The sequence below is a fragment of the Candidatus Hydrogenedentota bacterium genome (genome assembly GCA_019637335.1).
Classification (GTDB): Bacteria; Hydrogenedentota; Hydrogenedentia; order Hydrogenedentales; family JAEUWI01; genus JAEUWI01.
Genome location: JAHBVV010000025.1, coordinates 1 through 104954 on the forward strand (window position 1 = coordinate 1; position 104954 = coordinate 104954).

Below are 104954 nucleotides of genomic sequence, written 5' to 3' on the forward strand. Positions count from 1 at the left end.
CACACACACCACCACCCAACGTAACAACACCCACCCCCACAAACACCACCCCAACAGGCGCGGCTGTCCCGTCGCCAACCACGCACACCACCCCAGGCACTGCGGCGACACTACACCCACACCCCACACACCACCACCCAACGTAACAACACCAGCCCCCACAAACACCACCCCAACAGGCGCGGCTGTCCCGTCGCCAACCACGCACACCACCCCAGGGACTGCGGCGACACTACACCCACACCCCACACACCACCACCCAACGTAACAACACCAACCCCCACCAACACCACCCAACAGGCGCGGCTGTCCCGTCGCCTCCCCCCCGTCGCCAACCCCGCCGCCGCGCTTGCGTCCCCGCACAAACTCCTTTACGCTACCGCCATGCCCGATTCCACCCGCCAATCAAAATCGGTAGCCCCTCCACTCTGGACGCTCATCCCCGCAGCCGTGCTCACGGTCGCAACGTGCGCCGGACTGCTCGCGTTGCAACAACCGTTCCCGCCGCTTTCATCCGCGCAGTTCGCCGTCACCCTCGCCACAATCACCGCAGCCACCCTCCTGATCTTCGGCCCGTCACGCATCGTCCTGACCGCCCTCTTCCTCGTCGCCCTGCTCGACCACCCCTTCCGTTCCCACGCGATCATCCACGCCGCCGGCATCGAGTGGCATCCCCGAGAACTCCTCCTGCTCGCCCTCTTCGCGCACGGCGCCGTGGCCTGCATGCGGCGGCGCTTCTGGCTGGAATGGACCCCCATACACTTCGGCATGCTCCTCTACACCGCCGTCTTCGCTTACGCCGCCTGGCGCGGCCTCTGGCTTGGCCATACCCCCGGCGACATCATCGCCGAATCCCGCGCCCCGCTTTTCCTCGGAGCCTTCTGGATCTTCGCCGGCACAGTCCGCGACCCGCGCGACCTCGCCTACTACCGCTACCTCGCCCTCTGCGCCCTCGTCCTGATGGCCGCCGCCACCATCGCCGCCTTCGGCTGGTTCGCCCTCCACGGCCCCATCCCCAATACCCAGAACGCATTCGGAGAGTTCGTCCCCCGCCTGATTCAGGGTCTCCCCCTGCAATCCATCCGCCCCGCGGGCCACGCCTGGCTGGAAGCCGGTTTGGTCGTGGTCCTATCCATGCTGATGTGCCCGCGCGAGCCCGGGTTACGCAAGGCCATCTACGTCCCCCTGGCCCTCCTCTTCGCCGCCGCCATCGCCACCGGCATGATGCGCACCGCGATCATCTCCGTGGGGGTATCGCTCGCCGTCCTGTGCTGGCTAAACCTGCCGCGCGCAGGACGCGGTCTGGCGTTGGCCCTCGGCATGGGCCTCATCGCGGTCGCCGCGCCCATGGCGCTGCTCCAACCCGACCGCCTCCCCGGCGCGCCAATAGAAACCGATCGCTCCCTCACCGCGCGCGCGGTGGAAAGTGCCGGCGCCCTGGAAGCCATTCGCCAGCGCCCCTTCTTCGGCGCGGGCCTCGGCTCCGGTTTCGAGGCGCTCGGCCTCGCCCAGAAAGACAGCGCCTCAAGCGCCATTCCCGAGGAATACCGGAGCCTCCACAACGCCTGGCTCTACATCGCGTGGAAAAGCGGGCTGGCCGGACTGGGGATCGCGCTGCTTGCGCTCGGAATAATTCTGCTGCACAGCCAGCAAATCATAAACCGCCTGCCCGCCATGAACGAGCGCTGCCTCGGGCGTGGATTGCAAGCCGCGCTCGCCGGACAGCTCGTCGCGTCCGCCGCCATGCCCCGCCTCACCTGGTCTTCGGGCGCCCTGTTCCTGAGCATCTGGGCCACGGCCTTCCTGCTGCTCGAACGGCGCGTCGAAAAGTAACCGACGCCCCGCACTTACCGCACGTGAACCCGGCGGCCTTCCACGCGGACCCTCCCCTCCGCAATCATCTGGATCGCCTTGGGGTACAGCTTCCGCTCCAGGGCCTGCACCCGCTCCGCAAGCGAGTCCGGCGTGTCGCTGTCATGCACGGGAATCGACTCCTGCATGATGATCGGGCCGTGATCGTACGCCTCGTCCACGAAATGTACCGTGGCGCCCGTGATCTTCGCCCCATACGCCAACACCGCCTCGTGCACGTGATGCCCATACATGCCCTGACCGCAGAACGCCGGAATAAGCGCCGGATGCACGTTCACGATCCGGTGCGCGTAGTCCGGCGGCACCGAGATTAGCGACATATACCCCGCAAGCACCACCAGGTCCGCCTCGTGGCGCCGGATCTCCGCCCAGATGGCCTCGTTCCGCGCACCGACGTCCGGGAATTCCCGCGACGTGATGGCCACGGCCGGAATCCCACGCTTCGACGCCCGCTCAAGACCGAACGCCGACGCCCGCGACGCAATCACGCACGCCACCGACGCGTCCAACGTCTCGGCGTCAATGTGATCGAGAAGATTTTGAAGCGTGGATCCGCTGCCAGAAAGCAGCACCGCCAGACGAAGTGTCATATATAGCCCGTCACACGAAAACCAACACCGAAACCCTACAGCCTAAAGCCTAAAGCCTAAAGCCTAAAGCCTAAAGCCTAAAGCCTAAACCCCAACTCACATCTTCTGCATCTTCGAGAGGAATTCTTCGTTCGACTTGGTCTTCTTCAGCTTCTCAATCAGCAGCTCGGACGCCTCCTGAAGCTCGCGATCGCTCAGCACACGAAGCAGGAGCCAGATCCGCTGGAGATCTTCCGCATTCACCAGGCGCTCTTCCTGGCGCGTCCGCGAACGGTTCACATCGATCGCCGGGAAAATGCGCTTCTCCATCAGGCGGCGATCCAGATGGATCTCCATGTTGCCCGTGCCCTTGAACTCCTCGAAGATGACGTCGTCCATGCGGCTGCCCGTCTCCACCAGCGCCGTCGCCAGAATCGTAAGGCTGCCACCCTCTTCAATGTTGCGCGCCGCGCCGAAAAAGCGCTTCGGGCGCTGCAGCGCGTTTGCGTCCACGCCGCCCGACAGCACCTTGCCGCTGCTCGGCACGAGGATGTTGTACGCGCGCGCCAGGCGCGTGATCGAGTCCAGCAGGATAACCACATCCCGCTTATGCTCCACCAGACGCCGCGCCTTGTTCAGCACCATCTCCGCCACCTGCACGTGGCGCTCCGGCGGCTCGTCGAAGGTCGACGCGATCACCTCGCCCTTCACCGATCGCTGCATGTCCGTCACTTCCTCGGGGCGCTCGTCGATCAGAAGCACGATGACCGTGACATCCGGGTGATTCGTAGTGATGCTGTTCGCGATTTTCTGCAAAAGCACCGTCTTGCCCGTAAACGGGGCCGCAACGATAAGCCCGCGCTGCCCCTTGCCAACCGGAGAGATCAGATCCATGATGCGCATGGCGATCTCTTTCTGGCCCACCTCCAGCGTGAAGCGCTCGTCCGGGTGGATCGGCGTGAGGCTGTCGAAAATGATCCGCTTGTGCGCGATTTCCGGCGACTCGTTGTTCACCGACTCCACCTTCAGCAGCGCAAAGTAACGCTCGCCTTCCTTCGGCGGGCGAACGTGCCCCGTGATGCTGTCGCCCGTCCGCAGCGCAAACTTCCGGATCTGCGACGGCGACACATAAATGTCGTCCGGGCCCGGCAGGTACGAGTAGTCCGGCGAACGCAGGAACCCGAAACCGTCGGGAAGGATCTCAAGCGTCCCCTCCCCGTAGATCGATCCCGCCTTCTCGATGCTGCGCTGCAACACCGCAAAAATCAGGTCCTGCTTCTTCAGGCCCCCGTATTCCTCAATGCCCAGCGCCTGTGCCGCCTCGTTGAGCTCCGGCATCGTCATGGACTTGAGGTCCGTGATGTTCAGTTCCGGCCCATCCACATACTCGGGCATCGGCTCGTTCGCCACATCCAGGACCGCCGGCGCGTTTCGCCGCGGCTGCTGCTGCTGCGCCCGGTTTGGAGGCCCCCCGGGGCGGCGGTTCCGATTATTCTGCGGGCCGCGGTTGCTGCCGTTCTGATTGGCCCGTTTCGGGTTGCGCCCCTTGTTCTTGGGACGCCCCGGGCCGCGGTCGGTGGCTGTCTTTTCTGCCATGGAATTATTCCTTTCGATGTTCCTGGTTTCGTGGGTTACCTGCACAGGGCAGGCCGCGGGGAGTACAGGAACCGCCACTCCGCTGCAAAGTTACACCTGCGTTCATCGTGAGTTACTACAGAAGTGAATTGATTCCGGCGGGCGCGCCCGGAATAGGGCGCGGCAAGCCGGCCCGTTAATGTATTTCCGCCCAGTTTTTTCCGGAGCCCACGTCCACCCGAAGGGGAACCTGAAGCGTGAGCACCTTTTCCATGACGTTCCTCATCATGTTCGATACGTCTTCGGCGGACGCCGCCGGTGTCTCCACCACCAGCTCGTCATGCACCTGCAACAGCATCTGTGCATCTTCGTCCGCCAGCACGCGATCAAGCTCGATCATCGCCAGCTTGATGATATCCGCCGCGCTCCCCTGAACCGGGGTGTTGATAGCAACCCGTTCTCCAGCGCGGCGCATGTTTACATTCCCGCTGCTAATATCCGGCACATAGCGGCGCCGGTTCAAGATCGTTGTCACATAGCCCTGCGCGCGGGCCCGCTCCAGGGTCTCGTCGAGCCAGGCCCGGATTCCCGGATACTGCGCAAAGTAGCCATCGATAAACTCGCCGGCTTCCGCGTTGCTGATACCCAGGTTCCGGCCAAGCCCGAACGCGCTGATGCCATACACCACGCCAAAATTCACCGCTTTCGCCTTCCGGCGCATCTCCGCCGTCACCGCATCCTCCGCCACGCCAAATACCCGCGACGCCGTCTCCGTGTGGATGTCCGCGCCCCGCCGGAACGCGTCCAGAAGGTTCGCGTCCCCGGAAAGGTGCGCCAGTACGCGCAATTCAATTTGTGAATAGTCAGCCGAAATCAGCACGCGATCAGGCTGGCTGGGTATGAACGCTTCGCGGATTCGACGCCCGTAGGCGTTCCGCACAGGTATATTCTGAAGGTTCGGGTCGCTGCTCGAAAGACGTCCCGTCGCCGCAACCGCCTGGTTGTACGACGTGTGAATCCGGCCGGTCTCCGGGTGAATCAGCCGGGGCAGCGCATCCACATACGTGCCCCGCAGCTTCTCAAGCATGCGGTATTCGAGGATGCGTTCGGGCAGCGGATGTTCGTGCGCAAGCACCTCAAGGACGCGCTCGTCCGTGGAATACCCTGTCTTCGTCTTACGGACGGGCTTCAATCCAAGCTTGTCGAAGAGAATTACCTGAAGCTGCTTAGGGGAGTTAATCTTGAAGGGTTCCCCGGCCAGCTCGACGATTTCCGCCGTCAACGCGCCAAGCCGCGTCTCAATCTCCCCGCGAAGCGCGTCGAACACATCTACATCGACCGCGATGCCCGCCTGCTCCATGCGGGCCAGGACGTGGATCAAAGGCATTTCCACATCCATAAACAATGATTCAAGTTCGAGGGTCTTTAATCGTTCCCGGAAGATTCCGGAAAGGCGCCACGTCGCGTCGGCGTCTTCCGCCGCATACGCGCAAGCGCTGTGAATGGGAACGTGATCAAAGGTGACGGACTTGGACCCCGTGCCGATAACTTCGGAGATTGGGATTAGTTTCCGCCGGAGGTGTTGAAGGCTAACTTCATCTAAATTGTGCCTTAACGTGGACGGGTCTGTCAAGTAGGACGCAAGCATCGTGTCCATCGATATTCCGCGCAGCGGAACGCCCGCCCGCGCAAGTACAATCAGGTCATACTTGATGTTGTGGCCCACCTTCCCCACCGCCTCGTCCGCAAACAGCGGACGCAACAGATCCAGCGCCGTCTCCGCCGGCACGGGCGATAGCCGCGTCACCGTCGTCAAATCATCCGGATCCTCCATCACCGTCAGCGACTCCTCCGTATGCGCGATCGGAATGTAATACGCCGACTCCTCGTCGCAGCAACACGAAATCCCCACCAGCTTCGCCCGCATCGGATCCGTCGACGTCGTCTCCGTGTCTACCGCGAAGATACCCGCCTTCCGCATCCGCGCGATCATCGCCTTCAGCTCCGTCTCCTCCAGCACCAGGTGATACGCGCACGTCGCCGCTTTACCCGTGCTACCTGGAAGAAGCTCCTCGATCAGGCTGTGAAACGCAAAACGAACCAGCGCCTCGGTGAGCTGTTCAGGCTCGTATTCCCGGCGCGCGCAATCGGCCGGACCAAACTCCAGCGGCACATCCGTCTTAATCGTCACCAACTCGCGGCTGAAGAAGGCCTGCTCCCGGTCCGCGACCAGGTTCTCCTTCTGCTTCCCCTTCAGTTCGTCAATGTGCTCGTAAAGCCCCTCAAGCGAGGTATACTTCTCCAGCAGCTTCTTCGCCGTCTTGTCCCCAATCCCCCTCACCCCCGGCACGTTGTCCGCCGTGTCCCCGATCAGCGCCAGCGCGTCCACAACGTTCTCCGGACCCACGCCAAACCGCTCCCGCACCGCCGCCGCGTCATACCACATCCCCCCATCCCCCTTGTTCGGGTCGTACACCGTCACATGCTCCGAAACAAGCTGCTGCAGATCCTTGTCCCCCGTCACCAGCACCGCCTCCATACCCCCGGCCTCCGCCTGCCGCGCCAGCGTACCGATCACGTCGTCCGCCTCCACCCCCGGAGCCACCAGCAGCGGAATATTCAGCGCCCGAACCATATCGTGCATCATCGGGAACTGCGCCTTCAGATCCGGCGGCGTCTCCCGCCGCGTCGCCTTGTAATCCGCGTACATCTCGTCGCGAAACGTCTTCCCCGGCGCGTCAAACACCACCGCCACATGGCTCGGATCATGCTCCCGGATGATCTTCAGCAACACCCGCGTAAAGCCATAAAGCGCATTCGTCGGGTTCCCCTCGCTGTCCGTCAGCGCCGCCCGGATCGCGTAATACGCCCGAAACGCAAAAGCCATCCCATCAATCAAGAATAAACGATCATTTTTCACGATAATTCCCCCTCATTAAACCCGGAGCGCCGAAAACGAGGCAAACACGCCCCGCCTGAATATAAACGTCCGAAAAAAGGTGGCGCAGGCGTCCCGCCTGTGTAGCGCGCCAAAGCGCGCCCGCGCCAACCGCCTCCCACGACCCGCGGCCCAACCCGTATTACACCCCACCCCCGCCCCGCATCCAAAACCCAAATAAACACGGTCTGGCAAAGGTTCATGAGGTCCGATCCAAAAGGGCGAGAATTTCACGCGCGGCGTTCTGCGAGGCGCCGCCGTCTCCCAACATCGACTGTACTTCCCGGAGATCCGCGGTCATCCGGGCGCGTTCCGGCGAGGATTCTATGAGGCGCAGGGCCTGCGGAAGGATATGGCCGGGCTGGATCGCGCCCTGGATAAACTCCGGCACAATACCGCGTCCCGCCAATATGTTTACTATACCGATATACCGGATGTCCACCAACAATTTCGCCAGCCAGTACGTCACCGCCGTCACCCGGTAAAAAATCATGAACGGCACGCCGAAAAGCGCCGTCTCCAGCGTCGCCGTGCCCGACGCAACCATGCAGAAGCGCGCGCGCGAAAGCACATCGTACATGCCCCCCTCCACAATCTCCAGCGGGAAATCCCCCGCGATCGCGCGCGCCTGCGCCGCCCGCGCCCCATCCACCACCGGCGCAACAAACCGGGCCTCCGGGCGCGACCGCGCGATGCCCCGCGCCACTGCGATCATCGGCCCCAGCAGCCGGCGGATCTCCTGCTCCCGGCTGCCGGGCAGCAGCCCCACCACAAGTTCACCCGACGCCCCCTCCGGCGCCTGGTAGCCCGCAATATGATCCAGCAGCGGGTGGCCCACATACGCGCACGGCAACCCCACCTGCTCATAGATCGCCACCTCAAACGGAAAGATGACCAGCATCTTGTCCACGCACGCCGCCAGCGTGTGCACCCGCTTCTTCTTCCACGCCCACACCTGCGGGCTGATGTAATAGATGACCGGAATGCCCATCCGCTTGACCCGCTGCGCCAGGCGGATGTTAAAGCCCGGATAATCAATCAGCACCACCGCGTCGGGCCGGCTCGCCTCAATGTGCGCCGCGGTGTCCAGAAACAACCGCCGGATCCCCCGGAAATGTTTCACCACCTCCGTGAAACCCATGATCGCCGCCCCCGCCAGATCGTGGCGCAGCAACATGCCCTCCGCCGCCATCCGCGCCCCCCCCAGGCCCTCGCACGCCACATCGGGACACGCCGCCCGAAGCGCGCGGATCAGGTTCGCGCCGTGCGTATCGCCCGAGGCCTCGCCGGCCACAAAAAACAGCCGCTTCACGCGTGATTCCGGATGAAGTCCATAATGTCCCGCGCCAGCTTCAACGCCTTCACCCCATCGGCCCCCGAAACCACGGGCGCGCGCCCTTCGCGCACCGCATCCACAAACGACTGCAACTCCAGCTTCAACGGCTCGTCCTTCGTCACCGGCAGCGGCTCGATCTGGATATGTTCCATCGGATTCGCGTCCGGCGGCAGCGCCCCCGGCTTCTTCCGGTACACCATCACCTCCTGCGCGCTGTAATCCGTGCTCAGATACGCGTTGTCCTCGAATATCCGGATCTTACGCATCCGCTCCAGCGACACCCGGCTGCTCGTCAGGTTGGCCACGCACCCAGAAGCAAACCGGATCCGCACGTTCGCGATGTCCTCGCTCGTCGAAAACACCGGCACGCCCACCGCGTCCAGAGAAACCACCTCGGAAGAATCCAGCGCCAGCACAATGTCCAGATCGTGGATCATCAGATCCAGCACCACGCTCACATCCGTGCCCCGCCCCGGAAACGGGCTCAGCCGGTGACACTCGATAAACCTCGGCGCCTTGATCGCCTCGGAAAACGCCAGCACCGCACCGTTGAACCGCTCAATATGCCCCACCTGCAACACGCAACCGTGCGTCTTCGCCAGCGCGGCCATCGTCTCCGCCTCTTCCACCGTCGCCGCCATCGGCTTCTCCACCAGCACGTGCACCCCCGCCTGAAGCAACGTGTTCACCACGTCCGCGTGCGACGTCGTCGGCGTCGCAACCGAAACCACATCCACCCCCGCCGCGATCAGCCCGTGCACATCGCTGTAGCCCGGCACGGTGAAATCCCCGGCCGCGCGCAGGCGGTTCTTCTCGTCCGGATCCGCCACGCCCGCCAGCTCTACGCCCGGCAGGGCCGCATAGTTCCGCGCGTGGTGGTAGCCAAGATGCCCCACGCCCACAACGCCAGCACGAATTACCGACATGAATGAAACCTCAGGTAACGCGGCCTGCGCGGCCGCCGCCTCGGGCAAGAAGGATGGAACAGGGCCCGGCCCGCGCCGGGAGCGCAGTCAGGAATGGTGGCGCGGGCGAAACACAGACCCGGATTCCCACCGGAGCCTGCAAGGGGATCGCGCGACGGCGATACGCCCCGCCGCGACCATGCTACCCCACCCGCGCCGCGCCGTGCAACGCCAGAACAAAGTCCCGAACCTCGTGCAGCGAATCCAGCACCGCCGCCGGCCCGAGCACCTCCAGCTCCGCCCGGCTCTGGTACCCCGTCGTCACCGCCACCGGCGTCACCCCCGCCGCCTGGCCCGCCAGCACATCGAAATGCATGTCCCCCACAAACACCGTCTCCGCCGGCCCCACCCCCAACTGCGCCATTGCCTTCTCCACCGGCTCCGGATCCGGCTTGTGCCTGGTCACCTCCAGCGGACCAATCCGTGCCTCCATGTAATGCAGCACGCCCAGGTGCGCCAGAAGCATCTCCGACGCCTCCCGCTTCTTCGACGTCACAAACCCCATCCGGAATCCCGCCGCCGCAAAGTCCGAAAGCATCTCCGCCGCCCCCGGCAGCAGCGACGTCTTCGGGGGACTGTGCTCCGTGTAGTGCGCGCGGTAAATCCGGATACACTCGTTCACATCAAATTCCGTGAACATCGGAAACTGCTTCCGAAGCGGATAACCAATACTCCGAATGATCGCCTCCCGGTCCGGCCGAGGCTCGCCAATCGTATCAAACGTATAAAACCACGAGTCCACAATCGCATCCGTGGAATCCATCAACGTGCCATCAAGATCAAAAAGTACCGCGCGAACCATAGGGGATCATTCCAGAGAGAAGAGAGAAGAAAACAGCACAAGTATACCCCACCCCAGCGGCAACCCCGCAACCCCGCAACTGTCAACTGTCAACTGTCAACTGTCAACTGTCAACTGTCAACTGTCAACTGTCAACTGTCAACTGTCAACTGTCAGCTGCCGTCCCTGCCGTCCCTGCCGTCCCTGCCGTCCCTGCCGTCCACTCCGTCCACTCCGTCCACTCTGTCCACTCTGTCCACTCCGTCCACTCTGTCCACTCTGTCCACTCTGTCCACTCTGTCCACTCTGTCCACTCTGTCCACTCTGTCCACTCTGTCCACTCCAGCCTCCAGCCCAAAGCCTCCAGCCTAATCCCCAACCCGAAACACCGCCCCACGCCCCGCCTCCGCAATCAACTCCAGCCACGGCGCCGCCCGCAACCCCGCCATCACCTCTACATCCACCGGACACGTGTCCGGACAATACACATACTCCACACACCACGCCTCAACAAACGCCCGCCGCTCCCCATCCGTCGCATCGCCGCTGAAAAAGCGGTTCACCGCCTCCTGCAACGGCCCGAACGGCTGCTCGCCCAGGTTCATCGCGCCCGGCCCCCCCACCACGCGATACGCCCCCTGCCGAGCTACAACCTCCCCAAACGCGATCGGCGACCACGGCGGAACCGCCACGGTCCCCGCCGGAAGCGTCTCGATCAACCGCGCATCCGCCTCCGTCATCATCGAATAGTGCAGATACGCAAACGGTCCCTCTCCCGGCGCGCGCCCGAGCGGACCCTGAAAGTACAGCGCGGCAACCGCCTGCGACAGCAGGCCACACCCCAACACCAACCCGAACCCCGCGCGGCGCGACGCCGGGCGCCACGATGCCATCCCCGACGCCGCCAGCAGCGCCAGCGGAACGCCCAGCACCACCATGGTGCGCTGCGGTGAAAACTGGAGAAACCAGCCCTGCCCCCACGTCGAAAGCGACGCCGCAAGCAGCAGCAGATACGCCAGCGCCACCCACGCCAATGAATCGGCCTCGACCCGGCCGCGCGCTCGCCACCGCCAACCCATCCACGCCGCCGGCGGAGCCGCAAGCAGCGCCCAGTCGCTCGCCAGCAACGCCGCCGGCAAGTCGCCCCCGCGCGCCCAGTTGCCATACCACGCCTGGTGACCGAGATAGATCGCCGCGTAGGCCAGCAGATACCCCCCCGAACCCACCGCCACAGTGCGCCAGGGGGCCGCCATCCCGCCAACACATCGCCGGATCGCCCCGCACACACCCGGCCAGTAAAAAACCGTCGCGTACAACAGCGGCAGCAGAAAAACGCACTGCCGCGTCACCCCCGCAACATTCGCCATATAGCTGGGGTGAAAGCCCGCCGCCCATAGAAACAACGCCGATCCCCCGGCCACAAAGCCCGCCGTCGAAAGCGCCAGATACGCCCGATACGCCGCAGCATTTGCGCTCCCCGCAACCAGGTAGCACAGCCCCAACCCCCACAGCAGAGGACCCACCCGCAAATTGATCGCCGTCGCAAGAAAAAACAGGAACCCGGTGAAGATCAGATGGCCCGGACATCGGCAGCGATCCGTCTCCACCAGCGCGGTCAGCGCCGCGAAGCCAATAGCCAGCGGCAGTGTGTAGTAGAAGCGCGGCATCAGCAATACCGGCGACAGGTGCTGCCCTTCGATCAGTTCGTACTGCGCGAAGCGCTGAAACCACGCCTCGAAGCCGGGCGCCGCCACACCGCCCGACAACCACGCCCCGAGAAAAACAACGCCCCCAAGCCCGCCCCCAAGTGCGTACAGATAAAATGCCGCCCGCGCCCGTTCCGGCGCAACACAGCGCAGAAAGCGGTACACGCTCCACAGCAACGCGATCCCCCCCAGCCCGTTGATCGCGCCAAGCCAGAGAAACATCGGCATCCTCGGCAACCGCCCAATCTCCCCGACAACGCCGTAAAGCAGAAAAATCGGCGGCGCAAAGTACCGAAACCCCGCCCCGCCGTCCTCCGCCTGGCACGTGGCGAAGGGCGACACAAAACCGTTCCCGAAACTCTCCATCGCCGCAAGATGGTGTCCGCTGTCGCCCGTGTGTAATCCCGTCGGCACAGACCCCGGCGGCGGATAGAACTGTATCCAGACATGGGTCGCGGGCCCGATCATCCCCAGCAGAAACATCAGCGCATAGGGAGCCAGGACCGCCGCGCGCCCCCCCTCAAACATAGGGGTCGCCCCCGGGGCGGAAGATCACGCGATACAAGACCGCATCGCCTTCCGATGCGACCCGCGCAAGCCACGGCAGCGCGTCCAGCGCCGCGATTACCGCCGGGTCCACCGGATGCGTCGCGGGACAAAGCACAAAATCCACACACCAGTCCCGGATGAAAATCGCGCGATACGTCTCCGAGATGCCCGGCGCGAAAAAGCGATCAATCTCCCGCGCCATCCCCGCCATGCTCACATCGCCAAACTCAAGCGTCGGCTGGCCAAAGGGCGTCCGGATCGCCGCCGATCGCGCCACGGCCACATCACCGATCAACGGCGGCAACGAAGCCGGCGCCAGCAGCGTGCCGCCATTCACGAGATCAAGCAGCGCCAGATCCTCCGGCAACACCACCTCGCTGTGCGCAAACTGGAACGGCGGCTGCCCCGGGGTATGGCCAAGCGGCCCCTGAAAACACAGCGCGCCCACACCCAGGGACACCGTGCCCGCAATCACAATCGCCCCGATATACAAGCGCGCCGCGCGCGGCCAGCGTCCCCCGATCATCCCGATCCCCTCCGCCGCCAGAATCGCCATTGCCGGGCCCAGCAGCACCAGCCCGCGCTCGGGCATCGCCCGCAGGAACCACCCCTGGCCCACCGCCGCAATCGACACGCAGGCCAGTCCCAGAAACCACAGCGCCACCCACGTCTCCGCCTCCGCCTCCGGAGCCACTCCGCCCCGGCGCAACAGGGCCAGCGGAGCCGCAAGAACGCCGATCAGCGCCCAGTCCGACACCGCAATCGCCGCCGCCGTCTCCCCGCCCGCCAGCCAGTTGCCGTACCACGTCTGGTGGCCCACGTAAAGCACAAGGAATGCCGTTCCGTAACCCAGGCACGCCCCCGCGACCAGCCGCCCCATCCAGCCGAGCTGCCCGATGTGCCGCCACAACGCCAGACCCGCCGCCGGCCAGAGCAGAAGCGTCGCCGTAACCAGCGATCCAAACCACGCCGAACGCCGCAGAAGCATCGCCACGTTCGCCGCCCCGTGGCTGTTCATGCCAAAGGGTATCGACACCAGCATCGCCGCCACCGCCGTCGGCAACAGGTAGTAAAGCCCGTAACGCCACTTCCGGCTCCGGCGCACCACCGGCTGCGCCGCGATGAAACACACCGCCACGCCCCAGAACAAAATCCCCACCCGCGCATTCAAATATGTGCAGAGGAATTGCAGCAGGATCGCCTTCTTGTCCGGCATCGGGTGCTCACGGCCCGCCGCCGATATAAACGACATCAGCGCCGCAAAACCAATGCCCATCGGCAGCGTGTAATACAACCGGGGCATCACCAGCGCCGGCAACAGAAAAGGCCCTTCGATCAGCTCATACCGCGCGAGACGGTGGAACCACCCCTCGAATCCCGCCTGCCCGTGAACGCCGAAGGGCAGGGTGCCCAGCCACAGCAACCCGCCGATCCCGCCGCCCAGGCAAAAAATCACAAACGCCAGGTCCGCGCGCGCGGGCATCACAAACCGAAAAAAACGGAGCGCCATCGCCAGGAAAAACGCGCCCGCCAGGCCATTCGCGATGCCCAGCGCAAGAAACGCATCCAGCCCGATCCAGTCCGCGGCCCACCCGAGCCCGCCATACACCCAGTGGTGCGGCAGCGCGAAAAGCCACGGATTGTTCGATCCCTCGCTGCTCGTGCACACCGCGTACGGCGAGAAGAAATCGTTCGTGAATATCCGCATGCTCGTCAGAAAAAACGGCGTGTCCCCGATATGCAGCCCGCTGTGCGCGCCCGCGCCAACCCAGCCGTACGTCAGCCACGCGTGCGTCGCCGGCTCGATCAACGCGATAGCGACAATCAACACCCAGGGCCAGCGGGACGGCCGCACCCCGCTACCCATCGCGCCTCTCCTCGGCCAGCAGCGCCTGCATGGAGGCGCTCGACACCTTCCGCCGCGACATCACCCCGCGCCGCCGGACCAGCGCCCCCGGAATCCGCGCCACCAGCCCCAGCCACGCCGAAAACGTATACGCCGCCGCGCGCGCCGCGCCCCACTCGTGCCGCGCCGCCGCAAACACCCGCCCGAACTGGTGCGCGCGCTCCCGAATGATCGCCCCCGCGTTCCACCACAACATCGAAAGCGAAAAGTTCTTGATCACCAGCAGCGCGTGGTTCCGGTAGCACTGCCGCGTGCGCCACCACAGCCGATCCCGGATCGTCGCGCTCCCCTGGTGCCACGCCACCGCCTCCGGAACGACCGCCGCACGCCAACCCGCCCAGCGCGCGCGAAAACTCAGATCCGCATCCTCGAAATACGCCCCAAAGGACGGATCCAGTATCCCCGCCTCCCCGATCAGCGCGCGTGAAAACAACCCGTAACCTCCCGAAACCCCGAAGGGTTCCGTCTCTATCGCCAGCGAATCCCGACCCGAACCGTAGCCAATCGCTGACGGGCGCCCGCCCCGGCCCATCGCGTCCCCCGCACTGTAGACGAGCCGAGGGTCCTCTGTCCACAACACCAGCGGCGCGATCATGCCGAATTCCCCCGCCCGCGCCACCGCCATCAGCCGCTCCAGGCAGTCCTCCGCCAGCGTCACATCGTTGTTCAGCAGCAGCACCCAGTCCCCACGCGCCAACCCAAGCCCCCGGTTCACCGCCGCAACGAAACCACGGTTCTCCGGACATTCGATGGCCAGCACCGACGGATACGCCGCCCGCAGCCACCCTGCCGTGCCGTCCGCCGATCCATCGTCCACCACAACGATCTCGAAATCGCTGAACGTCTGCCGCGACACGCTCGCCAGGCATTCCGCCAGCAACTCGCGGCCGTTCCACGTGGGGATCACGATGGAAAGCGCCGGCGTCAACGCGCCGCCTCGACCGGCGCCACCCAGATCAATGTCCGGTAGCACGCGCCAATATGAACCCGCGAAATCACGGGAACCAACAGGCGCAAGATCGCCTGAAACACCGCGTTGCCCCGGCCCGGCCAGCCGCACAGCAGCACAAGCCACATCCACCGCCAGAGGAACACCGATCCATTGCCGTGCCGCGTCACCCGGTAGCGGCCGCCCGCCGCCTCCACAAAATCCGCATAAACACCATCCGCGTCCGGCAGGCCCATCGCCACATGCTCCTCCAGCCAGCGAATGCGCCCGCCCGTCAGCGCCCGGTACGCCCCCCGGATACGCCCCTCCGCCGCCTCCGCCGCCGCGCCACACGGAAAACCAATAACCGCCCGCCCCGACGGACGAAGCACCCGCAGGATCTCCCGGGTCGCGAGCGACCGTTGCGCCGCCGGTAGATGCTCGTAGGTATCCAGGCAAATCACCGTGTCGAACGCGCCGTCCGCAAACGGCAGCGCACCGATATCCGCCTGCACCGGAGCAACAGCCTGCGATGCGCGCGCCGCCGACAACTGCGCCCGCTCAATGTCCGCCGCAAAGACCTGCGCCCCGGTGAAGCGTGCAAACCCGTTCTCGTTCGCCCCGATCTCCAGCACCCGCCCCAGCGGACGCCCCCCACGCCGCAGGCGCCGCGCCACCGGCAGATACCGCACCGCCCAGTCCGGATACCCCCGCCCATCCTTCTCCGCCCACGCCCGAAGCCAGCCGGAAAACGAACTCACCCGGGCGCACGCCTGCTCTCGTATTGATTCGCTCATGACATATCGGGTTCCCAACAAACCAAAAAAACGCGACACCCCGCCTCCCCACGCATTCTAGACCCACCACCACCCCCAACCCAACATCGCAAGGGGACTGCATCGGGCGGAAAACCAAGGGGACTGCATCGGGCGGGCCAACCACCCAAGGGGACTGCATCGGGCGGGCCAACCAGGGGGACTGCATCGGGCGGGCAAACCACCCCAACCCAAACAAAAACCACCCAAGAACCCGCCCGAGGCTGTACCCGCAGAAAAACGCCCCCCCTCCCCCCACTTCCCCACTCAAGAAGCCCCGGATTTCGCTTCCTCATGCAGTTTGGCGAGGGCCTGAAGCGGGCGACGCCGGAGGGTTAGCGGGCCGCCATCCGACTCCCAGCGGTTCACCGTTGCCGCGGAAACCCCCAGCGCGGCGGCGAATTCCGCCACCGAAAGCCCGAGCTTTTTCCGCAGCCGCGCGACCGATGCGGAAGAGGGGCGGAGCCGGGGCGCCGGCGGCGTATCCGCCTGGGGATTCCTCGCGGCCATTGCGGCACGGGCGGGCGTGGCCCGGCCTGCGGGCTTCTTGCCCACCGCCTTCTCAGGCTCCTTCGCCCGGGGCGGTTTCGCCGCTTTCCGTGACTGCCCGCGCTTGCCGGCGCCCTTCGCTGGCGCGGGGGCTGGCGCGGGTGCGGAATCTCCTTCGTCGATCTCGATACCAAAAATTCCCCCAAGCTGGTCGGCGGCGAGCGCGTCGGAAGACCTCGCGCCGTCTCCGCCGGGCAGGGCGAGTTCCGCGGAGATCAATTCTTCCGCGGCCACATCGCGCAACAAAAACAGCAGCTCGGGCCGCGAGTCCAGGCGGTTGCCAACCCCATAGAGCACCGCCGCCACATGCTTGCACATCGTCGCCCAGTCGGGGCAACTGCACTTGAGCGTGATCTCGCGCGGCTTGGGAAAGAGGCCGCCATCCCGATCGCTTACGACCGTCATGACTTCGTTGGAGAGCTTGCCCTGAAGCAATTCGAGCATGGAGCCGATTCCGCCGGCGCATTTCGCCTTGATCGCCTTCCAGGCCGACGACGGCAACGCCTTGATCTCCACCGTGACGGTGTACAGCGAGGAGCCGGAGACCAGGGCTTCGACACGGCCCGGCTGGATTTCCAGATGGCACACGGAGCCGTTCCGCGCGTAGGTCCGGCCGCGCGGCAGGCGGTTGGAAAAGTCGGAGAAGGACTCCAGATGCTTGCACCAGCCCTTACCCCAGAAACTGTGGGCGATCTTCAGCCCTTCGATCTCCACGGGCTGGATATCCTTGCCCTGCTTGCGCAGTTTCTCCATTTTCTTTTTCGCCTCGGCGCGGCGCGCTGACACGGGCACATATTCGCGATACCAGTAGGGCATGGGTTCTCCTAGAGCGCCGCCTGGTTCACATCGAGCCGGACGAGGCGCATCAATTCATCGTCAGGCAGTTCGGTCAGGTTCACCTCGCCCTCGCCCGAGAGCATTTCGGTGGCCAATTGTCTCTTTTCCTCGATGAGCGCGTCAATCCGCTCCTCCACCGTGCCGCGGGTGACAAACTTGTGCACGAGCACATTCCGCTTCTGGCCGATGCGGAAGGCGCGGTCCGTGGCCTGGTTTTCGACGGCGGGGTTCCACCAGCGATCAAAGTGGATCACGTGGGCGGCTGCGGTGAGGTTCAGTCCCGTGCCGCCCGCCTTCAGTGACAGAATGAAGAAGGGCGGGCCGTCCTCGTCCTGAAACCGGGCGACGATCTCCTTCCGCTTCTTCACGCCAGTGCCGCCGTGCAGGACGAGGCCCGAACGCCCAAAGATCGCCTGAAGGTGTTCGGAAAGGGGATCGATTATCTCGCGAAACTGGGTGAATACCAGAACTTTTTCCTGCCGTTCGGCGAGTTCCTCGCAGATTTCCGCGATGCGCAAAAACTTCCCGCTGTCCCCGGCAATGTAATCGCCGTCGCCGGCGAGCTGGCTCGGGTGGTTGCAGATCTGCTTCAGGCGCATGAGCGTTTGCAGCACCAGGCCGCGCCGCCCGATGCCATCCGCCGATCCGAGCGACCTCTTCATCGTCTGAACGGCCTGTTCGTACAGCTTCACCTGCGCCTTTGTCAGGTTGCAGTAGCGCGTGGTCTCGGTCTTATCCGGCAGATCCGAGATGATGGCGCGATCCGTTTTCAGGCGCCGCAGGATGTAGGGTCCCGCCAGCTGGCGCAGGGGCGCGAAATGGTTTCGCTCGCGGGCCTGGAGCCCCTTCACGAAGCGCTTGAACACCGCCGCCGATCCGAGGAGTCCCGGGTTGATGAAATCGAAAAGGGACCACAGATCGCCCAGCCGGTTTTCCACCGGCGTCCCGGTGAGCGCGATGCGGGCGCGGGCGCGAAGCTTCTTCACGGTCTTCGCCTGGCCGGTGGACGGGTTCTTGATGGCCTGGGCCTCGTCGAGGATAACCAGGTTCCAGTGCTGTTCCGCGAGCCAGGGCTGTCGGGTCAGCATCGCGTAGGTTGTAACCGCCAGGTCGGTCCCGGCCAAGTATTTCTCGGGCGCGTTCGAAATCCTCGTTATTTCCTCGCGAGATGCCTCGGCCGGGTGCAGAAACTGGAGTCTGAGGGACGGCGCAAAGCGCTCCGCCTCCTGACGCCAGTTACCCAGGAGGGACGCGGGCACGACGAGTAGGGAGGGTTTCCGTTGGTCCGCCGGCGCATTCTTTGCCCAGAGCAGCAGGGCGAGCACCTGAATGGTCTTGCCCAGGCCCATGTCGTCCGCCAGGCAGGCGCCCAGGCCAAGTTCGGTGAGGAATCGCATCCACGCGACCCCCTTGCGCTGGTAGGCGCGCAGGGTTGTTTTCAACGCGCAATATCCTTCGCCGGCAAGGCGCGACGGTTCGCGGAGTTCGGCCAGCACCTCGCGCAGGGCCTCGCCCGCGCCCACGTGCACCCAGGCGCGCTCGAATTCGTCTTCCACTTCGTGATCGAGATCGCGCGAGGCGCCCGCAAGCAGGCGCATGCCCTCCACGAAGGAGATTTCGCCGTTCGCGGCTTCCGCCTGGATCGCTTCCCAATGGCCGATGGCCTCCCGGAGTTTTTCGCGGTCCACCTCCACCCACTGGCCCTTGATCAGGACCAGGCCGTCTTCGCCCGCCAGCAGCGCCCTGATATCCGCCGGTGACAGCGCCGTATCGCCGAGGGCGACCGCGACGTTGAAATCGAGCATGGCCTCCGCGCCCAGGGTGGATTTCTTCTGTTCGCCAATCGTGACCGACACCCGGGGCCGGGGCCGCCGCTTCCACCAGTCCGGCATCGTCACCGAAAGGCCGCTTTCCTCCAGATCGGGAACAGAGCGGAGAAAAGTGTACGCGCGGGCCGCGGGCCAGGCCATGGGCTGGTAGATATCGCTGGAATCCACCAGGGCCTTGACCCAGTCGCAGCGCTTGGCCGCCTCGTGAACCGGTGAAAGCAGCTTGACGAGCGCCGGACGGTTTTTCGCCGTGGCGTACTGTTCCAGGGCCTTGCGCAGGGGCTGGTGCTTCAGCTGGCCCGAAGCGCCGAAACCCGCCGTGTAGGTGGCCATGAAGGCGAAGGGGCGCGCGGGGTCGCTCTTGTTCTCCGCCAGGTGAAAGCAAACACGGCCCACCTGGCGCCACCGGGGCGCGCGCGACGCCAGGAACTCCTCCAGGCCGCCGTCCCGCGTGATCGCGTTGCGGACCCACGCGTCGAGCGCCTCCCAGATCCCGCCAAGCACGGCCTCCGAAAGGTATTCGCCGCCCTGCATGGGGGGCGCGGTCAGGATCAGGCCCGCGCATTCGGCGGGCGTCGGGAGTGCGACCTCAAAGGATTCGGCGCCCGCGGGAACGTGGCACAGCGCCGTCAGATAGCGCGCCGCGAAGTCCCGCCAGTAGCGCAGGTCCTGGGCGCCGCCCGGATCCACCTTTTCCGCCGCCAGGGTAAAGAGGCCGCCAGGCCAGTCCTGCTCAAATTGCGCACGCACGGCGGCCAGGCCCCGGGGGGCGGCTTCATCGGGCGAATCGGACCAGCGGAGGTGCCCCGCGGGGGTCAATCGTATGGCCATCGAACTGTCCTGTCTCCCTGTGCCCGCGATCATCCGCCGTGTGCGAAAATCAGCCCGGTATCCTCCAGCTCGTCAAGCAGGTCCGGCCGCTTTTCCGCCAGCACCTTAAGCCTGCGTCGCTTGTGCGGCTTGACCCGCGCGACTTCCAGCACGATCTCCGCCAGACGCCGGGTTTCGGGGTCGGCTTCCGCGATCATGGTCTCCAGGCGGGCCATGTTCTTCAACGATATATTCCGCTGGCGCAGGAAGCCAAAGATCTCGTCCCGGCAGTCGATAAGGTCGCGCTCCGGCTTTGGCAGCTTCTGGCAATCCTTGCAAACGTGGTTCCGATGCCCCTTTCCGGAGAACTTCTCATTCGCCCGAATGCGATCGCAGTATCGGCAATAATGTCCCATTTCCAGACCCGTTTCTCGAAGTTGATCGATGGTGCGCCAGCACTACGCGCGCAATTATAGGTCAGGGCAAAGGGCCGGATCACGTTGTGCCGGTGATTCGGGACGGATCCAGCCAGGGACGGACGCGCGCCGGTAACCGTGCGCTCAGATCTCGCCCGGCCCGCGTCCAACCAGGCGCGACCGCGTGACCAACAAGACCCACAGAGCGCGTGCCCGTCCCGGCAGGGGTATCCAACACGGGCTGAATCTTACCGCGCGAACTCGACATAACCCGGCCAGATCAAATCAGCCGGTTGCGTTGCGGTACACCCGAATCTGGGCGGGCGCGTCGGGATTAAATGGGCTTCCGGAGTAGTCGGTAAAGTGGTCGAGAAGCGTGAAGCCCTCGTGAAGGGCGTCGATCCGCGCGGCGGGAAGCGGATAGAGGGGGACGCGGTGTTCGCGGACCTCGCCGCCGGGCGCGGTCAGACGGGTATGGAATAGCACGCGTTCCGGGCGGATGTCCTGATACCGCCGGACAAAAGTTACGCCTTCGCGGGAGATTATGGGGAACGCGTGGGTTTCGTGGCGGAGAATGGGGTCCCAGTTGATGGTGTGAAAGAGCCAGACGCCGCCCGGGCTCAGGCGCGCGCGGACCGCGTTGACGAGCGGGCCGATCGAATCGGGCGGAATGTGCGCGATAACATTGCCGATGCAGAAGATCAGATCAAAGGGGCCGCGGTTTGGCAGGCCGAAGAGGTCGCAGGCATCGAAACGCGCGCGCGAGCCGCGCTTCCTTGCAATCGCAATAGACGGGGAGTCGGGGTCGATCCCGGTAACTTCGTGGTCGTCGGCCAGGGCGGCGCTGTATTTTCCCGTGCCGCACCCGATGTCGAGGATCCGCGCGGGACCGGCGGGCAGATAGCGCTGAATACAGGCGACGACCGCGGGGTTATACGGGAAGATGATGTCGTAAAGCGGTGCGGTGTCTCCATACATGGTATAACCGTCCTCCTATCCACCGGGCGGGTGCGGGGATTCATTATACGCCTCGCGCGCGCGTTAATCCGCCAGCTCGACCTCGGTATGGGCCCATTGCTCGGTGCGGAAGACGGCCCACGTGAGCGCGAGCCGGGTGGCGTGGCTGATGAAGATGGCGAGCCAGACGCGATCCGGGGTGAGGGAGCCGTGCCAGTCGAACCACCAGCAGATGCCGAGCAGGATGACGATCTGGGTGAGGAACGCGATGTACATGGGGATCTTGGTTTCACCGGCGCCCTGAAGGCCGCCGGTCATGGCGAGGGTGACCGCGAGCATGACGCCGGAGAAGGTGAGGAAGCGGAGGAGGGAGACGCCGATGGAGAGAATGGGCTCGCTGGTGGCGTCGAAGAGTCCGAGGAGTTCGGCGGGGTAGAACCAGAAGAAGTATCCCATGAAGACGGCCCAGGCGGCGCCGAAAAGGGAGGCGACGCTGACGGCGCGCTTTCCGCGGCGGGGGTTTCCGGCGCCGATGTTCTGGCCCATGAGCGTGCCCGAGGCGGAGCGGAGCCCGAAGCAGGTCCACGTGACGAGGGAGAAGAGCTGCGCGTAGCAGATGGTGTAGGCGGCCATGGCGGGCGCGGAGATGTCGTGGCTCATGCGGCCGAGGAAGACCAGGACGAGGAATCCGCCGATGTTGAGGAGGACGGCCTGAATCCCGGTTGGGATTCCGATCCGGGCGACGACCTTGATGACGGAGAGGTCGGGCCAGAGGCGGAATTGCGCCGGCGGTTGGAGAACCATCTTCCGGCGAAGCACGAGGGTGACGGAGATGGCGACGGTGAAGAGCGGGGCGAGAACAGTCCCGATGGCCGCGCCGATCGCGCCCAGCTGGGGGAAGGGGCCGATGCCGGTTATGAGGACGGCGCTGATGCCGATGTTGAGCATGGTGGCGAGAATGCCGAGAACGAGGGGGGTCTTCGGGTCGCCGGAGGCCTGGAAGGCGCCGGTGAACATGAAGCTGATGAAGAGCGGGGCGCCGCAGGTAAAGAGAATGCGGAGATAGGGCAGCGCATGCATGCGGACTTCGGCCTCCGCCCCGACGAGGTCCAGTAGATACGGGGCGGCGATGTATCCGGCGGGGGCGACGATGAAGATGAGAATGATGAGGCTTGCCAGGAAGGTCTCGTAGGCAACCCGGCTCATGTTGGCGCGGTCCTGGCGGCCGGCGTAGCGGGCGATGAGGACGTTCATGCCGTGGAACAGGGAGGCAATGAAGACGACGAAGATGAGGAAGGTTTGCCAGGCGACGCCGATGGCCGCGTTGGCCGCGTTGGCGTCGGAGACGACGAAGTGGCCAACAAGAACGTGGTCGACGAAGCTGTGCATGCCGTTGACGAGGTTGAGCAGCGTGGCGGGCCAGGCGAGTTTCCAGACGGAGCGAAGGATGCTGCCGGACACGAGCTGTTCGTCAAATTTTTTCATGAATCTTCGGGTCGAGGTCCGGTGAATGGCCGGGAAATTGTCGGGAGGATCGGGAAACCCGTACTATAGCATGATGCGGGGGAGGGATTCGAAGACGGGCGGGCTGGTATGCTGCCTGATAACCTGCGTGTTGTGTTTTATTCGGGTATGGGAAAGGTGGTTCGCATGTTGGTGAAATCGATGGTCTCGGCGTGTTGTGTGGTGTTGGCCGGGGTTGCGGTTGGGCAGCCGTATTCGCTCGGTTATGATCCGGATGGGACGATTCTGGTGAATGGCGCGCGGACGCTGATCATCGGGAGCTATTACGCGGCGAAGTCGGAGCGGCCGTATGCGGAGATGGCGGAGGCGGGCTTCAACCTGGTGCGGGCGGGGAATGCGGAGCAGCTGGACGCGGCGCAGGCGGCGGGGGTGATGGCCTGGACGTCGGTGGGGGCGCTGGATCTGGCGGATCGGGAGGCGAGCGAGGCGCAGCTGCGGGAGCGGGTGAATGCGATCAAGGACCATCCGGCGCTGGCGATTATTGAGACGATCGACGAGCCGGCGTGGGACTGGCTCAAGAAGGAGGCGCGTTTTGGTCCGGAGATCTTTGAGGCGACCTATCCGGTGATCAAGGAACTGGCGCCGGAAAAGCTGCTGTATATGAACCACGCGCCGACGAACCTGGTTTCGACGATGCGGGCGTATAACGCGGGGACGGATATCGTGGCGTGCGATATTTATCCGGTGAATCCGGGAGGGCTGATGACGATGTACGCGCTGTTTCCGGATGGTCACCAGGGGGACTTGAACAACACGTCGATCAGCCAGGTGGGGGATTATGTGGATAAGATGCGCCAGGTGACGGGCCCGAACCGTCCGCTGCTGATGGTGTTGCAGGCATTCGCGTGGGAGAAGCTGGTGCAGGAGACGGACGTGGTGGAGCAGCGCGAGGAGAAGATTCAGTATCCGAGTTACAGCCAGTCGCGCTTTATGGCGTATCAGGCGCTGATCAAGGGGGCGAACGGAATTGTATATTGGGGGAGCGATTTCACGCCGCAGCCGTCGCAGGCGTGGGACGATCTAAAGCGGGTGACGCGCGAGGTGGCGGATCTGGGGGCGGTGCTGGTTGCGCCGGATCCGGGGGTCGCGGTGGAGACGGCGTATCATGAGCTGGGCCATTCGGTGGATGACGGGGTGCAGTTGATCGTGCGGGATCATGGGGGCTACCGGTACGTGTTTTCGTGCAACGCGGACCGGAACCGCGCGAAGGCGACGTTGTCGGGGCTGGGGGATTGGCGTGTGTGTACGGTGTTGCATGAAGATCGGACGCTGCCGGTGGAGGGGGGCGCGATCACGGATGTGTGGGGCCGCTTCTCGGTGCACGTGTACCGGCTGGAGCGATAGGGGGCGGTCCCGGGTCAGGCGATCGCGGCCTGCATCCGTTCCCACTGGGCGCGGCCTACTTCTTTGATCTTTTCGTTGGGCCACTTTTCGAGGGGGGTGTAGCAGGGGTGTTCGTGCTCCTTGTACGGGTTGTTTCGGGCGGCGTTGTAGCAGCAGATGAGCGACCAGCGGGGCTTGTCGCTGAGGTTGGCGTCGGAGCGGTGGAGTACGTTGCTGTGGAACCAGAAGGCGTCGCCGGGTTCGAGTTCGCAGTAAACGACTTCCATGCGTTCGAGAATCTTCTCCACCCGTTCGAGGTCGGCGCCGGTCTGGTTCCCGACGGTGCCGTGGTTAATGCGGCCGAGGTGGTGTGAGCCGGGGATCGCCTGGAGGCAGCCGTTTTCTTTGGTGGCGGCGTCGATGCCGATGAGGCAGCTGGCCATGAGCGGGTAAAGGCAGCCGTTGTTGTACCAGTAGCCGTAGTCCTGGTGCCATTCCCAGGCCCCGCCAACGCGGGGTTCCTTGAGCATCATCTTGTGGTGGTAGTGATACACTTCGCCGCCGAGGAGCTGCTCCATGGGGTTGACCATCTTATAGGAGCGGACGATCGCGCTGTACATGTCGTCTTCGAGGGCATTGCAGACGGTCAGACGCGTCGTGTAGCCCTCTTTATCCACCCGCTCGATGGCGCCGGTGGCGATCGCCTGGTCCATCTTGGCGATTTTGTAGAGGAGGTCGATTTCTTCGGCGTCGAAGTAGCGTTTTTTGAGGAGGCAGCCGGTTTCTTCGAATTCGGCGATTTCCCGGGGGGTCAACTGGTTTTCGCTCATGCTACTCTCTCCTGGCGGTAGTTCCAAAGTTCAGGCAAGTCGCCCCGGGTTACAGGGACATCAGCGACAGCAGGGACGGCAGTAAGAAAACGTCCATTCCTGCCGTCGCTGCTGTCCCTGCTGTCCCTGCGGAATATCGCGGTTTTCCTCAAATAGCTGGCAAATCGCGCATTCTTCGCGGCGGCCGGCCGCGCCTCAGTTGCATTCGGGTTCGAGCGGTCCGGCGAGCTCGTCGAGGAAGAAGAGGCGCCCGGGCAGCGTGGGCATGTAGGTGCTTGGAATCCACGGGGAGGGCTTGTGGTGGAGGCTCATCCAGAGCGACATGCCCTGCCACATCATGCCCCGGCCGAGGCTGCCGTCGCATCCGCCGATGATCTGGTCCGACATCAGAAAGAGGCCGGGCCCGACGGTGTTGGCGCGGGTGGGGACAAGCGTCGTGCGGCTCTTGAAGCTCGTGATGGCGTTCTGCTCGATCGTCATGGGGCAGAGCTGCGCGCCCAACCGGTAGTCTTCCTTTTTCCAGGCGGCTTCGGACTTGTATTCGGCGGCGAAGTGGGGCTCCCAGAAGGCGATGTGGCAGGCGCGCCCGATGCCGAACACGGTGACGAGGGAGGCGCCTTTCTTCTTCAGCGCGCGGATCTTTTCGCCAAACGTGGGCAGGTTCTTCTTCGTGGCGAAGTTGCGCTGGCTCTTGGGGACGGTAAGCTTGCCGAGCGGGCCGTAGAAGGCCTGCTCCATCGCGTTCTGAAAGGCGCCGGGATCCTTCGCGGGGAGGGTGTTGCCTTTTTCGTCGCTCCATTCGTCCATATTGAAGCCGTGGACGTGCTTACAGTCGACGTTCCATTCCTTCAGGAAGTAGACGGCCCAACGGTACATGCCCATGGGGCCGACGGGGAGGATGAACGCGATCTGCTTCTTCTTCGTCTTCGCGTTCAGGATGGCGAGGGCGATTTCGTGGCCCATCATGGTGTCGAAGTCTTCAAGAGAGGCGCAGGGCACGGCCTCGAATTTCTTGTTCCACCATTTTTCCGGCTTCGTGATGGTTTCCGGTTTGCGGCCACAGAGTTTGTCGATGGCAGCGAGATCCCAGCCTTCCGGGAAGAAGCCCTCGAGAAGCGAACCCTGGATGGTAGTCATGAGGTTGATGGGCATGGTGATATTTCCTTCCGCTTGAACGTTTGGTGCAGGCGCCCATGCCGGGGCGCACGGGCCATGATAAATGATGGCGGCGGAGGGATCAATGGGAAGTGGGCATGCAGACCAAGGGAAACAAGTAGCCGTCCACCAGGCCCACGCCGTCCACGCGCCTGCCCGCCAAAGGCGGGTCCACCCCGTCCACGCGCCTGCCCGCCGAAGGCGGGTCCACTCCGTCCACGCGCCTGCCCGCCGAAGGCGGGTCCACCCCGTCCACGCGCCTGCCCGCCGAAGGCGGGTCCACTCTGTCCACTCTGTCCACTCTGTCCACTCTGTCCACTCTGTCCACCCCCACCACCCCAGAAAAAACCTCGGCCGCATCCCTGGATAGATCGCAACCCACCATAAGAAAAGCCGCGCTCCGGCGAGCGCGGCTTGAATCTCCTCATTGGCCTCTTCGCTTACAGCGCGTTCGGGGGCGTTCGCACCACGAGCAACCGAAGCTCGGTCATGTCTTCGATCGCGTATTTGATGCCTTCGCGGCCGAGGCCGCTGTCCTTTACGCCGCCGTAGGGCATGTGGTCGACGCGCCAGGAGGGCACGTCGCCGATGACGACCCCGCCGACGTCGAGTTCGTCCCAGGCTTTCTGAATCTTGTAGATGTCGCGGGTGAAGATGCCGGCCTGGAGGCCGAACTTGCTATCGTTGACTTCCGCGAGGGCTTCGTCGAAGTGCTTGAACTTGGTGAGGAGGCAGGCGGGGCCGAAGAATTCCTCGGCGTACATGGGCTCGCTCTTGGGGACGTTTTCGAGGATGGTGGCTTCGAGGAGGTTGCCTTCGCGCCCGCCGCCGCAGAGGAGCGTGGCGCCGGCGTTTACGGCGGACTTAATCCAGGCTTCCATGCGATCCGCCTCGCCCTTGGAGATGATGGGGCCGATGAACGTTTCCTCATCGCGGGGGTCACCGGCCTTGAGCTTTTTCGTGGCGGCGACGAACTTCTCCTTGAAGGCGTCGTAGAGGGATTCGTGGATAACGATCCGCTGCACGCCAATACAGCTCTGGCCGGACTGGTAGAAGGCGCCGATGATCATGCGCGCGACGGCGTCTTCCAGGTCGGCGTCTTCATCGACAATACACGCGGCGTTGCCGCCAAGCTCCAGGACCACCGGCTTCTTGCCGGCCTTGGCCTTCAGCGCCCAGCCCACGTCGGGGGATCCCGTGAAGCTCATGAATTTAAGGCGCTCGTCCTCGGTGAACAGGGCGGCGCCATCGCGCTTGCAGGGCAGGATGGAGAAGGCGCCCTCGGGGAGGTCGGTCTCGGCGAGGATTTCGCCGATGATAATCGCGCCGAGGGGGGTGAGGCTCGCCGGCTTGAGCACGAAGGGGCAACCAACCGCGAGCGCGGGGGCGACCTTGTGCGCGGCGAGGTTGAGCGGGAAGTTGAAGGGAGATATAAAAGAGCACGGGCCGATCGGGACGCGCTTGACCATGCCGCTGTAGCCGTGCGCGCGGGCGCTGCGGTCCATGGAAAGGACTTCGCCGTTGATGTTCACGGAGAGTTCGGCGGCGATCTTGAAGGTGTCGATAAGGCGCGTCACTTCGCCGCGGCTGTCCTTGATGGGCTTTCCGCCCTCGATACAGAGGGTTTCGGCAAGCTCGTCGAAGCGCTCCTTGAACCGGGCGACGCAGTGTTCGAGGACCTCCTGCCGCTTGTAGGAGGGCATGCGGCGCATGGGGCCATCGGCCTCGACGGCCTTTGCGATGGCATGATCGATGGCGGCTTCGTCGGCCATGGCGACGCGGGTCGCGACCTTGCCGGAGTACTTGTCGAAGACTTCCAGATCGGTATTGGGCTGCTGGGGTTTGTTGGCCAGGTAATAGGGGTAGGCTTCTCTAAGCATGATTGATATCTCCCTGCGTCGGTTCCGGGTAGTTTACCGGATAGGGGGGCCGCTTTCCGAATCCGGCGCGGCCCCGGGGACCGCGCGCCGCCGGATCAGACGATGATTTGCAGTTGTTCGGTGAGGCGATCGTTCTCCCGGTAGTCGATGGGCACGGCGAGCAGGACGGGCTTGTCAAGGGTGAAGGCCTCTTCGAGCGCGCCGGCGAGTTCGCGGGACTTGTCGACGTACATGCCGTGGAACCCGAAGGCCTGCGCGAGCTGCACGAAATCGGGGTTGCCAAAGGAAAGATTGGTGTGCCGGTCGAACTCGTTCTGCTGCTTCCACTCGATAAGGTTATAGCCGTTGTCGACCCAGACCATGACAACGATGTTCGTCTTGAGGCGGACGGCGGTTTCCATCTCCTGCACGTTCATGAGGAAGCCGCCGTCGCCGCAGATCGCGAGAACCCGCTTTTCCGGGTGAACGAGCTTCGCGGCGATCGCGCCGGGCAGGGCGCTGCCCATGGAGCAAAAACCATTGGGGATCAGGCAGGTGTTCGGCTCGTCGCACTGGTAATACTGGGCGATCCACATCTTGTGCGATCCGACATCGCTGAGGACGATGTCCTCGGGGCCCAGGACCTCGCGCGCATCCCAGATCGCCTTCTGCGGACGGATCGATCCCTCGGTATCGTCGTCCTTGTGCTCGGCGAATCGGCCAAGCATCACCTGGCGCGTCTTGCGCTGCGCAGGCAGTTCGAACCGAAGAGGTTCGGCCTTGAGGCGCTCGTTCATCATCCAGAGGGTGTGCGCGGTATCGCCCACGACCTCCGCGTCAAGCTCGTAGAACGAGTCGACCGGCGCGGGCAGGAAATCGATGTGGACTATCTTCTTGTTGCCGGACTTGTTCCACACGCTGGGGTGGTACTCGACGAAGTCGTAGCCGATCGTAATGACGGTGTCGGCGGCCTTGATGGCGGCGTTCGCGAGATTCTTGGTCTGAAGCCCGAGCGTGAAGAGGCACTGTTCCGCCTGGCGCGACACGCACCCCTTGCCCATAAACGTGCTGATGACCCCGATGCCGGTGAGCTCAGTGAATTCACGGAGCATTTTCGCCGTGCGGGTGCGGATGGCCCCGTTGCCGGCAAGGATCACCGGATTTCTCGCTGAACGGATCACGTTCATGGCGATATCCACGATCTTGTCGTCGGCGACGGAGCGGCGGAGATAGTTCTTACGGACGGGCCGGCGCGTGGCCGGCAGCGCGGCAATGTCGTCGGCAAGCTCGATGTGGCACGCCCCGGGCTTTTCGCGCATGGCCTGTTTGAAGGCCCAGCGAACGACCTCGGGGATATTGTCCGGGTGGATAATGGGCGTGGCGTTCTTCGTGACGGGCCGGAACATGGACACGACGTCAATGTTCTGGTGGCTTTCCTTGTGCTGGCGCTGTATGTCCGCCTGACCCGTAATCACGACCATGGGCGCGCGGTCGCTGTTCGCGCTTGCGACGCCGGTGACAAGGTTGGTGGCACCGGGCCCCAGCGTGCTGAGGCAGACCCCGGCTTCGCGGGTGAGCTTGCCGTACGTCTCCGCCATAAAGGCGGCGGCCTGCTCGTGGCGGCACATGATGAACTCGATGGGGGACTTCTCAAGCGCCATCAGGAAGTGCGCGTTTTCTTCGCCGGGCACGCCAAAGATGTAGCGTACGCCCTCGGCCTCAAGACATTGGACAAACAATTCGGCTGCGTTCATATCGGGCAGCGGTCCTCATTGGGGCGGAGGGCCAGAGCCATCCCCGCCCGCTGGTCACGCCGGCCCGCTGGCGCGCGGCGTCAGGCGGGCGGCACTGCGATGGAAGGCCCACGGCCGTGGGGCGGCGCCGCGGGACCCGTACTGTCAGCGACGGTCAAGTGTACCTGAACGGGAGGCCTGTTCCAAGGTGGCCGCGGCGCCGCGTCAAATGGAACTGCCGCTTCCCGGGGCCCGTGTCATGACTTCGGGCTGTTTTTCCGGCGTGCCGTGGAGGGTTTCCTGCAGGAAATCCCGGTATTCCTTCAGCGGCACGGACGCCGGATTGCACTTGAGGCCGAGATCGACCTGTTCCGCCGCCTTGATCAGCAGTTCGCGGCTGTATTCGGGCGGCACGTTGAAACGGAGCGCCTCGCGAAACGCCCGCATGTACACGAGCGCCGTCTTTTGATGCAACACACCCTTGAACTTGAAATATTCCATGCCGGTCACTTCCTCGGTGGGAATGATGTCCCTGGAGAGGAGGGCCTGGGCCGTGAGCAGTTCGCCTTCCGCGAGGGTGAGCTGAGGGGCGCCGAGGTGGAGGTAGCTCAGGCCATAGTAATAGTGGGCAATGGGATCGTCTGGATGCCGTACGAGGTGCGCCTTGATGAAGGGCCGCGCCTCGTCCCAGCGCTGCTCCTCGCCCAGCGCGGCGGCCTGCTTCAAAAGGCCCGGGTCGTACGCGGGCCTGCCGCACCCGGCGAAGAACACGACCGCGCACACGAGGCAGCAGTACGCAAGAAGCGGCTGGATGCCGTGCCGTGTCGAACTACCGCGGCGTTTCATTCTATTCCCACACGGGTTCCAGGCGGAAGAACCCTGTTTCGGAGCCGAGCCGCGCAAATATTGCGATCTCGGCGGGCTTCGTTTCGGCAACACGCGCAATCGCGGACTTGAACTCGTCGAGGTTTCGGGTCGGGAAGTCTCCAATCGCCAGGACGATCACGCCCGCCTGCATTTTTCCGAGCTGCGCGGGGCTGCCAGACTTCACGCGGCGAACGATTACGCCCTGGACCTCCTCCGACAGGTTCAGGCGAAGGCGGATGTCCTGCGTAAGCTCGCGAACGGTGAGCCCGAGCGCGTTGTCTTCATATTCCTCGGCCTGCTGCGCCGAGCGCGGAAGCTCGCCGAGCTTGACGGCCAGATCAAGCGCTTCGCCCTTCCGCAGGACCCGAAGCTTCGCCTCGTTCCCGGCGCCCGTGTCCCGTACAAGCTTGGTGAAACCCATCACGTCGCGGTCCTGCCTGGCCCGGATCGGCGTGCCGTCGAAATTGACGATGACATCGCCTTCCTGCAGCCCGCTCGCCTGGGCCGGCGAACCGGGCACCACCGTGCTCACGATGAGGCCGCCGGTGGGCTCGAGGTTCCAGTAGCGCGCGAAGTCATCGGTCAGCGGCTGGGTGAACACGCCGAGCCAGGCGCCGCCCTCGCTTGAGGCCTCGCCGTTGCCCCGGGGCGGATTCTTCAGGTACTTGCTGAAAAGCTCGACCTGGTATACGAGCGGGTGCCCGCTGCGAATGTAGAGGTCGCCGCCCTCCGCCGGAGCCAGGTCAAAGCCAACAATCCCCACGACGCGCCCGCGCGTGTCGAGCACGGGCCCGGAGACGAATCCGAAGCGCACCGAACCGTCAAGGCAGTAGGTGGTGCGGGGCTTGTCGAGAACAGCCCCGATCCGGGCGTTCTGCAGGCTCGGCGTAAAGTCCAGGGAATCGCCAAGGAGCCCGAATATGGTGATCGGGTCGGCGAGCTTGAGGCTGGAGGCCGGCGCGAACTCGACGTGCGGCAGATTCAGAGGGGTGTCGGACTGGAGCTGGATAAAGACCACGTTGAGGTCGTCGGGCTTGCCGACAAATTCCGCGGAATAGCGCCTCTCATCGAGGCCCTCGCCAAGCGTGACATTGATGTTGAAAGGGGTGCTGTTCTCGAGCTTCATATGCCCGTGGCAGAGGGCCAGCCCATCCGGGGATACAATCAGGGCCAGGCCATTGCCGTCTCGGCGGCTGATCTCGCCGGTCGCGGGGTTGGTGATCTCGCTGGCGTAAGTGAGGAGGCCCATCGCCGGCTTGAGATCCGCATAGGCGCGGCGGAGCATCTCGGCGTCGAAGTCCTGCGCGGCGGCGGCGGCGGCCAGCCACAGCATGCACGTGAGAATCAGCGCACTACTCCGCATCGGAGGTTCCTTCCACCACGGGAGCCGGGGCGCCCGCTTCCTGCTTGATCAGCACAAATCGATGTAGCGCGCGATTGCGCACCGAGAGCATGACCAGCGGGGTCTTGTCGGCCACGCGGGCGTCGTAAACTTCCTTGAATCCGGCCAGGTTTTCAACCTTGACGCCGTCGACCGAAAGGATGATGTCGCCCTGCGCCAGGCCGGCCTTGTTCGCGATGCCCCCGACCTGCGCGCCGGACACGAGCACGCCTTCGCGGGAATCGAGCCCCGCGCGGCGAACGACGGCGGGCGTCAATTCCGCGGCGGTAAAGCCCCAGCCGCTGAACTCGACCTGGGCGCCCTTGAGCCCACCGCGCTCTTCGGTGACAAGCGGAACTTCGAAGATTTCATCACCGCGCTGGAGGCTGAGGCGCACTTCCTCGCCGACCGGCAGGTCCGCGATGAACTTGTTTACAGGGGGAAGGTCTTCCTCGAAACGGGCATTCGTGGGCGTGCCCCCAACCGACAGCAGGATATCGCCGGGCTGAATGCGGGCCTCGAACGCCGGTGAGAGCGGATCCACGCCGGCGACGAGCACGCCCTTGCGCGTCGGATCTTCCGTGCGGGCAAGCATCTCCTGCAACTCCAGGCCAAGCCAACTGCGGCGAACGTGACCGTTGCCCATGATCTGCTCGGCGACCTGCCGCACGAGGTTGCTCGGGATGGCGAAGCCAACGTTCTCCGCTCCGCGGAGAACCATCGTGTTCACGCCGATGACTTCCCCGCGTATATTCAGGAGGGGGCCGCCGCTGTTGCCCTGGTTGATCGCGGCGTCCGTCTGGATCCAGTTCGTGAAAGGATGGTCGGTCTGGCCCGAAAGGTGGCGTCCGGTCACGCTGACAATGCCCATGGAAACGGAACGCGAAAGGCCGAGCGGGCTCCCCATCGCGATGACGGTCTGGCCGGATTCGAGCTTGTCGGAATCCCCGAAGGCCACGTAGGGAAGACGATCCGGAAGGTCGAGTTTCAGCACCGCCAGATCGGTGTAGGGGTCTACACCAACCACGCGCGCGTCCACCTCGCTCTTGTCGCTGAGCACACAGCGGACAAAACGGCTTTCGCCCGCGACGTGTTCGTTGGTGACGATGTACCCGTCGGGCGTGATGATGAATCCGCTGCCAATAACGGGCACTTCGCGCCGCTGGCCCTGCTGGTAGACCTCCTTGACCGGGCGTATATGCACGAGCGCGGGCGCAACCCGGTTTTTCGCGCGTATCACCGCGCTTTCCGCCCCCAGCCCCGACGTGGTTGCGCAGCCGGTTAACGCCACGCATGCCGCGGCGGATAAAACCGCGGCGGCGCGCGCGGGGGCTTTTAGAATGCGTTCAACAGCGTTCAAACGCCGACTCCTTTTCGTCCACGGTAGTTCCGCCCGGGGGAAAGATGTACCCAACACGTATGATTATACCCGGATCCGGCGGGCGCTGCACGCGCGGGAGACGGCCCTTATTCCGTCTTCCTCAGACTGCAATGTCTGAGTCCCTGGGGAATCGCTCGGACTGACGTCCGTCAATTCGATCATGACTAAATTGTGGTTGCCGGTCCGTGCCGGATGCATCGGGCGCGGGCAGCGTGCTATCGTCCCTCTACATTCATCGGATGGGAATACTTAATGTCAGTATTGATGCTGCTAATCGCGGCCTGGTGCGCCGGTGGCCTGCTTGTGGCCCGGAATACCGGGGACGGCGACCTGGCCGAGGCGACGTGCTTCAGGCTGCTCGCCGGGCTGGCCGTGGCCGCGCCGGTGCTGCTCGCGCTGGCGTGCCATTCGCTGGCCGTGGCCCAATACGCGCTCGCGGCGGCCGCGGCGGGGTGCGTCGGGTGGTCGCTCTGGGGACGGAAACCCCGACTTGTCCCGAACCATCTTGGGGCTCGCGCAGCCTGGCGGGGGCTTAACCGCCTGGAAAAGTGTTCCCTGCTGGCGCTGGCGACCGCGGGGTTGCTGACATTAATCAGCGCGCTGGCGCCTTCGACCGGATGGGACGCGGCGGTGGCGCACCTGGCGCTGCCGGCGGCCTACGCGCGCGCGGGTCGGGTCGCGCTGGATCCGGGGAACGTATACACGGGCTACCCGCAGTTTCTGCATGTGCTGTATGCGATCGCGTATTCGGGGGGCGCCGGCGGCGAGCTGCTGGTGTCAATGCTCAACTGGGGATCGGGCGTGCTGGCCTGTGCCGCGCTGTATGCGCTGGGGCGCCGCGCCGGCACGCGCCAGACGGGATTGGTGGCTGCCGCAATGCTGGCGACGGCGCCGATCTTCATGGACCAGGCGGGGAGTGTCGGGATCGATCTGGGCTTTGCCGCGTACAGCACGGCGGCCCTGGCGGCGCTGATGGCGTGGCGCGCGGAGGGCCGCCTTCGCTACCTCGCGCTCGCGGGCCTGTTTGCGGGGGCGGGCTGCGGAATCCGCCACACGGGCCTGCTGGTGGCCGCATTAATGCTCGCTGCGGTTACGGCGCTGGCGTGGCGCCGGCGGCCGGTCCGGGCGCTGGCGCTATTCGGGGGCTTCGCGCTGGCGGCGGCGGCGCCCTGGCTCGCGCGGAGCTGGATCGTGACCGGGAATCCGGTGTTTCCTTTCTTGCTGGCATATTTTCCAGCGGCCCCGATTGACCATATCGCGATTTCCGATCCGGGGGCGCATGAGTCGATCGCGCGGGCCGGGGGCGCGGGCCTGCTGGCATATCTGCGCTTTCCGTGGGATATCGTCATGCGCCCGCAGCTTTTTGACGGGTGGAACAAGTCGCCCGGGGGGCTGGTGCTTGCGCTGGGGATACCCGGGCTGCTGCTTGGTGGCGCGCGCGCGTGGGGGCTGGGGGCCTTCAGCGCGGCGGGGGGCACAGTCTTTTTCTTCTTCCAGCGGCTTGCACGGTACCTGCTGCCGTTTTTCACGCCCATGATGGTGGTGGCGGCGCTGGCGGTGGAGCGATTGCGGGTTGGCCGGCGCGCGGTGGCGGCGGTGGTGCTGATCAGCTTTGCGTACGGCCTGGGGCTGCACGCCGCCGCGATGCATTTCAAGATGAAGGTGGTCCTGGGCCTGGAGAGCCGGGCGGCGTACCTGGGCGCGCGTGTGGAGCGATATGCGGCGTTCGAATATGCCAATGCGCACCTGAACACGGGCGGAAAACTGCTGCTGCTTGATCAGCGGAGCTACTATTTCAACGGCCCGTCGTTCCAGAACCACTGGAGCCTCCGGCGCATCGCGGACAGGCCGCTGCGCGAGCAGGTCGCGTGGCTCCGGGATCAGGGAATCCGGCATGTGATGATCCCCGAGGCGTATGTGTCGGAATCCGGCGCCCTTTCGGGGGAGATCGCGGAGATGCTGTCGCGCTGGCGGCGGGCGCCCCGATGGTTTGACGCGGTCGGCCCGCCGATGACAATTCCGCGGCGGGGCGGCGGCCTGGAGACGGTGGTATTTCTGGCGGTGCGGGAGCCGGCGCGCAATGTCGATTAAGCGGACGATTGCGCACAATACGGTCTACAACGCCGCCGGGCGCTGCTGGGAAGCCATCGCCGGCATCGCGCTGACGGTATACATCATCGAGCGCGTGGGGCTGGAGGGCTTCGGCCTCTGGTCGCTCATTGCGCTGTTCACGGGCTACGCCGCCCTCTTCGATTTCGGGATGAGCAGCGCATTCAGCCGTTTCATCGCCGCGTGCGCGGCCCGGGGCGACCGTTCCGGCGTGAGCGGGGTGGTGAGCACGGGCTTCTACTTCTACCTGGCGCTTGGCGCGGGGCTGCTGGCTATCGGGTGGCCCGCTATTGACGGGTTGCTGCAAGCGACGGTCGCGCTGGCGGCCTGGCTCAACCCGGGGGCGCCAGGGCTGGCGCCGGATAGCGCGGCGCGGGAGGAGGCGCGTTTTCTGCTGCGGGGAGCCCTGCTGCTTTTCGTGGCGACGAACGCCATGGCCCCGTTTTCGGCGGTGCCCGCCGGTTTGCAGCGGATGGGGGTGTCGAATGCGATTGGTTTCGGGGTTTCGCTCGTGAAAATAACCGCGACGGTGGCGTTTCTCGAACAGGGCTATGGCGTGCGCGGGCTGCTGTATGCGAGCGGGATCGTGCTGGCCGCCACGGCGGTCGCGCATGTGGTCGCGGCGCGCCTGCTGTATCCCGGGTTGCGGTGCAGCCCGTTCGCAATGCGCGGGGCGCTCTTTCAATCGATGCTGTCCTTCGGCTGGCGCGCGCAGGTGGCGCGGCTGGCGAACCTGGTGAATTTTCAGACGGATCGTATGGTGGTGGCGCTCGTCGGCGGCGGGGCGCTGGACCTCGTGGGGCTGTACCGGATCGGGGAGGACCTCGCGCAGAAACTGCGGCAGATTCCGGCGCTGCTGGTAAGCGCGCTGACGCCCGCGGCATCGGACCTGGACGCGCGCGACGACCGGGAGCGACTGGCGATGCTCTATACGCGATCGACGCGCTATATGGCAGCGGTGACCGTGCCGCTGACCCTGTTTGGGATGGCCGCGGCGGATTTGCTGTTGTGCCTGTATGCGGCGAAGGCCGACCATGGGCCGGCCGTGTGGGTGGCCCGGATTCTCCTCGCGGGCTACGCGGTGAACGTCCTGCCGGGACCCGGGGTAAGCATCGCGCTGGGGAAAGGCAACGCGGGACTGCCGATGGCGGCGGGGCTCATATCCACGGTTGGGAACATCATGCTGACGGTGGCCCTGTATATGGCGATTGGGTTTTACGGGATTCCCGCCGCGACGGCAATCGCGCTTGCGCTGTCTTCCGCCTGGTTCTTTCGGGCGATGCGGCGGGAGGTGGATGCCCCCGTTATGCCGCTGCTGCGGGACGCGCTCCTTGGGCCGGTCGTTGCCGCGCTGCCGGGTACGGTGTTCTCTGTTGGCGTCGCGTGGGTGCTGGCGGACTATGCGAGTCGCATGGGGAACCTCGCCGCCGCGCTCGGCTGCGGGGTGGTATTCGCGGCAAGCTACGGGCTACTGCTGTGGCGGCTTCCCTTCTTTGACGCGTGGGACCGGGCCTTCTTCCGGGAGGCGCTGCGGCTGGATCGATTCCAGAGCCCGATAGGGGAAGAAGATACCGCAAGAGAACCGTGAACCGACTTCACCAGGCGACTCCCCTCGCGTCCACCGAACTGTGGATTACCCCTACCGCCACAATGAGAAGAAGGCCCAAAAGGAGTGATACACGCGCAAAGGCCTCCTTCCCCGACCAGTGGGCCAATTCCACGGAATGACACCACCGACGATGTACGTCACCGGACACTTACTGAAAGTCAGGAATACAGCCTCGGAATCCTCCTGACGCGAACCTACCCTTCCTTCATTCGTGACCAATCGCGGCTGGAACACATCGAATTCCTTTTCTATCCGTACTACTATCCGTCATTTTCTCCTTTCTTTTCGGGCAAGTTTATTGGAAGGTCACGCGGTAATCCATTCAGACAAATCAGGCTACGTAGCCGAAACGCGGATTCGAAATTCGTCCCCATCTGTCGGCGATGTTTTGAGAAATCGCCCCGAAGGGCCGGAAGAGCGGGAATCCCGAGTCCACTACATTCAATATCGACGCGCCTTGAACCACCATAGAATTCGCGTTCATTCGTGTTCATTCGCGGTTCAAGTTTATTCGGTTGCGGCCTGAGGCTGCCCTGTGCAATCCGAGGTCAAAACTCCAAATCACGGCCAAAGACCACGCTGAGTCCATGCGCGCTCATTCGCGGTTCAAACAAATCCTTTCTGTTCTCTGTGCTCTTTGTGGCTCCCGATCCAATCCCCCCCGCGCATTGACCCCGCATCCCGACACGGAGCAATTCCATACCCCTTCAAAAATTTCTTCTCTTGTGCCCTTCGTGGTGATTATTTCATCGGTCGCGGCCACAGGCTGGTCTCTATCCGTGCAATCCGTGTAATCCGTGGCCAAAATTCCAGATCGCGGCCAAAGGCTGCACGGAGTCCATTCGCGGTTCAAACAAATCCTTTGTGTGTTCTCTGTGCTCCCTGTGGCCCCCGATCCAATCCCCCCGCACACCACCCCCGCATCCCGACACGGACCAATTCCATACACCCTGGCATGCCCCCCTTCAAAAACTCCCTCTCTTCGTGCCCTTCTGATGATCAATTCCCTGGCAGCTGCCGGAGACTCATCCGTGGTCACAAGTCCTGATCGCGGCCAGCCGCCGCTCCCGGCGTATTCGTGTGCATTGGTGTCCATTCGTGGATAAAATTCCGCCCTCATTCAACCGACCACATCCGTCCGCGCACAACAACACCCTATGCGCTCTCTGCGTTCTCTGCGGTTAAAGCTCTTCTCTGTTTTTCTTCGTGACCTTCGTGACCTTCGTGGTGATCAGTTCTGTGGCTGCGGCCAGAGACTCCCCCGTGTTCTTTGTGCCGGTATTCTTCCATTGACCAGGGACTACACCGATGACACGGGTTGCCGCGACGCTCGAACAAGATGAGACCGAACAGCCCGCCGCCCCTTCCACCCCGCTACAATTCCGATGCTGAACAATCCGAGCAGGCTGCGTCGAAAATCGCGCGCAGCCGCCGGCACGCATCAACGACCGGAACCAATTGCTATCCGTGTCATCCGTGTCATCCGTGGTCACAAATCCTGATCGCGGCCAGTGGCCGCTCGAGGCGCATTCGTGTGCATTGGTGTCCATTCGTGGTCAAAAACGCACCCCCATTCAACCAACTACTTCATCTGCGTACAAGAGCCATCCTCTGCGTTCTCTGCGGTTAAAGCCCTTCTCTGTTTCTCTTCGTGCCCTTTGTGCCTTCGTGGTGATCATTTTTGGTTGCGGCGAGCGGCCCTGTGTTCTTTGTGGCTCCAAATCCAATCCCCACCCTTATTTCTTTGTCCCAGCGCCCTGGATCGTCTCCGCTGCGCCTTCGCGTGAACTTCAATCGCTCTCCAACTTCTTTTCTTCGTGCCCTTCGTGCCCTTCGTGGTGATCATTTCTTTGGCCGCGGCCAGAGGCTGGTCTCTATCCGTGCAATCCGTACTGCTATCCGTAAACTTCTTGTTTTTTCTGCAAGTTCTTCCATTCAAAACCCATATAACGAACTGTTGTAAAAAAGAATTTACGAAGCGAAAAGATCCAGGGAGAATTTCCGGGCCGTTCCGCAAAGTTTCATGGTCGGTAACAGTTTGGCCGTCTGAAGTAGTCACCCTCGTCGCAGCCAACGGTGGCGGCTAGCTTAAGTGATCGAGCACCGTCATCCCCACGCGTGGGGATCAGAGACCATGCAATGTTAACCTCGCAAACCCTCTGGATTCCACTTCGCGGGAATGACGAATACATCCAGTGTAAGTAAGGCATCTCATCGACGAACGCCCATACTTCAGACGGCTGAAGTGTTACTATGGTCGTAACGCTTTGGCGGACTGAGTGGACTTGCGGGTAGCGGTGGCAGCGAGCCCGTCTCGAGGAATTGTTTGAGGGCATGGCTGATGGCGTCGACGGGTTGTGCCCGCGCTTTTGGGGAGTGAAGAAGACAGCTCATGAGCAGAGGCCTGTATGTCGGCAGCCCGTACCGCTGGTTCCGTAGCTGTTCTTGCGCAGGAGGACGGCGGGGCGAATGGGCGCTCGGCGAGTTGTTTCGAAGGGGACGCCGGGCCGGTCCAGAAGGTGAAGTTCGTCGCAGTGGCGTTTGAGGCGTTTGACAAGGCGCGCGCCTGCGCATCTTCCCAGGAGCACAGCGTTGAGTTCATCGAGGCGCTTGGATAGCAGCGCGTCGCGAAGCGTAGGCTTCAGGCGTGTGTTCATCCCTCGCCGGGAAAGGCGGATGGCGTCTCCGAGCAAGGCGCCGCAGCAGCGAGGCCGCTTGATCCTCGCCGGGCGACTTGAGCGCTCGACGTGTTCGGATCGGCAGCAGGTGCACCAGACACTTCTGCGCATGGGCGCACGCCACGGCGTTGTAGGGCCCCAGTCTGACACCAGCGTTGCCGCAGAACTCCTCCTATGAAAAACTTCTTCAAGCATGGGCCTGACCGCGCGACTGGTCGATCAGAGAAAATAGCTCAGGTCGCTGCTGGCGAAGCACCAGAGCCAGTGGGTCTTTCCATCCACGCGCCAGCCGGTTTCGTCGGCGTTCAGCACCGAGGACCTGAGCGCTTCGCGCTGGATTTCCTCGTGCCAGGGCAGGAGTATTTCCGCCAAATGCCGCCACGTATTACGCTGAGCCCCGAGGGTGATAGCCCGAAGTAAAGGTGGAAGTTGAAAACGTCAACGACCGGAACCAATTGCTATCCGTGTCATCCGTGTCATCCGTGGTCACAAATCCTGATCGCGGCCAGTGGCCGCTCGAGGCGCATTCGTGTGCATTGGTGTCCATTCGTGGTCAAAAACGCACCCCCATTCAACCAACTACTTCATCTGCGTACAAGAGCCATCCTCTGCGTTCTCTGCGGTTAAAGCCCTTCTCTGTTTCTCTTCGTGCCCTTTGTGCCCTTCGTGGTGATCATTTTTTTGGTTGCGGCCAGAGGCGGCCCTGTGTTCTTTGTGGCTCCAAATCCAATCCCCCACCCGCCGTAACAGCACATCGCGCCCTGGATCGTCTCCGCTGCGCCTTCGCGTGAACTTCAATCGCTCTCCAACTTCTTTTCTTCGTGCCCTTCGTGCCCTTCGTGGTGATCATTTCTTTGGCCGCGGCCAGAGGCTGGTCTCTATCCGTGCAATCCGTACTACTATCCGTAAACTTCTTGTTTTTTCTGCAAGTTCTTCCATTCAAAACCCATATAACGAACTGTTGTAAAAGAATTTACGAAGCGAAAGATCCAGGGAGAATTTCCGGGCCGTTCCGCAAGTTTCATGGTCGGTAACAGTTTGGCCGTCTGAAGTAGTCACCCTCGTCGCAGCCAACGGTGGCGGCTAACCGTGATCGAGCACCGTCATCCCCACGAAAGTGGGGATCCAGAGACCATGCAATGTTAACCTCGCAAACCCTCTGGATTCCCGCCTTCGCGGGAATGACGAATACATCCAGTGTAAGTAAGGCATCTCGTATCGGCGAACGCCTTACTTCAGACGGCTGAAGTGTTACTATGGTCGAAATTCTTCTCTTGCCCACGGATTACAACGATGACACGGATTGAAGCGACACTCGAACCAAACGAGAAGAAGCAGCCCGCCACCCTCTCAACCCCGCTACAATTCCGAAGCTGAACAATCCGAACAGGCCACCTTGGAAAGAGCACGCAGCCGCCTGCACACCCCAACGACCGAAATCATTTTCTATCCGTGTCATCAGTGCAATCCGTGGGCACAATTCTTGATCGCTTCCCGCGGCTGCTCCCGATGCATTCGTGTGCATTGGTGTTCATTCGTGGTCAAGAATGCGCTCTCGATCATCCACCCGATCCATCTGCGTACCAGGAATCACCCTTTGCGCTCTCTGCGTTCTCTGCGGTCAAAACTTCGTCTTTCTTTCTCTTCGTGACCTTTCGCGCACTTCGTGGTGATCATTACTTTGGTTGCGGCCAGAGGCTGCGCTGTGCCCTTCGAGGTGATCCCGCCTTTCATTGCGGCCAGCCGCTGCTCCACGATCAGTCGTGCGCATTGCTGCCAATTCATAGTGAAAACAGGCGCTCCATGCCCCGCCAAACACAAAAAAAGGCCCGGAAGATTTCTCTTCCGGGCCTTCGCAATATTGCGCCGGCGACGTCCTACTCTCCCACACAGTTGCCCGTGCAGTACCATGGGCGCAGACAGGCTTAACTTCCGTGTTCGGAATGGGAACGGGTGTGGCCCTGTCGCTATAGCCACCGGCAAAACTTGGCCGCCAGGATACCTGGCGAAAAAGCTTTTGACAGCGAATGTTGGGTAACATACTCAATTACAGCAAAGTTGCGACTAAGGAGAGTCGATTAGCAACTCTATGATTGCTAAGACCAAGCCTCACGAGCGATTAGTACTGGTCAGCTGAACACCTCGCGGTGCTTACACCTCCAGCCTATCAACCTGGTGGTCTACCAGGGCTCTTTAGGGACAAAGTCCAGGGAAATCTTATCTTGGGTGGGGCTTCGTGCTTAGATGCTTTCAGCGCTTATCCCTTCCGAACATAGCTACCCGGCGGTGCCACTGGCGTGACAACCGGAACACCATAGGTTCGTTCATCCCGGTCCTCTCGTACTAGGGACGACTACCCTCAAATTTCCTCCGCCCGCAAAGGATAGGGACCAAACTGTCTCGCGACGTTTTAAACCCAGCTCGCGTGCCACTTTAATCGGCGAACAGACGAACCCTTGGGACCTGCTTCAGCCCCAGGATGTGACGAGCCGACATCGAGGTGCCAAACAACCCCGTCGATATGAACTCTTGGGGGTTATAAGCCTGTTATCCCCGGCGTACCTTTTATCCGATGAGCAACGGCCCTTCCATACGGAACCGCTGGATCACTAAGCCCTACTTTCGTACCTGCTCGACTTGTGAGTCTCGCAGTCAAGCTCCCTTATGCCTTTGCACTCTACGCATGATTTCCAAACATGCTGAGGGAACCTTGGGGCGCCTCCGTTACCTTTTGGGAGGCGACCGCCCCAGTCAAACTACCCACCAGACACTGTCCTCTGCCCGGATTCACGGGTTCAGAGTTAGAATTCAATCATTACCAGGGTGGTATTCCAAGGGCGACTCCACCGAAACTAACGTCCCAGTTTCAACGTCTCCCACCTATCCTATACAAGTAATAACTAAACCCAATATCAAGCTGTAGTAAAGGTGCACAGGGTCTTTCCGTCCTTTTGCGGGTAACCAGCATCTTCACTGGTATTACAACTTCACCGGGCCTACCCTCGAGACAATGCTCAGATCGTTACGCCATTCGTGCAGGTCGGAACTTACCCGACAAGGAATTTCGCTACCTTAGGACCGTTATAGTTACGGCCGCCATTAACCGGGGCTTCAGTTCAAGGCTTCGGCCGAAGCCTAACCTCTCCCCTTAACCTTCCGGCATTGGGCAGGCGTCAGTCCCTATACGTCGTCTTACGACTTTGCAGAGACCTATGTTTTTAGTAAACAGTCGCCTGAGCCACTTTAGTGTCACTCCCAACAGCTTACGGAGCAAGTCCTTCACCGCCGGGAGCACCCCTTCTTCCGAAGTTACGGGGCTAATTGGTCGAGTTCCTTAAGAGTAGATCACCCGAGCGCCTTAGAATACTCATCTCGTCCACCTGTGTCGGTTTGCGGTACGGTCACCTTCACCTTACTAGAGGTTTTTCTAGGCAGTGTGGAATCAAGCAATCCGCTTCACCCGAAGGATCCACGTCCCTTAACGCCTCAGCCTTAATGCAGCCCGGATTTGCCTGGGCTGCGGCCTGCACGCTTAGACTGCCATCCGATAGACAGCTGCCCTATCCTACTGCGTCACCCCATCGCTCAAACGGTTTACGGTGGTACGGGAATCTTTATGCCCGTTTTCCATCGCCTACGCCTCTCGGCCTCGGCTTAGGGTCCGACTAACCCCGGGAGGATTCACCTGGCCCGGGAAACCTTGGACTTTCGGCGGGGAGGATTCTCACCTCCCTTTTCGTTACTAATGCCGGCATGATCGCTTCCATTCAGTCCACGCGTTCTTTCGATCGCGCTTCAACCCGGAATGGAATGCTCCCCTACCCCTGTTACCCGAAGGTAACAAGTCGCAGCTTCGGTATTACGCTTAGCCCCGTTACATCTTCCGCGCATGATCACTCGACCAGTGAGCTATTACGCACTCTTTAAATGAATGGCTGCTTCTAAGCCAACATCCTGGTTGTCTGTGTAATCACACCTCGTTTCCCACTGAGCGTAATTTAGGGACCTTAGCTGGCGATCTGGGTTGTTTCCCTTTCGACTACGGAGCTTATCCCCCGCAGTCTCACTGCCACGATTCCACACAGGGTATTCGGAGTTTGGTAGGGTTCAGTAACCTGGTGAGGCCCCTAGCCCTTCCAGTGCTCTACCCCCCTGTGCTACCACGCGACGCTGCACCTAAATGCATTTCGGGGAGAACCAGCTATTGCCGAGTTTGATTGGCCTTTCACCCCTATCCACAGTTCATCCAAACCGTTTTCAGCCGATACTGGTTCGGGCCTCCATTTCCTTTTACAGAAACTTTACCCTGACCATGGATAGATCACTCGGTTTCGGGTCTACTTCATGCAACTATGCGCCCTGTTCAGACTCGCTTTCGCTTCGGCTGCGGACCAGAAGCCCTTAGCCTTGCCACACAAAGTAACTCGCCGGCTCATTATGCAAAAGGCACGCGGTCAGACGGCCCGAAGGCATCGTCCTCCCACTGATTGTAAGCATGTGGTTTCAGGTTCTATTTCACTCCCCTCTCGGGGTGCTTTTCACCTTTCCCTCACGGTACTAGTTCACTATCGGTTACCGAGTAGTATTTAGCCTTGGGAGATGGGCCTCCCGAATTCGCACGGGGTTTCACGTGACCCGCACTACTTGGGAACATGTTAAGGAGGGCTATCCCCTTTCGCTTACAGGGCTTTCACCTTCTATGGCCTGACATGTCCAGACATGTTCAGCTAGAAGATAGCTTTGTAACCTCCCGGCGGCGTCCTATCGCCACCAAAACACGTCCCGCGACCCCAAAAGCACAACGGATAGGACCTTCAACATACTTTTGGTTTGGGCTGTTCCGATTTCGCTCGCCACTACTGACGGAATCGCTGACTTGCTTTCTCTTCCTCCGGGTACTAAGATGTTTCAATTCCCCGGGTTGGCTTCCTCTGGCCTATGCATTCAGCCAGGGATTATCAGGGTTTGCCTGATAGGGTTTCCCCATTCGGAAATCCGCGGGTGAGCTTGCTTCCAGCAAACCGCGGCTTATCGCAGGTAACCACGTCCTTCTTCGCCTCTCGGTACCAAGGCATCCACCACACGCCCTTAATAGCTTGGTCAAAAACTTTGACCGCCAAGCCCTCCGGAGAGGGCCTGATCGATGTAGTATTCCTCAGTCGCTTCGTTGGTTGTAATTTTTCAATTACCCAAACATTCAACTGTCAAAGATCGCATGCAAGGGCCTACCGGCCAGTGCAAAAAATGTGCGCGTTCATGCCGCGGGCGCTGGTGGAGATGTGGGGGATCGAACCCCAGGCCTCAGGCTTGCAAAGCCCGCGCTCTACCAACTGAGCTACATCCCCCTCGGAGGCATAGCCAATCGCGTTCCGCTTTCAACTGTGTTTCTCATGGTGGGCCTGGGTGGACTCGAACCACCGACCTCACGCTTATCAGGCGTGCGCTCTAACCACCTGAGCTACAGGCCCGATAGAAGATGCGCGAGGCGCCCTCTGAACGCTGAATACGATGCATACCAGGCAAGCCTGCTGTCTTGCGATCGACCGTCGGCTCTAACCCGCCGTGGCGGGTAGCCTACGATACTCCTTAGAAAGGAGGTGATCCAGCCGCACCTTCCGATACGGCTACCTTGTTACGACTTCATCCCCCTCACCAATCACACCTTCGGCGCCTCCCTCCCTTGCGGGTTGGGCCAGCGACTTCGGGTGCAACCGACTCGGGTCATGTGACGGGCGGTGTGTACAAGGCCCGGGAACGTATTCACCGCGCCGTAGCTGATGCGCGATTACTAGCGATTCCGACTTCATGGAGTCGAGTTGCAGACTCCAATCCGAACTGAGACCGGCTTTTTGGGATTGGCTCCACCTCGCGGTATTGCAGCCCACTGTACCGGCCATTGTAGCACGTGTGTAGCCCCAGGCGTAAGGGCCATGATGACTTGACGTCGTCCCCACCTTCGTCCGGTTTAGCACCGGCAGTCTGCTTAGAGTTCCCGCCATAACGCGCTGGTAACTAAGCACAGGGGTTGCGCTCGTTGCGGGACTTAACCCAACATCTCACGACACGAGCTGACGACAGCCATGCAACACCTGTCACCGCGTCCCCGAAGGGAAGGCCCACTTTCATGGGTTGTCGCGGGATGTCAAGCCTGGGTAAGGTTCTTCGCGTTGCCTCGAATTAAACCACATGCTCCACCGCTTGTGCGGGCCCCCGTCAATTCCTTTGAGTTTCACGCTTGCGCGCGTACTCCCCAGGCGGTGTACTTAATGCGTTAGCTTCGGCACGGAAGGGGTCGATACCTCCCGCACCTAGTACACAACGTTTACGGCATGGACTACCGGGGTATCTAATCCCGTTCGCTACCCATGCTTTCGAGCCTCAGCGTCAGTTTCGTGCCAGAAAGTCGCTTTCGCCACTGGTGTTCCTCAGGATATCTAAGCATTTCACCGCTACACCCTGAATTCCACTTTCCTCTCACGAACTCAAGACAGGCAGTATCCAAAGCACGTCCAGGGTTGAGCCCTGGGATTCCACTTTGAACTGACCCGTCCGCCTGCGCTCCCTTTACGCCCAGTAATTCCGAACAACGCTTGGAACCTCCGTATTACCGCGGCTGCTGGCACGGAGTTAGCCGTTCCTTATTCCTGAGGTACCGTCAAATCCAGGACATTTCCTCCCCGGACCATTCTTCCCTCAGAAAAGAGCTTTACAACCCTAGGGCCTTCGTCACTCACGCGGCATCGCTGCGTCAGACTTTCGTCCATTGCGCAATATTCCCTACTGCTGCCACCCGTAGGTGTCTGGACCGTGTCTCAGTTCCAGTGTGGCCGATCAACCTCTCAGCTCGGCTACCCATCGTTGCCTTGGTGGGCTGTTATCTCACCAACTAGCTAATGGGGGGCGGGCTCATCTCCTGGTGGCGCCGTGAAGCGCCTTTCCTTGCAGGCCATAGACCCACAATCACATGCGGTATTAGCAGTCGTTTCCAACTGTTGTCCCCCGCCAGGAGGCAGATTACCCACCTGTTACTCACCCGTTCGCCGCTCTATACACCCCCGAAGGGGCTTTAATCGCTCGACTTGCATGTATGAGGCGTGCCGCCAGCGTTCGTTCTGAGCCAGGATCAAACTCTCCGATAAAAAACTACTGCAAGCATCCGAAGACGCCACAGCGATTTATGGTTTGTTTGACTCCTATTGCATCGTCCGTTAGGACATTACTTTAAGGAATCATTGTTGGGTTGCCAATCCGCGGTTGCCCGCGAACTGGCGCACAAGACAGTTTGTTTAACTTGTCGATATGCATCGTATTCAATTTTCAAAGAGCGCATCGCAGACACACAGCTACGAGCCGGTAACGCCTTGGCCTTACCGCCGCTGCGTGTCTCTGTCGCCGCTATCGCGGCTCTGCGAATTCGTATGGTATCAATTTTTCAGGGGCCATGTCAAGCCTTGTCCCAAACTATTTTCGGGACCGCCTGGCCGTACCACCGAAAAACCGATTCAACTGTTGCATTCACCAGCGCCGGTCAAAACCGGACCGCGCATCCCCGCTGCCCGTGAGCAGTGGACAGAAAGTATAGCAATTTGTTAGCTCGATGTCAAGCTTTCATTTCGCCCGCCCACCGTCACCGGCGCGCGCTGTCCTGCTCTGTAGCAAGGGGACAAACAGTGTAGCAAAATCAGAAGCCAATGTCAACTACTTCTTCTGCCCGCCGCTCCCGACTCCTCGCGAAGCCCGGATGGCGTCCTGTCGCTGGTATTCGATTTTTCCCGCAGCGCCCACCGGGGTGGGTCGCCGCAAATGTGCGTACCGTTGTGCGCAACGTGAGAAAGCTTAGCAAAACTCTAAAGGCCCTGTCAAGCATCTCAACTTTTCGGAGTTTTCCGGGCAAAGATGCCGGCAAACCAACGCGCTCCGCGCAAAGGACGCGTAGTATGCCAAACGCACGAAGCCCATGTCAATCAACAACTGGATTTTCTTTTCCCCGCCGCGTATCGTGTCCAACACCACCCCACAGAGGCCCCCCGACATGCACCGCGAGCCCCGCATCGAAATCCACTACTGCACCCAGTGCCACTGGCTCCTGCGCGCCGCCTGGTACGCCCAGGAACTCCTCAGCACCTTCGGCCCGCAGCTCGGCGAGGTCGCCCTGCTACCCGCCACCGGCGGCTGCTTTCAGGTGTACTGCAATGGAACGCTGCTATGGTGTCGCAAGCGCGAAGGACGCTTCCCCGAAGCAAAGGAGCTCAAGCAGCGCGCCCGCGACCAGATCGCCCCCGGCCAATCCCTCGGCCACAGCGACCGCTGACCCCGCGCCCCGCCCGGCCCGAACACAATACGACACAAGCCCAACACCGCCCCCCCAAGTTCCGGCGCTGCGTGCGGGCACGGGCCTTCAAAGGATCGCCAACCCGCGAGAGGAACGTCGCTTCCTTCAAGGACGGCGCAACCCATCATGAATGGATACACCGAAATCCAAAAGGGGACCACGGGCGCCACCCTCAAGCTCTGCGGCTCGGCCGCAAAGGCTTGTGGGTGCGAGACTCCAGTAGTGCGCGAACAGTCAGCGGCATTACTTGATCCTAATGGGGTGACGCAACGCGTCATGAGCGGCCGCTCTGCTCTGAAATTCAAAAGGAAGCCACGGGTGCCACCCTCAAGCTCTGCGGCTCGGCCGCAAAGGCTTGTGGGTGCGAGCCCCCCGTAGAGCGCGAACAGTCAGGCGCGGCAACGTATCCTTCAAGACGCCCCCAACCCTTCACAGTCAACGCCCGTACCACCGCGCAATCCGCGCCGGCGAAACCCCGCACGGATACGCAAAGAACGCCGCCACATTCCGCAGCGTAACCCACACCGTCCCCTCCCGCTCCCAGCGCCGAGGCGACACCCCCATCGCCTGCGGAAGCGTAACCACCAGCCCCGCGCGCCGCGCCGACCGCGCCAGCGCATAATCCTCCAGGATCGGGAGCTCCTGAAATCCCCCAAGCGCCTCAAACGTCTCCCGCCGCAAAAACATCCCCTGATCGCCGTACGGCATCCCGAGCCACGCGCTCCGCAGATTCGCCAGCCCCGCAATCCACCGGTACGCGCGCCCCGGCCCGTCAATCCGCAGCGAGAACGCCCCCAGCGCAACCCTCTCGAACGCAAGCGTCCGCCGCACCCAGCCCGCAACATCCGGCGGCGGTGTCGCGTCCGCGTGCAGAAACAGCAGGCGCTCACCCGTCGACACCGCCGCCCCCGCGTTCATCTGCGCGGCCCGCCCCCGCGGCGCGTCGATTACCGCGGCCCCGTGTGACGCCGCAATCGCCCGCGTCGCGTCCTCGCTGCCCCCATCCACCACAATGATCTCCGTGTTCGGCAGCGCGCACAGCCGCTGGACCAGCGGCCCGATACGCTCCGCCTCGTTGAGCGCCGGGATGATGATCGATAGCCGCTCCCGCGCCCGCGCCGCCTCCCAGTGCGCCAGGTCCTCCAATAAATCCACGTCCGGCAGCGGCGCCAGCGCGCGCAACGACAGGCCCAGCGCCGCCGCGTTCGCCGCCACCGCCTCGTACACGCCCGCGCCCCCCCATTCGACGCCATCGAACAGCGGGGCCACCGGATACGGCGCCGCCGACAGCCGCATACCGATCAGGTAGAAGCCCCCGTCCTCCGCCGGCCCCATCACCACATCGAATTCGTCCAGCGCCGCAAACGCCTCCGCCGTCCGCGCGCTGTCCAGCCCGGGACAATCGGTCCCACAGATAACCACCTTTCCATAGGCCTGCTCAAAGCCCTCCTCCAGCGCGCGGGCCAGCCGCGCCCCCAGCTCCCCCTCCCCCTGCGCCGCATACAGGTGCGCCGGACCGAGCCAGTCCCGAAAGGCCCCCCGCTCCGCGCCCGTGTACCGCACCTGCGTCTCCACCTCCGGCAGCGGCGGCGGAGCCAGCGCCACGCAGTGCTCCGCCATCGCGCGGTACAGCTCCGCCGCGCCCGCCGCGCCCATCGCCGGAACCAGCCGCGTCTTCACCAACCCCGCCTCCGGAAACCGCGCAAAGTTCACCAGCAGCCCCGTCTTCAACGCCGGCCGCGAAAACAGCGCGCTCGCCGCAATCGTCCCCAGTATCTTGCACCCCGCCCCCACCACCCCGCGCACCGTGCCCGACACCTTCGACACCCCCTCCCGCCGGCGATACGACACCGGAACCTCGTCCGCCGGCACGGCGTGCAGCGCCGCCTTGATCTGCATCTCCACTGTCCACCCGTAATCCCGATCGCGCATGTCCAGACCCAGCAGCGTCCGGTACCGGATCGCCCGGAACGGCCCCAGGTCCGTGTAGCGGATCCCCCAGAACAGCCGGATCAGCCGCGTCGCCAGCCAGTTCCCAAACGCCGCCTGCGGAGACAGCGCCCCCGCCTCCCGCGCCCCCCGCATCCGCGAACCGATCATCAGGTCCACCTCCCCCCGGATCACCGGATCCACCAGCAGCGGCATCTCCTCCGGATGATCGCTGTAATCCCCATCCAGAAAAACCACAACGTCCGGCGACGCCAGCGCCGCGATCCCCGCGAGGCACGCCGCCCCATACCCCCGCTCCGGAACCGAAACCACCCGCGCCCCCTGCGCCCGCGCGGCCGCCGCCGTCCCGTCCGTAGACCCATTGTCCGCCACCACCACATCATCCACCCACGCCGGAATATCTCGCAACACCCGGCCGATCGCCGCCTCCTCGTTCAACGCCGGAATCACAACCGCAATCGTATGTTCGTTTCGCATCGCAACTTTCATAACGCGCCGCAGGCGCAACACAAAGTAGGATAGGCGTCCCGCCTGTCCAAAGCGCCGCAGGCGCAAGACAAAGTAGGATAGGCGTCCCGCCTGTCCAAAGCGCCGCAGGCGCAACACAAAGCAGGATAGGCGTCCCGCCTGTCCAAAGCGCCGCAGGCGCAACACAAAGCAGGATAGGCGTCCCGCCTGTCCAATGCGCCCCAAGGCGCAGGGACTCAGACATTCTTGTCTGAGAAACGTACCAAAACCAACCACCCCGCCCCAACAAACCCCAAGGGACGTACCGCCGCAAGCCCGCCACGCAAACGCACAACCACCACGCGTCCAGCCCCACACCGCCAACCCCAACGCCAGGCCCCCAAACGCGGGGGTATGTCCCGGCCAGGGTCAATGAAAAGCGTCTCGCGTAATCGCGCCCCCCGGCGCGTTCGTGCCCCACAGCAACTCCCCCCACAAAACAAAAACGGGGCGTCGCGGGCCAACCACCCGCAACGCCCCGAAAGGAAACCTCAGAACGTTCCGTCCGCCACCGTCTCCACCCCCGAAAGATCCTTGAATTCAATCGATTTCATCACGCTTTCCTCCACCCCCGTCTCGGGGGTCATTCCCTGAAAAAAGGCCCTACTGCACGGTAAAAGCCAATATCAGAACTTGATCTCCTCAAAATTCAGGGAAAGACTCTCGGTCGGCTGATCGGACGAACGGGTCGCTTCGCCCTTGATATCGCCCAGCTTCATGTACGCCGGCCCGCCCTTCACCGCCGCCGCCTCCTCCGCGCTCACCTCATTCTTCACGTTCAGTTCGTCAATGTTGATGTTTTTCATGCTGTTCTCCTCCGCCCCTGCATTGAGGCGTTGTCGTTCGACTCACGCCGCCCATCGGCGCATATCCCCCTTACGCCAATCTCATGCCAGAATTCCCCGGATCGCGTAAGTTGCTTTCATAATGCATGTTTGCGCAAATATGCCGCCATTCGAGACCCGAACAAGGACGCCCAGACACCCCCATCCCTGGCCCCCATACAGTACCATGGCCCCGAAAAAAGACTACCCCAGCCCATATTGAGACAGCTTCCGATCCAAAGTGGACCGGCTCACCCCCAGCGCGCGCGCCGTTTGCCGCTTGTTCCCCCCCTGCCGCGCAAGCACCGCCGCAATATGATGCCGCTCCGCCGTCTCCAGCAGGTCGTCCGCCGGCGCGGCCACAGCGCCGCGCGGCGAAACCGCCGCCGATCCCGATCCCGCCGATTTCGCCTCCGCCCCGCCCTCGGACGTCACGTCAAACGGCTGAAAATCATCCAGGATAATCGTGTCCAGCGTAATGACGTCGTCCTCCATCAGCGCCACCGCCACGTGGATCACCTGGTTCAACTCCCGCAGGTTCCCCGGCCACGGGTGCTCCAGCAGCCGCTCCAGCGCGTCCGCCTCCAGCCCCCGCACCGTCTTGTCCATCGCCCGCGCCGATCGCACGATCTCCCGCCGGATCATCCGCGGCAAGTCGTTCCGGCGCTCGCGCAGCGGCGGCACGAACAGCGTGATCCCCTTGATCCGGTAAAAAAGATCCTGGCGGAAACGCCGGCTCGCCACAAACTCCCGCAGCGGGTGACACGTCGCCGTAATCAGCCGAACATCCGCCCGCCGGATTCCCTCACCGCCCAGCCGCTCAAACTCCCCTTCCTCCACCGCCCGCAGAATCTTCGCCTGGCCAGTCAAAGAAAGATCCGCAATCTCATCCAGAAACAGCGTCCCGCCATCCGCCTGCTCAAACTTCCCCTTCACCTGCCGGTCCGCCCCCGTGAACGCCCCCTTCTCATGACCGAAAAGCTGGCTGTCCAGCAGCGTATCGCTCAGCGCCGCCGCATTAAAAGAGACGAATGGCCCCCCGGCCCGCACCGAAGACTGGTGGATCGCCTGGCTGATCACCGTCTTCCCCGTCCCCGATTCCCCCAGCACCAGCACCGGCAGATCCGTCCGCGCCGCAAGCCGCGCCAGGTGCAGGCAACGCTGCATCGCCCCGTCCGCGCTGATGTAATCCTCCAGCGTCGCCGCCAGAACGGGCGCGGCGTCTCCACCTTCTTGCGCGGCGCGCGCGTTGCGGGCCTTGTTCATGGCTTTCCTCGTCTAAGTCAGCGTGACGCGACGCCCGCGCTGCAAGCCCTGCCAAGAGCAGGCGCCCCGCAAACGGGTCCAACCGCACCATTCTTGCACAATCGACCGGGCCAGTAAACCGTCCCGCTACCCCCCGTATTCCGCCGGATAATGCACCTCCTTCAGCACCAGACCCTGCGCTGGCGCACAATGCCCCCGAAACGGCCCGCCCGATGTCAGCGCCCCGTCCAGGAATTCCGGCCCGAAGCGGCCCCGACCGATTTCCACCAGGGTCCCCGCGATATTCCGCACCATGTGATACAAAAAACCATCCCCGTAAAGCTCCAGATGCCACACGTCCGCCGCGTCCGCCGGCCCGATAACCGCCCCCGGAAGAAGCCGCGCCTCGTAAATCGTCCGCACCGTCGTCTTCATCTGGCTCCCCGTACTCTGGAACCCCGCAAAGTCGTGCGTCCCCTCCAGCCGCGGCAGCAGCGCCGCCATACGCTCCAGGTCCACCGCATACGGAACCTGCCAGCAATACGGCGCGCAAAACGGATCCATCTCCCGGCTGAAATGAAACGTATAGCAATAGCGCTTCGATATCGCCGAAAAACGCGCATTGAAGTCCGCCGGAACCGCTGAAAGCCCCGTGATCTGAATCTCCGGCTCCAGCATCCGGCAAAGCGCGTGACGCAGCGTCGCATGGAGTGGGCGGGGCCAGACGCACGAAAAAACCTGCCCCAGCGCGTGCACCCCCGCATCCGTCCGGCCCGCCCCCTGAATCCGGATAGGCCGCGAAGCGATCCGGCTCAGCGCCCCCTCGATCTCCCCCTGTACGCTCCGCTGGCCATCCTGCGCCTGCCAGCCGCAAAAATGCGTGCCCAGATAGCGCACCGTTCCCTTCAATGTCTCGTCGATCATGACCCTATTCTACGACACCCATCCCCGCCCAGACCATCCACCACGCAACCCCGGGGACTGGCTCCCGCAACAACAAAAACCGCCGCCGCGAAAGCGACCCAACAACCCACAAATCGCGGGTGCCTGTACCCGCAACCCGGGGGACTGGCTCCCGCGACAACAAAAACCGCCGCCGCGAAAGCGACCCAATCACCCACAATTCGCGGGTACCTGTACCCGCAAACCAAGGGGACTGGCTCCCGCGACAACAAAAACCGCCGCCGCGAAAGCGACCCAACAACCCACAAATCGCGGGTGCCTGTACCCGCAAAAAAAGTAGGACAGCCGTCCCGGCTGTCCACCCCAGGGACTGCGGCGCCCCATCACCCCAGATACCAACAGCCCGCGCGCAACCGAAAGCGAGCCCAACGAAGCGGCAACACGGACAACCGGCGCGGCTGTCCCGTCGCAACCCCGGGGACTGGCTCCCGCGACAACAAAAACCGCCGCCGCGAAAGCGACCCAACCACCCACAATTCGCGGGTGCCTGTACCCGCAAACAAACGCATCACGGGTGCCACGTTCAAGCTCCGCGGCTCCGCCGCGAAGGCTTGAGCGTGCGAGACCCCAACACAAACCCCGCCCCCGTTTGACTCCAGCCGCGGGGCTACGCTAGGCTCATCCCCGGGGCTGGCCACAACACGGTCATCTCCGCGTACCGGCGCGGCGTTGTCCCCTCCGGGGGCCCGGGGCGCGTATTCCCCGAGCCCGCGTTTCGACATTCCGGCATGGTCCGGTGGAGCCCATTGATGATTGCTCGTATTTCTCGAACCCTCGCGCTCGGAGCCGTGCTCCTCGCCGCCGGCTGCAACTCCCTCGGCGGCGTCCCCGAATTCAAGATGGCCGGCATCGCGCCCCAACCCCTGCACCCCGGCGACACCGCCCTCATCACCGTCGCCGTCAAGGACCGCAACAACATCATCAATTCGATTACCGGCGTCATTCGCGAGGAGCCCACTATAAAGCTGACCCTCCGCGACGACGGAACCGAGGGCGACGTCAAAGCCGGCGACGGCGTCTGGTCCCTCGCCGTCCGCGTGCCGCTCGAGGCGCCCCCCGGCGTATTCAACCTCACCTTCACCGCCTACCGTTCCGATGGCGTCGCCGTGCCCATCCGCGGCGAAGGCGGCGAAATTCATCCCCTCGCCGTCGAAATGCCCCTCTCAATTCAATACAAGCAATAGGGTTCTCGTGAAGTATTTCGTTCTCCTCAGTGCCCTGATACCCCCGTTTCTCGCCGCCGCCGCGCCCAATGTCCTCCTCCTCTCGGTCGATACCCTCCGGGCCGACCGCCTCGGCGCTTACGGCTACGCCCTGCCCACCTCCCCCAATCTCGACGCCTTCGCCCGCGAGGCCCTCCTCTTCGAAGACGCCGTCTGCGAAGTCCCGCTGACCGGGCCCTCCATGGGCGCCATGCTCAGTGGGCGCTACCCCCGAATGACCGGCACCACCCGCAACGGCCTCCGCATGCCCGACGAAGTTCCCCTCGCAACTGATCAATTCGCCGCCGCCGGCTACCACACCTTCTGCGTCCAGAGTAACTGGACCCTCAAGGCGAATCTCAGCGGCATGGATCGCGGGTTCGCCCTGTATGACGATGATTTCCGCAAGAAGCGCTGGGGATTCATGAAGCCCGAACGCGACGGGGACGACGTCACCGACATCGCCCTCAAATTCCTCGCCGAACGCCCCAATGACAAACCCTTCTTCGGCTGGGTCCACTACTCCGACCCCCACGCCCCCTACAAAATGCACCGCAAGTTCCGGCCCGCCGGCAAGCGCGCCTGGTATCTCGGGCACGAGGAAAAAACCCGCGTGAAGTACGATTCCGAAGTCGCCTTCACCGACAACGAAATTGGAAAACTCCTCGCCGCCCTCCCCGAAGACACCATCGTCGTCTTCGTCGCGGACCACGGCGAAAGCCTCTTCGAACACGGCTACCTCGGGCACGGACGAAAAATATACCAGAACGGCATGCACATCCCCCTCATGATTCGCGCCCCCGGCGTCGATCCCGAACGCACGGCCACCCCCGCCCGCGGCATCGATATCGGGCCCACCCTCCTCGGGCTCGCCGGCCTCCCCGTCCCCGATTCCATGGTCGGATTCGACCTCCTGAAAGAGAACATCCCCGCCGACCGCGCCCGCGTCGTCGAAACCTACGGCGGAGCCGTACCCAACCTTCCCGGCGTCAAGGACGTCATGGCCGAGGCCGGCCCCCTCATGCAAGGCGTCATCCACGAAGGATGGAAACTCATCCTCGAAGCCGACCGCCGCGAACTCTACTACCTCCCCGAAGACCCCGCCGAACTCAACGACCGCGCCGCCGAAGATCCCGACCGCGCCGACACCCTCCAGCAAATTATCCAGCGCTGGGAAGAAGCCACCCCCGTCCGAGCCCAGGGCGAAGAAAACCTCAACGCCGAAGACCTCAAGGCCCTCGAAGCCCTCGGCTACCTCGAATAGCCCGGGGACTGGCTCCCGCGAAAAAACCACCCCAGCCGCGAAAGCGCCCAACCCACCCAATATTCGCGGGTGCCTGTACCCGCAAAAAAGTAGGAAAGCCATCCCGGCTGTCCACCCCATCACGGGTGCTTGCTCCGAAATTTCAAAGCGAGCCACGGGTGCCACGTTCAAGCTCCGCGGCTCCGCCACGAAGGCTTGAGCGTGCGAGACTCCAGTTGAGCGCCAACCGTCAGGGGCAGTGTTTCATCCTTAATGAGTGACGCAACGCGTCATGAAAGGCTGTACCCGCAACCCGGGGGACTGGCTCCCGCGAAAAAACCACCCCAGCCGCGAAAGCGCCCAACCCACCCCAAATTCGCGGGTGCCTGTACCCGCAACCAAACCCACCTTCCTTACCTCGACAAACCCCACTACATTTTCTCTGCGCTCTTTGCGTTCTTTGCGGTTTCCCAAGCCACCCCCTACGCCGCCGCCGTACGCCCCGTCGCCAGCTGCATCACCGCTTCCTCCGTCAGCGCCTCACGCGACAGCTCCCCCGTAAGCCCCCCCTCATGCAACACGATCGCCCGGTCCGGCAGATGCAGCACCTCCTCCATCTCGCTCGAAACAAACAAAATCGCCACCCCCGACTCTGCCAGCTGCTCCATAAGCTGGTAGATCTCCCGCTTCGCCCCCACGTCAATCCCCCGCGTCGGCTCATCCAGCAACAGGATCCGCGGACGCATCGCAAGCCACTTACCCAGCACCACCTTCTGCTGATTGCCCCCCGAAAGCACCTGGCAGATCTGCCGGTCCGACGGCGTCCGGATATTCAACTTCCCGATCATCTCCCCGCTGATCGCACGCTCCGCCCTCCGGTTCAACAACCCCCGCCGCGCATCCCGCGCCAGCGTCGCCAGGCTGCAATTCTCCCGCACCCCCATCTCCAGCACCAGACCCTGACCCTTCCGGTCCTCCGGAGCCAGCGCCAGGCCCGCCCGGATCGCGTCCTCCGGCGATCGCAGCGACACCGGTTCATCCGCCACCCGCACTTCACCCCCCAGCGCCGGCCGCACGCCAAATAGCGTCTCCAGCAGTTCCGTCCGCCCCGCGCCCACCAGCCCCCCAATCCCCACAATCTCCCCCGCCCGAACCGAAAACGAAATCGCGTGCCGTGGATACGCCGTCGTGACCAACCCGTCAACCCGCAACACTTCCTCGCCCAGCGCCCGCGGGTGGTACTCCCGATCCGCCGAAAACTCGCGCCCCACCATCAGCTTCACCATACGATCATGACAAATCTCCTCCCGCGCCAGCTCCCCCGCATTCTTCCCGTCCCGCAACACCACCACCCGGTCCGCCAGATCCGATACCTCACCAAGCCGGTGCGATATGTAAATGATGCTCACCCCCTCCGCCTTCAAATCCCCGATCACCCGGTACAGGTGATCCGTCTCACGCTGCGAAAGGCTCGACGTCGGCTCGTCCATAATCAAAATCCGGCTGTGCACCGAAAGCGCCTTCGCGATCTCCACCATCTGCTGCTGCCCCACCGACAAATGCCGCACCAGCGTCCGCGGCGAAACATTCAGCCCCACCCGCTGCATCAACACCGCCGCATCCCGGGCAATCTGCCGGCGACGGATCACCCCGCACCGGCCCCGCGGCTCACGGCCCAGAAAAATATTCGCCCCGATGTCCAGGTTGTCCGCCAGGTTCAATTCCTGGTGGATCAGCGAAATCCCCAGCGCCGTCGCCGCACGGATCGACCCGATCTCCACCTCGGCCCCCTCAAGCAGGATCGCCCCCGAATCCGGACGCTGGATCCCCGCCAGGATCTTCATCAGCGTGCTCTTCCCCGCCCCATTCTCCCCAATCACCGCCAGCACCTCCCCCGGATACAAATCCAGCGAAACCCCGCTCAACGCCTTCACCCCCGGAAACTGCTTGCTGAGATCACGAACAGAAAGCAACGGCTGCAAATTCGATTCACTCATGATTCATCCGCTCCAAAACCGGCTCACCCGCGCCGGCCAGCACAGGACAACGAAAAGCATAGGAAACCGGGACGCAGACCTTCCGGTCCACAAAGATTCCCGCGCCGCCGTGACAACCCGCAATGTATCCCCGTGGAACAACAAGTGCACGCGGGCGTCCATCAACGACAGAATCCCTTTTCTATCCGTGGCATCCGTGTAATCCGTGGTCGCAAATCCAGATCGCGGCCAGCGGCTGCCCGCCGTGTTTTTTGTGTTCTTTGCGCTCTTTGTGGCTCCAAATCCAATCCCCCGCCCGCCGTGACAGCGAGTCGCGCCCGGGTTCGTCTTCTTTGCGCCTTTGCGTGAAAACAAATCCTTCTCCACCTTCTTTTCTTCGTGTCCTTCACGCCCTTCGTGGTAATCAATTCCCTGGCTGCGGCCAGCGGCTACCCCGTGTTCTTTGTACTACTATCCGTCAACTTCTTGTTTTTCTGCAAGTTCTTCCATTCAAAATCCATATAACCAACTGTTGTAAAAGCATTTGCGAAGCGAAAGCTCCAGGGAGAATTTCCGGGCTGTTCCGCAAGTTTCATGGTCGAAATTCTTTTCTTGCCCACGGATTACACCGATGCCCCGGATTGCAGCGACGCTCGAACCAGGTGAGACCGAACAGCCCGCCGCCCGATCAACCCCTCCAAAACCTGAATAACTCCCCTCGGAAATCGCACGCTGGCGCTGACAGGCCCCAACGACCGGCATCTTTTTCTATCCGTGTCATCCGTGTAATCCGTGGTCAAAACTCCTGATCGCGGCCAGCCCCTGCTCCCGGCGCATTCGTGTGCATTGGTGTCCATTCGTGGTTAAAAGTCCGCCCTAATTCAACCGCCCAGGTCCGTCCCCGCACAATAACACCCTATGCGCTCTCTGCGTTCTCTGCGGTTAAAGCTCTTCAATGTTTTTCTTCGTGTCCTTCACGCCCTTCGTGGTGATCAATTCCCTGGCTGCGGCCAGAGACTCCCCCAGATTCTTTGTGTTCTTTGTGTTCTTTGTGGCTCCAAATCCAATTCCCCACCCGCCATTACCGCGAGTCGCGCCCTGGATCGTCTCCTCTGCGCATTCGCGTGAACTTCAATCCCTCTCCAACTCCCTTTCTTCGTGTTCTTCGCGCCCTTCGTGGTAATCAATTCCCTGGCTGCAACCAGCGGCTACCCGTGTGAATTCGCGTCTATTCGCGGTTCACAAACCCACGCCAATCCCCCTCACCCCCCCTGCGCCTTCAACGCCTCCAGGTTCGTCCGGAACTCCTCCACATTCTCCTTGCGCACCACCACCACCGGCACCTCCAGCATACCGCCCTCCGGCAGCACGCTCTGATCGCCCCGCGCCAGACCTGCCAGTATGCGGACCGAATCGTACCCGTAGTTATACGGTTGCTGGCTCACCGTCCCGTGCACATGCCCATCGACGATGCCCTGCAGCGTATCGTCCGCCTCGTCAAAGCTCACCATCTTGATCTGGCCCAGCTTCCCCGCGTCCCGCACCGCCTTCAGGCAGTTCGGAATGTTGTACGCGAAAAGCCCCACCATGCACGCCAGATCCCCGTGACTCGCAATCGTGTCCTCCGCGTTCGACTTTGCCTTCGCATAGTCGAAATTGTCCGTCAGCGTCCCCAGAATCGTGTAGTTCTCCCCCTGAATCACCTCCGAAGCCGGGCTCATCGTCAGGTTGTTCGCGTCCTGCATCGGCGCGTCAAGCAGCTCGTCAATCACCCCCTGACGCCGCTGCTGCGAGTTCGACTGCTCCAGCCGCCCCACAAAGATCATCACCTTGCCCCCCTCCGGAATCGCCTCCTTCACCAGCTTCCCCGCCTCACGGCCCGCCTTGTAATTGTCCATCCCCACAAAACACAGCCGGTTCGATTCCGGCGCGTCCGCGTCCTGCGTGATCACGTTCGTCACCGCGCACGCCTGGTTGATGAAACCCACCTGATTCGCCGCGTCGATCGGGCTCATCGCCAGCCCGTCGATCCCCGTCGCCAGGGCCGTCTCGATCATACGCTTCTGGTCGATCAACCCCTTCGGCGGCATCAACACCTGCACGTCCACGTCAAAATCCCTCGCCGCCGCCCGGACCCCCGCCGCCGCCACATCCCAGAACGGATCCACCCCGTTCGTTACATACGCCAGCTTGATGCGCTTTCCGCCCGCGCCCGAATCCGCCGCCGATCCACCCTCCGGCGGCGCGGACGTCTCGCCGCCGCCACATCCCGCCAGCGCGATACCCGCGCACGCCACAACCGCCCAAAGCCCCATCCAACCCCGTCGCGTAAACGTTGCCTTCATGTACTCAACCCTCTCCAGAATCGGCGGGCCATCGCGCACGCCGCCCGTTCAAAGCCATACACAAAGCGCACGCGACCGCGCGCCTCCCCCCAAACCGGCCCGGGGGGCTGTCCAGTCTACTGCATCACCGCCGGGGACGCAACCGCGCAAAACCCCGCAATCCGGGCATACCCCGCCCCCGCTCGCGCGTTGCACCGCCCCGCCGCCCTTGCGTATGATCGGCTTCCCCCCGAAATGAACCCGCCACCCAACCGCGGCGGCGAAGGAGCGACGATCAATGGAATTCCGCATTGAAAAAGACACCATGGGCGAAATGAAGGTCCCCGCCGACCGCTATTACGGCTGCCAGACCGCCCGGTCCCTCGTTAATTTCAAAATCGGGGGCGAAACCATGCCGCGCGAGCTCATCCGCGCCCTCGGCGTCCTCAAGAAGGCCGCCGCGCTCACCAACAACGACCTGGGCCTCCTCCCCGACAACCTCTGCCAGGCCATCTGCCAGGCCGCCGATGAAGTGATCGAAGGAACCCTCGACGGCCACTTCCCCCTCGTCGTATGGCAGACCGGCAGCGGCACCCAGACCAACATGAACGCCAACGAGGTCATCGCCAACCGCGCCATCGAAATCCTCGGCGGCGAGCTGGGCAGCAAGTCCCCGGTCCACCCCAACGACCACGTCAACATGTCCCAGTCCTCCAACGACACCTTCCCCACCGCCATGAGCATCGCGGCGGTGGAGCAAATCCACAACCGGCTCATCCCCGCCCTCCAGGACCTCCACGAGGTCCTCGACGCCAAGGCCGAGGCCTTCGCCGATATCATCAAAATCGGGCGCACCCACCTCATGGACGCCACCCCCCTCACCCTCGGCCAGGAATTCTCCGGCTACGCCTGCCAGGTCGCCAACGGAGCCCAGCGCGTCAACCAGACCCTGCCCCTCCTCGCCGAGCTCGCACTCGGCGGCACCGCCGTCGGCACCGGGCTCAACACGAAAAAAGGCTACGCCGAAAAAGTGGCTGATCGCATCGCCGAAATCACCGGCCTGCCCTTCACCTCCGCCCCCAACAAATTCGAGGCCCTCGCCGCCCACGACGCCATGGTCATGACCTCCGGCGCCCTCAAAACCGTCGCCTGCAGCTTCATGAAGATCGGAAACGACATCCGCTGGCTCGGCAGCGGGCCCCGCTGCGGCATCGGCGAAATCATGCTCCCCGAAAACGAGCCCGGCTCCTCCATCATGCCCGGAAAAGTCAACCCCACCCAGTGCGAAGCCATCACCATGGTCGCCGCCCAGGTCATCGGCAACGATGCCACGGTCAACGTCGCCGGGGCCTCCGGCAACTTCGAACTCAATGTCTTCAAGCCCGTCATCATCTACAACGTCCTCCAGTCCATCCGCCTCCTCGCCGACGCCGCTGACTCCTTCCGCGAAAACTGCGTCATCGGCATCGAGCCCAACCGAAAGGCCATCCAGGCCCACCTCAACAACTCCCTCATGCTCGTCACCGCCCTCAACCGCCACATCGGCTACGACAACGCCGCCAAAATCGCAAAGACCGCCCACGCCAACGGCACCACACTCAAAGAAGAAGCCGTCAACCTCGGCTTCCTCACCGCCGAGGAATTCGACAAGGCCGTCGACCCCGGCAAGATGATCGGCCCATCCGACGCCTGACGCAACCCCGATAGTGTTCGCACCTTCTCCATATTTCGCCCCACGGCCCGCCCGATCTGTGACGAAATCATGACGCCCGCGTGAAAACCGTATAAAATTTGGCCGTTCCGCCCGTTTTACGGCCAAAATCTTCGCTATTTTTCCGCCGGCTGAGGTACAATTCCGGCAGTTCTGAATACATCTCGACAGAGTGTCCATCGAACGACCTCCCGCGGCACGCCCGTTCCGGTGCCCAAAATGCAGTTCCTGTATTGAGCCACCTCCGTGCCGCAATAGGCCACACGGCAAGAAAGGAATCTTGCAATGAGCGAAGACCTCCTGAGAGAGATTCTCGGCAACGCCAACAAGAACGACACCTTCCGGCAGTTGCTCATCCAGGCCCGCGATCGCCACGACCTCATCCAGGTGTACGCCAACCCCCACAACCTGGACGAATTCGTCATCGGCCACGTCCGCACCGTCGGGCCCGACACCTGCACCATGGAAGAAATCCGCTTCAACGGCGAAGACGACGGAAACAACTCCTTCCTCATTCGCGATGTCGTACAGATCGCCGAAGACACCCGCCTCCTCCGGCGCGTCGCCCTCCTCCGCGAATGCGCGCACTTGCTAGGCGACCCAGACGGCCTCGAGCCGGAAGCGTCCGATTGCTTCATCACCGAACTCGAACGCGCCCAGGCAAGGCACGAAATGGTCAACTGCAAAATCGCCACCCAGCGCGATTTCCGGCACGTAACCGGGTTCGTCGATCAGGTAAAAGACGGCTACGTACGCATCGCCATCGTCACCATGGAAGGCGATCCCGACGGCCTCGCCACCATCCGCATCAACGACATCGTAAGCGTCTACCGCAACGAAAAACGCCAGCAGGCCGCCATGCTCTTCCACAGCGAACGCGACCGGCTGTACCCCGAGCTTCTCTGACCGGCCCTGCCCCAGATAGAAGGTTACCACCAAACAAAAGCCCCCGGATCCCTCCGGGGGCCTTTGTTTTGCGTACCACCCTCCCCCCTTCACCCGCCAGCAAGAACTCGTTCCCACGGTCCCCCGTGGGAATGCATCCCGTTCCGCTCAGCGGAACAAACCCTTCACCCCTCACCCTTCACCCCTCACCCCTCACCCTTCACCCCTCACCCCTCACCCTTCACCCCTCACCCCTCACCCCTCACCCCTCACCCCTCACCCTTCACCCTTCACCCTTCACCCTTCACCCGTCCCACCACCGCATCCTCCGTAAAACTAAGCAGAATCACCGTCTTCCGCACGTCCGTCGTGCAAATCACATGAATCGTCCCATCCTTCGCCTGGATCGCCATCGGATACGCAAACGTATTGTCCAGCCCGCTCGTCGCCAGGTCCCGCCGGTGCGGCCACGTCTTCCCGCCATCCTCGGAGATCGCCGCCGTAAGCGGCGTCCGGTGGTTCATGCTGTCGTTGTACACCAGCAACAGCCGCCCGCTCTGAAGCTTGATCAGGCTCACCGCCGAATTCGGATTCGGAAATTCCGTGTCCTCCGCCCGGCTCCACGTCTGCCCTCCATCGCGCGACTCCGACCGCAGAATGTACCGCGAATCGCTCGGCTCAAAATTACCGCCCGGGCGGATATACGCGATCAGGTGATCCGCCGAAAGCTGCACCGGCTCCGCCTGGAGATTCCCATTCGCCGAATAAATCCGCCCCGTCTCCGTCCACGTCCGCGTCGCCGGATCATGCCGCAGAAAGTACGAGCACGTGTCCGGAAACGTCTGGTTTATGTCGCTCCCCGTCTCGTGATACACCGGCAACAGATAATCCCCATTCTCCAGCACAATCGGCAGCCCCCGGCACATCGTCCCCAGCTCGAAGCTCAAAAACATCGAATCCGACCACGTCTCCCCCCCGTCCCGCGATATCTTCGCCAGCGTCCGCGACTCCGACCACGTCTCCCCATACCGCTGCACATAAAAAAGCCACACCAGCCCATCCGGCGCCTGCCACACCACCCCATTCCCCTCGCCCAGAAACGGCGTATCCGCCAGAATCCGCGGCGCCGACCATTCCGACGACCCCGCCGCCCGCCGCATCCCCCAGACCTTCGAATCGTCCACATACTCACCGCCACCGCCGTAATACGTCATCATCAGCCCCCCATCCGCAAGCTCCGTGATCGACGCCGGGTGCTTATACGCCCCCGGGTGCTCGCTCCCGATGATCTTCTCCACCCGGATATCCTCCGCCCCCAACACCGGCAACCCCAACACGCCCACCAATACCAAAAGCACACCACGCAACATGGCCAATCCTCCACAAGCTGAAAAACCAGAAAATAAACGCCTCCCCGCCAGCATACCAGCCCACCCGCGAAAAAAAGCAAGAGGTTAAGCGCCATCCCTGCCATCCCTGCCATCCCTGCCATCCCTGCCATCCCTGCCATCCCTGCCATCCCTGCCATCCCTGCCATCCCTGCCATCCCTGCTGTCCCTGCTTTCCCTGTAGTCCCTGTAGTCCCTGTAGTCCCTGCTGTCCCTGTAGTCCCTGCCGTCCCTCCGGTTCTACCTGCCCAGCCACCCACCGGTTCACCGCGTCACCGACCAGATGGCGTTGCCGTCGCGGGTGCGACCCATGTCGCCGTAGCGGCCGTGGATGTAACCGCCACCACCGTTGTAGGCGGGCACGGCGTCGGGCTTCCCGCGCAACACGCTTTCGATGCTCAACAGGGCCAGCGCTTCGAGAGAATCGAACTTGGCGTGGGCGTGGCCCGCGGTGGGCAGGAAGAAACCGTGGTGGAAGTTGGCGGCGAGGATATTGTCGCCGATGCGCCGCGCCAGGTCGAGGTAGCCGTCGACGCCGGTCCGCTGATGGAGTTCGATGAGGGCGAATACGGCGATGGGGTCCTTGTTGTCCGTGGCCATGTTAAGCGCTGCGCCTTCGCCGGGCGTGGCGCCCAGCTCGCCGAGGTCATGGCCCCGCGCGATGCCCCGGGCCACTTCCCAGAGGGCGGTGTCGCCCGTAAGGCGATAGGCCGTGGCGTAGGAGAACATCATGTCGGTGCTGGGCGTGGCGGGCTTGAAGACCGTGCCCTTGCTGCCGTAGTAGCCGAATCGCTGTATGGCGTAGCCGGTGAGATCGGCGCCGTCGGCCCACAGCGGCTTGACCGTGTTGGTTTCGGCATCGTAGGCGTGCTCGGCGTAAGCGCCCATGCCCTCCCGGGTCCATTCCAGCAGTTGCGCGCCCTGGCCGCCCAGGCTCTCCGCCAGGCGCAATTGCATGAGGGCGTTCTTCGCGTAGATGCCCTCCGGGGAGCGGAGGAAGTTGCCCTCCAGGGCGATGGCGCCGAATTCGGGGCCGAATTGCCGCTGCGCCCGATCCCCGTAGGTCGAATGGGTGAATCGCGGGTCGCTCTCGTCCTCCGGCGGCTCCGCCCGGCGCCGCGCCTGGCTGTATTGGTAGACGCCCAGTTTTGTTTCGGGGTGGCGCGCCCGCACGTACTGCTCGGCCAGGCGCAGCGCCCAGGTGAGCGCGCCCTCCTCTTCCCCGAGCAGGTGGAGCATGCCGCCGGCGTAGATGAGATCGCTCCCCGCGTTGATGAAGGTCAACCCGTCGCCCTCGAAAAAGGGCTCGGGCGCGCCGAACTCGTGCTCCCACAAGGCGCCCATGGAACGCCCATAGGCGCCGTGCCGGTTCATGTCCAGGCGGGACCAGTCCAGGATGTGGGCGTTCCAGAGGGCGCGGATGAATTCCGCCGTTTTCTCGGGGTCCACGGACCACATCAACTCATAGAAGGGGAAGTGGTTCTTGAACTCGTGGCAATTGGCGTCGAAATTGCCCACGTTGGTGTTCGTTTCCAGATCCACGAACTGGTGCCCGCCCCAATAGAGGAGCCCCGCCTTGTCGCGCTGGTGGGCGAACATGTGGGCGATGGCCTCCCGGGCCGCGTCTTCGTAGCGGGATTCGCCGGTGAGGCGGCTCAGCCCCGCGAGGGTGCGGAAGAGGTTCTGCTGGCTCGCCATGTTCGACACGATCCAGGCATTGTCCTCAAAGCGCCACCGCACCGGTTCGCCCGTCTCCACATGGACGCCGTCAACAAACAGGGGCGTGTGGGTCTCGCCGTAGACATCGCGGCCTTTGGCGAGCACGTTGTCCGCGAAGGTCACCACCGCCTCGAAGCGGTGATCGTCCGCCGGGGTGCGGTCCAGCGGCGCTACCGCCGCCGCGCCCAGGGCGAAGGTCGCCGCAAACCCTTGGATAAGAAGTATCGTGAAAGCTCTTATTGATGGGCGCAATGGCGTCATGGTGCTCTCCTTAGCGCTCTGCCACATATCAAGTTTCGACCATAGATCAGCGGCGCGCCAGGTGTCAATCCGGACAAAGGACTCTGCAATACGCCACAGGCATGATGGAATTCGCCTGTGAGCCGGTATCGCTGCCCGGCACTAAGATCTGCACCCCATTTCCAGCGCTCAGCTGATGTATCATGTACCCAGGGAAACATGGGGCAACAGAAACCACAAGGAGCAAGATCATGTACATCACCGGCCAGCGCGTACTCATCACCGGCGGCAGCACCGGCATCGGCTACGCAACCGCCGCCCTCCTGATCGCCCGCGGCTGCAAGGTCGTCATCAACGGACGCGACGCCGAACGCCTCAACGCCGCCGCCGGGGAACTGGGTTGCGGCGCCGCACCGGGCGATGTGGGCGACGAGGCCGACGCCGCGCGCATCGTCGAGGAAACCGTCGCCCAGATCGGCGGCATCGACGCCCTCGTGAACAACGCCGGCTTCGGCCGCTTCGCCCGCCTCCAGGACACCACCCCCGCCAACATGGAAGCCGTCTGGCGCACCAACGTCCTCGGCGCCATGCTCATGGCCCGCGCCGCCGCCCCCCACTTCGTCGCCCAGCGCGGCGGCACAATTATCAATATCGCCTCCACCGCGGGCACAAAAGGTTTCGCCGGCGGAACCGCCTACGCCTCCTCCAAGTTCGCCCTACGCGGCATGACCGAGTGCTGGCGCGATGAACTCCGCCGCGACGACGTCCGCGTCGTCCTCATCAACCCCAGCGAAGTCATCACCGAATTCGCCGCCCGCGCCGGACACGGCCAGGAAGACTCCCCGAAAAAGCTCCACGGCGAAGACATCGCCCGCGCCGTCGCCGCCGTACTCGAAATGGACCCCCGCGCCCTCGTCACCGAGATGACCGTAATCGCCACAAACCCATTCTAACCACCCCAGGGACCAACACGCCACACAAAGTGCAATCGATGAGCGAAGTGATACTCGCCCTTCTACCAGCCACGGTGTAACTGAGGATTCTTTTCCTGATGGGGAAAGAAAACCAGACAGCCGCCCCAAACGCCACTGTAGTCCCTGTAGTCCCTGTAGTCCCTGTAGTCCCTGTAGTCCCTGCCGTCCCTGCCGTCCCTGCCGTCCCTGCCGTCCCTGTAGTCCCTGTAGTCCCTGTAGTCCCTGCCGTCCCTGTAGTCCCTGTAGTCCCTGTAGTCCCTGTAGCCCCTGTAGTCCCTGTAGTCCCTGCCGTCCCTGCCGTCCCTGCCGCCCCTGCCGTCCCTGCCGTCCCTGCCGTCCCTGCCGTCTCTGCCGTCCCTGCCGTCCAACAACCAGTCATCGCCCCCCAGCCAGCGAGCGGCCTTTCCCGGAATCCGTTGATGGTATACTGCACGTACCACGAACCAAGAAAGGCGCCCCAACGATGAACAACCTCGACGCCCTCAGAGAACAAGTCCTCGCCCTGCCGGAATTTCAGCGTGCCGCGCTACTGGAGGATATCCTGACCAGTTTCGATCCGGACCTGCGCAAATCGGTAGACCAGGCGTGGGCCGCTGAAGCGGAAGATCGGCTAGAAGCCTTCGGGGAAGGCAAGATCGAGTCGGTTAGCATGGAAGAAGCCCGCAATCGCGTCCGTGCCTGATGAATGCGCGTTTCTTAACCCAGGCGCTCCTCGATCTGGACCAGGCGGTCGCATACTACGAAGCCGAGCAACCGGGATTGGGCCATGATTTCGAGGAAGAGGTCTTCGAATGCGTGGATCGCATCTGTTTGAATCCCAGGGCGTGGGCACACATATCATCGAACACCCGGCGCTGCATCACGCGCCGATTCCCGTATGGCGTCATCTACCAGATTCGCGATGATCACATTCTCGTAATTGGCATCATGCACCTCAGCCGCCATCCGGACTCCTGGCGCAACCGCTCCTGACCGACAGTCCCTACGAGTCCAGCTGCACCGCCCCAAACTGCTCCTCACACAGCGCGCGGTACGGGCCATCCTCGTGGATCAGTTGGTCGTGCGTCCCCTCCTGCACGATGCGCCCATCCTCAATCACCACCACCCGGTCGCAGTCGATCACCGTCGCGAGCCGGTGCGCGATCACCAGCGTCGTCCGCCCCTTCATCAGCCGCCCCAGCGCCTCCTGGATGATATTCTCCGCGTGCGAGTCCAGGCTCGACGTCGCTTCGTCCAGAATCAGGATCGCCGGATCCCGCAAAAACGCCCGCGCGATACTCAGCCGTTGCTTCTGCCCCCCGCTCAGCGTCACCCCGCGCTCCCCGATAACGGTGTCGTACCCGTGCGGCAGTTCATCCACAAATTCGTCCACATGCGCCATACGCGCCGCCTCCAGCATTTCCGCCTCGGTCGCCCCCCGCCGCCCGTAAAGAATGTTCTCCCGGATGCTCCCCCCAAACAAAATCGCGTCCTGCATCACCATCCCGATTTTCTCGCGCAGCGAATGCAGCGTCAGATCGCGCACATCCTGCCCGTCAATCCGGATCGCGCCCGCCTTCACGTCGTAAAAGCGCGGCACCAGCTTCACCAGCGTGCTCTTCCCGCTGCCGCTCCGCCCCACAATCGCCACCGCCTGCCCCGGCGGCACATCCAGCGTGATCCCCTCCAGCACCGGCTGATCGTCGAGATACGAGAAGTGGACATCGTCAAACACGATCCGCCCCTCGCGGAGCGCCAGCGGACGCGCGTCCGGCGCATCGTCGATATCCGGAGCCACGTCCAGAATCTCAAACACCCGGTCCATCCCCGCAAGCTGCATCTGCACCGCCGCGGAAGCGTCCGCCAGACGACGCGTCGGCAGGTACAGGTGCGACAAATACCCGCTGAACGCCACCAGTTCCCCCGGAAGCAGCGAACCGTTCAGCACCAGCCACGTGCCAAAGCAAATCACCACCGCCGGACCGATCATCGTGAAGAACTCGCCAAACTGGAACATCCACACGTGGATCCGCGTCCGCACCATCACCTCATCAAAGTATTTTCGGTGCAGCCCAAGAAAACGCAGCCGCTCCGACCGCTCCCGAACGAACGCCTGCACCACGCTGTGCCCCGTCAGCTTCTCGTTGATCTCGCCGGACAGCTCCGACATCTGCTCCTGCACCCGCTGCGACGCCACACGCAACCGCGGATTCAGCACGCCAAACACAATCGCATACAGCGGCAGCGTGAACAGGCTCACCGACGCCAGCAGCCAGTTCTCGAAAAACAGCGCTATCACCACCCCCACCAGGAAGATGAAATCCACCCCCACCGACATCACCCCCCGATCCAGAATCCCCTGCGCCTGGTTGATATCGTTCGTCAGCCGCGAGGTCGTCGCCCCCGTCCGTTGCGTCGCGTGAAAAGCCAGGCTCAACCGCTGCACGTGTGCGTAGAGCGCATTCCGGATGTCGAAGATCGTCCGGTTCCCCGCCAGCTCCGCCCAGTACGACCGGTAATACGCGATCGGGATCCGAATAATAAACACCGCCAGCAGTATCCCCACCACCTGCAACAGACGACTCGTCTTCTCTTCGTTCGGGATCTCCGCCAGAATAATATGGTCCAGCACATACCCCAGCGACCACGGTATCAACAGCGCCAGCGTAAACTTCACCACCCCCGTCAGCACCGACCCCAGAATATACGGCCAGTACGGGCGCGCATAACGCAGGAAGCGCCAGAACGTCGGCGATCCAATAGGCATTGTCGAAGTCGGTTTAAGCATTACGCGGCAATCTTCAGGCGGTTGATGCGAAAGACGATCGGCTGTTCACACAACACCCCGCCCCGCCATCCATTCCCCGCATGGGCTCCGCGCACGCCCCTCATGCCAGCCGCCGGATCAGCGCATCCGTAAACGCGCGCGTCCCCGCCGTCCCCCCGAGATCCCGGGTCTTCTCCGACGGATCGCCCTCCGCCAGCAGCGCGTCATACGCATCCCGGATCGCCCGCGCCTTCTCCACCTCCCCCAGGTGCCGCAACATCATCACCCCGCTCATGATCAGCGCCAGCGGGTTCGCCAGATCCTGGCCCGCAATGTCCGGCGCGCTCCCGTGCACCGCCTCAAACACCGCCGAATCGTCCCCGTAGTTCGCCCCGGGCACCACCCCCAGCCCGCCGACCAGCCCCGCGCACAGATCGCTGATGATGTCGCCGAACAGGTTCTCCAGCAGCAACACGTCAAAGCGCTCCGGATTCCGCACCAGCTGCATGCACGCGTTGTCGATAATCAGTTCTTCGTATTCGATTTCCGGGGCCATCTCCTCGTGAACACGCCGCACACAATCCAGAAAAAGCCCGTCCGACTTCTTCATGATATTCGCCTTGTGGAACACCGTCACCTTCTTCCGCCCGCGCTCCTGACAATACCGGAACGCCGACCGCGCAATCCGCTCGCTCGCCTTCCGCGTCACCACCTTCAGGCTCGTGACCACCCCCTCCGCGATTTCGTTCTCCAGCCCCGAATAAAGCCCCTCCGTGTTTTCCCGAAACACCACAATATCCACATCCTCATAGCGCGTTTTCACCCCCGCCAGGCTCCGCACCGGGCGGATCGCGCAATACAGGTTCAACCGCATCCGCAGTTGCACGTTCACGCTCTTAAAACCCTTGCCGATCGGAGTCGTCACCGGCCCCTTCAGCGCGATCTTGTGCGCCGCAATCTGCTCCAGCGTGTGCCCCGGAAGCACCTTGCCATACGCCTCCACCGCCCCCTTCCCCGCCGGCAGATCGATCCAGTCAATCGCCACGCCCGCCGCCTCGATTACCCGCTGCGTCGCCTCCGTTACCTCGGGGCCGATGCCGTCGCCTCGGATTAGACAGACCGTATGCGCCATGGGAAGTTCCTTTCGTGTTCAGATGCGTCCTCGGAGGCGGGCGATCGCGCGAAAAAACGGGGGAGCCGGACAGATGGGCGGTCCGGCGCCGCACTGCGGCCGCCAGGGGAGACCGCCCGATGCGCGAACGTAATGAATGGGCCGGCGCGGGCAAAACACCGCCCAATTCCGGGACACGGGCGTCCAGAATGGCCCATCGCCACGCAGGGCCCGGCGCGCCGTGGCAGCCCGCCCACGGCCCATAGCATACCACGCAAGCCCCCTTTTTCCGGAATCTCCGACCGCATCCGCTTGACATGCGCCGGAATCCTTTGCTCCAATGCCCGGACCGGGCGCACCCCTATCCCGATGCGGCCCGCCAACTTCTGGAGTTCACTTGTGACGCTCGAATCCTATAAGCCCGATCCCTGGCGCTGGCCGGCGCTCGCCCTCTGGCTGGCCTTTTTCGCCCTGGGCGTCTGGCCCCAGATGAGCTTCGAGTTGCTTCGGCAGGCCGGCTATGTCTACACGCAAAACGCCGTCATCAATTCCTACAACTTCATCACCTGGTCCCTCACCGGGTTTTTCGGTTACTTCGTCTACCACCGATGCATCGAAGGCGGCCTGCCCCCCATCGAAGCCCTCGGCAAATCCATCCAGCTCGGCGTGCTCGCCTTCGTCGCCTTTATCGACCTCCCCGTCGAGCACATCCCCGATATACGGCACCCCACCGACCGCGCACTAATCCTGGGCACCGTCGGCCTCAAACTCATCGTCTGGGCCTACCTCTACTCCCTCCTGTTCCGATACTATTGGAAACGCAACCCCCAGGTCGTCGCCCGCGCGCTCCCCTGGCTCGCCCTGCTCCCCCCGGCCCGCAACGAAGCCCGGAACGGAGCCCCGGAAACCCCCGATGCGGCCGCGGATCGCGCCAGCGCCGACCCCGCCGCCAACCACTCCGCGGACTGAACCAGTGCCCCGGGCCGCGCCGCCGGTGTCAACGTCTCGCGCACGCCGGCGTTACCTAGGGGGAAGCTTCGCCCCAAAACCGGCAACGAATTACGATCCTCCCGGTATCGTGATACGTCGGGATCGCGTGACCCCGGCGTGGGATAGTCGCACGGATGGCCCCTCGCGGCCAGGGAGTTCGCGCATGCCGCGGGCAATCAAGGTCAATTGGTGATACAGCAAGTTCGAAAGCCCATCCTCTGTACCCTCGCCCTCCTGGCCCTGCCCGCCCTCGCGAGCACGCTCCGCCTCGGCGAACCCGCCATCCAGGGCAACCAGTACACCTTCCCCGTCTACCTTCAAGGCGATAACCCCGGCGTCGCCGCCCTCGATTTCCGACTCGCCTACGACCCCGCCGTATTCAGCCCCGTCTCCGCACAGGCCGGACCCTCCGCCGCCGGCGCACAAAAACAGGTCAGCTCCAATATCGCCGCCCCGGGAGAAATGATCGTCGTCATGATGGGCTTCAACCAGAACACCGTCACCGGCGGACAGGTCGCCGAAATCGTACTCCAGCGCGTACAGAACCCATCCAGCGGCTCGTCCATCCTCCGCATCAACGAACCCACCATGGCCACCGCCGAAGGCGAAGCCATCACCTCCCGCGGCCTCGCCCGCACCGTCCGCTTCGATGAGTCAAAGGAATCCCGCGACGACCGCGCGGGCCGCGAAACCGAAAATGCCCCCAAAGACCCGCAAGCCACCGATCGCGACCCCGGCGCCGGCACGGATCCCGGCCGGAACGACCGGCCCCCATCCCCCTTCCCCATCATCATCGCCGATGGCCGCAATCCGGCCGGCGCGGAAAACAATGCCTCCGGCGCAACACAGGCCGGCAACGCCGCGACCGCGAGCCCCAATCCCGGCGCGGCCGCGGCCAGCCCGGAAGACACCGATTCCGCCGCGACCGGCCCCGCCAGGGAGCTGCCCGCCGGCCAGAGCGCCGGCGATCCCGCCCCCGGACAGCCCGGATCCGCGTCCCGGTCCGATCACAGCGCCGAAGCCGCCAATTCCGGCCCCGAACAACTCACCCTGGCGACCGATTCCGCCCAAAACCGGCCCCGCCGCACCCCCACCGAAACCGGCGGAATTATCCCTGAAAAAAATAGTGGAAATCTGGTCGCCAAATTCGGTATACTAGGGTTCGTGGTCGCAACGGTGACCACGGCGCTGTACCTCCGGAACCGGCGGGCAGCCCGAAAAAACAGTTAAATCCATCCATTACGGATGCTCGATCTCTGCGGCCCTCTGGCGCCAGCCAGACCGCCGCACCTCACCGGAGATGTCGGATGCCCCCTCCGGCATCTCCCCTAAAACAATCAGCTCCGCAGCCACATCAGGCTGCGGAGCTGTTTTTTTGTTCCACCATCCGTCCCTCCAGCCTCCAGCCTAAAGCCTAAAGCCTAAAGCCTAAAGCCTAAATCTAAACCGCCAACACTATCTTCCCGAACTGCTGCCCCTGCTCCATCCGCTGCTGCGCCAGACGGCCCGACTCCAGCGGGAACACCTCGTCCAGCACCGGCTTCATCCCCGACGCGTTCACCGCCGAAAGCAGTGCCCGGAAATCCTCGTGGCTGCCCATCGTCGACCCCAGAATCGAAAGCTGTTTCCAGTAGATCGCCGAAAGATTCGCCTCCACGTGCGGCCCCGTCGTCACCCCGCAATGCACCGCCCTCCCGCCCTTCCGCAGCACCTCCATATTAATCGGCCACGTCGCCGCCCCCACCGTATCCACCACCACATCCACCCCGCGCCCCTCCGTAAACTCCAGCACGCTCTCCGCCACCTTACCGCCACGATACGGCACGCCCTGCACCGCACCCAGCTCGCTCGCACGCGCCAGCTTGTCCACCGAAGAAGACGTCACCAGCACCCGCGCCCCCCCAAGCACCGCCAGCTGCAGCGCCGCCACCGCAACGCCGCCACCAATTCCGTGAATCAGCACCGTCTCCCCCGCGCGCAGCTGCGCCTGCGCCATCAGCATCCGCCACGCCGTCAGATACGCCAGCGGCAGCGCCGCCGCCTCCTCCCAGGAAAGATGCGGCGGCTTCGCCTGCAAGTTCCGCGCCGGCACAGCCACCAGCTCCGCAAACGTCCCCGGACGACCCATCCCCACAATCGTAAACGCGCCGCACTCACTGTGCTGGCCCCGAAGGCAGAACTCGCAAGACCCGCAGTCCAGCCCCGGATTCACCACCACCTCGTCACCCGCCTTCCAACCCGTCACCCCCGCCCCCACCGACGCCACCACCCCGGACGCGTCCGACCCCAGCACATGCGGTAGCGGAAGCTCCACCCCCGCCCGCCCGATCCGCATCCAGATATCCAGATGGTTCAACGCCGCCGCCCGAACCGCCACCACCACTTCACCCGGCGCCGCCACCGGCTCGGGCAACTCCAGCACCCGTACCTGTTCCAGACTGCCATGGTTTTGAATGCCAATTGCTTTCACGGCAAATTCCTCCTCGGATATTACTTGTCAAAACACTTGATTTTTGCGGCTTGACTGCGCTAGGATCCCCAAGTCGCCACTCGGATGAACCGAGCCGCGGCCCGGCGCCGCCGCAACGAAAGTGTAACAGTGTGGCCGCCCGAAAGTATATTGTGATGTGGTGTACGAAGTGCAGGCGCCCTCCCTTGGGGGAGGGAACATGCAGGTTTTTGGTTTGAGACGAAGGCAATGTCAACACTTGACAAGTTGACCCGCACTCGCATATAATGCGCGTTAAGTAACTTGTATTGTGGGTTGACAGGGGCAAGAGCCCTACGCTCAGTAGTCTCTCGGCTCGAAGTAGGAAATGGAGATTCGCTAATGAAAGGGATAGGGATGAAAAAGTTTTCCGGTTTCTGTGCTGCCACGGCGTTCGTCGCGGCCGCAACACTGCAGGGCTGCGTGGTTCCGCTTCATGCGTTCGACTACGCCGCCGGTACCGTTGACTTGCAAGGCAAGCAGCTGTACTTCATTCCGACGCCGGGCGAAGCCGCCTATCAGCGTCGCGTTCTTGACATCACCGCGCTGGGCAACGACCCGGCTGGTGATCCCGCTGTTGATGTGTCCGGTGGCCCCGCGGAAGTCGTTCTGGGTCTCGGCAACGCCGTCAACTTCTACGGCGCCCTGTATCAGTCCATCTTCATCGGCGCCGATGGCACCATCGGTATGGGTCAAGCGGGCAACAACGAAAGCATCGTTGCGCACTTCTCTCAGCCCCAGGTGTCGCTGCTCCCCGTTGACGCCATTGGCGGTGGTTCCGTCAGCGTCGACGTCACCGCCGGTGACTCCGTCGCCGTCACCTTCGAAGGCGTGACCGCCGGCGGCTCCGCCGCCACGGCCCAGGCCGAGTTCTTCATCAACAACAACATGTACGGTGACATCGCCCTGAGCTACCTGCAGATCAGCGCGAACGCCGCCGGCGTAATCGGCCTCTCCAACGGCCAGCTTGCCGGCGCCGACCAGGCCACCATTGACCGCTTCGTCGCGGACTTCGCCCTCCAGGCCCCGCTGACGACCGAAACCATGACCGGCGCCGCCTCCTAATCCGGCAGACGCCAGTCTAGATCAGCTTCGAATAACGGCGGGCCCTTCCAACAAGGAAGGGCCCGCCGCTCTTTTTACCCGGGGACAGAGGCGCCCGCAACCAGTGCCGCAAAGCGTCATCAAAAGCTATACCCCATATAGCCGTCCCGGCTGTCCAAGGCGGCAAAAGCCGCCCCCCCAACCCACACAACCCCAAACCCAACCAACCCCGTGCCACGCGATGGCGCCCCCGGCGCCTTCGTGTGCCTGGAGCAACACCAAGCCCCACATCCAACCCAGCCACCCCACACGAGCGGCTCCCTACAACCTATGCTGCGCCCCTCCGCGCGAGATCCGCCAACACAGGATCGCGGGCATTCCTGCCGGCGGCAACAACCGCAACCAACATCACAACACCGCCACCCAGCCCATACACCCCGTGCCACGCGATGGAGCCCCCGGCGTCTTCGTGTGCCTGGAGCAACACCAGCCCCAATTCCAACCCAGCCACCCCGCACGAGCGGCGCCCTACAACCCATGCTACCCCCCCGCGAGATCCGACAACACAGGATCGCGGGCATTCCTGCCGGCGGCAACAACCGCAACCAACATCACAACACCGCCACCCAGCCCATACACCCCGTGCCACGCAATGGCGCCCGGGGGACTGGCTCCCGCGACAACAAAGACCGCCGCCGCGAAAGCGCCCCAATCACCCAAAAATCGCGGGCGCCTATACCCCAAGCACAGCCCCGCCCCGCACGTTCAACGCCCGCCAACGTGGCTTGGCCTTCCAGGCTGAGGCAGCATCAGCGCCGGGTTCGAACGCCCCATTGATGCCGTGAACACAGCCTCGGCTTCCCAAAGCGAGACCATCCTTTCTTCATCCATGTCCATTCGCGTTAATTCGCGGTTCAACTAACTTTCGTTTCGGCCAACGGCGGCTCCAAGCGAATTCGGGCGCATTCGTTGCGCGGCCCGACGCGCGCGCCGTACAATGCGCCGGTGCATTTTCCCGCCCGATGAAAGGATCCCCGCATGCAAGACGGACTGCGCGTCACCGTTTGGAACGAAGGCGTTCACGAGAAGATTAACCCCAAGGTCTCGGCCATCTACCCCGAAGGGCTCGGCCGCCAGCTCGCCAGATACCTCGAGACCGTCCCCGGCATCGCCTCGGTGCGCGTCGCCGAGCTGGATCACCCCGAACACGGTCTGACCGACGGCGTGTTGGAATCAACGGATGTCATGACCTGGTGGGGACACAAGGCCCACGGCGACGTGGACGACGCCATTGTCGCAAAGGTCCACGAGCGCGTCGTGCAGCATGGCATGGGCCTCATCGTGCTCCACAGCGGCCACCACTCCAAGATCTTCAAGCGCCTCATGGGCACGTCCTGCGACCTGAAATGGCGCGAATACAACGATCGCGGCGAAAAGGAACGGCTCTGGGTCGTCGATCCGGCGCACCCCATCGTCGACGGCGTCCCCGAGATGTTCGAACTGGAGCTGGCCGAGATGTACGGCGAACACTTCGACATCCCCCAGCCCGACCAGCAGGTCCTCATCAGCTGGTTCCAGGGCGGCGAAGTCTTCCGCAGCGGCTGCTGCTGGCATCGCGGCCTCGGCAAGGTCTTCTACTTCCGGCCCGGCCACGAAACCCTCCCGATCTACCACGACGCCACCATCCTGCGCGTCATTGGCAACGGCGTACGCTGGGCGGCGCCCACGCGCGTCGCGGGCGGTATCCACCGCGGCAACGCACAGCCGCTCGAAAAAATGGAGTAGACCCCATGTCACGCGCGATTACTATCCTGCTGGCCGCATGCCTCGCCCTCCCGATCCTCGCCGCCGATCTCTCGCTCGCGCGGAAGGCCGATATCTTCCAACACGACATGGAGTCGCGCTTTCTCCTGGAGGGCCAGGCGCTCTGCAAACTGAAACTGCCGGACGCCTCGCGCGACTTCATCGACTACAACATGCCCGACAACGCCTACATGACGGGGATGTACCTCGGCGCACTCTGCATGAAGTACCGCGTCACCAACGACCCCAGCGACAAGGCGGACGCCCTCGCTTCCCTCGCGGCGCTCGACAAAATCTGCACCGCCAGCGGCGTCCCCGGCCTCTGGAGCCGCGCCTTCTGGCCCATCGACAAGCCCCTCGCCGACGACGGCGTCTGGCGCCCCACCCCGGACGGCCAATACCGCTGGCGCGGCGACGTGAGCACCGATCAGGTGGACGGCGTGCTCTTCGGATTCTCCTGGGCCTACGACACCATCGCGGGCGATCCGGAAAAGGCCATGATCCGCAAGAACGTCACGGATCTCGTCGAGTACATCCTGAAAAACGACCTGGTCATCATCGGATTCGACGGAAAGCCGACCCAGTGGGGCAAGTACAACCTGAAATACGTCCGCTCCCAGGAGCGCATGAACGCGCTGCTGTGGCTCCAGGCCCTCAAGATCGCCGCGCACGTCACCGGCGAGCCGCGCTACGCGGATCTCTACCGCGAATGGGCGCTGGACCAGGGCTACGCCGAGGTCGCGATCATGGCGCGGCACAACCTCGACCCGCAGGGCCGCGGCGTGAACCACTCGGACGACGTCCTCCAGTTTCTCGCCTACGAACCGCTGCTCCGCCTCGAAGAGGATCCCGAAATCCGCGCCTTCTACGAAAAGAGCCTCGCGCGATCCTGGAATGGAAGCGATGGACACCCCGGCGTGGCCCCCGAAGGCAACCCCTTCTTCACCTACGTGGCCGCGAAATACCTGGGCGACGAATCCCGGCTCGCGGACGCGCGCAATACGCTGGCCTGGTTCCCCTTCGACCTGAAATGGAACCGCGACACCATCGCGCGCTACGCCGACGCCTTCGGTTTTACCCCCAACTTCGCGCCGAAAAGCCCGCCCCACACCGCCGGGGAGGCCGTGCCGATCGATCGCCGCGAAAAATCGTGGTCGGCGCTCGTGATGAACCCCTACCGCCCCGCCGTCGAGAACCGCGCGCAGGACGGCCCCGTGGAGTACAACGGGCACGATTACCTGCTCGGCTATTGGACCGGACGCCACTACGGCTACCTGTCCGGCGCGGATTGAGCCGGTTCGGGGGGGCGCGTCGCGGCTCGTACGCCGGCTGCGCCCGCCCCCGTCAGCCCTCGAAATGGGGATACAGTTTCTTTTCCAGCTTCCGCATGTACTTCAGCAGCTTGTAGCTGTCGCTCGCGCATTGCGGGTTGCGCCAGCGGTCGCTGTGAAAATACACCGCGCAGAAGTAGTAGGCGCGCGCGTAGTCGTGCTCCTTCACGTAGTGGTGCACCAGGTATTCGAAGGCCACCGGCCACGGAATGCCTTCCGCAACCAACCGCTCGAAATGCGCCACCTGCGTCACCCGGTCCGGGCAGTTCGCCGCGTCCCGGATCTGTTGCTGCCAGTACGTGTCGTTGGCCACCGGCGGATACGCCGCCCGCGCCCGCTCGTAGTGGTCCCGGCAATACTCAAAGTGCAGCGTCCGCTCGCGGTACCACGTCCGGGGCCGCGGCATGGTCGATACTTCCGGCAGCGCCAGCGGAGCCAGCGTAATCTCCCCGCCGCACGAGGTGCACTGGCCCGCCTGGCCCAGGTACTGTTCCGGCGCCTGCCGGACCGACCGGCAATGGGGGCACGTAAACAGAAAATGAAACGGCGCGAGGGGCTCTTGATTCAGGGTCATGCTCATAACGTCTCTCCGCCACGATGTTGTGGACCTGGCCTTGGGGGCGCAAGTCCGGCGCCAGAATTACGGCGCAATGCAACCCCTTGACAGCGGGGTGCTTACCTTCGATACCATCCAATGCGCGCCGTTATTCACTGGTCGGATTCGCCACAATGTGGCAATTCCGGCGCGCTGCCGAACCCGTTCGACCGATCATTAAACCGAGCCGACGGGACGGCGCTACTATGCCGGCCAACAGTTGCGTTTCCCTGCACCGCCATTCCGCGGCGCTGGAACCTGTCGCCTGGACGCCCCGCCTTTGGGGCATTCATGACATGTAGTTCCGCGAAACGGCCGATTTCTTCCCGGGAGGGCGAAAGTTCTTGTTCAGGACTTCACTTCCGACCGCGCCCAATTCTTGAAATCGCTCCAATCCGACGCCATGCGTCACCGCCCTGGAATCACTCGAGTGGAGACCACACGCGAACCCGTTGCCGGCCCGTGACCCGATCGAAAACGCGAAAATCCGCCACTTCACGACCGGTCAGTCAAGGATAATATCCCCATTTCGCGCTTCAAGTTTCATCCCGTACTGCCCGTAGCGCGGGTAGCCGCGCCATTCCGACTTCCGCCGGCCCAGAATGCGCCCGTCCAGTGGTATCGCGCTGTCCACCGCGCCCTGCTCCACCGCAATGTCGAGCGCCGCATACGTCGCTTCCCCGAGAACCACGCTCAAGTCCCCATCCTCCACCAGCACCCGGTGATCGCCCGCAATGCCGCCCGTGGCCAGAATGCGCACATTCCCCAGGCTGTTCCGCACGTTTACCGCGCCCCCCGGGCGATCGATCACCGTATTCCCCTGGAGGCACGCGACATCGATATCGCCCTGAACCGCCTCAAACACCGTATCGCCGTAACGGGCGTTCGCCGTTACCTGGCCGGAACCGCCCGACACCCGGATACTCCCATTCTTGTTCGTGAGCGCAAGCGGGCCTTGCGCGCGGGCGGCGCTGATCGCGCCGTTGCTCTGCTCGATGGTCACCGCACCGGCGCTCTCGGTCACCTGCGTGTGGCCATCTTCCGCCAGCACGGTCACCGGAAGGTTCCGCGGGTACTCGATCTTCAGAAGCACCCGGTACTCGCTGCACTGCAGCGCCTCCATGTCCCCCGTCAGCAGCGTCCGCACGATTAGACGGTCCGCGTCCTTCTGGATGCGCAGCGGCAGCGCGTCCAGCGCCGCCGGCGCCTTCGACGCCGACGGGACCCACACGATCGGGTTGGCCGATATATGCACCCCCGGCTCGTCCGTCCCGATAAGCTGGATGTCCCCCCGGATAGCCTCGATCTGGATCCGCGTATACGGCGTCACCGTCTCGTGCCGGCTGATTGGCTCGCTGAACGGCTTGTCGCCGCTCCGCGCGGTCGCCGGAACCTCGCCCGAGCTCCCCTCATACGCGATCTCGATGCCGCCAAACGTCGCGCTCAGGTCGATCCGCTGCCGCGCGTCCGGGCTCCCGTGGCGCGCCAGAATCCGCCGCCCGCGCTCGCTCCGCGTCACCGGAAGCTCGGAATCCACGCTGCCGTATACCGCGCTCGCCGTCAGGTCCGGCGTACTCCCGGCCGGTAGCACCAACCGGATCGGACCGCTCTCGGCCACCACATCAATCTCGGCCTCCGGCTGAAGCGCCTCAAGCGTAATGCGGCCCCCGAAACTGTTCACCCGGAGCGCGCCCCCGAAATCCGCAAAAAGCGCCTGGCTCCCGTGCAGCTGAAACAGGCCCCCCAGTTTCAAGCCCTGCGCGCGCAGCGGAAACTCGCCACGCGCCCGAACCTGAACCGCGCCCCCCAGGTTGTTCAAATCGACGATGCCGTACTGCGACTCCAGCGCAACGCGGCCCCCGGCCCCCCGCACATAGGTGTCCCCAAAGTAATTGTCCACCGCCAGGTCGGCCCCCCGCGGGATCGTGACATAGAGGTTCACCTGCATCGACGCCGCCCCCATGTCCAGGTGCCGATCCGGCAGCACGGGCTGCACCTGCACCAGGCCGTCATCCTGCGTCACGTTGACGCTGATCGAACGCGAGATCTCCTGCGCAACGCTCGCCGACTCCGCCCCCACAATTACCTTCGCATTGACCTGAACCACCCGCTCGTCCCACGCGTCCACGTGGATCTCCGCAAATTCATTCGATATGGCGACCAGCGGGCTCGGCCCAACCTCCCGCCGCTCGTGAAAGTCCCGCTCTTCCGTGTGCGCGGCCGGCGTATCCCCGTCCAGCGCCATACCCGGGCCAAACAGGTCCTCGGCGGTTTCACCCACACGGCGCATACCCCGCCCGATGTTGTCCAGCCAGGATTGCGTCTTTTCAAGCAAGCCCCGGCTCGGTTCCGCGGGCTGGGCCATCGCGCCGCCGGCGGCCAACGCCAGCAGCAGGGCCAGGCAGATTCGTATACGTATCATGAAGTCTTCCGGTTGCGTCCGATGAAACCCGGGAAGCGCGCCCGCCGCGGGCAGCCCGGAAGGCGTATGCGGCGCCAGGGAGGTGGGGGGCGCCTCGCCCGGTTCTGCCCGCCCAGTATAACAACGCCCGCAAACGAAATACACGGCCCCACCAAAACCACCCCGCACAAGCGGCACAAAGGAGGTTGGGCATTCCCGCCAGCGAAACCTGGACCACCCCAGTAAAACAGCGGAAGCCGGCGTTGGCTGAAAGTCCGCCGCAGGCGGATTGGGCATCTTGCCTGACCCATCAGAAGCCCTACGCCACCACACCCGCGACTTTGGCCGAAAGAAAGGCGCAATCCCGACACGTGCCACGCGATGGCGCCCCAGCGCCTTCGTGTGCCAGGAGCGCCACCAACCGACCCCCGCCAACACCGCCCCAACCGAGCGGCACAAACCAGATTGGGCATCTTGCCTGACCCAACAGAAGCCCTACGCCACCACACCCGCGACATTGGCCGAAAGAAAGGCGCAATCCCGCCACCGCCCGCTTGGATTTCGCGCCCGCGCCGTGTACGCTGTAGACCACCCTCACCATAGCCGCCAAAGGATCACGCCATGGATTTCGCCATCTCACCCCGAATGCAGGACCTCCTCACGCAGGTGCGAACCTTTGTTCGGGACGATCTCTACCCCCTCGAACCCCGCATGCTCCGCGAAGGATTCGGCGCGATCCTCCCCGAACTGAAAGCGAAGCGCCGCAAAGTCCGGGAGATGGGCCTGGCCCTGCCGCAGATCGGCAAGGAACACGGCGGCCTCGGCCTCAGCGTGCTGGAGCACGGCCTGGTGCAGGCGGAGCTCGCCAAGACCTTTACCGGCGTCTATGCCTTCAATTGCCAGGCCCCCGACGCCGGCAACATGGAGATTCTCATCAAATACGGCACGCCGGAACAGCAGGAGCGCTACCTCAAGCCGCTGCTCGCCGGCGACATCCGCAGTTGCTTCTCCATGACCGAGGTGGAGTACCCCGGCTCCAACCCCACCTGGATGGGCACCACGGCGGAGAAGGACGGCGACGACTACGTCATCAACGGGCACAAATGGTTCACCTCCTCCGCCGATGGCGCGGCATTCGCCATCGTCATGGCGGTGACGAACCCCGAAGCACCGAAACACCTCCGCGCCAGCCAGATCATCGTCCCCCTCGACACGCCGGGCTTCGAACTCGTGGAGAACATCTCCTGCATGGGACACCGCGGCGAGGACTGGGACAGCCACGCCGAAGTGCGCTACACCAACTGCCGCGTGCCCCAGGCCAACCGGCTGGGCGAAGAGGGCGCCGGTTTCCTCATCGCGCAGGAGCGCCTCGGCCCCGGCCGCATCCACCACTGCATGCGATTCGTCGGCATCGCCGAGCGCGCGTACGAGCTCATGTGCGAACAGGCCCTGCGCCGCGAAGTCGCCCCAGAACGTCCCCTCGCCACGCAGCAGGTCGTCCAGTTCTGGATCGCCGAGTGCCGCGCGGAAATCAACGCCGCGCGCCTCATGGTGCTCCAGGCCGCCGACACCATCGATCGCCTCGGCGCGAAGGAGGCCCGCGTCGAGATTTCCCTCATCAAGTTCTTCGTCCCCAACGTCATGATGAAGGTCCTCGACCGCGCCATCCAGCTCCACGGCGGCCTCGGCATCACCGATCGCACCCCGCTCGCCGCCTTCTGGCGCAACGAGCGCGCCAGCCGCATCTACGACGGCCCCGACGAAGTACACAAAATGTCCGCCGGCAAGCGGATTCTGGAACTCTTTCGAGCGCAGATGGGCGCCCGACCATAAACCAGGGCCTCGCCCGGTGATTGCAGGGACATCAGGGACGCGCGCGCGGCATGCCTGCCTCGGCGACGTACTTCGCTTCTGACGCCGCTGCCGCTGCCGCCGCCGCCGCCGCCGCCGTTGCCGTTGCCGTTGCCGTTGCCGTTGCCGTTGCCGCCGCCGTCGCCGTCGCCGTCGCTGCTGTCCCTGAAGTCCCTGAAGTCCCTGTACACGTACACCAGCGAGCCATAACCCCAAACGGAATCCCATGGACCTCACCATCGACACCCCAAAAGCCATCCGCCCCGGCGAGGAGCTGGACCTCCCGCGTCTCGAGAGCTACCTCAAATCCGCAATCCCCGGCCTCCAGGGCCCGCTCGCGGTCGCGCAGTTCCCCAGCGGCTACTCCAACCTTACCTACCTCCTCACGGTCGGCGATCGGGAGCTCGTGCTGCGCCGCCCGCCCTTCGGCAGCAAGGTAAAATCCGCGCACGACATGGGCCGGGAATACACCGTCCTCTCCGCCCTGCACCCCATCTATCCCGCCGCACCCAAGCCGCTCGCCCTCTGCGACGACCCCGGCGTCATCGGCGCCCAGTTCTACGTCATGGACCGGATCCGCGGCAGCATCTTTCGCGGTGAACGGCCCCAGGGCTTCAACGCGGACGCCGCCACCGTGCGGGGCTGCTGCGAGGCCTTCGTGCGCAACCTCGCCAGCCTCCACGCGCTCGACTACGAAGCCGCCGGCCTGGCCGGCCTGCGCAAGGAAGGCTCCTACGTCGAACGCCAGGTCTTCGGCTGGATCAAGCGCTACGGCGGTTCGAAGACCGACGAGATCCCCGCAATCGATAACGTCATGGCGTGGCTCGAGGACAACTACCCGCCCGACGCCGGCGCAACCCTCGTCCACAACGACTACAAGTTCGACAACGTCGTACTCGATCCAAACGACCCTACAAAGATAATCGGCGTGCTCGACTGGGAAATGTGCACCATCGGCGACCCCCTCATGGACCTGGGCACGGCGCTTGGCTACTGGATCGAAAAGGACGACCCGGACCTCGGCGTCATCAACTGTTTCCTCAGCCAGGAACCCGGCATGATGACCCGAAAAGAAGTCGCCGCCTGCTATGCCGAGTTAACGGGACGCGACCTCGCCAACCTCCAGTTCTATTACATCTTCGCGCTCTTCAAGCTCGCCGTGATCGTGCAGCAAATCTACTACCGCTACAACCAGGGCCTCACAAAAGACGAGCGCTTCGCCCCGCTCATCTACGTCGTCGGCGCCCTCGGTCACCGCGCCGCCGATTGCATCCAATCCGGCCAGATCTGAGCACCGGGACTCAGGCATTCCCGCCCGAGAAACGCGCACCCACAAACACGCTTGAAATTCCATCGTACGCCAAAGTAGGTTGGGCATCCTGCCCGACACAGCAAACGCCTCCAATGCCACTATGCCTTACGCTTCTTAATCCACCTCAATCCACCAGCAAACGCCAACGTGGGATAAGCATCCCTGCTTGTCACTCCACCCGCATCCAAATCCACCAGTCCGCACACCCATTCGATCCCTCGCCCTTAACAACCAACCCCGTGCCACGCGATCGCGCCCCAAGCGCGTTCGTGTGCCTGGAGCAACACTCACCTCGCCTCCACCAATACCACCCCGAACGAGCGGCTCCCCGGGGCCCAGGCATTACAGTAGCCACGTAGGTTATCCACAGCCGACAGCAGGGCCCCTTCGGCCGGCTACGGCGCCACAATCACCGGCGCGGCCTCCCACGGCGTCCCTTCGGTATTGATACACGTATAGCTCACCCCGCCCGAAGCGCCCTCCAGCGCGCCGGGGCACACAAACAGCGACCCGTCCACTTCAAGGCTGAATAACGACTCCGCCCCGCCGCAAAGAATAATGTCGGCGCGGGCCATCTCGCGCTGGCGACGCCACTTCACCAGCGGCGTGTCCGGCGTCAGGATCTCCCGGGGATTCCCCGGCGAACCGTGGCAGGCAAACACCGCCAGGTCCTCCAGCGTGAACGCGCGGGACTTGCGCCAGTCCCGCACCTTCTCCAGGTTCTGGCTGGAAAGGCGGTCGTTCGCCTCCCGGATCGCATCAACCAGCGCCGGGTCGAGCTTGCGCTCCAGGGATTCCTGCTTCCGCGAATAGCGAACGGCCAGACGATCATTGTTGCCCTGTACGCAGACAACATTATACTGCTCCAGCAAGGACACCACTTCGTTGCCGCCCGGGCCGCCCACAATGGCGTTTCCCGTGTGCACGATGGTGTGAATCCCCTCGCCGGCAATGGCCTCCAGCGCCGCCGCCAGCGCTCGATCGCGGCCGTTTATGTTGCCGATCGCCGCAAGAATCATGATACGCGTCCTTCCAGGCCAGAAAACTTTGGCGCCGCGCCGGGCGGCGGAAATGCACTATACGCGCTTCCAGCTCACGCCTCAATAAAATTATAACCCATTGAAAATAAATGGGTTGCAAATTCAAAACGCAAATCGGGTTCCGGAAAATGCCGGATCCCCGCGAAAAATAAAGGCGATTCGGACCCCGAATTTTTTTTGGCCTTGAAAATAGGGCTTGACAAATCGTTATTTGATCGTTAATCAATACCTGTTGCGGATGGTGGTTCCGGCTGTGTTCAAGGCAGTGCCGGAGCGTGGCGCGTCTGTCGCGCGGCCCGCGCGGTCATCAAACGCAACCGAGAACGATTAAAAAACAGGAGGAACGTTACCATGGCTATTAAGAAAGCCAAGCCGACCGACAAGCCGTTGACCAAGGCGAAGATCATCGAAGTGCTCGCCGAAGAGACCCAGCTCTCCAAGAAGGACATCGGCAATGTCCTCGCCACCCTGACCGAGCTGTCCTACGCGCAGGCCCCCGTCGGCTTCACCATCCCCGGCATGGGCAAGCTCGTGGTCCAGCAGCGCAAGGCGCGCAAGGGCCGCAACCCCAAGACCGGCGAGACCATCAAGATCCCGGCGAAGAAGGTGCTCAAGTTCCGCATCGCGAAAGCCGCGAAGGACGCGATCACGCCCCCCAAGGCCTGATGGTCCCACAATAATCTGGCAGACGCCTGGCCCGGTTCCGGTTCCCCGGAACCGGGCTGCGTCATTCTTCGGCGGCTTCGGCCCCGTCCGGCCCTGTCAATTCCGCCCCCGCGGCCTCCCAGGGCCCGCCCGCCGCGCGCTCCAGCGCCGCCAGCGCCACGTGGTAGTCGCGCAGCGCGATCACCAGCCCCGCCCGCGCCCGCGCGCGCTCCAGTTCCGCGTCGATGATTTCCGTCTGCGTGCCGATGCCTTCCCGGTAGCGGATGTCCGCCAGCCGCACGCTCTCCGCCGCAAGCTCGGCGTTGTCCCGGCGCGCGCGCACCGCCGCCTGCGCCTCCGCCAGCCGCGCCAGCGCCAGATCGGCATCGTGCGCGACACCGCGCTCCAGCTCCGCCAGTTCGTGGCGAAGCCCCTCCGCGCGCGCCCGCGCCGCCGCACGCTCGTGCCGCCGCTGGCCGCCCGTGTACAGGTCCCAGCGCGCGCCCACGTTCACCTGCCACCCATCCGGATTGGACTGGCCGCCCCCATCCACCTCCACCCACGTGACCGTTGTGCTCGCCTGGGGCAGGTATTTGCCGATTACGCCCCGGCGTTGCGCTTCCGCCGCCGCCAGCGCATCGCGCAGGGCGCGAACCTCGGGCCGCTGCGCAAGCGCAATCGCGCCGAAATCCGTCCCGGGCGCGGGGGCTGGCGGAGCCTGGCCCGCCGGCGCGCACGCAACCGGCTGCCCCGGCGGCAGCCCCAATACCCGCCGGATCGCGATGTCCGCCCGCTCGACATTCGCGCGCGCCGCCGCAACATCCGCCGCGCGCGCCGCCACTTCCGTCCGCGCACGCATCACCTCATAATCCGTAAGTGCGCCCTCCTTCGCCAGGATCTCCGTGTCCCGCAAGTGGCGCGCAAACGCCGCCTCGGCCTCCAGGGCCACCTGCGCCGCCGCCCGCGCCGCGATCGCGTCGTGATACGCCTGCCGCGCCAGATACGCCACTTCCTGGCGCACCGCGTCCCGCCGCCACGCTTCGGATTCCGCAAGATGGCGCGAGGCGCGCACCGCCGCCTGGATCTGGCCGCCCGCATACAGCACCTGCGTCACCGTCAGCCGCGTCGTGATCGTCTCCTTGTCCGGGCTGAAGGATTCCGTATCGACAAACCCGCCCAGGAAGCCGCCGCCCAGGCCAAAATCGAGCTCCTCGACATAGTTGTACGCCGCCTCCGCAGCCACCTGGGGCCGGCGCCCCGACCGCGCCTGGCCTGCCTCCGCCTCGCGCAACGCCACGTCCGTCTCGGCCACCAGCGCATCGACATTCTGCGCCAGCGCGCGCGCCACGCACGTCTCCAGCGTCAGCTCAAGCGGCTCCGGCGCCTCGCGCGGAACCGGCGGCGTGTGGTAGGCTGCGGCTTCGTTCAAAACCCCCGCCGCGCTTTCCAGCAGCGGGTCTGTTGCGGGCTGCGCGGTCGCCATCGCGGCCACGCACCAGATACCCATTAGCCACGGGCGAATCGGCGCCATGTTCGATCTCCAGTTCGGATTCGGCGTCGGCCCCCGTGCCCGGCGCCGCCAACCGCATGGTAGACCGGAAGCGGCGGCGCCGTCAACGCGCGAATAATCAACCCGGGCGCTGTGCCCACGGAGAGGCGATCCATTGAGCGAACTCATCATCGTACGGCACGGGCAGGCCTCCTTCATGAGCGGCGACTACGACCGGCTCTCCGAGCGGGGATTCGATCAGGCCCGCCGCCTGGGGCGCTACTGGGCCGCGGAGGACATCGCGCCCACCCACCTCGTGATCGGCCCGCGAAAACGGCAACGACAGACCGCCGAGGCTATCCAGGCCGCCATGGCCGAGGAGGGGGTGAGCACCCCGGAACCGGTCTACGACAACCGCCTCGACGAATTCGACTGGGATGGCCTCTTCACCTACGGGAACAGCACGTGGTCCCTCAAGGACGCGCGCACCGGCGAACTCAAGGCCCAATTCGAGGCCGCCGCCACGGTCGACGAAAAACGCCGCACCATTCACCACTACATGGAAGCCGTGACCCTCGCCTGGGCCCGCGATCGCTTCTTCGAGGAGGGCCTCGAAACCTGGGCCGAGTTTCGCGGCCGCGTGGAGAGCGCCGTGCTGCTCCACACCCGCAACGCGCCGCGCGGCAGCCGCGTCGTCTTCGTCACCTCCGGCGGCGTTGCCGCAGCCACCGCCGGCTTCGTGCTCGGCCTCACCCCCGAAAAAACACTCGGCCTCGTATGGACCCTACGCAACGGCGCGCTCGTTGAATTCGTCTTCAGCGGCGGACGCTACTCCCTCAGCAGCTTCAACAACGCCCCGCACCTCCCCAGCCGCGATCTCTGGACCTACCGGTAACGGCCCATTCCCAACACGGCGGACCTTCGGCCTGTCCGCGGCAATGTAGGATAGCCGTCCCGGCTGTCCATCGCGCCAACGGCGCGCCAGGATCGCGGACATTCCTGTCCGCGGCAACGTGAGCCTGCCTCCAAAAAGGTCCCCTCACCCCACCAAAACCACCTCGAAAAGAACGCGGCACAGCCGTCCCGGCTGTCCACCGCCGAAAGCGCAAAGGATCGTGGACATTCTTGTCCGCGGCAACGTGAGCCTTCCTCCAAAAAGTTCCCCTCACCCCACCAAAACCACCTCGAAAAGAACGTGGCACAAGCGTCCCGCCTGTGTTCAGCGCCGAAAGGCGCAAGCAATTCCAGCGCCAGTCGGTCGAAGTGCTGCCCAAACGCAAACGGGGCCGCCGGAACTCACATCCCGGCGGCCCCGCGTATCCAGCGCAACAGTCTCTACTTCGTGTGGCCGAGAATGGCCTCCTCCCGGAAACTCGCAAGCATCACCGTCTTGCGCGCATCCGTCGTGTACACCACGTGGATCGTCCCGTCCTTCGCCTGAATCGCCATCGGATACGCAAACGTGTTGTTGCCCGTCCCGATATCGCGGCGGTGCGGCCACGTCTTGTCGTTGTCCTCCGAAATCGCGATGGTCAGCGGCGTGCGATCGTTCATGTTGTCGTTGTACGCCAGCAGAAGATGGCCATTCTGCAGCTTGATGAAGCTCACCGCCGAATTCGGATTCGGGAACTGCGAATCCTCGCCCGGACTCCACGTCATTCCGCCATCGTGCGACTCCGCACGGATCATGTAGCGCGTCGTGCTCGGCTCGTAGTTCCCGCCCACCCGGCAATACGCGATCAGGTGCTCATCCGTGATCTGCACCGGCTCCGGCTGAAGGTTGCCAATCTTCGAGTAAATCCGCTCCGTCGGCGTCCACGTCCGCGTCGCAGGATCGTGGATCAGGAAATACGACGCCGTGTCCGCGCCCATTTCCTCGCGATCCCCGCCCGTCTCGTGGTACACCGGCAGGAGATACTTGCCGTTGTTCAGCACGATCGGACGCCCCCGCACCATCGTGCCCATCTCAAAGCTCAGCATCAGCGAATCGGACCACGTCTTCGCGCCGTCCTCCGAAACCTTCGCCTTGATCCGCGCGTCGGACCACGTGTCGCCATAGCGCTGCACGTAAAACAGCCACACCAGGCCGTCCGGCGCCTGCCAGGCAATGCCATTCCCCTCGCCCTGAAACGGCGTGTCCGCCAGAAGTTGCGGCTCCGACCATTCCGTCTCGCCCTTCGCGCGCCGGATGCCGTACACCTTGGATTCATCCTCGTATTCGCCCCCGCCGCCGTAGAACGTAATAAACAGGTCGCCGTTGTCCAGTTCCGTGATCGCCGCCGGGTGCTTGTAGGCCCCCGGTTTCTCCTGGCCTGTCACCTTCTCAATCTTGACGTCATCCGCCGCGATCGCCGGCGCGGCCAGCAGCGCCAGCAGCGCCGCCAGAGCAGTTCGTTTCATGGGCACTATTCCTTTTCTCGTTGAATCCCGGGAAAAACATAAGCCGCTATCATACGGGGCGCCGCCACCGGCGCGCAACGGGCGGGCCAGGCAGGGCAATCGCATTTGCAACACTTTAGCCGTCTGAAGTAAGGGCTTCGCCGATACGAGATGCCTTACTTACACTGGATGTATTCGTCATTCCCGCGAAGGCGGGAATCCAGAGGGTTTGCGAGGTTAACGTTGCATGGTCTCTGGATCACCACTTTCGTGGGGATGACGGTGTTCGATCACCTTGAGCCGCCACCGTTGGGTGCGACGAGGGTGACTACTTCAGACGGCTGAAGAATTACTCGCATTTAAACTTCCAGCTCGATCCGAGCGCCACATGAACCACCTTCAATGTTACAACGGGCGCTCCAAAACGCTCACTATCGTTGATTCAAGGTTCCAAATCGACTCAAGTTTACGCCCATACACCGAGATCGAGTTTAAATGCGATTGCCCTGGCGGGCCAGGTCCCCGCGTGTAACCGCACCCCCCAGAATAGGCGAGCCACGAAAGAACGCGAATTCACACAGTGCCGCCTCTGTTGGCTGGTTGTCCTCAAGAACTTTTTCCGTTCCTTACGGTTATCAAAATCGTAAGACGTTGGCGGAATGAGGCTCCCCGGGATCGCGGACACTTCCGCCACGGCGCACCTTCGGCCTGTCCGCGCCAGAGGAAGCGCAAAACCCGACGGAAGCACATCGCCCCACCAAGACCACCGCGAAAGGAAAGTGGCACAGCCGTCCCGGCTGTGTTCAGCGCAGAAACGCGAAAATGTAGGATAGCCGTCCCGGCTGTCCCCTGCGCCGCAGTCCGCACCCTACTCCGGCACGGCGGGCGCCGCCTTCTCCACTTCCTCGGTCTCCCCATCCGCGAGGCGCTCCCACAGGAACACCCGCCCGTGCAGGCCGCCGCGGGGGTTGCGGTCGGGCTCGCGCGTGTGCACGAGAATGGCGATGTCGTTGGTCTGGCCGGGTTGGATCAGGTCCGTGACGTTGACCTCGAAGGGCGACGTCTCCAGGTGGTAGCCCAGGCGCCAGTGGCGGTCCAGCTCGAAGGGGCGCATCACGCCGTTGACCCACACCCACACGCCCCAGTTGTACACGCCCGCCACGGCGAGCCAGAGGTCCTTCCCGGCCGCCTCCGCGGGCACGTCGAACGTTGTGCGGTACCAGGCGTCGCCCCAGTAGCTCCAGCCGGTTTCGTCCTGGTGGCCCTGGGCCTCCCAGTAGAAGGTCGTGTCGATGGGCGTCCACCCGGCGGCCTGTTCGGGCAGATACCACTGTTCGATCACACCCATGCCCTTCGGGTCCGGCAGGAATTCCCAGTCGCGCGGGAGCAGGGTGACCATGTTGCCGATCGGGCCGTTCTGGCGCTGCGCCAGGTAGTCGTAGACCGGTCTGCGCGACGCGATGCTGGAGCTCTGGTGCGGCGCGAGATCGTTCTCCGGCGGGACCAGCCCCGTCTGCACGGCTTCGATGGGCCCGCGCAGGGTGATCATTTCGTCCGCCTTCTTCACCGATAGCGCGAAATCGCCCGCCGCCGCCGCGTTCTCCATGTCGAGGAAGGCCTTCATGTGTTCGTGGACCAGCCGCATGACCTCGGTGCGCTGCTGGAAAGCCGGGGCGTCCGCCTGCGCCACGGCCCGGGCGATCAGGCGATCGAGCGTGTCCAGCACGGGCGGCAGGATGAGCCGCCACTGCATGAAGCGGCCCCAGGTCTCGTGCGTGTCGGTCGCGTCCACGGCGTTCTCCAGGGTCCAGATGTACGCCTCGATCGCGTCCGCCGCCGGCCCGTAAAAGCGCTCGCAATAGTCGCGCACCAGCGCGTCCACATCGAGGTCCGCGTTCCACATGAGCTTCGCGCGGACGTAGTAGTTCAGGTGCGTGACCATCCACGAATTCACGCCCTCCGTATAGAAGCCCCACGCGCCATGATCGCGGAACCAGGGGATGTCGTGCTTCAGACAGTGCAGCGCCGGGAAGGGCAGGTTGTCGATGGCCTTGCCGGGGTCGTAGTCGTAGATGAACACGGGGTCGAGCCGGTCGAGCCAGCGCGACAGGATCGTCTCATAGGTCTGCCGCTGCCAGCAGCGCGGCTCGCCGATGCGGTGGATGGAGCACGCCGCAATCACGGCGGACTGGATGCCGAGATTCGGCGCGAATTCGCGGATGCTCTCGGGCAGGCGCACGCGGTTGGCGTATCCGTTCGTGAGCACCCAGCGATCGGGGAATTCCTCGTAGACCTCCAGCGCGATCTTGTTGGCGAACTGGAACCAGACCTCGCTCAGGCTGGGGTCGCCGTAGCCCTTGAAGTTAAAGCCGGGAAAGTACCGCTGGCACGCCTCGCAATAGCACACCGGGAATCCGTCCGGCGGCGCGAAGCCGTAGCTCAGCCGGTCCGGATCCTCGCGAAAGGCCCGCTTGATCGTCTCCACGCCAATCCGCACCGCTTCCGGCTCGCTCATGCAGAGCATGTCTCTCATCCGCTCGCCATTCTTGTCGATCGCGTAGATTTCGGGGCGGGTTTCGAAATGTTCCTCCGGCCGCGCGAGCTGGATCACGCTGCCGTCCCCCGGAAGGCTGAGCCCGAGCGGATTGATCTTGTTCAGGTCGCACCAGCGCCGCATCCAGTCCTGCTCTTCCGCGCTCGCGGGCATCCAGCCGGAATACCAGACCCGCCGCACGCGGAAGCTGGGCCGCTCGGTGCGATCAATATCGCCGATGCGGATGGTGTCCCGCCGGGGAATGGCCTCGCCAAAGGGCCCCGCGAAAAACCAGCGGCAGCCCAGGTCGCGCTCCAGGAAATCGGCGGCGGCGAACACCGTGCCCCGGTAGTTCCAGTCTTCGTTGCCCGCGATTACGAGATCAGCGCCGACCGTGCGCACGATGAAGGCTTCCTCGTTCATCTGGTGCGAGTGCCCGGCCGGGAGCTCCGCGCCCAGCGCGCCCGCGGTCGCCGCCGCGCGCCCCACCAGGATGCGCGCGCCCGACGCGGGATCGGCCTCCGCCTGGATCGGCAGGCGGGCGCCCGAGATCTTCTCGATGTATTCCTGGAGGTAGCCGGCCGCCTCCCGCGCCTGATCGCTGGCATCCGCCCCGATCACGATGGCGGCCCGCGGCGCGCCGGACTCGACAAGCAGGATCTCCGCGCGGGCGGCGGCAACGAAAAGCACGGCGAGACTCAGCACGAAAAAGCGGCGCATGGCGATGGGCTCCGTGGGTTGTGGCGCGGCGGTGGAATCCCGCACTCCTCCGGGCGGGCATTCCACAGCGACCGCGCCAGTCTACGGCGCGGGCGCGCCGCGCGGCAAGCGCATCATACAGACCGGGGTCGTTCCCGAAGGAACCCTACGCCTCCTTCTCGGCGAGATGCTTCCCAAGGAAGGCGAATGCGCGCTCCTGCATGGCGAGGTTGAACTCGTGCGGGCCGTCGAAGAAGACGCCCTCGAAGTTGTCCGGCGCGCCCATCTTCTCGAAGATATCCTCGATCTTCCGCACCGCGCGCTGGGCGGCGTCGATCGGGTAGAGCTCGTCCTTCAGGCCGTTGATCGTCATCAGGGCCCCGGGCCAGTGCAGCCCGCCCAGGTCGGGCCAGTCCAGGTGCTGGTAGAGGCCGGGCACGAGCTTGGAAAAGCCAACCGCCCAGCGGATGTTGTTGCGGATAAGCGGCTGGTATTCGGACATCCAGCAAACCGCCACGGAAGCGCGCACCTTCGGGTGGAGCGCGCCGAGAAAGATGGTCCGGACGGACCCCACGCTGAGCCCGACGCAGCCCACGCGCTCGGCGTCCACTTCCGGGCGGCTGCACAGGTAGTCCGCCGCGCACATATCGTCCCACGTGATAATGCCGGACACCGTCGTTCCGGCGGCGAGCGCCGTGCGGCCGAGGATCTCCTCGTGCGCCCAGGATCGCGCGTTGAACTGCTTGATGTCGTCCTCCGTGAGGTCCATGGTGCGGTTCTTCACGCGGTCGGGGTCTTTCTCAAAATACATGCCGCGCTCGCCCCAGTGGAGCATGTCGGGCACGGCGACCACATAGCCGAGGCGCGCGAGTTCGTCGGCCAGGTCGCGCCCGCCGTAATACTGGTCCTTGAATTTCTGCAGGGCGGGGTGCACGGGGTCGACCTTGGTGAGCTTCTCCTTGCCCCAGAGGTAGAAGCCGCCGTGATCGTGCAGCGCGACGATGCCCGGCGCCGGGCGGTTGAGGTTCTTCGGCACGAGCAGGTACATCCCCGCGCGCTGGCCCGCGGTCGTGTACAGTTCGATGCGTTCGCGGAAGAAATCGCCGCGATCCTCGCGGTGCACCAGCCCGGGTTGCGGGTCGCGCTCGGTATCGGTGTAGTGGAAACAGTCCACGAGCTTCGCCCGGGCTTCCCGCGTCCAGGCTTCAGGGTCATTGTAACGATCCTGAAGAAAGGTCATCTCCGGAGCGCACTTCGCGGAGATCTTCTGGAAAAGGTCCCAGTGCGTGCCCAGATCGGGGTCCGGCTTCCACTGGGTCTCCGGCAGGCGCTCCGCCGCCTCCTGCGCGGGCGCGGAGCCCGCGCCCAGGCCCAGCCCCGCCGCAAGCGCGCCGGTTCTCAGAAAACTGCGTCGTTTCATCGTGCCTCTCCGCGTTGGTTGCTGGCAGCCCTAATAGTACCGCAGCCGCGGGCGGGAGCGTCAATTCGCCCATCGGCGGCGGGGGCATGCCCGGGTGCAATCCCACGCGCCCCGCGCGGGTTTCCGGGATGGCCTATGGTCGTCCCTGCTTCCGCTTCCACGCCTCATACTGCTCCCGGTATTGCTCGTACGGCGTCCCATCCCACGCGATCACCTGGCCCGCCTCCAGGAGCGCGGCGCGGTAGCGCGCTGGATCGATCGCCTGCACGTCCACGCCCTCGTCGACGGCTTGGGCGGCGGCGATCCCCGCCGACTCGCCCAGGATCATGTAGGTCGGCTCCAGGCGCATCGAGGAAATCGCCACGTACGACGCGCTGAGGCACACGGGCGCGAGCAGGTTGACGCAGTCCTCGCGCCTGGGCGTGAGCGCGCGGTACGCGATGGGATAGGGGCCGGGCGAAGCCATGTCGTAGATGCTGCCCTCGGCGGCGATCCTGCCGTCGGTGGCCACCAGGCGGCACGGGAACATCGCGACGTTGTAGTAGCCGAGGCCGGCGGAATCGTCCACGCCGCGCTCGTGGGTGATGTTCTGTTGCGTCATGACGTACGCGCCGATCATGCGGCGGCCGAGGCGGATGTAGAGCTGGTGCGGCAGGTCGCCGGTGTCGGGGTAGTCGCCCCGCCGCAGCTCCTCGGTCGCGCCGGTGATCTGGTGCATGATCTTGAGGTGGTCAATCCATTCGCGCCAGATGGCCGCGCGCTCGGGCCATGCCGCGTCCGGATAGCCCGCCTGCCGGTCCAGCAGCCCGCCGGATACCAGCGCGTTCCGGTCGTAGTTGTTGTGCGGCCAGTTCACCAGCTTCGGGTCGGTCTCCAGCGCGCGGCGGACCAGCGCGTAGCGCGCGGGATCATAATGCGAAGGCGGGCCGATCGGGCTTCCCTCGCCCGCGGGAACCCACGCGAGCCGGAAATTGTACGCCATGGTGTGGCGCGAGGCGGACCCAGGCGGGCCGAGGGGCTCGGGGTCGACCATGGGCAGCAAACCGCTCGCCGGATCGCCCGGAATCACATACGGATCGATGTCGAACACGGTCAGGCTGCCCGTGCCCGCCATGGACTCGCCGTACTGATCGCGCGACTCGCGCCCGACCGTATACGGCACGCCCGCCGCCGCGATCAGGTCGCCCTCGTAGCTCGCGTCGATGAATACCGTCGCGGCGACGCGCGCCGCCCCCGGGGTGGTGGCCGTCGCCGCCGGGCAGCCATCGGCCTCGGGCGGCGCATGATCCAGCACAATTGCCTCGATGCGGGCGCCCGCTTTCTCCGCCGCGCCCAGACGGTGCTCGTACAGCACGGTAATCCCATGTTCCTTCACCAATGCGGCAAAGAGATCGCGGAAGGCCTGCTGTTTGCCCGGCGCTCCCTCGGGACCGAGCGCCTTATCCTTCTCCAGCATCACGCGCGTCAGCCCGCCCACATCGCGCGGATAGCGGCAATCGGTCGACACGCCCAGCCCACCGCCAACCATCCCGCCAAGCCACCGCGAGGGCTCGACAACAATAACCGACTTGCCCGTCCGTGCCGCGGCGACCGCCGCCATCATGCCCGAAGCCGTGCCGCCGTAGACGCAGACGTCGGCGGTATGGCGAGCGGGCGCGGCTTGGGCGGACGGGGCGCAGAGCAGCAGGAGTGCAAGCACAGGCGAAATCAATCGCATCCAAGTTCCTTTCAATACAACCGACGCGTCAGCCCGATAACCATACCACCGGTGGCGTTCATCGGTCACCCCGCGAATGCCTCACGGTCCGTAACACTTTAGCCGTCTGAAGTAGTCGCCCTCGTCGCACCCAACGGTGGCGGCCCTCGGTGATCGAGCACCGTCATCCCCACGAAAGTGGGGATCCAGAGACCATGCAACGTTAACCTCGCAAACCCTCTGGATTCCCGCCTTCGGGGCTTTCGATTTAACTGGTGGGGACGCCTCAAAACCTACAAATTTGTGCTGCTGTCCTACAGCGTCATTCCCGCGAAAGCGGGAATCCAGTGGACTTCGAAGGTTTGCGCGATCGCGTTGCTGGATCCCCGCGTTCGCGGGGATGACGGATCGACTCATTCCTTCCATAGCGTAGGGTAAGTTAAGTAAATCGACAGCCGCCTTCGCGGGAATGACGAATACATCCAGGGTACGAAAGGAATCTCGTATCGGCGAACGCCTTACTTCAGACGGCTAAAGTGTTACCACGGACCTAACCCGCTCCGGCACAGGGGCTTGGGCTTCCTTTTCAGAGAAATTTGGGGTAAAGCGATATATACAAGAATACGTAATGGGAGTTCGTCATGACCCGATGGAACTTGGCTATACCCGAAGAAACCGACCGGAGTGTTCGTAGTTTCCTCGCCCGATCCCGTGGCGAGAAGGCCGACCTGTCCGCCTATGTGGACCACGCTGTTCGGCAGGCGCTATTCTGGGATACGGTGGAGAGTATTCAGGAAAGAAATAAGGATCTTTCGCTGGAAGATGCCCAGGCGCTGGCCGACAAGGCGGTAGCGGAGCTTCGTGCGAATTCTTCTTGATACCTGACATTTTTGCGGACGCCGGACCTTCGGCGTGTCCGCGTCAAATGTAGGATAGTCGTCCCGGCTGTCCACCGCGCCGAAAGGCGCGCCAGGATCGCGGACATTCCTGTCCGCGGCAACGGGAGCCGACTGCAAGAGTTCCCCTCACCTCAGCAAAACCACCGCGCAAGGAAAGTGGCACAGCCGTCCCGCCTGTGTTCAGCGCCGAAGGCGCAAATGTAGGATAGCCGTCCCGGCTGTCCACCGCGCCGAAAGGCGCGCCAGGATCGCGGACATTCTTGTCCGCGGCAAACTGAGCCCACCTCCAAAAAGTTCCCCTCACCTCAGCAAAACCACCGCGCAAGGAATGTGGCACAGGCGTCCCGCCTGTGTTCAGCGCCGAAGGCGCAAATGTAGGATAGCCGTCCCGCCTGTCCAATGCGCCGAATGGCGCGCCAGGATCGCGGACCTTCATGTCCGCGGCAAACTGAACTCACCTCCAAAAAGTTCCCCTCACCTCAGCAAAACCACCGCGCAAGGAATGTGGCACAGGCGTCCCGCCTGTGTTCAGCGCCGCCAGGCGCAATGGCTCGCGGACGTTTCCGCCACGGCGAACCTTCGGCCTGTCCGCGACAACGGGAGCGCGGGGCGCCAACCGACTGATCACTACGCCTCCGCATACCAGTCCAGGTAATACAGCAGCGTGTGCGTATTCCAGTAGCAATTCATCACCGAATTCACCGTGCCCTCCGCGATGGTTTGCCGGTACATCGCGCGGCCCTGCTTCAGGAACTCCGCGTCGCCGGTGAGTTCATACGCGTAGAGGATCGCGGGCGCGATCAGCACGTGGTAGCCGCTGTTCTTCTGGAAGTGCGGGTTGTGCGAGTAGCCGTAGACGTCGCCGTCCACGCCGCGGGTGCGGTTCTCCGCGAGGATGGATTCCGCCATGGCCACGGCGGCGGCGGCCGCATCCACATCGCCGGTCAGCCGGTAGTAGTCGTACATGGGCTCCATGAGTTGCGCGACCATCCAGGGGACGTTGCCCCGGTAGCTCACGTTGCCGTGGATTTCGGGGTAGGTTCCGCGACGGGGGTCGATGCGCTTCATGGCGTCGTGGGCGAGCGCCCGCGCGGCGTCCCGGTATTTCGGATCGCGGGTTTCGTCGTACGCGGCGACGAGGCCATAGAGCACGCCGGCGTGATCGCGCACGCTCACCGATCCGATGGCGCGCCCGGCGGCGGCGGCGGAATCCGCCACGCCGAGGGCGGCGTCCCGCGCATCCTGATCGCCCGTGAGCCGCCAGTAGTTCAACATGCCCTTCGTCCGCTGCGTGGGATTCCACGGGCCGCCGGTGCTGTGATCGGGATTGAAGTAGCCGCGCAATGAGCCGATCCATTTGGGGTGTTCGGCGGATGCGTGGCAGATATCGACGTCCATGATGTGGCGGACGGCGGCCTCCAAGTGGTCGAACCAGCGCGCGTCGCCGGTCATGAGGTACTCGGAAAAAAGGCCCTGCTGCACGTCGTAGTACCCATTGCGCCACGTGCCCTCGTCCGCGCTGTAGGGGTGGTCGCCGAAGTGGCGGATGCCGGTGGTGTAGAACATCGACGCCGGGATTTCACCGTAGGTCTGCTTCATGAACGCGGTCAGTTCCGGAAAGCGCGTTTCGTCGTGCGGGGCCGCCCCGCCGAAGGCGCCGGTCGCGCAGAAGTAGTCCGCGTCAAAGAGCCCCGGCGGATGCGTGGCCCAGTCAATCCCGTCGCGCGCTGCCGCGGTCGCATCGCCCGCGTCCCACAGGGCCAGCCAGACCTCGTGGCGCTTCGCCTCGCCCTCGTGCGGCCGGTAGGCGGGCTCCGGATCCGTGGGGGCGAAGAGCTCGATCATGAATCCTTCGTTGTTCACGCCAAGGGCGATCGGGTGCTGACTAGCGAAGTGGCGCACCAGCGCGGACAGGCGCGGCGCACCGTCCGTCCCGAGGACCTGGAGCCAGCCATCGGCCTGGCCTTCCCGCGTTTCGATGGACCCATCCGCGCGCGTGATCGCCCAGCGATCGCCGGCGACCTGCGCAATGCGCGCGGCGGGCGCGCTATCCACGTGCGGCGCGGCCAGGCCCGGCGCGGAGGCGCGAAGGGCCAGTTCTGTGACCTCGAGGGTTTCCGGATGCTCATTGACGATCCGGTGGGTCAGACGGACCCACGGCAGGCCCGCGAAGGTCGTGGCGCGGATGACGAAGCGGCCGAAGTCCGTCGTCTCGCCCTGAAGACGGCCCCGGGCCTCCAGCTCGCGGTGCACCGGGCTTTCTTCGAGGATTGCCATGGTTTCCACGTGGTAGGCGACGGATTCGCCGTTGATCCGCGCGGTGGCGCCGAGCGTTTCAACACGATTTGGGCCATTTTCGATAGAAGCCGCAAACGTTTCGCCGGGCCCGGCGAAGGAAAGGCGCGCACCCCCGGCGGACGGCGCGGGTGGCGCGTTGTCTGGGTCGATGTCGAGTTGGAGCGCGCGGGCGCCGGGCGGCAGGATCGCGGTGACGCGCGCGAAACGCACGCTGCCATCGGGCCAGTGGCTCATGGCGCTGGCGTGCAGCGGAATGGGGCCGCCGCCGGGCGTGGCGAGGCGCACCGCCGCCGGATCGCGCAGCGCGCCCGGGGGAAAGGGAAGCCCGCATTGGAGCGGGAGCGGCTGATCGGTTTCGGGCGCGTGGCGTACGTCCAGGGTCACCGGAAACGCGACAGGCTTCCCCTGCGCCTGCGGGAGCGGCCAGCGATCGCCATGTTCCGCGCGCGCGATATCCACGGACGGCATCTGCCGGGGCGGCGCGGCGGTATCGCCCGATGTAAGGACGGCGTCGCCCACGTAGAAATGCGTCATGAACTTCCAGGGGTCGGCGTCCGTGATGTTGTCGGTCGTTCCGATGTAGCGGTGGTCGCCGTCGAGGCGCTCCATGCTGCCCGCTTCGTCGGCCAGGCGAAACGCGATGCGCACAGTGTCGCCCGGCGCGATGGTTGGCGGGAGATCCACCGAGAAACGCGATGGCGCGGTGATATCGGCCGAATCGGCGACATCCTCGCGCCAGACCGTCTCGCCGTTGATGTGGAGCTCCTTGAAGCGGTGGCCGCGCAGGTTGATCTGGCCCAGCCAATCCTCCGTAAGCGGGTCGCGGGTGGCGTCGTAGTCGTCGGTGGCGTAAAAGTGAAGGCGCAGGGGCGGGGTCCATTCCGCCGGAATGGTCACCTCGCGTTCGGCGGTCGCGGCATGGCCCTTCTCCGAGACGTCCCAGGGATGGTGCAGCACGAGCAGCGCGCGGCGGTCCGCCCAGGCCTCGAACTTGCCGGACTGCGAGAGAGACCACGTATCCGGCGGAAGCAGAAGGCTTTCGGCGGACGCGGGGGTGGTGTGCGCGGCGAGCAGGGACAGCAGCGGCGCGAGGGTGATCGCGCGAAGAAGCGGATTCATTCTGGGGCCTCCGGTAGGGGGTGATCAGCGGTGTCCGGACAGTATAGCGCACCCACGGGCGGCGCACTTGTTGATTGGCGTCCGCTTCGCGAACGTCACAGACAGGAATGTCTGTGTCCCTCGATGCTCACGAGTGATAACGCTTTGGCCGTACGAAGCGGCGCCAGCCTTATATTGTCATGCCGTGATCTTGCGACGAGAGTGCGCAAATGCCGGGAGCGCAGGGCGAAGACGCCTGCCATACAGGTCTGGCGACCCGGATTGTCGTCGCTGGATCCAGATCTTCATTCGTACCACTATCCGTCGATTTCTTGTATCTTGGCGCGTTTTTTGGAAAGTCACGCGGTAATCCATTCATAAAAATCGGGTTAAATAGCCGAAACGCGGGTTCGAATTTCGGCCCCATTTATCGGCGATATATTGAGAAAACGCCCCGAAGGGGCACGGCAGCTTCGAGCCCCGGGCAACGCCCGGGGTTAACGGAATAGGTTTCCTGTAAGCCCTGAAAGGGCAGCGCAGTTCAGCGCAGGAGCAAGAACTCCGCCGCCCTTTCAGGGCGAATTAAAACTGCACCACGCTTCCCCTGGGCGTTGCCCAGGGCTCGAAGCTGCGCTGGCCCTTCGGGCCGGAAGAGCGGGAATCCCGAGTTCAATACATTCATCATCGAGGCGCCCTGAACCACCATACAATTCGCGTTCATTCGTGTTCATTCGCGGTTCAAATCTATTCGAATGCGGCCAACGGCTGCCCCGTGTGTGATTATGGATCTATGCCGCGCCAGTCCCCTCTTCGTCGCGGAACCGCGTGAGGATAAACCAGGTGGTGATAATCGCGGATACGGTAAAGATGCCGTGCACGAGGATAAGCGAGGAATGGGTGGTGAGGATGGCCGTGAGTCGCCCGACGCCCTCCTCGGGGAAGAACAGATCCTTGTGGATGAACGAGCGCGCGCAGCCGGAGAGGTAGCAGGCCCAGAGAACGAGCAGGTAGAGCCGGACGACCGGGCGCGGCCCGTACATGAGCCGGTAGACGAGGAAGCCGACGATGGCGCTCGACACCGCCAGGATGATCTGCTGGCCGGCGTAGGATAGCCTGTAGCCGAACTCGCTGGTCGTGTTGAGATCGCGCACGTAGTCGAGCACGGTGTGGTAGACCGTCAGCGTGATTGCGGCCTGCCAGGCGGCGTGCTGGGAGAAGAGGCCCAGGATGATAGTGACCGCTCCGAAGGTGACAAAACCGAAGAGCATGGTCAGGATGATGCGCAGGCTCCAGGCGCCGAATCCGGTCGCCTCGCGGAAGCCCTCGGGCAGCAGGCCGAAAACGAGCCCGCGCCCGTAGAAGGTGAAGAGGACGAAGGCCAGGAAGAGCGCGAAGGGCGCCCACGACGCGGGCGGCGTTTCGCCGGTCTGGCCGGCGGTCTGAAGGCGCTCGCGGTTGAGCCACGCGCACCAGCCCAGGGCCGCGCCGAAGAGGAAGCCGAAGGAGAACTCCATCATCTTCCACCAGCCGACCCAGCGCATTTCGGGCGGGCCGAAGGCGAGCCAGAGGCAGCCGCCGCCGAAGCCGATGCCGCCGCCGAGCGCGCCCCAGAGCGCGAAGCGGAGCGGGATGTTGAAGGCGGAGCGTGGCCCGCGGGCGCGGAGAAAGGCGAGCAGCGCGAGCGCCGCGAAGAGGAGGCCCGCCCACGATTCGCCGCGCGGGCGATCGAGCCGGTTGGAGAAATAGAGGAGCTTGGGCTCGTTGATGAGCTGCACGCCGATGATAAAGGCGGGGATGGTAATCAGCAGGGCGATTATCGCCGTCTTGCGGTTGTAGTGGGTGCGATCGAGGCCGAGCCCGAACACCGCGCCGCCGAGCAGCCCCCAGACCGCCCCCTTGATGAGGCAGCCGAGCACGCCCCAGTAAAGGGTGTCCATTTCGCGGACGAAGCCGAGGGTCTGGCCGTAGGTCATGTTGCCGCCATAGCCCACACCGATCGCGCCGAAGACCGCCGCCATCGCGGCGGTCTCCATCTCGTAGCCGAGGAGCAGACAGATGGACAGCGCCACGAATACCCCGGGAATGAGCGCGCCGTAGGGGCCGCCGCCGATGTAGCCGCGCAGGCCCCAGCCGAGGAGCATGGCCACGGCGGGAAAGACGACGAAGAGCCAGGCGGGATGATCGTTCCGGGTGTTCATGGTGTGCTCCTCTGGTTTATACCGTGGCCTTGGTGGCGCCGGTCGAAATACCGCCGTCCACGAGCAGGGTCTGCCCTGTAATATACGCGCTGGCGTCCGACGCAAGAAAGACGGCGGCCCCATCGAGATCGTTCGGCTGTCCGGGGCGCTTCAGGGGGATCCGATCGCAAATATACCGCACCCAGGCCTCGTTCTCATAGAGCACCTGGTTCTGGGCGGTCTTGAACCAGCCGGGGGCCAGGCAATTCACGGTGATGCCGAGCGAGCCCCAATCGTCGGCGAGGCTCATGGTGAGCTGTTTGGTGCCGCCGCGGCTGGCGCAATAGGGGCCGAGCCCGGCGTAGCCGAAGACTGAAGTGACGGACCCGATGTTGATGATGCGGCCGTACTGGCGGGGGATCATCGTGCGGGCGACGGCCTGGGCGACGAAGAAGGTCCCGCGCAGGTTGGTCTCCAGGACCAGGTTCCAGTCGTCCCACGTGATGTCGAGGGCGGGCTTGCGCACGTTGCAGCCCGCGTTGTTCACGAGGATGTCGATCTGGCCGTAGTGGCCGTGAACCGCATCCACCGCGCGCTGGATGCTGTCATGATCGCGCACGTCGAGCGCGACGGGGAAGGCCCGCCGGCCCAGGGCCTCGATCTCCTGTTGAAAGGGCGCGAGCGACTCCGCGGTGCGGCTGGTGATGGCCAGGTCGGCGCCTGCGCGGGCCAGGGCGCGGCCCAGGTACTGGCCCAGGCCACGGCTGGCCCCGGTGATCAGGGCCACTTTGCCGGTGAGGTCAAAGGGGGTATGAGACATATGGGGATCCTTCATCAGGGCGGCGTTAGATTGCAGGCGCTGCTTCTGGTGGCCTTTTATATTCACCACGAAGGGCACGAAAAACACGAAAAAAAAGTAACATTTTAGCCGCATGAAGCAGCAACGCGCGGAAACAGCACGAACGGACTGTTAATAACGAGGAAGCGCGGCAATGGATCACGGACATTCTTGTCCGCGGCAGGACGAGCGGATGAAATCTCGTGATCGATGTGTACGTCAAGAGGAGCGGGTCCCCAATGCTTTCCGCTCCTGGGGACGCCGGGATTCTATTCCAAACCACTGACGTCAATCTATTTCCCGAGCTCCCGTTGCCGCGGACAGGAATGTCCACGATCCGGCTATTCACGCCCGACTTGACCGAGAATCGCCTCCAAGGCGTTGGGTGCTTCATTCCGCTAAAGTGTTACAGTCTTATTCGTGTGAATTCGTACTACTATCCGTCAACTACTTGTCTTTTCTGCAAGTTCTTTCGCTCAAGATCCATATAACCGTTTGTTGTATAAGCATTTACGAAGCAAAAAACCCAGGGGGAATCTCCGGGCCGTTCCACAAGTGTCGTGGTCGAAACTCTTTTCTTGCCCACGGATTACACCGATGACACGGATTGAAGCGACACCCGAACCAAACGAGAAGAAGTAGCCCGCCACCCGATCAATCCCGCTACAATTCCGATGCTGAACAATCCGATCAGGCTGCCTTGGAAACAGCACGCAGCCGCCTGCGCACCCCAACGACCGAAATCATTTTCGTAATACTTTAGCCGTCTGAAGTAAGGCGTTCGCCGATACGAGACGCCTC

The 104954-nt window shown here is 63.7% G+C and carries 72 protein-coding genes, 2 tRNA genes and 3 rRNA genes; 23 read left to right on the top strand and 54 right to left on the bottom strand.

Going from position 1 to position 104954, the window contains the following annotated elements:
- The first annotated feature begins 486 nt into the window (after positions 1-486).
- Positions 487-1833, top strand: a complete 1347-nt coding sequence (locus KF886_20860; protein ID MBX3179813.1) for an O-antigen ligase family protein — start codon at positions 487-489, stop codon at positions 1831-1833.
- A 14-nt stretch (positions 1834-1847) separates the two neighbouring features.
- Here the strand turns inward: KF886_20860 and KF886_20865 are convergent, their stop codons facing one another.
- The 16 genes from KF886_20865 to KF886_20940 all read right to left on the bottom strand — a co-directional run bounded on the left by KF886_20865 (position 1848) and on the right by KF886_20940 (position 22823).
- Positions 1848-2462: a phosphoribosylglycinamide formyltransferase gene (locus tag KF886_20865; GenBank protein ID MBX3179814.1), complete on the bottom strand. Its 615-nt coding sequence runs from the start codon at positions 2460-2462 to the stop codon at positions 1848-1850.
- A gap of 96 nt (positions 2463-2558) precedes the next feature.
- Positions 2559-4037, bottom strand: coding sequence for a transcription termination factor Rho (rho, locus tag KF886_20870; protein ID MBX3179815.1), 1479 nt, complete (start codon positions 4035-4037; stop codon positions 2559-2561).
- Positions 4038-4212: 175 nt separating this feature from the next.
- Positions 4213-6903, bottom strand: coding sequence for a DNA polymerase I (gene polA / locus KF886_20875; protein ID MBX3179816.1), 2691 nt, complete (start codon positions 6901-6903; stop codon positions 4213-4215).
- A gap of 250 nt (positions 6904-7153) precedes the next feature.
- Positions 7154-8266 (bottom strand): lipid-A-disaccharide synthase, encoded by a 1113-nt coding sequence (gene lpxB, locus KF886_20880; protein ID MBX3179817.1) that lies wholly within the window; start codon positions 8264-8266, stop codon positions 7154-7156.
- Complete coding sequence (locus KF886_20885; protein MBX3179818.1) at positions 8263-9216, bottom strand: Gfo/Idh/MocA family oxidoreductase; 954 nt, start codon at positions 9214-9216, stop codon at positions 8263-8265. The genes lpxB and KF886_20885 overlap by 4 nt, the downstream gene beginning before the upstream one ends.
- 181 nt (positions 9217-9397) lie before the next feature.
- Positions 9398-10057, bottom strand: coding sequence for an HAD-IA family hydrolase (locus tag KF886_20890; protein ID MBX3179819.1), 660 nt, complete (start codon positions 10055-10057; stop codon positions 9398-9400).
- Positions 10058-10195: 138 nt separating this feature from the next.
- A complete protein-coding gene (locus KF886_20895) occupies positions 10196-10462 on the bottom strand; it encodes a hypothetical protein (protein MBX3179820.1) in 267 nt (88 codons plus the stop codon).
- Positions 10405-12270, bottom strand: a complete 1866-nt coding sequence (locus KF886_20900) for a hypothetical protein (GenBank protein ID MBX3179821.1) — start codon at positions 12268-12270, stop codon at positions 10405-10407. Before KF886_20900 ends, KF886_20895 begins: the two co-directional genes overlap by 58 nt.
- Positions 12263-14158, bottom strand: coding sequence for a hypothetical protein (locus KF886_20905; GenBank protein ID MBX3179822.1), 1896 nt, complete (start codon positions 14156-14158; stop codon positions 12263-12265). The genes KF886_20900 and KF886_20905 overlap by 8 nt, the downstream gene beginning before the upstream one ends.
- Entirely contained in the window at positions 14151-15170 is a 1020-nt protein-coding gene (locus KF886_20910; protein ID MBX3179823.1) for a glycosyltransferase family 2 protein, read from the bottom strand. The genes KF886_20905 and KF886_20910 overlap by 8 nt, the downstream gene beginning before the upstream one ends.
- Positions 15122-15922, bottom strand: a complete 801-nt coding sequence (locus KF886_20915; GenBank protein ID MBX3179824.1) for a class I SAM-dependent methyltransferase — start codon at positions 15920-15922, stop codon at positions 15122-15124. The genes KF886_20910 and KF886_20915 overlap by 49 nt, the downstream gene beginning before the upstream one ends.
- Before the next feature lie 285 nt (positions 15923-16207).
- Positions 16208-17305, bottom strand: coding sequence for a helix-turn-helix domain-containing protein (locus tag KF886_20920; GenBank protein MBX3179825.1), 1098 nt, complete (start codon positions 17303-17305; stop codon positions 16208-16210).
- An 8-nt stretch (positions 17306-17313) separates the two neighbouring features.
- Entirely contained in the window at positions 17314-19986 is a 2673-nt protein-coding gene (locus KF886_20925; GenBank protein MBX3179826.1) for a DEAD/DEAH box helicase, read from the bottom strand.
- Between the two features lie 29 nt (positions 19987-20015).
- Entirely contained in the window at positions 20016-20381 is a 366-nt protein-coding gene (locus tag KF886_20930) for a hypothetical protein (GenBank protein ID MBX3179827.1), read from the bottom strand.
- Between the two features lie 285 nt (positions 20382-20666).
- Entirely contained in the window at positions 20667-21359 is a 693-nt protein-coding gene (locus KF886_20935) for a methyltransferase domain-containing protein (protein MBX3179828.1), read from the bottom strand.
- A 63-nt stretch (positions 21360-21422) separates the two neighbouring features.
- Complete coding sequence (locus KF886_20940; protein ID MBX3179829.1) at positions 21423-22823, bottom strand: MATE family efflux transporter; 1401 nt, start codon at positions 22821-22823, stop codon at positions 21423-21425.
- 165 nt (positions 22824-22988) lie between these two features.
- On the opposite strand from KF886_20940, the gene KF886_20945 reads away from it, so the two are divergent.
- Complete coding sequence (locus tag KF886_20945) at positions 22989-24206, top strand: hypothetical protein (protein ID MBX3179830.1); 1218 nt, start codon at positions 22989-22991, stop codon at positions 24204-24206.
- 14 nt (positions 24207-24220) lie between these two features.
- Here KF886_20945 and KF886_20950 read toward each other — a convergent pair whose 3' ends face one another.
- The 8 genes from KF886_20950 to KF886_20985 form a co-directional block, all read right to left on the bottom strand.
- On the bottom strand, positions 24221-25015 hold the full coding sequence (locus KF886_20950; GenBank protein ID MBX3179831.1) for a phytanoyl-CoA dioxygenase family protein: 795 nt from the start codon (positions 25013-25015) through the stop codon (positions 24221-24223).
- A gap of 195 nt (positions 25016-25210) precedes the next feature.
- Positions 25211-26161, bottom strand: coding sequence for a glucosamine-6-phosphate isomerase (locus tag KF886_20955; protein MBX3179832.1), 951 nt, complete (start codon positions 26159-26161; stop codon positions 25211-25213).
- Positions 26162-26252: 91 nt separating this feature from the next.
- On the bottom strand, positions 26253-26555 hold the full coding sequence (locus KF886_20960) for a hypothetical protein (GenBank protein MBX3179833.1): 303 nt from the start codon (positions 26553-26555) through the stop codon (positions 26253-26255).
- Positions 26556-26610: 55 nt separating this feature from the next.
- Complete coding sequence (locus KF886_20965; GenBank protein MBX3179834.1) at positions 26611-28050, bottom strand: aldehyde dehydrogenase family protein; 1440 nt, start codon at positions 28048-28050, stop codon at positions 26611-26613.
- A gap of 95 nt (positions 28051-28145) precedes the next feature.
- Positions 28146-29783 carry an acetolactate synthase large subunit gene (locus KF886_20970; GenBank protein ID MBX3179835.1) on the bottom strand — a complete coding sequence of 546 codons (1638 nt, stop codon included), beginning with the start codon at positions 29781-29783 and terminating at the stop codon, positions 28146-28148.
- Positions 29784-29987: 204 nt separating this feature from the next.
- Entirely contained in the window at positions 29988-30608 is a 621-nt protein-coding gene (locus KF886_20975) for a hypothetical protein (GenBank protein MBX3179836.1), read from the bottom strand.
- A 1-nt stretch (position 30609) separates the two neighbouring features.
- On the bottom strand, positions 30610-31992 hold the full coding sequence (locus KF886_20980) for a PDZ domain-containing protein (protein ID MBX3179837.1): 1383 nt from the start codon (positions 31990-31992) through the stop codon (positions 30610-30612).
- Positions 31982-33370 (bottom strand): trypsin-like peptidase domain-containing protein, encoded by a 1389-nt coding sequence (locus KF886_20985; GenBank protein ID MBX3179838.1) that lies wholly within the window; start codon positions 33368-33370, stop codon positions 31982-31984. The genes KF886_20980 and KF886_20985 overlap by 11 nt, the downstream gene beginning before the upstream one ends.
- Before the next feature lie 273 nt (positions 33371-33643).
- Between KF886_20985 and KF886_20990 the strand changes: the two genes are divergently transcribed.
- The 3 genes from KF886_20990 (at position 33644) to KF886_21000 (ending at position 39727) form a co-directional block, all read left to right on the top strand.
- Positions 33644-35482: a glycosyltransferase family 39 protein gene (locus tag KF886_20990; protein ID MBX3179839.1), complete on the top strand. Its 1839-nt coding sequence runs from the start codon at positions 33644-33646 to the stop codon at positions 35480-35482.
- Positions 35472-37088 (top strand): oligosaccharide flippase family protein, encoded by a 1617-nt coding sequence (locus tag KF886_20995; GenBank protein MBX3179840.1) that lies wholly within the window; start codon positions 35472-35474, stop codon positions 37086-37088. The genes KF886_20990 and KF886_20995 overlap by 11 nt, the downstream gene beginning before the upstream one ends.
- 2429 nt (positions 37089-39517) lie before the next feature.
- Positions 39518-39727: a hypothetical protein gene (locus tag KF886_21000; GenBank protein ID MBX3179841.1), complete on the top strand. Its 210-nt coding sequence runs from the start codon at positions 39518-39520 to the stop codon at positions 39725-39727.
- Between the two features lie 279 nt (positions 39728-40006).
- On the opposite strand, the gene KF886_21005 is transcribed toward KF886_21000, so the two are convergent.
- The 6 genes from KF886_21005 to KF886_21030 all read right to left on the bottom strand — a co-directional run bounded on the left by KF886_21005 (position 40007) and on the right by KF886_21030 (position 46926).
- Complete coding sequence (locus KF886_21005; GenBank protein MBX3179842.1) at positions 40007-40159, bottom strand: transposase; 153 nt, start codon at positions 40157-40159, stop codon at positions 40007-40009.
- A 1492-nt stretch (positions 40160-41651) separates the two neighbouring features.
- A 5S ribosomal RNA gene (gene rrf / locus KF886_21010) occupies positions 41652-41768 on the bottom strand.
- 117 nt (positions 41769-41885) lie between these two features.
- Positions 41886-44889 (bottom strand): 23S ribosomal RNA (locus KF886_21015).
- Positions 44890-45056: 167 nt separating this feature from the next.
- Positions 45057-45132, bottom strand: a tRNA-Ala gene (locus tag KF886_21020).
- 46 nt (positions 45133-45178) lie between these two features.
- A tRNA-Ile gene (locus KF886_21025) sits at positions 45179-45255 on the bottom strand.
- A 122-nt stretch (positions 45256-45377) separates the two neighbouring features.
- A 16S ribosomal RNA gene (locus KF886_21030) occupies positions 45378-46926 on the bottom strand.
- The 16S, 23S and 5S rRNA genes sit together here with 2 tRNA genes alongside, the layout of an rRNA operon.
- Before the next feature lie 893 nt (positions 46927-47819).
- Between KF886_21030 and KF886_21035 the strand changes: the two genes are divergently transcribed.
- Positions 47820-48098: a SelT/SelW/SelH family protein gene (locus KF886_21035; GenBank protein ID MBX3179843.1), complete on the top strand. Its 279-nt coding sequence runs from the start codon at positions 47820-47822 to the stop codon at positions 48096-48098.
- A gap of 456 nt (positions 48099-48554) precedes the next feature.
- On the opposite strand, the gene KF886_21040 is transcribed toward KF886_21035, so the two are convergent.
- From KF886_21040 to truA, 4 genes are all read right to left on the bottom strand, one after another.
- Positions 48555-50546 carry a TIGR04283 family arsenosugar biosynthesis glycosyltransferase gene (locus KF886_21040; GenBank protein ID MBX3179844.1) on the bottom strand — a complete coding sequence of 664 codons (1992 nt, stop codon included), beginning with the start codon at positions 50544-50546 and terminating at the stop codon, positions 48555-48557.
- 656 nt (positions 50547-51202) lie between these two features.
- On the bottom strand, positions 51203-51382 hold the full coding sequence (locus tag KF886_21045) for a hypothetical protein (GenBank protein ID MBX3179845.1): 180 nt from the start codon (positions 51380-51382) through the stop codon (positions 51203-51205).
- Positions 51383-51604: 222 nt separating this feature from the next.
- Entirely contained in the window at positions 51605-52666 is a 1062-nt protein-coding gene (locus KF886_21050) for a sigma 54-interacting transcriptional regulator (GenBank protein ID MBX3179846.1), read from the bottom strand.
- Positions 52667-52792: 126 nt separating this feature from the next.
- On the bottom strand, positions 52793-53569 hold the full coding sequence (gene truA, locus KF886_21055; protein ID MBX3179847.1) for a tRNA pseudouridine(38-40) synthase TruA: 777 nt from the start codon (positions 53567-53569) through the stop codon (positions 52793-52795).
- A 788-nt stretch (positions 53570-54357) separates the two neighbouring features.
- Here truA and KF886_21060 point away from each other — a divergent pair.
- Positions 54358-54792, top strand: coding sequence for a hypothetical protein (locus KF886_21060; GenBank protein ID MBX3179848.1), 435 nt, complete (start codon positions 54358-54360; stop codon positions 54790-54792).
- Positions 54793-54799: 7 nt separating this feature from the next.
- On the top strand, positions 54800-56074 hold the full coding sequence (locus tag KF886_21065) for a sulfatase (GenBank protein ID MBX3179849.1): 1275 nt from the start codon (positions 54800-54802) through the stop codon (positions 56072-56074).
- A gap of 461 nt (positions 56075-56535) precedes the next feature.
- Here KF886_21065 and KF886_21070 read toward each other — a convergent pair whose 3' ends face one another.
- Both KF886_21070 and KF886_21075 read right to left on the bottom strand, forming a co-directional pair.
- Entirely contained in the window at positions 56536-58050 is a 1515-nt protein-coding gene (locus KF886_21070) for a sugar ABC transporter ATP-binding protein (GenBank protein MBX3179850.1), read from the bottom strand.
- Positions 58051-59291: 1241 nt separating this feature from the next.
- Complete coding sequence (locus tag KF886_21075) at positions 59292-60344, bottom strand: substrate-binding domain-containing protein (GenBank protein MBX3179851.1); 1053 nt, start codon at positions 60342-60344, stop codon at positions 59292-59294.
- A gap of 307 nt (positions 60345-60651) precedes the next feature.
- Here KF886_21075 and fumC point away from each other — a divergent pair, with 307 nt between their 5' ends.
- Both fumC and KF886_21085 read left to right on the top strand, forming a co-directional pair.
- Positions 60652-62046 (top strand): class II fumarate hydratase, encoded by a 1395-nt coding sequence (fumC, locus tag KF886_21080; protein ID MBX3179852.1) that lies wholly within the window; start codon positions 60652-60654, stop codon positions 62044-62046.
- A 303-nt stretch (positions 62047-62349) separates the two neighbouring features.
- Positions 62350-62970, top strand: a complete 621-nt coding sequence (locus tag KF886_21085) for a hypothetical protein (protein MBX3179853.1) — start codon at positions 62350-62352, stop codon at positions 62968-62970.
- A gap of 269 nt (positions 62971-63239) precedes the next feature.
- On the opposite strand, the gene KF886_21090 is transcribed toward KF886_21085, so the two are convergent.
- From KF886_21090 to KF886_21100, 3 genes are read right to left on the bottom strand one after another with little or no spacing between them, the layout of a single operon-like run.
- Entirely contained in the window at positions 63240-64247 is a 1008-nt protein-coding gene (locus KF886_21090; GenBank protein ID MBX3179854.1) for an exo-alpha-sialidase, read from the bottom strand.
- Positions 64207-64593 (bottom strand): hypothetical protein, encoded by a 387-nt coding sequence (locus KF886_21095; protein MBX3179855.1) that lies wholly within the window; start codon positions 64591-64593, stop codon positions 64207-64209. Before KF886_21095 ends, KF886_21090 begins: the two co-directional genes overlap by 41 nt.
- Positions 64594-64601: 8 nt before the next feature.
- Positions 64602-66317, bottom strand: coding sequence for a pectate lyase (locus tag KF886_21100; protein MBX3179856.1), 1716 nt, complete (start codon positions 66315-66317; stop codon positions 64602-64604).
- 230 nt (positions 66318-66547) lie between these two features.
- Between KF886_21100 and KF886_21105 the strand changes: the two genes are divergently transcribed.
- A complete protein-coding gene (locus KF886_21105; protein MBX3179857.1) occupies positions 66548-67249 on the top strand; it encodes an SDR family NAD(P)-dependent oxidoreductase in 702 nt (233 codons plus the stop codon).
- On the opposite strand, the gene KF886_21110 is transcribed toward KF886_21105, so the two are convergent.
- Positions 67212-67703 carry a hypothetical protein gene (locus KF886_21110; protein MBX3179858.1) on the bottom strand — a complete coding sequence of 164 codons (492 nt, stop codon included), beginning with the start codon at positions 67701-67703 and terminating at the stop codon, positions 67212-67214. The genes KF886_21105 and KF886_21110 overlap by 38 nt on opposite strands.
- Positions 67704-67733: 30 nt before the next feature.
- Here KF886_21110 and KF886_21115 point away from each other — a divergent pair, with 30 nt between their 5' ends.
- On the top strand, positions 67734-67952 hold the full coding sequence (locus tag KF886_21115) for an addiction module protein (GenBank protein MBX3179859.1): 219 nt from the start codon (positions 67734-67736) through the stop codon (positions 67950-67952).
- A complete protein-coding gene (locus tag KF886_21120) occupies positions 67952-68242 on the top strand; it encodes a type II toxin-antitoxin system RelE/ParE family toxin (protein ID MBX3179860.1) in 291 nt (96 codons plus the stop codon). The genes KF886_21115 and KF886_21120 overlap by 1 nt, the downstream gene beginning before the upstream one ends.
- Positions 68243-68252: 10 nt before the next feature.
- Here KF886_21120 and KF886_21125 read toward each other — a convergent pair whose 3' ends face one another.
- Complete coding sequence (locus tag KF886_21125) at positions 68253-70037, bottom strand: ABC transporter ATP-binding protein (GenBank protein ID MBX3179861.1); 1785 nt, start codon at positions 70035-70037, stop codon at positions 68253-68255.
- A gap of 100 nt (positions 70038-70137) precedes the next feature.
- Positions 70138-71148 carry an isocitrate/isopropylmalate dehydrogenase family protein gene (locus tag KF886_21130; protein ID MBX3179862.1) on the bottom strand — a complete coding sequence of 337 codons (1011 nt, stop codon included), beginning with the start codon at positions 71146-71148 and terminating at the stop codon, positions 70138-70140.
- A gap of 378 nt (positions 71149-71526) precedes the next feature.
- Here KF886_21130 and KF886_21135 point away from each other — a divergent pair, with 378 nt between their 5' ends.
- Positions 71527-72096 (top strand): hypothetical protein, encoded by a 570-nt coding sequence (locus KF886_21135; GenBank protein ID MBX3179863.1) that lies wholly within the window; start codon positions 71527-71529, stop codon positions 72094-72096.
- 210 nt (positions 72097-72306) lie between these two features.
- Positions 72307-73347 carry a hypothetical protein gene (locus tag KF886_21140; protein MBX3179864.1) on the top strand — a complete coding sequence of 347 codons (1041 nt, stop codon included), beginning with the start codon at positions 72307-72309 and terminating at the stop codon, positions 73345-73347.
- A gap of 211 nt (positions 73348-73558) precedes the next feature.
- On the opposite strand, the gene KF886_21145 is transcribed toward KF886_21140, so the two are convergent.
- Positions 73559-74587 carry an alcohol dehydrogenase catalytic domain-containing protein gene (locus tag KF886_21145; protein MBX3179865.1) on the bottom strand — a complete coding sequence of 343 codons (1029 nt, stop codon included), beginning with the start codon at positions 74585-74587 and terminating at the stop codon, positions 73559-73561.
- A gap of 375 nt (positions 74588-74962) precedes the next feature.
- Between KF886_21145 and KF886_21150 the strand changes: the two genes are divergently transcribed.
- From KF886_21150 to KF886_21160, 3 genes are all read left to right on the top strand, one after another.
- Positions 74963-75670 (top strand): hypothetical protein, encoded by a 708-nt coding sequence (locus KF886_21150; protein ID MBX3179866.1) that lies wholly within the window; start codon positions 74963-74965, stop codon positions 75668-75670.
- 1017 nt (positions 75671-76687) lie between these two features.
- Entirely contained in the window at positions 76688-77434 is a 747-nt protein-coding gene (locus KF886_21155) for a ThuA domain-containing protein (protein ID MBX3179867.1), read from the top strand.
- A gap of 5 nt (positions 77435-77439) precedes the next feature.
- Positions 77440-78744 (top strand): hypothetical protein, encoded by a 1305-nt coding sequence (locus KF886_21160; GenBank protein MBX3179868.1) that lies wholly within the window; start codon positions 77440-77442, stop codon positions 78742-78744.
- 52 nt (positions 78745-78796) lie between these two features.
- Here KF886_21160 and KF886_21165 read toward each other — a convergent pair whose 3' ends face one another.
- Positions 78797-79363, bottom strand: coding sequence for a hypothetical protein (locus KF886_21165; protein ID MBX3179869.1), 567 nt, complete (start codon positions 79361-79363; stop codon positions 78797-78799).
- Between the two features lie 520 nt (positions 79364-79883).
- The gene (locus KF886_21170; GenBank protein ID MBX3179870.1) at positions 79884-81800 is read right to left on the bottom strand and encodes a hypothetical protein; all 1917 of its coding nucleotides are present in this window, start codon (positions 81798-81800) and stop codon (positions 79884-79886) included.
- A gap of 600 nt (positions 81801-82400) precedes the next feature.
- On the opposite strand from KF886_21170, the gene KF886_21175 reads away from it, so the two are divergent.
- A complete protein-coding gene (locus KF886_21175) occupies positions 82401-83612 on the top strand; it encodes an acyl-CoA dehydrogenase family protein (protein MBX3179871.1) in 1212 nt (403 codons plus the stop codon).
- 244 nt (positions 83613-83856) lie between these two features.
- Positions 83857-84921, top strand: coding sequence for a phosphotransferase family protein (locus KF886_21180; GenBank protein MBX3179872.1), 1065 nt, complete (start codon positions 83857-83859; stop codon positions 84919-84921).
- 416 nt (positions 84922-85337) lie between these two features.
- Here the strand turns inward: KF886_21180 and KF886_21185 are convergent, their stop codons facing one another.
- Positions 85338-85961 carry a metallophosphoesterase family protein gene (locus KF886_21185; protein MBX3179873.1) on the bottom strand — a complete coding sequence of 208 codons (624 nt, stop codon included), beginning with the start codon at positions 85959-85961 and terminating at the stop codon, positions 85338-85340.
- A 372-nt stretch (positions 85962-86333) separates the two neighbouring features.
- Here KF886_21185 and KF886_21190 point away from each other — a divergent pair, with 372 nt between their 5' ends.
- Positions 86334-86648, top strand: a complete 315-nt coding sequence (locus tag KF886_21190; GenBank protein MBX3179874.1) for an HU family DNA-binding protein — start codon at positions 86334-86336, stop codon at positions 86646-86648.
- Between the two features lie 61 nt (positions 86649-86709).
- On the opposite strand, the gene KF886_21195 is transcribed toward KF886_21190, so the two are convergent.
- Positions 86710-88158 (bottom strand): TolC family protein, encoded by a 1449-nt coding sequence (locus KF886_21195; protein MBX3179875.1) that lies wholly within the window; start codon positions 88156-88158, stop codon positions 86710-86712.
- 133 nt (positions 88159-88291) lie between these two features.
- Between KF886_21195 and KF886_21200 the strand changes: the two genes are divergently transcribed.
- Positions 88292-89011, top strand: coding sequence for a histidine phosphatase family protein (locus KF886_21200; GenBank protein MBX3179876.1), 720 nt, complete (start codon positions 88292-88294; stop codon positions 89009-89011).
- A gap of 440 nt (positions 89012-89451) precedes the next feature.
- Here KF886_21200 and KF886_21205 read toward each other — a convergent pair whose 3' ends face one another.
- The 4 genes from KF886_21205 to KF886_21220 all read right to left on the bottom strand — a co-directional run bounded on the left by KF886_21205 (position 89452) and on the right by KF886_21220 (position 96864).
- Complete coding sequence (locus KF886_21205; GenBank protein ID MBX3179877.1) at positions 89452-90489, bottom strand: exo-alpha-sialidase; 1038 nt, start codon at positions 90487-90489, stop codon at positions 89452-89454.
- A gap of 874 nt (positions 90490-91363) precedes the next feature.
- Complete coding sequence (locus KF886_21210; protein MBX3179878.1) at positions 91364-93748, bottom strand: DUF4838 domain-containing protein; 2385 nt, start codon at positions 93746-93748, stop codon at positions 91364-91366.
- A gap of 145 nt (positions 93749-93893) precedes the next feature.
- Positions 93894-95147, bottom strand: coding sequence for a hypothetical protein (locus KF886_21215; GenBank protein ID MBX3179879.1), 1254 nt, complete (start codon positions 95145-95147; stop codon positions 93894-93896).
- A 133-nt stretch (positions 95148-95280) separates the two neighbouring features.
- The gene (locus KF886_21220; GenBank protein ID MBX3179880.1) at positions 95281-96864 is read right to left on the bottom strand and encodes an FAD-dependent oxidoreductase; all 1584 of its coding nucleotides are present in this window, start codon (positions 96862-96864) and stop codon (positions 95281-95283) included.
- A 620-nt stretch (positions 96865-97484) separates the two neighbouring features.
- Here KF886_21220 and KF886_21225 point away from each other — a divergent pair.
- Positions 97485-97721, top strand: coding sequence for a hypothetical protein (locus tag KF886_21225; GenBank protein MBX3179881.1), 237 nt, complete (start codon positions 97485-97487; stop codon positions 97719-97721).
- A gap of 648 nt (positions 97722-98369) precedes the next feature.
- Here the strand turns inward: KF886_21225 and KF886_21230 are convergent.
- From KF886_21230 to KF886_21240, 3 genes are all read right to left on the bottom strand, one after another.
- Positions 98370-101159 carry a glycoside hydrolase family 127 protein gene (locus tag KF886_21230; GenBank protein ID MBX3179882.1) on the bottom strand — a complete coding sequence of 930 codons (2790 nt, stop codon included), beginning with the start codon at positions 101157-101159 and terminating at the stop codon, positions 98370-98372.
- A 767-nt stretch (positions 101160-101926) separates the two neighbouring features.
- Positions 101927-103336, bottom strand: a complete 1410-nt coding sequence (locus tag KF886_21235; GenBank protein MBX3179883.1) for a hypothetical protein — start codon at positions 103334-103336, stop codon at positions 101927-101929.
- A 16-nt stretch (positions 103337-103352) separates the two neighbouring features.
- Positions 103353-104135 carry a glucose 1-dehydrogenase gene (locus KF886_21240; GenBank protein ID MBX3179884.1) on the bottom strand — a complete coding sequence of 261 codons (783 nt, stop codon included), beginning with the start codon at positions 104133-104135 and terminating at the stop codon, positions 103353-103355.
- Positions 104136-104954: the final 819 nt, after the last annotated feature.

What these genes read in the sequence shown, in the direction of transcription:
- KF886_20865 (MBX3179814.1), bottom strand. Translation starts at nt 2,462, where the DNA reads ATGACACTTCGTCTGGCGGTGCTGCTTTCTGGCAGCGGATCCACGCTT.
- rho (MBX3179815.1), bottom strand. Translation starts at nt 4,037, where the DNA reads ATGGCAGAAAAGACAGCCACCGACCGCGGCCCGGGGCGTCCCAAGAAC.
- polA (MBX3179816.1), bottom strand. Translation starts at nt 6,903, where the DNA reads ATGGCTTTTGCGTTTCGGGCGTATTACGCGATCCGGGCGGCGCTGACG.
- KF886_20885 (MBX3179818.1), bottom strand. Translation starts at nt 9,216, where the DNA reads ATGTCGGTAATTCGTGCTGGCGTTGTGGGCGTGGGGCATCTTGGCTAC.
- KF886_20890 (MBX3179819.1), bottom strand. Translation starts at nt 10,057, where the DNA reads ATGGTTCGCGCGGTACTTTTTGATCTTGATGGCACGTTGATGGATTCC.
- KF886_20900 (MBX3179821.1), bottom strand. Translation starts at nt 12,270, where the DNA reads ATGTTTGAGGGGGGGCGCGCGGCGGTCCTGGCTCCCTATGCGCTGATG.
- KF886_20905 (MBX3179822.1), bottom strand. Translation starts at nt 14,158, where the DNA reads ATGGGTAGCGGGGTGCGGCCGTCCCGCTGGCCCTGGGTGTTGATTGTC.
- KF886_20915 (MBX3179824.1), bottom strand. Translation starts at nt 15,922, where the DNA reads ATGAGCGAATCAATACGAGAGCAGGCGTGCGCCCGGGTGAGTTCGTTT.
- KF886_20920 (MBX3179825.1), bottom strand. Translation starts at nt 17,305, where the DNA reads ATGCCCTACTGGTATCGCGAATATGTGCCCGTGTCAGCGCGCCGCGCC.
- KF886_20925 (MBX3179826.1), bottom strand. Translation starts at nt 19,986, where the DNA reads ATGGCCATACGATTGACCCCCGCGGGGCACCTCCGCTGGTCCGATTCG.
- KF886_20930 (MBX3179827.1), bottom strand. Translation starts at nt 20,381, where the DNA reads ATGGGACATTATTGCCGATACTGCGATCGCATTCGGGCGAATGAGAAG.
- KF886_20935 (MBX3179828.1), bottom strand. Translation starts at nt 21,359, where the DNA reads ATGTATGGAGACACCGCACCGCTTTACGACATCATCTTCCCGTATAAC.
- KF886_20940 (MBX3179829.1), bottom strand. Translation starts at nt 22,823, where the DNA reads ATGAAAAAATTTGACGAACAGCTCGTGTCCGGCAGCATCCTTCGCTCC.
- KF886_20945 (MBX3179830.1), top strand. Translation starts at nt 22,989, where the DNA reads ATGTTGGTGAAATCGATGGTCTCGGCGTGTTGTGTGGTGTTGGCCGGG.
- KF886_20950 (MBX3179831.1), bottom strand. Translation starts at nt 25,015, where the DNA reads ATGAGCGAAAACCAGTTGACCCCCCGGGAAATCGCCGAATTCGAAGAA.
- KF886_20960 (MBX3179833.1), bottom strand. Translation starts at nt 26,555, where the DNA reads ATGGTGGGTTGCGATCTATCCAGGGATGCGGCCGAGGTTTTTTCTGGG.
- KF886_20965 (MBX3179834.1), bottom strand. Translation starts at nt 28,050, where the DNA reads ATGCTTAGAGAAGCCTACCCCTATTACCTGGCCAACAAACCCCAGCAG.
- KF886_20970 (MBX3179835.1), bottom strand. Translation starts at nt 29,783, where the DNA reads ATGAACGCAGCCGAATTGTTTGTCCAATGTCTTGAGGCCGAGGGCGTA.
- KF886_20975 (MBX3179836.1), bottom strand. Translation starts at nt 30,608, where the DNA reads ATGAAACGCCGCGGTAGTTCGACACGGCACGGCATCCAGCCGCTTCTT.
- KF886_20980 (MBX3179837.1), bottom strand. Translation starts at nt 31,992, where the DNA reads ATGCGGAGTAGTGCGCTGATTCTCACGTGCATGCTGTGGCTGGCCGCC.
- KF886_20990 (MBX3179839.1), top strand. Translation starts at nt 33,644, where the DNA reads ATGTCAGTATTGATGCTGCTAATCGCGGCCTGGTGCGCCGGTGGCCTG.
- KF886_20995 (MBX3179840.1), top strand. Translation starts at nt 35,472, where the DNA reads ATGTCGATTAAGCGGACGATTGCGCACAATACGGTCTACAACGCCGCC.
- KF886_21000 (MBX3179841.1), top strand. Translation starts at nt 39,518, where the DNA reads ATGTCGGCAGCCCGTACCGCTGGTTCCGTAGCTGTTCTTGCGCAGGAG.
- KF886_21035 (MBX3179843.1), top strand. Translation starts at nt 47,820, where the DNA reads ATGCACCGCGAGCCCCGCATCGAAATCCACTACTGCACCCAGTGCCAC.
- KF886_21040 (MBX3179844.1), bottom strand. Translation starts at nt 50,546, where the DNA reads ATGCGAAACGAACATACGATTGCGGTTGTGATTCCGGCGTTGAACGAG.
- KF886_21045 (MBX3179845.1), bottom strand. Translation starts at nt 51,382, where the DNA reads ATGAAAAACATCAACATTGACGAACTGAACGTGAAGAATGAGGTGAGC.
- KF886_21050 (MBX3179846.1), bottom strand. Translation starts at nt 52,666, where the DNA reads ATGAACAAGGCCCGCAACGCGCGCGCCGCGCAAGAAGGTGGAGACGCC.
- truA (MBX3179847.1), bottom strand. Translation starts at nt 53,569, where the DNA reads ATGATCGACGAGACATTGAAGGGAACGGTGCGCTATCTGGGCACGCAT.
- KF886_21060 (MBX3179848.1), top strand. Translation starts at nt 54,358, where the DNA reads ATGATTGCTCGTATTTCTCGAACCCTCGCGCTCGGAGCCGTGCTCCTC.
- KF886_21070 (MBX3179850.1), bottom strand. Translation starts at nt 58,050, where the DNA reads ATGAGTGAATCGAATTTGCAGCCGTTGCTTTCTGTTCGTGATCTCAGC.
- KF886_21075 (MBX3179851.1), bottom strand. Translation starts at nt 60,344, where the DNA reads ATGGGGCTTTGGGCGGTTGTGGCGTGCGCGGGTATCGCGCTGGCGGGA.
- fumC (MBX3179852.1), top strand. Translation starts at nt 60,652, where the DNA reads ATGGAATTCCGCATTGAAAAAGACACCATGGGCGAAATGAAGGTCCCC.
- KF886_21085 (MBX3179853.1), top strand. Translation starts at nt 62,350, where the DNA reads ATGAGCGAAGACCTCCTGAGAGAGATTCTCGGCAACGCCAACAAGAAC.
- KF886_21100 (MBX3179856.1), bottom strand. Translation starts at nt 66,317, where the DNA reads ATGACGCCATTGCGCCCATCAATAAGAGCTTTCACGATACTTCTTATC.
- KF886_21105 (MBX3179857.1), top strand. Translation starts at nt 66,548, where the DNA reads ATGTACATCACCGGCCAGCGCGTACTCATCACCGGCGGCAGCACCGGC.
- KF886_21115 (MBX3179859.1), top strand. Translation starts at nt 67,734, where the DNA reads ATGAACAACCTCGACGCCCTCAGAGAACAAGTCCTCGCCCTGCCGGAA.
- KF886_21120 (MBX3179860.1), top strand. Translation starts at nt 67,952, where the DNA reads ATGAATGCGCGTTTCTTAACCCAGGCGCTCCTCGATCTGGACCAGGCG.
- KF886_21125 (MBX3179861.1), bottom strand. Translation starts at nt 70,037, where the DNA reads ATGCTTAAACCGACTTCGACAATGCCTATTGGATCGCCGACGTTCTGG.
- KF886_21130 (MBX3179862.1), bottom strand. Translation starts at nt 71,148, where the DNA reads ATGGCGCATACGGTCTGTCTAATCCGAGGCGACGGCATCGGCCCCGAG.
- KF886_21150 (MBX3179866.1), top strand. Translation starts at nt 74,963, where the DNA reads ATGAAAAAGTTTTCCGGTTTCTGTGCTGCCACGGCGTTCGTCGCGGCC.
- KF886_21155 (MBX3179867.1), top strand. Translation starts at nt 76,688, where the DNA reads ATGCAAGACGGACTGCGCGTCACCGTTTGGAACGAAGGCGTTCACGAG.
- KF886_21160 (MBX3179868.1), top strand. Translation starts at nt 77,440, where the DNA reads ATGTCACGCGCGATTACTATCCTGCTGGCCGCATGCCTCGCCCTCCCG.
- KF886_21165 (MBX3179869.1), bottom strand. Translation starts at nt 79,363, where the DNA reads ATGAGCATGACCCTGAATCAAGAGCCCCTCGCGCCGTTTCATTTTCTG.
- KF886_21170 (MBX3179870.1), bottom strand. Translation starts at nt 81,800, where the DNA reads ATGATACGTATACGAATCTGCCTGGCCCTGCTGCTGGCGTTGGCCGCC.
- KF886_21175 (MBX3179871.1), top strand. Translation starts at nt 82,401, where the DNA reads ATGGATTTCGCCATCTCACCCCGAATGCAGGACCTCCTCACGCAGGTG.
- KF886_21180 (MBX3179872.1), top strand. Translation starts at nt 83,857, where the DNA reads ATGGACCTCACCATCGACACCCCAAAAGCCATCCGCCCCGGCGAGGAG.
- KF886_21185 (MBX3179873.1), bottom strand. Translation starts at nt 85,961, where the DNA reads ATGATTCTTGCGGCGATCGGCAACATAAACGGCCGCGATCGAGCGCTG.
- KF886_21190 (MBX3179874.1), top strand. Translation starts at nt 86,334, where the DNA reads ATGGCTATTAAGAAAGCCAAGCCGACCGACAAGCCGTTGACCAAGGCG.
- KF886_21195 (MBX3179875.1), bottom strand. Translation starts at nt 88,158, where the DNA reads ATGGCGCCGATTCGCCCGTGGCTAATGGGTATCTGGTGCGTGGCCGCG.
- KF886_21210 (MBX3179878.1), bottom strand. Translation starts at nt 93,748, where the DNA reads ATGCGCCGCTTTTTCGTGCTGAGTCTCGCCGTGCTTTTCGTTGCCGCC.
- KF886_21215 (MBX3179879.1), bottom strand. Translation starts at nt 95,147, where the DNA reads ATGAAACGACGCAGTTTTCTGAGAACCGGCGCGCTTGCGGCGGGGCTG.
- KF886_21220 (MBX3179880.1), bottom strand. Translation starts at nt 96,864, where the DNA reads ATGCGATTGATTTCGCCTGTGCTTGCACTCCTGCTGCTCTGCGCCCCG.
- KF886_21225 (MBX3179881.1), top strand. Translation starts at nt 97,485, where the DNA reads ATGACCCGATGGAACTTGGCTATACCCGAAGAAACCGACCGGAGTGTT.
- KF886_21230 (MBX3179882.1), bottom strand. Translation starts at nt 101,159, where the DNA reads ATGAATCCGCTTCTTCGCGCGATCACCCTCGCGCCGCTGCTGTCCCTG.
- KF886_21235 (MBX3179883.1), bottom strand. Translation starts at nt 103,336, where the DNA reads ATGAACACCCGGAACGATCATCCCGCCTGGCTCTTCGTCGTCTTTCCC.
- KF886_21240 (MBX3179884.1), bottom strand. Translation starts at nt 104,135, where the DNA reads ATGTCTCATACCCCCTTTGACCTCACCGGCAAAGTGGCCCTGATCACC.